Source organism: Gardnerella sp. Marseille-Q9691, from assembly GCF_046507715.1.
GTDB classification, from domain to species: Bacteria; Actinomycetota; Actinomycetes; order Actinomycetales; family Bifidobacteriaceae; genus Bifidobacterium; species Bifidobacterium greenwoodii.
On the sequence record NZ_JBKFXI010000001.1, the window covers coordinates 760,015 to 875,357 of the forward strand.

66 protein-coding genes, 2 tRNA genes and 1 riboswitch (2 of these 69 only partly in view) are annotated in these 115,343 nt (G+C 44.5%); of the genes, 14 read left to right on the forward strand and 54 right to left on the reverse strand.

Annotated elements, in window-relative coordinates; all coding sequences use genetic code 11:
- The 4 genes from ACLD6A_RS03080 to nrdD all read right to left on the reverse strand — a co-directional run.
- Positions 1-910: the beginning of an ABC transporter ATP-binding protein gene (locus ACLD6A_RS03080; protein ID WP_410313555.1), read on the reverse strand. It extends 1,142 nt beyond the left edge of the window; 910 of the gene's 2,052 nt are visible here — the first part of the coding sequence; it begins with the start codon at positions 908-910; its stop codon lies beyond the left edge, outside the window.
- A 2-nt stretch (positions 911-912) separates the two neighbouring features.
- Positions 913-2,787 (reverse strand): ABC transporter ATP-binding protein, encoded by a 1,875-nt coding sequence (locus ACLD6A_RS03085; RefSeq protein ID WP_116794223.1) that lies wholly within the window; start codon positions 2,785-2,787, stop codon positions 913-915.
- Positions 2,788-2,974: 187 nt separating this feature from the next.
- Entirely contained in the window at positions 2,975-3,682 is a 708-nt protein-coding gene (gene nrdG / locus ACLD6A_RS03090) for an anaerobic ribonucleoside-triphosphate reductase activating protein (protein WP_116794224.1), read from the reverse strand.
- A gap of 95 nt (positions 3,683-3,777) precedes the next feature.
- Positions 3,778-6,153: an anaerobic ribonucleoside-triphosphate reductase gene (nrdD, locus tag ACLD6A_RS03095; protein ID WP_410313618.1), complete on the reverse strand. Its 2,376-nt coding sequence runs from the start codon at positions 6,151-6,153 to the stop codon at positions 3,778-3,780.
- A 966-nt stretch (positions 6,154-7,119) separates the two neighbouring features.
- On the opposite strand from nrdD, the gene ACLD6A_RS03100 reads away from it, so the two are divergent.
- Positions 7,120-7,542 carry a DUF3052 domain-containing protein gene (locus ACLD6A_RS03100; protein ID WP_004127651.1) on the forward strand — a complete coding sequence of 141 codons (423 nt, stop codon included), beginning with the start codon at positions 7,120-7,122 and terminating at the stop codon, positions 7,540-7,542.
- A 175-nt stretch (positions 7,543-7,717) separates the two neighbouring features.
- Here ACLD6A_RS03100 and ACLD6A_RS03105 read toward each other — a convergent pair whose 3' ends face one another.
- From ACLD6A_RS03105 to ACLD6A_RS03165, 13 genes are all read right to left on the reverse strand, one after another.
- Positions 7,718-9,439 (reverse strand): DEAD/DEAH box helicase, encoded by a 1,722-nt coding sequence (locus ACLD6A_RS03105; protein WP_410313556.1) that lies wholly within the window; start codon positions 9,437-9,439, stop codon positions 7,718-7,720.
- Between the two features lie 255 nt (positions 9,440-9,694).
- Entirely contained in the window at positions 9,695-15,664 is a 5,970-nt protein-coding gene (locus ACLD6A_RS03110; RefSeq protein ID WP_410313557.1) for a GA module, read from the reverse strand.
- Positions 15,665-16,000: 336 nt separating this feature from the next.
- On the reverse strand, positions 16,001-17,677 hold the full coding sequence (gene ettA / locus ACLD6A_RS03115) for an energy-dependent translational throttle protein EttA (RefSeq protein ID WP_004136787.1): 1,677 nt from the start codon (positions 17,675-17,677) through the stop codon (positions 16,001-16,003).
- A 117-nt stretch (positions 17,678-17,794) separates the two neighbouring features.
- Positions 17,795-18,301 (reverse strand): DUF3180 domain-containing protein, encoded by a 507-nt coding sequence (locus ACLD6A_RS03120; protein WP_004136785.1) that lies wholly within the window; start codon positions 18,299-18,301, stop codon positions 17,795-17,797.
- Positions 18,301-19,626 carry a dihydroneopterin aldolase gene (locus tag ACLD6A_RS03125; protein WP_410313558.1) on the reverse strand — a complete coding sequence of 442 codons (1,326 nt, stop codon included), beginning with the start codon at positions 19,624-19,626 and terminating at the stop codon, positions 18,301-18,303. Before ACLD6A_RS03125 ends, ACLD6A_RS03120 begins: the two co-directional genes overlap by 1 nt.
- A 242-nt stretch (positions 19,627-19,868) precedes the next feature.
- The gene (gene ftsH, locus ACLD6A_RS03130; RefSeq protein ID WP_410313559.1) at positions 19,869-22,010 is read right to left on the reverse strand and encodes an ATP-dependent zinc metalloprotease FtsH; all 2,142 of its coding nucleotides are present in this window, start codon (positions 22,008-22,010) and stop codon (positions 19,869-19,871) included.
- Positions 22,011-22,100: 90 nt separating this feature from the next.
- Positions 22,101-22,655 (reverse strand): hypoxanthine phosphoribosyltransferase, encoded by a 555-nt coding sequence (gene hpt, locus ACLD6A_RS03135; protein ID WP_004136780.1) that lies wholly within the window; start codon positions 22,653-22,655, stop codon positions 22,101-22,103.
- Positions 22,630-23,748, reverse strand: a complete 1,119-nt coding sequence (tilS, locus tag ACLD6A_RS03140; RefSeq protein ID WP_032841672.1) for a tRNA lysidine(34) synthetase TilS — start codon at positions 23,746-23,748, stop codon at positions 22,630-22,632. Before tilS ends, hpt begins: the two co-directional genes overlap by 26 nt.
- Positions 23,749-23,803: 55 nt before the next feature.
- Positions 23,804-25,531: a D-alanyl-D-alanine carboxypeptidase gene (locus tag ACLD6A_RS03145; RefSeq protein ID WP_410313560.1), complete on the reverse strand. Its 1,728-nt coding sequence runs from the start codon at positions 25,529-25,531 to the stop codon at positions 23,804-23,806.
- 74 nt (positions 25,532-25,605) lie between these two features.
- Entirely contained in the window at positions 25,606-27,258 is a 1,653-nt protein-coding gene (locus ACLD6A_RS03150; RefSeq protein ID WP_375169312.1) for a hypothetical protein, read from the reverse strand.
- 20 nt (positions 27,259-27,278) lie between these two features.
- Positions 27,279-28,190 carry an ABC transporter ATP-binding protein gene (locus ACLD6A_RS03155; protein ID WP_375169311.1) on the reverse strand — a complete coding sequence of 304 codons (912 nt, stop codon included), beginning with the start codon at positions 28,188-28,190 and terminating at the stop codon, positions 27,279-27,281.
- 155 nt (positions 28,191-28,345) lie between these two features.
- Positions 28,346-29,572, reverse strand: a complete 1,227-nt coding sequence (locus tag ACLD6A_RS03160; RefSeq protein ID WP_410313561.1) for a glycosyltransferase family 2 protein — start codon at positions 29,570-29,572, stop codon at positions 28,346-28,348.
- Positions 29,569-31,188 (reverse strand): AI-2E family transporter, encoded by a 1,620-nt coding sequence (locus ACLD6A_RS03165; RefSeq protein ID WP_410313562.1) that lies wholly within the window; start codon positions 31,186-31,188, stop codon positions 29,569-29,571. The genes ACLD6A_RS03160 and ACLD6A_RS03165 overlap by 4 nt, the downstream gene beginning before the upstream one ends.
- 174 nt (positions 31,189-31,362) lie before the next feature.
- Between ACLD6A_RS03165 and glnA the strand changes: the two genes are divergently transcribed.
- Positions 31,363-32,799: a type I glutamate--ammonia ligase gene (gene glnA, locus ACLD6A_RS03170; RefSeq protein WP_102694544.1), complete on the forward strand. Its 1,437-nt coding sequence runs from the start codon at positions 31,363-31,365 to the stop codon at positions 32,797-32,799.
- Positions 32,800-33,090: 291 nt separating this feature from the next.
- On the opposite strand, the gene ACLD6A_RS03175 is transcribed toward glnA, so the two are convergent.
- The 13 genes from ACLD6A_RS03175 to ACLD6A_RS03235 form a co-directional block, all read right to left on the reverse strand.
- Entirely contained in the window at positions 33,091-33,732 is a 642-nt protein-coding gene (locus ACLD6A_RS03175; RefSeq protein WP_375169310.1) for an ABC transporter ATP-binding protein, read from the reverse strand.
- Positions 33,733-33,837: 105 nt separating this feature from the next.
- A complete protein-coding gene (locus ACLD6A_RS03180; RefSeq protein ID WP_375169309.1) occupies positions 33,838-35,157 on the reverse strand; it encodes an ABC transporter permease in 1,320 nt (439 codons plus the stop codon).
- A 61-nt stretch (positions 35,158-35,218) separates the two neighbouring features.
- A complete protein-coding gene (locus tag ACLD6A_RS03185) occupies positions 35,219-36,589 on the reverse strand; it encodes an ABC transporter permease (RefSeq protein ID WP_004136761.1) in 1,371 nt (456 codons plus the stop codon).
- 147 nt (positions 36,590-36,736) lie between these two features.
- Complete coding sequence (locus tag ACLD6A_RS03190) at positions 36,737-38,506, reverse strand: hypothetical protein (RefSeq protein ID WP_410313563.1); 1,770 nt, start codon at positions 38,504-38,506, stop codon at positions 36,737-36,739.
- 182 nt (positions 38,507-38,688) lie between these two features.
- Positions 38,689-39,342 carry a peptide deformylase gene (locus tag ACLD6A_RS03195; protein ID WP_004127356.1) on the reverse strand — a complete coding sequence of 218 codons (654 nt, stop codon included), beginning with the start codon at positions 39,340-39,342 and terminating at the stop codon, positions 38,689-38,691.
- 178 nt (positions 39,343-39,520) lie between these two features.
- Positions 39,521-40,933 carry a phosphoglucosamine mutase gene (gene glmM, locus ACLD6A_RS03200; protein WP_308581993.1) on the reverse strand — a complete coding sequence of 471 codons (1,413 nt, stop codon included), beginning with the start codon at positions 40,931-40,933 and terminating at the stop codon, positions 39,521-39,523.
- A gap of 110 nt (positions 40,934-41,043) precedes the next feature.
- Entirely contained in the window at positions 41,044-43,656 is a 2,613-nt protein-coding gene (pepN, locus tag ACLD6A_RS03205) for an aminopeptidase N (RefSeq protein ID WP_375169307.1), read from the reverse strand.
- 102 nt (positions 43,657-43,758) lie between these two features.
- Positions 43,759-45,555: a ribonuclease J gene (locus ACLD6A_RS03210; protein WP_004133687.1), complete on the reverse strand. Its 1,797-nt coding sequence runs from the start codon at positions 45,553-45,555 to the stop codon at positions 43,759-43,761.
- 94 nt (positions 45,556-45,649) lie between these two features.
- On the reverse strand, positions 45,650-47,092 hold the full coding sequence (locus ACLD6A_RS03215; protein WP_410313564.1) for an MFS transporter: 1,443 nt from the start codon (positions 47,090-47,092) through the stop codon (positions 45,650-45,652).
- Between the two features lie 109 nt (positions 47,093-47,201).
- Positions 47,202-47,900, reverse strand: a complete 699-nt coding sequence (locus ACLD6A_RS03220; protein WP_375169305.1) for a GNAT family N-acetyltransferase — start codon at positions 47,898-47,900, stop codon at positions 47,202-47,204.
- 187 nt (positions 47,901-48,087) lie between these two features.
- A complete protein-coding gene (locus ACLD6A_RS03225) occupies positions 48,088-52,374 on the reverse strand; it encodes an ATP-dependent DNA helicase (RefSeq protein ID WP_410313565.1) in 4,287 nt (1,428 codons plus the stop codon).
- On the reverse strand, positions 52,371-57,101 hold the full coding sequence (locus tag ACLD6A_RS03230; protein ID WP_375169303.1) for a PD-(D/E)XK nuclease family protein: 4,731 nt from the start codon (positions 57,099-57,101) through the stop codon (positions 52,371-52,373). Before ACLD6A_RS03230 ends, ACLD6A_RS03225 begins: the two co-directional genes overlap by 4 nt.
- 45 nt (positions 57,102-57,146) lie before the next feature.
- Positions 57,147-57,959 (reverse strand): hypothetical protein, encoded by an 813-nt coding sequence (locus tag ACLD6A_RS03235; protein WP_375169302.1) that lies wholly within the window; start codon positions 57,957-57,959, stop codon positions 57,147-57,149.
- 363 nt (positions 57,960-58,322) lie between these two features.
- Positions 58,323-58,432, forward strand: a riboswitch (TPP riboswitch).
- 112 nt (positions 58,433-58,544) lie between these two features.
- Here ACLD6A_RS03235 and thiM point away from each other — a divergent pair.
- The gene (gene thiM / locus ACLD6A_RS03240; RefSeq protein WP_375169551.1) at positions 58,545-60,011 is read left to right on the forward strand and encodes a hydroxyethylthiazole kinase; all 1,467 of its coding nucleotides are present in this window, start codon (positions 58,545-58,547) and stop codon (positions 60,009-60,011) included.
- A gap of 36 nt (positions 60,012-60,047) precedes the next feature.
- Here the strand turns inward: thiM and ACLD6A_RS03245 are convergent, their stop codons facing one another.
- From ACLD6A_RS03245 to ACLD6A_RS03275, 7 genes are all read right to left on the reverse strand, one after another.
- The gene (locus ACLD6A_RS03245) at positions 60,048-61,412 is read right to left on the reverse strand and encodes a PFL family protein (protein WP_375169301.1); all 1,365 of its coding nucleotides are present in this window, start codon (positions 61,410-61,412) and stop codon (positions 60,048-60,050) included.
- Between the two features lie 60 nt (positions 61,413-61,472).
- Complete coding sequence (locus ACLD6A_RS03250) at positions 61,473-61,799, reverse strand: ACT domain-containing protein (RefSeq protein WP_004136741.1); 327 nt, start codon at positions 61,797-61,799, stop codon at positions 61,473-61,475.
- A gap of 89 nt (positions 61,800-61,888) precedes the next feature.
- Positions 61,889-62,902 carry a ribose-phosphate diphosphokinase gene (locus ACLD6A_RS03255; RefSeq protein WP_004136739.1) on the reverse strand — a complete coding sequence of 338 codons (1,014 nt, stop codon included), beginning with the start codon at positions 62,900-62,902 and terminating at the stop codon, positions 61,889-61,891.
- Between the two features lie 146 nt (positions 62,903-63,048).
- Positions 63,049-64,059: a ribokinase gene (locus tag ACLD6A_RS03260; RefSeq protein WP_410313566.1), complete on the reverse strand. Its 1,011-nt coding sequence runs from the start codon at positions 64,057-64,059 to the stop codon at positions 63,049-63,051.
- A gap of 513 nt (positions 64,060-64,572) precedes the next feature.
- Positions 64,573-65,571, reverse strand: coding sequence for a DMT family transporter (locus ACLD6A_RS03265; RefSeq protein WP_410313567.1), 999 nt, complete (start codon positions 65,569-65,571; stop codon positions 64,573-64,575).
- 152 nt (positions 65,572-65,723) lie between these two features.
- Positions 65,724-65,808, reverse strand: a tRNA-Ser gene (locus ACLD6A_RS03270).
- A 270-nt stretch (positions 65,809-66,078) separates the two neighbouring features.
- The gene (locus tag ACLD6A_RS03275; protein WP_410313568.1) at positions 66,079-67,320 is read right to left on the reverse strand and encodes a UDP-galactopyranose mutase; all 1,242 of its coding nucleotides are present in this window, start codon (positions 67,318-67,320) and stop codon (positions 66,079-66,081) included.
- 89 nt (positions 67,321-67,409) lie between these two features.
- Between ACLD6A_RS03275 and ACLD6A_RS03280 the strand changes: the two genes are divergently transcribed.
- Positions 67,410-69,527 carry a glycosyltransferase gene (locus ACLD6A_RS03280; protein ID WP_410313569.1) on the forward strand — a complete coding sequence of 706 codons (2,118 nt, stop codon included), beginning with the start codon at positions 67,410-67,412 and terminating at the stop codon, positions 69,525-69,527.
- 150 nt (positions 69,528-69,677) lie between these two features.
- Here ACLD6A_RS03280 and ACLD6A_RS03285 read toward each other — a convergent pair whose 3' ends face one another.
- Together ACLD6A_RS03285 and ACLD6A_RS03290 are read right to left on the reverse strand one after the other, a co-directional pair.
- On the reverse strand, positions 69,678-70,964 hold the full coding sequence (locus ACLD6A_RS03285; RefSeq protein ID WP_004133708.1) for an ABC transporter ATP-binding protein: 1,287 nt from the start codon (positions 70,962-70,964) through the stop codon (positions 69,678-69,680).
- A 62-nt stretch (positions 70,965-71,026) separates the two neighbouring features.
- The gene (locus tag ACLD6A_RS03290) at positions 71,027-71,851 is read right to left on the reverse strand and encodes an ABC transporter permease (RefSeq protein ID WP_004133710.1); all 825 of its coding nucleotides are present in this window, start codon (positions 71,849-71,851) and stop codon (positions 71,027-71,029) included.
- A 194-nt stretch (positions 71,852-72,045) separates the two neighbouring features.
- On the opposite strand from ACLD6A_RS03290, the gene ACLD6A_RS03295 reads away from it, so the two are divergent.
- On the forward strand, positions 72,046-74,433 hold the full coding sequence (locus ACLD6A_RS03295) for a glycosyltransferase family 2 protein (RefSeq protein ID WP_410313570.1): 2,388 nt from the start codon (positions 72,046-72,048) through the stop codon (positions 74,431-74,433).
- Positions 74,434-74,458: 25 nt separating this feature from the next.
- Here ACLD6A_RS03295 and ACLD6A_RS03300 read toward each other — a convergent pair whose 3' ends face one another.
- A complete protein-coding gene (locus tag ACLD6A_RS03300; protein WP_410313571.1) occupies positions 74,459-75,592 on the reverse strand; it encodes a phosphorylcholine transferase LicD in 1,134 nt (377 codons plus the stop codon).
- 215 nt (positions 75,593-75,807) lie between these two features.
- On the opposite strand from ACLD6A_RS03300, the gene ACLD6A_RS03305 reads away from it, so the two are divergent.
- Both ACLD6A_RS03305 and ACLD6A_RS03310 read left to right on the forward strand, forming a co-directional pair.
- Entirely contained in the window at positions 75,808-77,598 is a 1,791-nt protein-coding gene (locus ACLD6A_RS03305; RefSeq protein WP_410313572.1) for an NTP transferase domain-containing protein, read from the forward strand.
- Positions 77,599-77,617: 19 nt separating this feature from the next.
- Positions 77,618-78,616, forward strand: coding sequence for an EamA family transporter (locus ACLD6A_RS03310; RefSeq protein ID WP_410313573.1), 999 nt, complete (start codon positions 77,618-77,620; stop codon positions 78,614-78,616).
- Here the strand turns inward: ACLD6A_RS03310 and ACLD6A_RS03315 are convergent.
- Both ACLD6A_RS03315 and ACLD6A_RS03320 read right to left on the reverse strand, forming a co-directional pair.
- Positions 78,551-80,227 (reverse strand): glycosyltransferase family 39 protein, encoded by a 1,677-nt coding sequence (locus ACLD6A_RS03315; protein WP_410313574.1) that lies wholly within the window; start codon positions 80,225-80,227, stop codon positions 78,551-78,553. The genes ACLD6A_RS03310 and ACLD6A_RS03315 overlap by 66 nt on opposite strands.
- A gap of 93 nt (positions 80,228-80,320) precedes the next feature.
- Complete coding sequence (locus tag ACLD6A_RS03320) at positions 80,321-81,301, reverse strand: glycosyltransferase family 2 protein (RefSeq protein WP_410313575.1); 981 nt, start codon at positions 81,299-81,301, stop codon at positions 80,321-80,323.
- A gap of 129 nt (positions 81,302-81,430) precedes the next feature.
- Between ACLD6A_RS03320 and ACLD6A_RS03325 the strand changes: the two genes are divergently transcribed.
- Positions 81,431-83,254 carry a GH25 family lysozyme gene (locus ACLD6A_RS03325; protein WP_375169291.1) on the forward strand — a complete coding sequence of 608 codons (1,824 nt, stop codon included), beginning with the start codon at positions 81,431-81,433 and terminating at the stop codon, positions 83,252-83,254.
- Positions 83,255-83,589: 335 nt separating this feature from the next.
- Here the strand turns inward: ACLD6A_RS03325 and ACLD6A_RS03330 are convergent, their stop codons facing one another.
- Complete coding sequence (locus ACLD6A_RS03330; protein ID WP_410313619.1) at positions 83,590-85,785, reverse strand: hypothetical protein; 2,196 nt, start codon at positions 85,783-85,785, stop codon at positions 83,590-83,592.
- Positions 85,786-85,944: 159 nt separating this feature from the next.
- Positions 85,945-86,018 (reverse strand) — tRNA-Gly (locus ACLD6A_RS03335).
- Positions 86,019-86,162: 144 nt separating this feature from the next.
- Here ACLD6A_RS03335 and ACLD6A_RS03340 point away from each other — a divergent pair.
- Positions 86,163-86,759 (forward strand): 4'-phosphopantetheinyl transferase superfamily protein, encoded by a 597-nt coding sequence (locus ACLD6A_RS03340; RefSeq protein ID WP_410313576.1) that lies wholly within the window; start codon positions 86,163-86,165, stop codon positions 86,757-86,759.
- Positions 86,760-86,935: 176 nt separating this feature from the next.
- Positions 86,936-88,768 carry a PASTA domain-containing protein gene (locus ACLD6A_RS03345; protein ID WP_410313577.1) on the forward strand — a complete coding sequence of 611 codons (1,833 nt, stop codon included), beginning with the start codon at positions 86,936-86,938 and terminating at the stop codon, positions 88,766-88,768.
- Positions 88,769-89,007: 239 nt separating this feature from the next.
- Here ACLD6A_RS03345 and ACLD6A_RS03350 read toward each other — a convergent pair whose 3' ends face one another.
- From ACLD6A_RS03350 to ACLD6A_RS03360, 3 genes are all read right to left on the reverse strand, one after another.
- The gene (locus tag ACLD6A_RS03350) at positions 89,008-98,568 is read right to left on the reverse strand and encodes a fatty acid synthase subunit beta domain-containing protein (RefSeq protein WP_410313578.1); all 9,561 of its coding nucleotides are present in this window, start codon (positions 98,566-98,568) and stop codon (positions 89,008-89,010) included.
- A gap of 97 nt (positions 98,569-98,665) precedes the next feature.
- Positions 98,666-100,312, reverse strand: coding sequence for an acyl-CoA carboxylase subunit beta (locus ACLD6A_RS03355; RefSeq protein ID WP_004133732.1), 1,647 nt, complete (start codon positions 100,310-100,312; stop codon positions 98,666-98,668).
- Positions 100,309-102,237 (reverse strand): biotin carboxylase N-terminal domain-containing protein, encoded by a 1,929-nt coding sequence (locus tag ACLD6A_RS03360; RefSeq protein WP_102694519.1) that lies wholly within the window; start codon positions 102,235-102,237, stop codon positions 100,309-100,311. Before ACLD6A_RS03360 ends, ACLD6A_RS03355 begins: the two co-directional genes overlap by 4 nt.
- Positions 102,238-102,456: 219 nt before the next feature.
- Here ACLD6A_RS03360 and ACLD6A_RS03365 point away from each other — a divergent pair, with 219 nt between their 5' ends.
- Positions 102,457-103,113 carry a biotin transporter BioY gene (locus tag ACLD6A_RS03365; RefSeq protein WP_019261143.1) on the forward strand — a complete coding sequence of 219 codons (657 nt, stop codon included), beginning with the start codon at positions 102,457-102,459 and terminating at the stop codon, positions 103,111-103,113.
- Between the two features lie 277 nt (positions 103,114-103,390).
- Here ACLD6A_RS03365 and ACLD6A_RS03370 read toward each other — a convergent pair whose 3' ends face one another.
- Positions 103,391-104,281, reverse strand: a complete 891-nt coding sequence (locus ACLD6A_RS03370) for a biotin--[acetyl-CoA-carboxylase] ligase (RefSeq protein WP_410313579.1) — start codon at positions 104,279-104,281, stop codon at positions 103,391-103,393.
- 116 nt (positions 104,282-104,397) lie between these two features.
- Here ACLD6A_RS03370 and ACLD6A_RS03375 point away from each other — a divergent pair, with 116 nt between their 5' ends.
- Together ACLD6A_RS03375 and ACLD6A_RS03380 are read left to right on the forward strand one after the other, a co-directional pair.
- Positions 104,398-106,629, forward strand: coding sequence for a DUF6020 family protein (locus ACLD6A_RS03375; protein WP_410313580.1), 2,232 nt, complete (start codon positions 104,398-104,400; stop codon positions 106,627-106,629).
- Positions 106,592-107,923 carry a helix-turn-helix domain-containing protein gene (locus tag ACLD6A_RS03380; RefSeq protein WP_410313581.1) on the forward strand — a complete coding sequence of 444 codons (1,332 nt, stop codon included), beginning with the start codon at positions 106,592-106,594 and terminating at the stop codon, positions 107,921-107,923. Before ACLD6A_RS03375 ends, ACLD6A_RS03380 begins: the two co-directional genes overlap by 38 nt.
- A 403-nt stretch (positions 107,924-108,326) precedes the next feature.
- Here the strand turns inward: ACLD6A_RS03380 and ACLD6A_RS03385 are convergent, their stop codons facing one another.
- From ACLD6A_RS03385 to ACLD6A_RS03395, 3 genes are all read right to left on the reverse strand, one after another.
- On the reverse strand, positions 108,327-109,490 hold the full coding sequence (locus ACLD6A_RS03385; protein WP_410313582.1) for a hypothetical protein: 1,164 nt from the start codon (positions 109,488-109,490) through the stop codon (positions 108,327-108,329).
- Positions 109,491-109,604: 114 nt separating this feature from the next.
- A complete protein-coding gene (locus tag ACLD6A_RS03390; protein WP_410313583.1) occupies positions 109,605-109,898 on the reverse strand; it encodes a hypothetical protein in 294 nt (97 codons plus the stop codon).
- Between the two features lie 178 nt (positions 109,899-110,076).
- On the reverse strand, positions 110,077-110,538 hold the full coding sequence (locus tag ACLD6A_RS03395) for a Panacea domain-containing protein (protein WP_410296571.1): 462 nt from the start codon (positions 110,536-110,538) through the stop codon (positions 110,077-110,079).
- A 46-nt stretch (positions 110,539-110,584) separates the two neighbouring features.
- Between ACLD6A_RS03395 and ACLD6A_RS03400 the strand changes: the two genes are divergently transcribed.
- The gene (locus ACLD6A_RS03400; protein WP_410296572.1) at positions 110,585-111,730 is read left to right on the forward strand and encodes a RelA/SpoT domain-containing protein; all 1,146 of its coding nucleotides are present in this window, start codon (positions 110,585-110,587) and stop codon (positions 111,728-111,730) included.
- 30 nt (positions 111,731-111,760) lie between these two features.
- Here the strand turns inward: ACLD6A_RS03400 and ACLD6A_RS03405 are convergent, their stop codons facing one another.
- The 3 genes from ACLD6A_RS03405 to rplA form a co-directional block, all read right to left on the reverse strand.
- On the reverse strand, positions 111,761-112,267 hold the full coding sequence (locus ACLD6A_RS03405) for a hypothetical protein (RefSeq protein WP_410296573.1): 507 nt from the start codon (positions 112,265-112,267) through the stop codon (positions 111,761-111,763).
- A 1,104-nt stretch (positions 112,268-113,371) separates the two neighbouring features.
- The gene (locus ACLD6A_RS03410; RefSeq protein WP_410313584.1) at positions 113,372-114,088 is read right to left on the reverse strand and encodes a hypothetical protein; all 717 of its coding nucleotides are present in this window, start codon (positions 114,086-114,088) and stop codon (positions 113,372-113,374) included.
- Positions 114,089-114,778: 690 nt separating this feature from the next.
- A protein-coding gene (rplA, locus tag ACLD6A_RS03415; RefSeq protein WP_410313585.1) for a 50S ribosomal protein L1 crosses the window boundary here: on the reverse strand, positions 114,779-115,343 show its 3' portion. Its footprint extends 131 nt past the window's final position; the window shows 565 of its 696 coding nt (coding positions 132-696); its start codon lies off the right edge, out of view; it ends in the stop codon at positions 114,779-114,781.

Genomic DNA, 115,343 nt, shown 5'->3' on the forward strand with positions numbered 1-115,343 from the left:
TAAGAGTACTAGATCCAGATAATCCCAGCGTTGGCAAACCAGCTGAAGCAGCCCACGCACCAAGTAAAGCAATTAATACATAAAGCAAATAGCTTGCATTACTAATAACAGGCATTACGTTATTTGCATAAGAATTCGCACTTGCAGAAATTTTTTGCACTTTTTCTATGCAATTATCTAATTTTTCAATAGAATCTGTCTCATGATTAAAAATTTTAATCACTTTGCTGCCTGTTGCAGATTCTTCAACAAACTCATTTAACTCGCCTAATGCGTTCTGGAATTGTTCAAATAAACTGCCAGATTTCTTTAGCATAAAACGCACTAAATAAAGCAACATTGCAGTAAATATAGCTACAAAAACTGCAACCGGAAGCGATAAGCACATAATAGATATAAACGCTGCCAAAATCGACATTAATGCAGAAAAAGAGTCCGGAAAAGCCCACGAAATTGCCTCACGAAGAACCTCAGTATCGTTTGTGTAACGGCTCATAATATCGCCGTAACCTTGAGAATCTAAGTAACGCAATGAAAGCTTCTGCTGATGCTTAAACATAGAATCTCGCAAATCACGCATAACACTTTCAGATATATTCGCAACAAGCCTGCTCCAAAGCCAAGAACAAAACACACCAACAGCGTAAACACTTGCCATCAGAATAATCATGCGAACAAGAGGCGTCCAATCCTGATTATGCTTACCGACAAGCGGAAGAATATACGAGTCAACAAGAGATTGCAAAAACACTGCACTTACAGCTTGCACGATTGCGCTAACTATTATTGATGCAATAATTACGCAAATTTTAACTCGATACACAAGCACATAAGAGGCAAGTCTGCTAAGAGTTTTCCAACTAATAGCTGAATCATTTTTAGAAGAGTGAGCCGTTTTATTATTAGCCATTGTTATTTAGCTCCTTCTTCTTTAGTTGCGCTAGTTATTCGACTTTTTTCTTGAGAAACCGCCATATTTCTGTAAATTTCACAAGATTTAAATAATTCATCATGCGAACCGTTAGCAACAACACGACCATCTTTAAGAACAACAATAATATCCGCATGTTCGATTGAAGATATGCGCTGAGCAACGATAATTTGCGTAGAATCAGGCATAAACTTTTTCAAGCCATCGCGAATTTTACTATCCGTTTTCATATCAACCGCACTCATCGAGTCGTCGAGGATTAAAATTTTCGGCTTCCTCAAAAGTGCGCGCGCAATGCACAAACGCTGTCGCTGGCCACCGGAAACATTCTTACCACCCTGGTCAATATGCGTATTGTAGCCGTCTGGTAAATCTTTAATAAACTCATCAGCACAAGCAATTTCGCAAGCTTGACGCAAATCATTATCGCTTGCTTCCGCCCTACCCCAGCGAAGATTTTCTGCAATTGTGCCACTAAACAAAATATTTTTTTGTAGAACAACACCAACTTCTTCACGCAAACTAGAAGAATCATAATCGCGAATATCTTTTCCGCCTACAAAAAGAGCGCCAGAAGTTACGTCATAAAGTCTTGCAATTAATTGCACTAAACTCGATTTTCCAGATCCCGTTGCACCAACAATACCAACAGTTGCTCCAGAAGGAATAGATATATTTATATCATGTAAAATTTCCTGTTCTGCTGGAGTGGATTCATCTGTATTATCTGATTGAGGATAGCGTAACGAAACATTTTCAAAACGCACAGAAGCGTCAGAAAGCTTTGTAAGTGGATGCTTGGAAACAACTTCAGTATTTCGAGATTGCAAAACATGTGAAATACGATGCATCGAAGCTCGAGCTGTTAACGACATTACAAAAACTGCAACTAAATTCGCTAAAGCAAACAAAATTTGCAAAGCATACACTACTAATGCAGCAAGATTTCCCGTTGTTAAACCAAAAGCAGGATTATTTCCTGAAGCCACAATTTCGTGCGAAGCCAACCATGCAATAAGCAGCATGCCAGAATAAAAACATAAGTTAAATAAAGGAATACTACAATTTAACACATACTCAGCTTTAATAAAATAATCATAGATTTTATGTGAAATACGCGTAAAACGACTTATTTCATAATCAGAACGCACATAAGACTTTACGACGCGAATATTATGCAAATTCTCACCAACTCTATTATTCATCTCGTCAATCATTCGATAAATTCGAGAAAATGCTGGAGCAACTATACTAGCTCCAACAGCGCCAATTGCACCAATAATAGGCACAAATGAAAGAAAAACCCACGAGATGGCAGGGCTAATTGAAAAAGTAAACCACCAAGCAGTGATGATAATCATAACGCTGCGAATACCAGAGCGAATAATCATTTGGTAAGCAAATTGCACATTTGACACATCGCTAGTCATACGCGTAACAACAGTACCGCTAGAAAACTTATCTAAATCAGAAAAACTTAAACTTTGCAAGCGTGAAAACATGTTGTGGCGCAAATTTTTACCAAAACCAGCACTAGAATGAGCGCAACAAATACCAGAAATAACGCCTGCAATCATTGCGATTGCAGCAAAAATAAGCAATTGCAAACCATAATATTGCACAGATTCTTGAGAACGTGACATAATACCAAAATCAATAAGATTTGACATTACTGTAGGGATCTCAATTTGCATAGCAGCTTCAACGAGAATAGTAACAGCTGTTAAAACGCCAAGAAAACGATACCTTTTTAAAGAACCTAGTATCGTTCGAAGTGCTCGAGGGGCATAATCTTTTTTATGAGAATCTTTTTTTGATTCATCAAACTTACTTGGCTTCTCAGACTTCTCTGCCATTCTTCCCCTACTCTAAATTAAATACTTATTCTTTAATGATATCACTTTTGAATATAAGGCAGGCAGGGGTTAAGTGAACCAAGCAGCAAAAAAAGCCTGGTAAATTCCCCGCGTTTGGAGCGTTCAACACACAACAACACTCCAAACACGAGAAACTTTGCTCACATTTGTGGTTAAATTTAGGGATTTATGAAGCATCGCCTTCGCCTTGCACGCGATCTTTTCCGTAAATCGACGGAATAAAACGCTCCTGATCGTGAAGCTTTTCCCAAATTACAGGAGGATCGTGCGGATTTTCCAAAGATTTCGGCACGTCGATAATACGTTGATTACTAGAGCCGCGGAATTGCAGCAGCGAATCGTGCAAATCTTTAATATAACGTCCGTCAACAAGAATATCAATATATTGCAGAAGCTCAAGCTTATCAGGCGTCTCCCCTGGACGCATAAGCTCTTCCCACGTGTATCCAGTCCAACTCCAAATATCTTTAGTATGACCAAATTCGCTTCTAATACGCTTGCAAAGAGGCAGCAAAATACCAGTATTAAGCAGCGGCTCACCACCCAGCAAAGTCAAACCTTGCACATAAGGCTGCGCCAAATCTTCCATAATTTGATCTTCAAGCTTTTGAGTATAAGGGTGGCCTGCGCGAAAATCCCAAATCGACTCGTTATAGCATTCAACGCAATGGAACGGGCAGCCGGAAACGTAAAGCGAGCAGCGAATACCCTCGCCGTCGGTCATCAAAAAACGCTTGTAATCGGCAACCATGCCCTGACTCATGCGTTCGCTAGACCATTGGCCAGCGCGAGGATTATTAGAAAGAGAGGTTGGAATCCAAGGCCCGCGGTTAACGTCTGCAGGGGAAAAATCGTGCAAACTTATGCGAGCCATGGTTCCAACCTTTAATTTAGACTAGCTTTTACTTTATTTTATGATATTTTATTATATTTTACGCGACTTGATGCGACTTTACGCGACTTTACGCGCTACTTAGTCTCCTCGTACCATTCACGAGATTCGCCATTATCCAGCGTCACGTGACCAGTTTCGCCAGACATGTGCTTTACGCGGTGCGCAATCTCCTCGTGACGACCATGAACCATTGGGCGCTGAACAGGATTGCCCAAGTAGCCGCAAGTACGCTTAGTAACATTGCACTTATCTGGGTCACTATTGCCGCACTCTGGGCAGCGGAAGCCTTCCTTCGTTGGCTCAAAATCGCCCTGGAATCCGCAAACGAAGCAGTGATCAATAGGCGTATTCGTACCCAAGTAGCCAATGCCAATCTTATAAGCGTAATCCCAAACAGCTTCCAAAGCCTTAGGATTTGCTTGCAAGCATGGGAACTCGCAGTAGTTAATAAAGCCGCCGGAAGCAAGATACGGGAAGTCAACCTCGTAGCTAAGCTTCTCCATAGGAGTTGGCTGCAACCAAACCGGATAATGGAAGGAATTAGTGTAGAAGTCGTGATCGGTAACGCCTTCAATGCGGCCGAACTTCTGACGATCCATGCGGTTAAAGCGGTCAGTCAAAGACTCTGCAGGAGTTGAGTAAACGGAATAGTGGTAGCCTTCCGCCTTCGACCACTGCTGGCAAAGCTTATTCATGCGGCGAACCAAAGAAAGCGCAAACTGCTTGCCATCCTCATTCCAGCTGTGATCCTTCATCCAATCCTTGCCGAAGAACACTGCCGTAGTCTCATACAAGCCAATGTAACCAAGCGAAACCGTAGCACGCTCATTACGGAACAGCTGATCAACACTCTCGTTAGCTTCCAAACGACCAAAAGCACCGTAGCGGAACAGAGTTGGAGCGTTCACAGGAGTTGCCTGCTTGCAACGCATAATGCGGAATCGCAAAGCCTGGTGAGCAACTTCCATACGCTCGTCAAAAAGCTTCCAGAAGCGAGTCACATCGCCGTGAGATTCAAGAGCAATACGCGGCATGTTAACCGTTACAACGCCAAGATTCATGCGGCCGTCTTCAACATCCTTACCAGTCTTTGGATCAATCCAGCCCTGAAGGAAGGAGCGGCAACCCATAGGAGCCTTGAAGGAGCCGGTAATCTTAACAATGTTCTCGTAGAACACAACATCTGGATACATGCGCTTAGTAGAGCACTCAAGAGCCAGCTGCTTCAAATCGTAGTTCGGGTCACCTGCGTCGGCGTTTACACCGTGCTTAATAGTAAACACAAGCTTAGGGAAGATAGCAGTATGACGATCCTTGCCGAGGCCGCGAATACGATTCAGCAAAATAGCGCGCTGAATTTCGCGAGCAAACCAAGAAGTACCCAAGCCAAAGCCAACAGTTACGAACGGAGTCTGACCGTTAGAAACGCGGTTGGAATTAATTTGATATTCCATAGTTTGCATAGCGTCGTAAATAGCTTTACGCGTCATAATCTTTGCATAAACTTCGCGAAGCTGATCAAGCTCACTCAATTTCTCATCAAAAGGAGTGTCAGCAGGAAGCGGATCTCTGTCTGAGCAGTGAAGATTCTTAGGCTCCTGAGCCTTCAAACCGTCAATCATATCCTTCGCAACTTCAATCGGCGTAGAATCTGGAATCATAGCGTGGGCCATTGCCAAGTTCTTCTCATAATCGCACTTAGCGTAAGGCTCAAGCATTTCGTCAGCGCGATTAACAGTCTGACCACCGTATTGCGCGCCAGCAATATCCTTAATAATCTGCGTAACCTGAGTTGCAGCAGTGCCAATAGACTTTGGACTATCCATCATTGCGTTACCAAGCGCAAATCCCTTAGCAAGCATATCGCCAAAATCAGGAAGCGAGCAGTTGCTCATGCAAGTAAATGGCGAATAATCAGCGTCGTGGAAGTGAATATCACCCTTCATATGCGCGTTAGAAACCGCGTGAGGAAGCATAGAGAAGGCAGAAGCCTTAGAAACAGCGCCTGCAAGAAGATCACGCTGAGTGGCGTAAACGTTGGAATCCTTATTTGCATTTTCGCGCACAAGCGTTTCGTCACGATTTACAAGGCGATTAACAGCTTCGTTAATATCTGTAGCCTTTGCACGATCAATATCTCGGTTCAAACGGTAGCTCGTGTAGCAGCGCGCAACCTCGTAAAGATGATTTTCAATAAGTCCGTGCTCAACCAAGGTCTGAATATCCTCAATTTTTGCTGGACCATTGTAACGATCTTGAATTTCAGCCTCAATACGATCCGAAATACCGCGAATCATCTGCTCTTCCTGAGGACCGACTTCCTTACCTAAGTCCTTAAAAGCAGCCTTAACAGCCATAATGATATTCATCGAATCGAAATCAACTACGCGACCATCGCGCTTTTCGACCTGCACGCGGGAAACTGGAGCTGCAGCTAAGTCATCATCCATGCTAATTGCTGCGCTCTTGGCGTCAGTTTCTTCCAAAACCTGCATCGGTACAGACCTTTCTCATAACACTGTTCTTCTAACTGTTCTCTCGTTGCGAAAAGCATTATTTTCGCAACGACTTGCTCTACTATAACTCAACTCATGCCCAATATCTAGGGAAAAACGCAAAGATAACAAACTATATATAGTGATTTATTTCACATTCGCGATTTTTGAGGCGTGTCGAGGATGAGGTAGGCTTGATTGCTGGCGTGTTAAGTTTATTTAGTGTTGATTTTTTGTTTTAGACGTTCTTGAGTATCGTCTATGAGTTTTGTAACTGATTTAGTTTTTTGGTTTTGATGAGGCTAGAAAATTTGTGTTTGAGTGCGTCCCTGCTTGACATTGCGCGAGTTTTGGAGGATTTCTCTCCTCGCGATTTTCTTTTCGATATTCTTTAGTATCGTCTATGAGTTTTGTAACTGATTTAGTTTTTTGGTTTTGACGAGGCTGGAAAATTTGTGTTTGCGCAAGCCCCGTCCTTCGTCGCTTTAACTGTTAAAGTATTTTGCTGCGTTCGCCTATCTTTTAACAATGTTGCTTCCTCAGTCCTCTTTTATTGCTGAACACAATTTTTCCAGCCTCTCAACACACTAACCGTAAACACAAAACTCATAGACTCGTTAAGTTTGTTACGAAAGTGCGTGGTTTACTAAGTGCAACTAAATTAGTATAATTAAGCTGCGGGTTGGTGCAGCTAACTACTTTATCGTTTTCTCAGTGCGAAAAATCTCAAATCTCACCACACGAATATTCATACACTAAAGTATCGCAATTAAGCTGTGAGTGGGTGCGTAGGTATGAGTGCCTGGTGTGGTGTGTGCGGCAGCATGAATGCTAGTGTTCTCTAATTAACAAAAATAGGCACAAATATAATACACGCCGTTATGGGCGCGCACTTCGTGACGCTTTGATATATTGAGTCACGTGGAACAGATAGCTTTTCAGCATGCACAGGAATTCGGATTCCAACCAGGAGACATTGTGCAACAATGGCTTTGGGACGACGATGTTGACGAAACAATTTGCGAAAGTATCGAACAGCTTACCGGCGAAGAATTGGTAGACGAAGATTACGATGCTGCTGTTGATGGCGTAATTATTTGGTGGCGTGACGGCGACGATGAAGACGAGCTTGCGGACACCATTATGGATGCCACAAATATGCTTGACGACGACGCTCCTATGTGGGTTCTAACACCTAAGCCTGGTCGCGAAGGTTCCCCAAGTTCTAGCACCGTGCAATCTGCAGCAAAGACGGCAGGAATGAACGCCGCAACGCCTTTAACTGTAAGCGCAGATTGGAACGGAATTCAGTTGCGCGCCTTCGGCAAAGGTCAAAGCAAGTAAGCAAGCAGTAAGCAGTCTACAGTCGGCAAGTAAAGCGACGACAGTTTCTTTACACTCACGTAGGGCAATTGTCGATATTTGGCGAGATTGCGTTATTTTTTATACAAGCACATAAAGTAATTGTCACTTTCATGCTTTTATGAAACATTTGCCGGAAAATTACCGGCAAATGTAGCTACTTCCTCGCCGCCCGTTCTCTTCCTTCACGATTTCCGTGCCCGCGATCTCTTCCTTCACGATTGCCGCGCTCGCCGCGATTGCCACGATCTCGACCTCTTCCACCGTGTCCGCGCCCTCGCCCGCGACCTTTGCGCTTCTGCTGCTCAGGCTCCGGCATGCTCCAGCCTTCCTGAAGCTCAGCCGCATCTCCCACAATCTCATCTAAAACAGGCGATGCAGGATTTACGTCTTCAGCCTTAGCGTTAATTCCGGCTCGACGAAGCATAGTGTGCGCCGCGCGCTTCTGATTAGGCAGCACAAGAGTAACAACATCGCCTTCCTCGCCTGCACGAGCGGTACGGCCCGAACGATGCAAGAACGACTTCGGGTCTTCCGGCGGTTCAGTTTGCACAACCAACGCAACGTCACTAATATCAATGCCTCGCGCCGCAACGTCCGTCGCAACCAGCACACGCACTAAGCCTTCCGAGAATACAGCCAAATGCCTATCTCGCTGATTTTGCGACAAATTACCTTGCAAATCAACCGCAGGAATGCCCTGCTGCACGAACTTTTTCGCCATATTCTTCGCCTGATACTTCGTGCGCGTAAAGAATATGGAACGCTTGCATCCGGAAGCAAGCTTGCGCAAAACCTCGTACTTATCTCCCGAAGACACAGCAAAAATGTGGTGAGTCATAGTGTCAACTTGCGAATCAGCATCGTCAACTGCATGAATTACAGCGTTAGGAAGGAATCGATTTACAAGAGTTGAAACTTGCTTGTCTAGCGTGGCAGAAAACAGCATGCGCTGACCGTTAGGATCCACCTGCTCAAGAAGTCGCGTAACAGCCGGCAAAAAGCCCATATCAGCCATTTCATCAGCCTCGTCAAGCACGCTAACCATCACTTTTTCAAGAGTCAACGCGCCCTGCCGAATCAAATCTTCCAAACGACCCGGGCAAGCGAGCACGATTTGCGCGCCCTTCTTAAGCTGCGATACCTGACGCTGGTATCTAACTCCGCCATACACTGTCACTGTGCGCATGCCGTAAGCCGCTGCAAGAGGAGCGATTACATCGTCAATTTGATGCACAAGTTCGCGCGTTGGCGCCAAAATCATTGCGCGAGGAGCTGGAATATCGCCACTTTCGTTTTTACGACTATTTTTTCCGTGGTTGATTAAATCAACGAAATTTTCTGCCAATCGCGAAACCAACGGAATCGAAAATGCTAAGGTTTTGCCGCTTCCTGTGCGACCGCGGCCTAGAATATTCGCGCCTTGCAAAGAATCCGGAAGCGTGGCCTGCTGGATTGGGAAGGCTGTGGTTTTGCCATCTGCGCGCAAGACTTCTACAAGAGGATCTGGCACGCCAAGCTGCGTAAAAGTTACGTCGTCGCTGTAATTTTCGCGCGATTCGATTGCGGAATCCGGAATAATTACTGAATTTTGAGAAGATTTATTGTTTTTAGCGAAATCTTTTTTATTATTTTCTTTTTTAGTGAAATCTTTCTTAGCGAAACCTTTTTTAGCAAAATCTTTTTTACTATTTTCTTTATTAGCGAAATCCTGCTCAGCCTCGCGAATTGCAGTCTCCTCGTAGCGCAAAGCTTTCTGGCGCGCCTTTTCACGAGCCTTTTCTGCCTTACGATTGCGCTCTCTACGCGCATTAAATTCGTGATGATTATTCTTCGCGCCTCGCTTTTGACGAGACGCAGCATTATGAGTATGCGGCACAATAGCCTTTCGTAAAAAATGTGATTCAAATAAATTTCAAACCGTGAACTAACTGAGCCTAGCACACGCGCCGCACAATCACGGCAAATGTTTCAAAAAAGGGTAAGCAGCAAAAAGCCCCACCGTGAAGAATCACAGGCGGGGCTTTATTTTTACTTATGCGATTAAGTAAGCTTGCTAAACTCACGTCAGCTTACGAAATTCGCGCGATTTTCGTAAGCTTTCTAAAGCTTTGCAGGCTTTACAGCCTCTCGCCTAGTTGTTGCTACGACGAGAAGTACCACGACGCTTCCTCACGAAGAACGCAGCACCAGCAGCAGCAACCGTAGCAAGCAAGCCAATCACAGACACGTTGCTACCAGTTTTACTCAGCTTAGAAACACCACTCTTCAACACCTGAGCACGCACAGAAGCACGAACCTCAGCCGCATGAGCCTTAGCAGATGCCAAAGCCTTACGAGCAGCAGAAAGCTTCTGAGCCGCAGCATCAACCTGAGCCTGAGTTGCATTAGGATCAGCCGCAACCTTCTTAGCCTCAGCCAAAGCAGCATCCAAAGCCGCCTGAGCCTTAGAAACTTGAGCATCAGCCTGCTTCACAGCCGGCGAATTTTCAACCGCAGCGTTCACAGCAGCAGAATTGGCAGCATTAGCATTATTGGCGTTGGAAGCATTACCAGAGTTTGCACCAGCACCAGCGTTTGCGTTACCAGCACCAGCGTTACCGTTGCCAGCATTACCAGGCTGAGAATCAGCTTCAGCACTATCAATCTGAATGTTCAACTCGCCTTTATCCACAGTAGTAGGCGCGTTATCGTTCACACCAAAGCCAGAGCCACCAGGGACTGGGCTTGGAGTTGGAAGCGGGTTCACATCATTATCAACAGAACCATAACCACTCAAAGCTCGAGCCGCAGCACGCAAAGCCTCAAGAGCAGCATTAACATCATCCTGCGTGGCAGACGGGTCAGCATACACTGCGCGAGCCTTAGAAAGCGCCCTATCATACGCGAGCTGCTTATCCGAAGGCGAAACAATGTAAGACATGCGACGGCCAATATTACTATCCAAAGCAATCTCAGCAGCCAAAGCAGTCTTATCAACAGCAGCAGGAGTTGGGGCTGGGGTTGGGGCTGGAGCTACGCCGTTTAGCTCGTTATAAGCCTTCTGCAAAGCCTTCAAAGCCTCATCCAAAGCCTTCTGCTTATTCTCCTTAGAATCCAATGTGATATTACCGTACTGAGGCGCAGCACCGCCAGCGGTAGTAGTAGTCAAATTCTTAATAAGATCCTGAGCATCCTTAAGAGCCTTATCGTACGCCTGCTTCTTATCAGTATCAGCATTGGTGTACTTCACATTGCTCTTAACATCGTTTTCCTTACCAATCTCATCTTGCAACGGCTTGGTGTTAACACCATCCAAAGCAAGGCGAGCCCTAATAAGCTTGTCAAGAGCTTCGTCAATCTTCTTCTGCGCTTCTGCTTCCTTATCAGCAGTAGACACGTCAGCATTCTTGGCATTGTTAAAGGCAGTTTGAGCCTCAGTCAACGCCGTATCAAACGCAGCCTTCTTATCCTGAGAAGCGGTGGTATAAAGCGAATCGCCTGGAGTCTTAGGATCAGAAGTTGTATTTGGCTTCAACTTATTGTCGGAGTCAATCTCATTCTTAAGAGCATCGGTATTAACACCAGCGCCCTTCGCGTTCGTATCAATCGCCTGCATTGCATTAAGAAGATCCTTGTACAGCTCATTAACCTGATCTGCCGTCTTGGCATCGCCAGTTTCCTTAGCAAGCACGGCACCAGCGGCTGTGGAGGCGGTATTAAACGCTTTCTTTTTGTCATCGCCGTCTTGCAGACCCTTATACTTGTCGCCCTTAGCGAAATCATCAGCTGTCTTTTTCAGCTTCTCAAGGCGAGCCATTGCGGTATCGGTTGCAGTAGCATTGGCAAGCGCGTCGTCGATGTCGTCAGAAGTTGTACCGTCATCATTGGTGTGATTACCAGCATCAGTGCCATTGATGATCGCCTTGAAAGCATCCTTTTGAGCCTTGTTTAAATGCTTAAATTCATCAATCTTCTTTAGAGCATCTTCAATCTTCTTGGCTTTCAAATAACGATTAGCGATAGCAGTCGGGTCGCCAGACTTAGTTGCAGCCTTGATGTCCTTAATAGCCTTCTGCTTTTCGGCTTCTGGAAGATCACTTTTGTTGATGCGTTCAATCTGCTTTTTCTTTTCCTCGTCAAGTTGTCCATTTTGTGTTTGACTTGGATCCTTAACATTATTCTTCTGCGCGTTGCTCACTTGAGTGTTGATGTCTTTAAGCGCATCATCAATCTTCACACCATCAAGAGCAGACTTGATTTCGGATGGCTTCTTAGCACCCTTGACTGTTCCTTGAGCTGTGGTGATTGCATTCTTGGCCGCTTCAACCTTATCTTTAACAGCATTCTTCTGCTCTGCAGTCAAGCCATTTTCAGCATCTGTGAGCTTCTGCAAAAGCGCATCAAGCTTGGCATTAGCTGCAGCCTTGGCGTTAGCCTCATTGATTTCGTTCTGGCGCTTGGCTGCGTTAAGAGCCGTGTTGATACTATCAGCTGTAGCATTGTCTGCCTTCAACGCGTTATCCAAAGCAGTGAGAGTTGCATCCTTACCTGACTTTGTGCCGAGTAACTCGTTAAGAGCAGCATCATCGGCATGGTCTGGATCTGTTTTATCAGCATCTCCACCCTTACCGTGATCAAGGAATGGAAGCGCGCCCTTGGTGATGTCATTTTGCAATGCACCCTTGGCATCATTAATAGCCTTGGCCTTCTCGAGAATCTTCTTTACAGCTTCAGGAGTTTTAGCACCTTCTGGATGTGCTTGTGTACTATCACCGTTAAGCTCAGCCTTTAGCTTACTCTTATCTTCCTCAGAGAGGTTAGGCATGTTATTGATGGTATTCTCAGCGTTGGTCTTGTCAGTTTGAAGCTGTTGTTTTTGCTTCTTGTCGCGCTCTTCCTTATCCTTTTTCTTTTTATCGTCATCAGCTTGCTGCTGAGCAGTAGTGCCTTGCTTGTTGTTGTTAATTTGTCGCTGAATAGCAGGATCAGAAGTGTTGTTCTTATTCTTCTTGGCCTGCTCATTGGCGTTATTCAAAGCCGTGTTGACGCCGTTTGCATCATGAGCATCGTCAACTTGCTTCTTGAACTTCTCTTTATCCGCAGGCGTAAGGTTTGGATTGCGCTCAATCGCTTCCTTCGCCTTTTCCTTCATCTTATCCAGCTTGCTCTTCTCGCCTGGCTTTGGAGCAGGCTCTGGCGCGGCTTTCTTCGTGTAAGTAGGCTTAACCGTAAACGTGGTAGTGCCATCGCCGTCAACTACAACGATTCCATCCTTGCTTGCGCTCTTAATCTTGGTGACGCCGTCAGCGCCAACCTCCATGTACACAGTGCCTTGCTTTGGCGTAAGGTTTGTAGGCAAAGCGAAATCAGATGTTGAAGTTACATTCACATCGCTTGCGTTATCGTAATTTGCCTCAAGGAATGCCTTTATTGCAGCTTTGAGGTTATCATTAGTCAGGCTGTCTGGATTATCAACCTCTACAGAAGGCGTATTGAAGACGTGATTTAACTTTTTTGAATCAATAAGCTTTTGTATGATACCACGAAGATTCTTAATTATTGTTTCACGTTGAGAAACATCAGTCTCATTCTCATTTATATTATTGATTTCACCAGGGTACTTAGTTGGATTCTCAATACCAGCCTTCTTGAAGTCTCTGTTCTTCAATCCATCACTAATCTTTTGATTCCACAAAGCCAAAGCCTGCTTCTTCAAATCAGCAATTGTCGTATCTTTTGAAACAGAATTCTTGTCATACAGACTGTCATGATTGATTGAATACTCTTTACCTCTATTGTTCTTAACAACAATATCACCGCTAGCATTTACGCTGATTGTAGTAATTCCAGAGCCATCTTTTGCTGCAGTACCAATACCGCTTGTACCCTGCTTTGGAATCCAATTTCCACCACCTGTGTAGCTATCGGAGTTTCCGTCAACGGTAGCATTACTCCAGTTTGTTTCAATAAATTGCTTAAGCGCACCCTTCTTTTCGGCATCGGTTGGTGTTTCGCCAGCTATTGGATACTTTTTTATAATAAATACGTGTCCAGCGGAATCTGGACCAACTGTAGTAGTTTGCTGATTTGGATGCTGATTTGGCTGTTTTACAAAGAACATGCCCATTGGATAAGTTTTCTTAGATGTGTACCCTTTTACACTAAAAGTAACTTGACCAACACCACTATTATCAACACTATATTCAATAGTTATATCATCTGCATTTATTTTATTTTTAGTCTTAGAGTCCTTAACATAACTCTTCAATTGACTCTTTAATGCGTTAAGTTTATTTGCATTGTTTTGCTGCTGAATCTCGCTCATACTTGTCTTGAAAGGATCAAAACTAACAGGTGTATTCGTAGATTTAGCTTCAACAATGAACTCTTTTTCGGCCTCTTGAGCAGGAGGTTCTTGAGTTTGATTCTTCTTTTCCTTAAGGAACTGCCATGCGTCAATAACTGTTGTAGAGCCATCTTTCCAGGTGATAGTTACGTCGCCAGTCTCAGAAACCGTTACAGGTGCTTGGTTGCTGTTCTTTTCCTTTGACTCATCATAAGGAGTAATGCCCTTGTTGGCATCATCAAAAGCCTTGATAATATTGTTTATTTCGTCTTGCTTAAGCTTCTTAAGGTCATCAACCTCAATGGTGTCCGGCACAACATATGGCGCCCAATCGGCGATAGTTGCTCCCTGATACACGAGTTCAGAGGCAGGAATAGTAGCCTTAGAGCCATCTTTGTAAGTCACAACAAGGTTTTCGCCCTTATCATCAAACTTAATTCCATCGGAATCAGCAAGATGACTGTTAAAATCTGTATTATTTTCGTTAGCTTTCTTGAACGCCTTAAGAACTGCTTCTTTGTCATCTTTTGTCAACGCACTCGGCTTCACCACTGGTATGCGATCAGGCATCTTTGGCTTGTACTTATCGCTATCGGATTCACCTTTTGCAACAAGAATGCTTGCAGGAATCGTGCGAGTCGTCTTGTCCTTAAAGGTAATAGTGGCAGAACCGTTATCATTTATAACAATACCATCTTGATCGTCTTTAATTAATTTATCAAACAGAGTTTGAGCACCAGCTTCACCGCGGTTTGCATCCTCAATAGCCTGCTTAACTTTACCCTTTTCGCCATCGTTAAGCTTCTTAAGATTCTTAACAAGTGTCACAGCAGGATACTTAAGCGTCAAATGATCCGCAATCTTTGGCGTATTGTGCTTTTGACCAGCCGCATAATGCCAGTTACCAGCAAAACGATAAACGCCAGCCACAAAACGAAGCGGATGCTCATCGCGCTTTTCCCACGCATCATCCGTCATTTCGGCGACGTAAGTCATGTCATAATAACGCGTACCTGCAGACTCCCAGTCTACAAAAATGCCTTGCAATCCAGCGGTGTCATTCTTATAAGCGTCCCACTGCTTTTCAGTATTACCGACTTTGTCGTACCCCTTGTTCCCCTTATCATCAAGGCCAAGCAGCTGCTTCCAGCCCTTGCTGGCGAGCACTTTACTATCCTTAAAGTAGAAGTTGGAAATATTATTCCAGTCTTCCGGCTTATTGTAGGTCTTCTGCGAAACCTGGCCGTATCCTTTATTATTTGTAAACTTAAACTGCGAAGAACCAACTGGAGTAAACGGTTGCTTTTCCCCCTCTTTTGTCAGTTTTTCAACGCGCGTATAAGTAATATCCTGAACGTTCTGCAAGCCCTTTGGAACGCCATACCACCACATTGGGCGGAATCGCCAGTCGTCAGCTGTGCCATCTTTTTGGTTGCAATTAGAAAGATAATGAACTCGAACAAACTTGCCAAGCGGGTCCTTACCAGTATCCTTGCCATCCTTGGCATGCTGAAGAGTATCGTAATAATCCACCTCAATGTGGAAACGAGCTTCGCTATAGCTTGCGTCTGTTTTATAACCGTAATAAATGTTGTTTCCAGTGCCGTCTACATAACCGTCAGCGTATGCAGGAGTAGAAACGAATACCCCCCCCCCGAGCACCATAGCACCTGCAAGCATAGCTGCGCACACGCTCTTAGAAATAGGTGCATACTTAGCATTTTGAGCAGACTTTACTAAAGCAGAAAAATTATTTGCTTCATTAATCTTCTTCATTTTTTCTTCACTCCGTTTATTCGACTATCGCTGCTTAATGCGTATTTCGGCAGCAATAGAAAAATTAGCGTTTATAACAATAGTCTTCAACCGCAGCATAAATGCTTTGGCTATAACAGTTATAACATGGTTTATAACTTTTGATATAAGCCAAATGACTTAATACTGCGGTTGAAAATAGTACAGTGTGTATAATACTCAAAATTTTATACATTTCAAGTATTACAATTTTGTGACTTTCGTCACTTTATGCGCAAATCAACAAATCAGCAAATCAACAAATCAGCGCGCAAGCTCGCAAAAGCAAGCAAGCGCGCAAAACTAAACTACCTATAACTAGCGCGTAAGCTTCCTGTGCAAACGATGCGGACGAGCAGCTTCCTCACCCAAGCGCGCAATCTTGTTCTCTTCGTACGCTTGGAAGTTACCTTCGAACCAGTACCATTTTGCAGGATTCTCGTCGTCGCCTTCCCACGCAAGAATATGCGTAGCAACTCGGTCAAGGAACCAGCGATCGTGCGAAACCACAACAGCACAGCCTGGGAACTCAATCAGAGCATTTTCCAAGCTTTCCAAAGTCTCAACGTCCAAATCGTTAGTAGGCTCATCGAGAAGAAGCAAGTTTCCACCCTGCTTAAGAGTTAAAGCCAAGTTCAAACGGTTACGCTCACCGCCGGAAAGCACTCCCGTAAGCTTCTGCTGATCCGAACCCTTAAAACCAAAGCTTGCAACGTACGCGCGCGTAGGAATTTCAACTCCTGCAACCTCAATATAATCAAGGCCTCCCGAAACAGCTTCCCACAAGTTCTTGTTTGGATCCAAGCCAGCGCGATTCTGGTCAACGTAAGAAATCTTCACCGTATCGCCAACAATAAGCTCGCCGCCGGAAAGCGGCTCCAAGCCCACAATCGTCTTAAACAGCGTAGACTTACCAACACCGTTCGGACCAATCACGCCAACAATACCGTTACGCGGTAAGGTAAACGACAAGTCGTCGATTAGTACGCGGTCGCCAAAAGCCTTGTGAATATGCTTCGCTTCCAAAACTTGAGAACCCAAGCGTGGGCCTGCTGGAATCTGAATTTCGGAAAAGTCAAGCTTCTTAGAATTGCGTGCTTCCTGCTCCATTTGATCGTAGCGTTCCAAACGAGCCTTGTTCTTTGCTTGGCGAGCCTTCGGCGAACTACGCACCCAGTCAAGTTCGTTCTTCAAACGCTTAGCAAGCTTGGCATCCTTAGCGCCCTGAATTTCCATACGCTTGGCTTTGGTTTCCAAGTACGTGGAATAGTTGCCCTTGTATGGGTAAAGCTGGCCGCGGTCAACTTCGCAAATCCACTCTGCAACATTGTCCATAAAGTAGCGATCGTGCGTAACAGCAATAACAGCACCCTCGTACTTGTGCAAGAACTGTTCAAGCCACAAAATAGATTCCGCATCCAAATGGTTAGTAGGCTCGTCCAAAAGCAGCAAGTCTGGAGCTTCAAGCAAAAGCTTGCACAATGCCACTCGCCTGCGCTCACCACCAGAGCACACAGAAACAGGAGAATCCGGATCCGGGCATTGCAAAGCATCCATTGCCTGCTCAAGCTGCGAATCCAAATCCCAGCCGTTTGCAGCATCAATTTCAGTCTGCAACTTGCCCATTTCTTCCATTAACGCATCAAAATCAGCGTCTGGATTGGCCATTTCTTCGCCGATTTGGTTAAAGCGCGCTACTTTTTGCGCAATCTCACCAAACGCCATCTTAATATTTTCGCCAACTGTCTTAGTATCGTCCAGCGGCGGCTCCTGCTGCAAAATACCTACCGTATAGCCCGGAGTCAAAGAAGCTTCGCCGTTTGTAACATTTTCCAAGCCGGCCATAATTTTCAGCAGCGTAGACTTACCCATGCCGTTCGGGCCAACAACACCAATTTTTGCGCCCGGAAGGAAGCTTAAAGTAACGTCGTCGAGAATTACGCGATCTCCATAAGACTTACGCGCTTTAATCATCTGATAGATAAATTCAGCCAAAGTAATATACCATCCTTATAAACGTTGAAATTCCAGCGTTTACTGCTTTATGCAAAGCAATAAGTTATTGAGCGAAACTAAACAGCATTACGTAAAACTAAATAGCATCACGTAAAACTAGCATGTTGCCGGAGTGCGGTCAGACTTTTTTGTAGACTCTGCACCATCTTCCGGCGGCAACTGACAAAGAAATTCGCCCAAAATGCCAACAAGCATATCTACAAAGCAAACGAATCCTGCAATAGAACACTCGCGCACAACAACAGAATTATAAAATACCATTTCACTGTGCGGCAAACTCATTAGCAACTGGCCTATATACCAGCCAGCCAAAATAGATCCAGCCATTCCCAATGACTTCGACAACATCAAAGCGGCAACAGCAAACTGCGGGCTTGTATGCTTATTGTTTTTCTTAGCTTTTTCACTAACACTTAAGTGAGTTTGCAAAGCCATAACAAATGTTGCAACACCGGCAACTACCATAATTGATATAACAACCCACGGAGCTCCGGCAAGAGACATAGCACTAGACTCTGTTGACGACACAAGGAATGCGCCTAGTACAAAGCCAAACAGCAGACCTAATACCAGATACCACCAAGGTGTGCGATACGCTTTCATTAATAATCATCCCCTAAAAGCCATTGATCTGAGTATATACCAACAGTTTGAGTATCTAAAGCAAGAGCTAAAGAATACGAAAGCGGGTTGTGATCCAAAGCAGCGTCCGACTCAATTTGCATCCATGGCATAAGTTCAGGTGATTTAGGATCCACTGTTACCATTTGCGCAATTTCTTGCGGCAGCCCTTCCGGATTTATTGATTCAGTTTCCGTAGCAGGTGCTCCGTATGAACGAGAGCCTAGAACGCGAAGAGTTATTTTGTCTTTATCTGAACAAGAAACAATACGAACTAAGCGCAACATTTCATACTCGTCTCTAGTTGAGGAAAGAAGGAAAACGCAGGTGTAGTAGTCAGCATCAAGCGCATTCGCAACATATAATGCAGATATGCCGTCTACGCGAGTTTTTCCATCTTGCTCAAGAAGTGCAACTATTTTCAGCATAGCAGAACGCGTAGCATGATTGGCGACACCCCTCATTGAGATTACCAAAGTTGTGCGCATTTGAAGCGGGTCTACGTCGAAAAATCGGTGTCTTTCTTCGTCCGTAGCCATTTCGTTTCCTGGATTATTTAATTGGTTTTCGCCAAGATTTTCGCCAGTATTGTCACAAGTATTTTCACAAGAGTTGTCAGCGTTTACAGCCTCGCCTTCAGCATTGCAAGACTTATTAGAAGCGTCATCTTCTGCAGAATTATCCATATAATCTTCAGCTGCAGCATTCGCAATATCTATAGCTGCTTGAGCCGCTGCAGCAGCTTCTGCATCTTCAATACGCTTATTTTCTTCTTCGTTCTGTTCTATAAGCGTACGGAAGTAGTCTGCATTCGGACTATCTTCTAAATCATCAATATCAACTTTTCCGCTTCTAACAGCAACATGCGCAATACTTTCGGGAACTGCTCTGTTAGACATGTCGTACTTTCTTTTAGCAACACGATGCACAGTAACAGAAACGTCGTCAACTTCGCTTTGCAAACCGTAGTAGTTGCTGCGAACAGAAGCGCGAACAGTAACATCTGCTTCAACAACCTGCCATGTGCGCATAACAGAATCCGCAACCTTATTAGTCATAAGCTCCAAGGCGATTGACGGATGATCTTCAATTTCATCATCGTGCTCGCACTGCCTTAACGAAAAAGCAAGACGATCTGTCAATTGAGGAATATCAATTGCATGAGTATCGTTACCAGCCAACGCCCTGCTCAAATCAACTTTTAGAACAGCATCAATGCGAATGTTCGTATACAAGCCAATAACAATGTCGTTAACATTAGGCCTCACGCCGTTAAGCCGTATAAGGCTATAACTATTTTCTTCCACTGCTTTTCTCCCCGCCTATACGAGAAAGCGCACAATAGCAATATTTACGCTTGCTGTTGTGCTGCTTTCTCAGTTTTAATATTCGATTTTTACTTTTTGGTTTTACTTTTGATTTGCGCTTTTGTTTTCGAATTTGTTTTCGAATTTGTTTTCGAATTTGTTTTCGAATTTGTTTGCGAATTTGTTTGCGCAAACCAGCGTTTTGTTACATTCTACTAGATGCAAAAAGAAAATACCTAATTTTACTCAGATTTTCCTTCTACATTTCGTCTTAAACTTTCCGGAATTTCCACAGGCGGAATATCTGAATCCGGACGCTGGTCGTTAGAAAGCCAAAGAGTACGCTCCGGAGCCTTGCGAATCTTACTAAAGATTTCCTTAAGCTCCTTCTCGTTAAGCGTTTCTTTTTCAAGAAGCTGACGAACCAGCTCGTCTAAAACGTCGCGATTATTGTTAATAATCTCCCACGCTTCAGTATGAGCAGTTTCAATAAGCTTATGAACTTCCTCATCAATAACTTCAGCCGTGCGGTTCGAGAACTTGCGTGGCTGCAAAGAGTCAAGAGATCCGGAAGCGTCATCGTCCGCGTCCATCCACTTAACTGCTCCAAGCTTTGCAGAGAAACCAAACTCCACAACCATCTTGCGAGCAATAGCCGTAGCTTTTTCAATATCGTTAGAAGCTCCGGTTGTTGGATCGTGGAACACAACTTCCTCAGCCGTACGACCGCCCATAGCGTAAGCCATTTGATCAAGAAGCTCGTTTCGCGACTGGGAATAACGATCCGTAGTTGGCATAACAGCCGTGTAGCCAAGTGCGTGGCCTCGTGGCAAAATAGTCACCTTTGTAACAGGATCCGTATTATGCAAAGCCGCAGCAACCAAAGCGTGACCACCCTCGTGGTAAGCGGTATTACGCAACTCGTCCAAAGCCATGCCCTTAGACTTCCTGCGAGGGCCAGCCTGAACGCGATCAATTGCCTCATCAATAGCGCGATTATCAATGTATTGCGCGCCAGAGCGAGCACAAAGCAAAGCAGCTTCGTTAAGAACGTTAGCCAAATCTGCACCTGTAAAACCAGGAGTGCGCACAGCAACCATATGAAGATCAACGTCTGGAACGAAAGGCTTACCCTTTGCGTGAACCTTCAAAATTGCTTCGCGGCCTTCCAAATCAGGAGCTTCAACAGCAACCTGACGGTCAAAGCGGCCAGGGCGAAGAAGTGCAGAATCGAGCACATCCGGACGGTTAGTTGCGGCAATAATAATCAAATTAGTGTCGTTGTCAAAGCCATCCATTTCCACAAGCAGCTGATTAAGTGTCTGCTCACGCTCATCGTGGCCGCCAGTCATGCCGCTTCCGCGACGACGACCAACAGCATCAATCTCATCAATAAAGATGATTGCAGGAGCATTCTTCTTAGCCTCGTCAAAAAGCTCACGAACACGAGACGCACCCAAGCCTACGAACATTTCCACGAAGTCAGAACCTGCCATTGCGTAGAACGGCACTCCAGCTTCGCCTGCAATAGCGCGCGCAAGCAATGTTTTACCAGTTCCTGGAGGGCCGTAAAGAAGAACGCCTCGAGGAATACGCGCACCCAAAGCCTTGTAGCGCGAAGGATCCTTTAAGAAGTCCTTAATCTCCTCAACCTCTTCAACAGCAGCCTGCTCGCCAGCAACATCTGCAAACTTAGTCTTAGGAGTTTGACCTTCAACAAGCTTTCCGCGGCCGCGACCGCCGCCCATTCCAAGCATTCCGCCGCCGGCACCACCAATGCGACTAAACATGAACCAAATCATGCCAAGGAAGAAAAGAATAGGCACAAGCGAAGTAACAAGATAGGAGAAAATTCCAGAAGATTGCAAGTTTGCAGTCCAACCATTAGACGGCTTAGCTTTTTCAACTTCCTGAATAATCGACTTACCTTGAGCAATAGTGTAGTAGAATTGCACATCCTTGCCGTAATCATGCTTCTGCTTATCTCGCTTATTATACTTACTAAACTTTTTGTCGAGAGTAAGCTTCACAAGCTGCTTGTTATCAATAATTTCGGCATAGTTTGCTTTATGCGAGCGCAATAATTCAATACCGTCTTGGGTATCAATAGTTTGCGAACCTGTTTTTGCAAACATTTGGAACCCGACTACAGCAAGAAGTACTAGCAGAACAATCCACGTCCATGGAGACTGCCAGATTGGGCGACGAGACTTATTGTTGCCATCATTGCCGTCATTGCCGTCATTATTGCCTTTATTGTTGTTACGCTGGCCGTTATTTCGAGAATTCCTAGGATTTAGCGGGGTTAAGAACGGATTATTTCCGTTATTTCCGCGCCCAGGACCACCCATTGGGCCTTGCGGTGTCATAGGAGAAGCGCCCATGTAATAAGGCTCCTTTCAAACTCCCTAATTTCTATAAAAATTCAGGTAAGAATTTTGAATAAAGAATAAAGTAAGCTCTATACACAAAGCTTAATTGCCATAAACAGATGGCTTTAATACTGCAATACTATTGAGATTGCGGTAACGTTCGTCGTAATCCATGCCAAAGCCGACGACGAAAGCATCCGGAATTTCAAATCCCGTGTAGTCGATTTTAACGTCAACTTCGCGGCGAGCTGGTTTGCTTAGCAGCGCAAAAACTTTAACGCTGTTAGCTCCGCGACCCTTCAACTCGTTTACCAACCAATCAAGAGTTCGACCGGAATCAACAATATCTTCAACAATAAGAATATCTTTGCCGCGAACATCCGTACTTAAATCTTCACGAACCTTAATCTGCCCGCTAGTTTGAGTACCACTGCCGTAGCTTGACAAACTCATAAAGTCCATTGGCGCATTAACGCTCAGCTCTTGAGAAAAAACAGCAAGCGTATTAACAGCGCCTTTAAGCACTGCTACGAGCAAAATATTACGATTTTTGTAATCTTCGCTCACTTGCTTTGCAACCTCACGAATACGCTTCATAAGGTCTTCGTGGCTGATTAATTCATAGTCAATGTCATCTCGTATATCTGCAACTTGCATGTTCACTATCTTGGCATAAACGAATGACGATATTACGAGCGTGCCGCAACGCTTCATAATGATTAGGTAACGAAATAGGCTTTTGTCCGTGCCAATTTACACTAAGTTCGTCGATTGCTTTTATGTGACTTGAAGAAAAACGCAGTAAAAGCGCTGTTAAAGCTCTTGCTATAACACGACGGCGAATTGAAGGATGATACTGTGATAATTTTTTTGCATCCAAAACTATTTCTTGAGATTTTTCGTTAGCTTGCAAAATAGTTTCATAAGCTTCGTCGACTTTAGAATTTATGTAGTCAAGATCATCTTGAGCAAAATCGGCGCCTCGGGAAAGTATAGTCACCATATCTGCTTGTAAAAAGCGAGAAATATAAGGCATAAGAGTGTGTCTAATCCTAGAGCGCAAAGGGTAATTTTCGCAAAGTTCAAGATTTTGTGCAGACGTGTCTCCATTAGTAGGATCATCCCACCAAGAAATTCCCAAATCTTCGCAAATTCCAGTAGTTTGATTGCGAGTAAGCTCAATAAGCGGACGCGCAAAACGCACGTTTTGGCGCAAAGTTACAGCTTTCATACCAGCAACTGCTTCTAATCCTGCAGAATCTTTTAATCCAATAAGCACTGTTTCTGCTTGATCGTTAGCAGTGTGAGCTAGTAGAACTACGGCTGCTTTATGAATTTTTGCGACTTCAATAATAGCTTCGTAGCGCGCAAACCTTGCTGCAGATTCTTCACCTTCGCCAGAATCTTTTACTTGAACAGACTTAATAAAAACGTATTTTTCGTTTATTCCAGCCTGAATACAGCGTTTAGCAGCCTCGCCGGCAACTTGTGTTGAATTAGGCTGAATATGGTGGTCAACAATTACTACGCCACAACGAAGCCCTCGAGACGCGCAAACAATAGAACTAAGCGCTGTAAGAGCAAGCGAATCCCTACCTCCGGAGCAAGCAACAAGAACTAAAGGAGCATCGAGTGCAGTCTCATGCGTGCCGTGCTCATTAAAACACGAATCTTGGCTCTGAAGCGAAAGCTTGTCGAAGCAACGATTTATTGCGCCGATTCCTGCGCGCATACAAGACGAGTAAACCATATCGTCTAGTGTAGCGCGATTAGTAGCAGAAAATCACCAAGAAAAATATTAAATATTAGAGGTTTGGAAGCTGAGCCATGAACTTGTTAATCGCAACAAAAGCTCCCCAAAAATCGTAAGGTTGATTTGCAACAACAGCGAAAGTTAAAACGCCACCGCTTTTTCGAGATACGTTTCCAGACATGGAACTTACTTCGCTTAAAGAACCGGTTTTTACGCGCAAAAGTCCTGCAGCGGACTCATCCGCCAAACGCTTTCGAGAAGTGCCAACTAAGCCCGGCAAGGACAATCCTTCAGAAGAAGCAGCTCCCCCAGAATCTGCATTAATATTTAGCACCTGAACTTTTGCCAAAGTTGTAACAAGAACATGAGATTTTGGAGATAATCCCGAACAATCAGACATATTCAATCCGCGCGTGCTGATTTTAAGCTTACGCAAGCCTTCTTCTACCGCTTGAACCGCACCTTTCGGAGAATTGCTTTTATGAGCCGCAATAGCAGTTAAACGGCCAAATTCTTCCGCCAACGTGTTATCTGAAAGTCGAAGCATATAAGACATAACTTCATTAAGAGGCGCTGAAGAAACTTGCGCAAGAAGACGCGAATTTTCGGATATTAGCGGGCGTGTTTCACTTACTTCAATTTCAGGATTTTGAGAATCTTCCGACTTATTTTCATCTTCGGAATTTTTGCTACTATTCGAGGAATTTTCAGTAGAATTTTCCGCTTTTTTATCTGTTTTATCTGAATAATTTCGTACTTCAATTCCTTGCTTAATAAGCAACCTTGCAAAAACTTGACCTACGCTTAAAGCAGGATGAGGATCCGAAAGCGGAAAATCTGTTATTGCATCGGCATCAATACCAAGAATTTGAAGATCACGCTGACGCGCATCGTCAATAGCCATAGACGAAGTTTCGGCATAAAAACGGCGCTCAGTATCCGTTTCGTAAACGAGAGCAGGAGCGCGCTTTGCGCCAAAAAGCGAATCATCAAGCGAAAGAGAAACTTCGTGAATATTATCGAGCTTTAAGGCGGCTGCAGTTCTTTTAGCTAAAGTTGTTAAACCAGCCCTACCGTTTACGTGAGACCAGTCGTTTTCACCAACCCCAAGAAGCATATCACCATTGCCGCGAAGCACAATTTTACGTAAGTTTGAGCCTGACTTTGAGACTGACTTTGAGCCGGAAGATTGCTCAGAATCTTTAGCTGATTTAGGCAGCAAAAATACTTGAGTATCAAGAGTTGAACCCATATCCAAAGTTCTTGAAGCAACGGCTGCAGTTAGGGTTTTAAGAGTTGACGCAGGTTCTCGAGGAGTATTCGCTTCGTGAGAAGCAATCACACTTCCATTAGCATCCATTATTACTACAGAAGTATTATTACTTATTGAAGGATCAGCAATTAAAGCGTCAATAAGCTTCTGAGATTGCTCGCGATTAATAGGCTTTCCGTAAGTTGCACCTTTTGCTAAAGAAGGAACACTAAGCAAAGCGCGCGGAGAAGACACAACAGTTGATTTGTGTTGCAAGCGCAAAGTTAACGGACCTGGCAAAATATCGCATACGTCAAGCGAAACATAAGTAACCATAATCACAAGGCTAAGTATTGCAGACAAACTTGCAATAAGAAAACGCCAACGAGATGGATACCAGCTTCTTAAAACCATAGCAGCGTATTTGCTTGGTTTTTTAGAATCGATTTGTTCTAAAGAATCACTCGATTTTGGTGCACTCGCATTAAGAGTATTTAAGGCATCGTTTGAGCCTTTACTACTTTCCATGCGAGCACACCTTTAAATCGATTGCAAATACCGCGCTTAACTATACATTGCGCTTGCAACAAAGCGTGCGTAAATTACGCAGTAATCGAGGCGAATCTGCGCAAGTTTTCTACAATGCGAATTATGCGCTTATCCATTACTTTGCCACCAAGAATTACGCCAACAACCAGCACAATTGCGCCGTTCACTATGAACATAATGCTTGCAATCCACAAAAGATTCGGGTTAATAGCCAAAAACGCCATAGCTGCAGCAATAGATGGAATCATGCATACTGCAGCAAGAAGCGTAAAACCTATTGGCGCAAAGGATCTAGCGCCTGCAGAACCTTGCGGCCTAGAAAATGGCTTTTCAATTGATGCCACAGGGTACATTGCAATGCACGAAGAAACTGAGCCAATACCTATGGAAGCAAAAGCTACTCCGATTGGTGAAAGAATCTGGAACATAAACGCATTTACACTTTGTTGAATATTTGCTACAAAGAAGAGGAAAACGTAAAATCCTACTCCAAGAAGAACAAAATACACAACACAAATCACGGACCAAACTATTGAATGCGCTAATCGATCGTTCACGCCTTTTACGCCAATAATCGCGTGCATAGTAAAAGCTGTGCCATCGTAAGCAATATTGTTTCCAACAACCATGCCAATCATCAAAGCAGCATACATAAGCCAGCCAGATACGCCTAAACCATCTGCCAAACCCTTAAAGCCTATGGAACCAGTAAGACTTGCAGTTGGAACTATCAGCATAAAAAGAGGCATCAGAAGTAAAAATAGCTGGCGCATATCTCTTCTCATAACGCTAATAATTCGCGCAATAATCGCACCAACTATGTTGTCTGGAACTGCTGCAAATAAGCCAATTCCCTTAGTTTTAACAACTGTTTTTTGTTCACTGCGCAGTAGCTTAGGTTCTAATTTTGCACAAAATACAGAGATTGCAAAGCAAACAGCAATGGTTACAACGCAAATAAGGAAGCGAGTAGCAAGGGCAAGCCAATTTCCATTAATAGCATCGAGCGGCAAAGCCATAGCTGCACTTAATGGCGTAAAAGCAGATACAGAGCACAAACTTGAGCTGATCAAAATTTTATTTGGTGAACTACCATGCCCGTTCACTGATGCAACAAAAATCATGTACGCTATAAAAATAGCAAAGTAAAAAATGTTTCTTGAATGCTTGTTTATTAAAATAGTGTCTAAAAGTTCAATAAGCATTTTGCTTAAAGACACGATTGTTGCAACGTAAAGCGGAGCCGCGATTACGCTTACTAAAACTGGCACAATTCCAAAGCTTCGGTACGCTAAAGACCACAAAACAAGCGCGATTGTGCTGCTTATAGAAAGCGCTCCAAAAAGAGAGCCAAGAAGCATACCAGCTTGCTGCTTTACGTAAGGAATACCGTAAAGCGCAAAACTACGCGACTTTAGTGTTGTGTCACTTCCAAACATAAACAGGTTTATAAAAAGCGTAAAAATTGACACAATAGACGCAACCATTATTGGAAGAGCTTGGAATTCCTGCCAATTTTTAGTATCTGGAAGCATGCCTGGATCAAGATACTTTCCTGCTTCCCAGCCAGCAAAGCCAAGAGCGCATATAAGCGCAAGTCCAAAAACAATTGCTATGCCAAAGCCGATTTTTTGCCAAATCGACTTTCGCATAACAGAAAAAGTAAGCGCCCAGCGAAGGCGAACCATTGTAAAAATCATAGACATGATTACTTACCGCCTTTCGCTCACGCGTTGTAATTACTTGCGATTGGTGTTGCGCTATTGCCGCCGTTAAGCCAGTCAATGCGCGCAGCAGCGTGACGTCCGCCAACAAGCTCCATAAAGCGATCTTCAAGATTCTTGCCTTGAGCCACCTCTTCAAGAGTTCCAGCAGCTGCAACATGACCTTCGTTAATAATTGCCACGTGCGAGCACATTTTTTCGACTAATTCCATAACGTGCGAAGAAATAATCACCGTTCCACCAGTAGAAACATACTCGGCTAGAATATCCTTCAAATTTGCGCTAGAAACAGGGTCCACTGCCTCAAAAGGCTCATCGAGCACAAGCACACGAGGACTGTGAATCATAGCTGTTGCAAGGCAAATCTTCTTAGTCATACCAGTTGAATAGTCAGAAACCATAGTGTTTGCAGCTTCTGTTAAGTCGAAAGCAGAAAGCAAGTCGTTTGCACGCTTTACGGATTCTGCGCGACTCATATCGCGAAGCATGCCAGCGTAAGTTAAAAGCTGAAGGCCAGTAATCGTCTTAAAAATCTCGTCTGCTTGAGGCATTAAACCGATTGCGCGCTTAGCGCTATTTACATCGCTCCAAACATCGTTGCCAAAAATCGAAGCCGAGCCAGCATCTGGCATAAGCAAGCCTGTAAGCATCTTAATCGTAGTGGTTTTGCCGGCACCGTTAGGGCCTACTAATCCGTAGAAGGATCCTGCTGGAATGCTCAACGAAAGATTATCTACAGCAACTTTCTTGCCAAAAGTCTTAACAAATCCGCGAATAGAAACCGCTGGAACTTCTTCACTACTATCACTCGCATCGCTCGAATAAGTGTTTGCGCCAAAAACTGGAATGCTACCAGCAGAAGCACTTTCTGAAGCACTGCCATCAGGATTTGCATAAGGAACAGAATCTACCATAGAAACCTCGCAAGATACAGATAAACGCACGCATTGCGCCACATTAATTGCACAATCGCACGTTTACACCAGGACTTCTATTATCTCACACTCGCAATTTTTGCGCAATCGCGCCACAGCAAGCAAGAAACTCGCGCCACACTAAACACGAGCGCTCAGTGACCGGTGTGCTGAATCGGCTTCCACTCGCTCTTGGAGAAAATAGCTTGGAACGCAATCGGCACGTACGAAAGCATAAAAATCGGGAAGCTAAGAGCGTACGCAAACAGCTCCTTATTCGTGGCCCCAAGCTTATCGTGCTCAACTAAAATCGTAAGAGACACGAACACCATCATTCCAAAAACGCTTGTAACAGTAGTGGTTATGAGGTTTAACGAAGACTCTATTTGACTCGTCCACGTTACGAAGCCGAAGGCAGCAAACACGAATCCCAAAATTAATCGCACAATCGCCAACACCATAAACGGGCAAAGCATAAGAGTAAAGTCAACGGACGAAAAATCGCGTTCTCGAATACCGTGGCGAATAAGAGCTGCTCCATAGTAGCGGAAGACTTGCAAAAAGCCTTTACTCCAGCGAAGGCGCTGTCTCCAACTTTGCCTAAACGACACTGGCTGCTCGTCGTAAAGCACAGCAGAACCGCAGTAGCCAACCTTGTCTCCGTGAAGAATTGAATCCATTGTAAACTCAAGATCTTCGGTAAGAAGATGGAATTTCCATCCGCGATTTCTGTGCATAATTTCACGCGAGAACATGAAGCCGGTGCCGCCTGCGTGACAGCTTGATCCAAAAAGCATGCGCGAATTGTTAGTAAAGCGCGACTCTCGAATAAACCAAAGCGCAGATCCGGAAGAAACCCAATTGTCGGAAAGATTTACGGAATTTCGGTAGCTGGTTAAAATCTGGTAGCCAGAGTGGAATCCCTTGTTCATCTCCTCAAAATAGTGAGGATCTAGCTTATTGTCCGCGTCAAAAACAAAATACGCGTCATAAACCTTATCCGCACCAATTTTCATAATGTGGTCAAGCAAATAGCTGAGAGCAAAACCCTTGCCAATATGCTCCTTATCGAAGCGCTCGATTACATTGCAGCCGGCATCTCGCCCAACTTTAGCGGTTTCGTCTGTGCAATTGTCGGCCACAAGCCAAATATCAATTAGATTATGCGGGTAGGTTTGCGTTTGAATACAGTGAATAAGATTTCCTATTACAGCTTCCTCATTTCGGGCAGAAATAAGAACTGCGTAATGCTTATCCATTGGAGCGTCTGGAAAAACAATAGGCTTAGCAAATAGCGACGCCACAGCGCACACACCCTGGTAAACAACGCTGCTTATGCCGATAATTATTACTAATACGTCAAATATTGATAGAAAAATCATTGCTTCCAACCGCTCCGTGGATTATTTTTTACGTTATTTTTTACGTTTTTAGTATTTTTTTCGCTACTAGCACGCTGCTGACCACTAGCTCGCTGCTGGCTACCAGCTCGTTTCTTGTGATTCACGCGCTTCCTACTATTCAAAGCAACATCTTTATTTACTTGATCTAATATTTCGCGCGAAATCGGCATCGTTTCTAACGCATCAAGCTGATCCGAATCAGAAGAAGTTGCGTTATCGTCATTCGCATCTTCCGAATCAGCAACATACGCTTGCTTGTACCAGTACAAAATATCTTCATTCATAGAAACGCGCGAACTTGTGCCCTTCATAACGCGCTGAACACTATCGCTTACAGGCTTCATGAAGTTGCGTCTAATAGATTCAAAGCACTTTACCATAATCGACTTATGCTCAGGCTTTGGATCGTCCATAAGAGGCGAAGAAACCAAATGATACTGCTTCGTGCAAACCTTAAAAATCGCCTGCAAACTTGCAGTAACCGGCAAAGCCAAGAACGCTCCAAGAGCACCAAAAACAGCGCCCAATATAAGAACAGAAAGAAACGCAACAGCAGGATTCAAATCCATAGTTTTTTCGGAAATCTTAGGAGAAATCACCATATTTTCAATCTGCTGATAAATCGTAATAAAAATTAACGTTGCAAGAGCTGCACCAAAACCTTTAGAACCCCAGGCAAAAAGAATCGGCAAAGCACCACCAAGATAAGTACCAACAGTTGGTACAAATTGCGAAACAATTCCGCAGAACAAAGACAAAGGCAACCAGTAAGGAACGCCCATTATTACGAGGAAAATTGCGGTTCCAGCTGCGTTGATTGCGGCTAAAATAATTCGCGAAAACAGGAAGCTGGAAATCTGCTCCTGCACAACCGACCAAATAAATAGGAATCTGCGCTGAGACTGAGGATTCATCCAGCGGCACATGCTTCTGCGCATTTTAGGGCCGGCTGCAGAAATGTAATAAGTCACCATAAGAATTGTGAGCAAATCAAGCAAGAAGGTAAGCACACCCCAAGTGGTATTCAAAGCTTGACCAGCAAAATCAACAACCCAAGAAGTCTGCACATGCTTCAAAATTTCCATACCAAGCTGCTCAATATTCGGCATTCTAAAACCAGTGGAATGAAGCACAAATCCAGCAAACTGATTGTATAAATCTGGCAAACCCAAAGCCATAGAAACAGCCTGCTGAGCAAACAAATTACCAAACAAGCCCAAAAGTAAGCCAATAATAGCAAGAAGACCTGTTAGCGTAAAACCGGAAGCAACACCACGACGCCAACCATGCCTAACTAATTTGATTACAAGAGGCTCCATTGCGAGCGCTATAAAAATCGAAATAATAACGTCGAAAACAATGAAGGAAATGCTTCCCCATGCAAACCATAAGAAAATAGACACAAAAGCAACAATTGCAACGTAAATAAGCGCGCGGCCAAGCCAGTCCGGCGGACGCCTATCGTCACCTTTTGCAGGGAAAAGCGAAGCTAAATCTAACTTATTCCCGCCATGCTCACTTGGATTATGCATTGCATGCTCACGCGGCGACAGCGACTGCGATTGCGACTGCGATTGCGGCTCTTGATACGTCATACGCACTATTGTACTTGTGCGAACTGATGAACAGTATTTACGGCATGTAACGGCGCGTACATAAAAACAACAGCATGTAACACAAACGTAACGAGATAGTCGAGTCGCTGAAATCCAAAAATAAATCTAAAGTTCTAAACTCGTTAATGAGTTTTAAGAAAGGAATGTGTTTCCATGAACACTTTGCAAACGAAAGAAGATGCCGCAGCCCTTATTGAAAAGGAAGGCATCGAGTATGTTTCTGTGCGATTTACTGATTTGATTGGCGTGCAGCAGCATTTTACCGTTCCAGCCGACGAGTTCTTGCACAGCGCATTTACTGACGGAATGGCTTTTGACGGCTCCTCAATGCAGGGCTTCCAGGCTATTAACGAATCCGATATGAAGCTTATTCCGGATGTTGATACCGCTTATATTGATCCATTCCGCAAGCATAAGACTTTGAACGTTGCTTTTTCGATTGTGGACCCTGTAACAGACGAGCCTTATTCTAGGGATCCTCGTCAGGTTGCTATTAAAGCTGAAGCTTATTTGAAGGCTACCGGAATTGCAGATACCGCAAGCTTTGCACCGGAAGCCGAGTTCTTTATTTTCGACAAGGTTCGTTTTGCAAACGACATGCAGCGTTCCTTCTACGAGGTGGACTCCAACGAAGCTCCTTGGAATTCGGGAATTGATACCGAAGACGATGGCAGCAACAACATTGGTTTTAAGAATCGCGTAAAGCACGGCTACTTCCCTGTTCCTCCTGTTGATCACAACCAAGATTTGCGCGACGACATGGTTTACAATCTTCAAAAGGTTGGTTTGATTCTTGAGCGCTCCCACCACGAAGTTGGCGGTGCAGGTCAGCAGGAAATCAACTACCGTTACAATACGCTTGTTCACGCTGGCGACGATTTGATGAAGTACAAGTATGTGGTTCACGAAACCGCTGCTTTGGCAGGCAAGGCTGCAACCTTTATGCCTAAGCCAATTGCTGGAGACAACGGCACCGGCATGCACTGCCATCAGTCGCTTTGGAAAGACGGCAAGCCATTGTTCTATGCGGAAACTGGTTATGCTCAGCTTTCCGATATTGCGCGCTGGTACATTGGCGGCTTGATTAAGCACGCTTCTTCCGTACTTGCATTTACGAATCCTTCGCTTAACTCTTACCATCGCCTGGTTCCAGGCTACGAAGCTCCAGTCAACTTGGTTTACTCTGCTCGTAACCGTTCTGCAGCTATTCGTATTCCTCTTGCTGGAGATGCTCCTGCTGCTAAGCGCATTGAGTTCCGCGCTCCGGATCCTTCTTGCAACCCATTCTTGGCATTCTCTGCTCAGCTGATGGCAGGCTTGGATGGCATTATGAACCACATTGAGCCTCCTGCCCCTGTTGATAAGGATTTGTACGAGCTTCCTCCAGAAGAGCACGATGGAATTAAGCAAGTTCCTTCTTCGCTTGGTGAGGCTTTGCAGGCTTTGGAAGAAGATCACGACTTCCTTATGCAAGGCGATGTGTTTACTAGCGATTTGATTGATACTTGGCTTGATTTGAAGCATGGCGAAATGGATATGGCTCGCTTGGCTCCAACGCCTTTGGAGTATGAGCTTTACTTCCACATCTGATTTGCAGCTAAGTTAAGATAAGCTAAGCTACTCTAACGAAAAGCCGGCCCTACGATTTCTCGGGGTCGGCTTTTTGGTTATAAAAAGTGTGTAAAGCTAAGCTGGTGAATATTCTGGTATATAAGCCACAGACTCAACACTGTTACTAACTCAGTTAGCTATCTGAGGAAATAACGGTAATCACCCAAACACTGTTAAAAACTCAGTCAAGTATCTGAGAAAGTAACGGTAATCACCCAAACACTGTTAAAAACTCAGCTGCACGAAAGTCGCGCTACGCCGGCTTTGCGCTCAAGCAGATTGTCGCGTCAGCTTCTTATTTTCTAGCACGTATTTCACATCAGCTTCAGACGCAACTTTCGAATCATGAGTAACTACAATCACACATTTGCCATGCTTGATAGCAAGATTCTTTAGTATTGAAATAACTTCTTTAGTCGTGGCAGGGTCAAGACTTCCCGTAGGCTCATCCGCCAAAATTACCGGCGCAGAAGATACCAAAGCTCGCCCAATTGCAACGCGCTGCTGCTGACCGCCGGAAAGTTGCGTAATATTGCGATTTATTTCTTCCTCAGTCAACCCAAGATCTACTAGTACTTGAGCGTCCGCACGCGAATTTACTAATCGCAAATTTTCTAATGGTGTCAAATAGTCAATAAGATTAAAATTTTGAAAAACAAGCGAGATATGCTTTTTGCGATGCTCACAATACCCTGTTTTTGCAATATTTTCACCGTTAAAAAGCACTTCTCCACTATACGGAGTATCTAATCCAGCTAAAAGCGAAAGAATAGTAGACTTTCCAGCTCCAGAAGCTCCCATAATGCTGTACATTTTGCCAGTTTCGAACTCCGCATTAACGTCATTTAGTACAGCAATATTTGCAGGTCCGTAAGTGTACTTCACATTTTTTAATTGCAATAAATCCGACATAATAAGCTCCTTATTCTTACATAATTTAAATATGATTTATACGATTTGTTTCATTTATGCGATTGCGCTTTTAGTAGAAAATTCGCATACGCAACTACATTTCTGCTAACTCATAGCACTTAGTATTTGCCGAGGCTTCTTTATAAACATAGGTATTACAGAAATAATTAACGCCACTATTGAAATAAACAAACCAATAACAAAAGCAGTAAATGTTTGAGTCAATGGCAATACTGGAACACCATCCGCAATAAATGACGAATTTACACTATGCAAAATCGCAGAACCAATAACGCCAGAAAAAGCAGCACCCAAGCCCAGCGAAATAACGAATGACACAATATTGAGTATCACTATTTCAACAAGCAATTGGCTAACTATTACTGCTTTCGACAATCCAATAGACATAAGTACGCCAATCTCGTGCATACGCGCCCTAACCCAAAACACTAATACAAGCCCAAGCACTAAAATTCCAACAAAACTTAGCGCAACAAAAATCATTCGCACAAGTTGTTGCACAGAATTAACTGAAGTTATTACACCAGACAATTGCGAAGCATTCTGCTCTACATCCGCCCACTTGCCGGCAATACTTTTAGCATCGCGTATTGCGCTAGCTAACGAATCAGAACGCTCAACAGCACAGCGCAAAACACTTCGCTTAGCAGAGCCAGCCAAAGACAACGCCGAACTTAAGTCAGTAAATATGCGATTTTCTGAAGTATCCGAAGGAAGAGCTCCCTTAGTTTGTAACTTACCGGCAAAAATGCCAACAACACGAACTTTTACATTAAACCCCTGCTTAAGAGTTATAGTAGAGCCAATCTTAAGATTATTCTTTTTAGCAAAATCGCGATGCACTATTGCACTACCCGCAGAACGATTAGTAATATGCTCACCCTGCACTAAACGGTACAATCCTTCTTGAAAACCCTGAGATAATCGAGAATCTGTTGTGCCAGTAATTCCAGCAGCATGAGCCAAAACATCATCGTCTAGTCTTGGACCTTGCAATGGAAGCACAATTTGCTTTCCAACAGGCGTAGCTAAAACATCGCGCTCTTCCACTACAGTTTTTACGCCCGGAATCGCAGCAAATTTACGAATTTGACTAGAGTCAATTCCTTCATTCGCACCCAAATCTTGCGGAATTGGAGAATTAGACGTAGTAGCAGAATTAGAATTTGCATTACTTTTCTCTGGAAGAGTTTCACCTCGAGTTTTTGCTCGTACAGTAAAACCTAAAGCAATACTGGATTGAAGACGATTTCTAGCATCATCAACAGAAGCACTAATACCAGATTGTGAAACTAGCGCGCTTAAAACAAGAGTCATAATCAGCACAATTATTGCGTTGCGCCGAGGCTTGCGAGATATTGCAAGCCATGCTCTAGAGCATAGAGAAATTACATCAACACTCATAATCACTCCAAATAAACTTTTATAAACTTTGCTAAAACTTGCTAAAAAATACGCAATAGTTTTACTTCTGCAATCCAAGCAGTTCTCGAGGAGATTTGCACATCATTGGCAAATAAGACAGCACTACCGAAACAACAACTACCGCGCATACTATTGCCGAAACTCCAACAAAGCATTGCAAGTCTACTTGCACAATAAGTTTGTCCAAAGTTCTGGTTGCCAACGTTGATTCAAGATTCCCACCAGCTTGACCCATAGTGCTCAAATCATTAGCAGCTGCAGATTTTACGGATCCGAGCGCAGCAGTACCCATCCATGGAGCTATGATTTTTGCAAAAAGGTATCCAACAACTAGCGCAGGTATTGCAATAAGCAAAATCTCAGTAACATACTGACCAGCTATAGACAACTTGCTTTTGCCAATCGCCGTAAATACACCAATCTCACGACGCCGCTCATTCATCCACAACAAAAGCACCAATCCAAGCACAATAATAGCGAAAGATATTACAGCAATCGTCGTAATAGTCATCATTAAATGAACGCCTTTGGCGACTCTCAATAAGCCAGCAACGAACTGATCGTCACGAGTTAGCTGATAATTTTGCAAATCAATAGGCAATTTAGCAGCCTGCGCAATAATATTATCTGCATCCTCACCGCGCTTTACCTTAAAACTTGCATCCTGATATATTTCTTTTCCTGGCTTATATTTATACAATTCGCGCGTAGTCTGCAAATCTGTATATACAGTATTGGCAGTAAGTTCCGCCCTAGTTGCAACTTGACGCTTATTAGCTCCAGAATAAATTCCAACAATACGAGTTTTTACAGTTGCGGTCGATTGGTTAATATTGTCGGCATCGTAAGGGTTAGCGCGAAGCGTAAGAGTATCTCCTACATTCAATCCATTAGCTTTAGCGAGATCTTCATGAATAAGAGATGCATGAATATTACTAGTGATTAAATGCTTACCTTTAGACACAGTTATTGCTTTTGTTTTAAACGCATTAAGAGCATTAGAATTATTAGTGCCCTCAATGTTAACTGCATTTCCAAACTGCTGCTCTCGCTTTTGATCATAATCCTGAACGCCTGGGATTCTTGCAGCTTTAGCATTAACTAAATCCGCTGTTACATTTTGGCGAACTACGTACGAGGAAACTCCCTGCAACTTTGCGATTGCTTGCACATCTTTAGGTTTTACAGTTCCAGCTCCTCTAGGAGTTCCAGGATTTACTTGCGGATTATTTGCAAGTACGAAACTAGATTCCGCTTGAGCTTCAACTTTTTGCCCCTCTTTATTAGCAGCACTCGAAACGGCAGAAATTGCAAATAATAATGTTGAAATAAGAAATAGAATAATGAAAACTATTAATGTTTTTATTCGTTTCCTCAGAATGTAGCGTATTGCACGAGAGATAAACGTCATCGACTACCTTTCCTCATTGAAAAAATAATTGTATATAGTATGAAAACATACAGTATGCCAGTATAACATATGCACACTTATAACTTCTATATGCAAAAAGCCGGCCCTACGATTTTGTGGGGTCGGCTTTTTACTTAAGCTAAAGCGTTAAGACATCATACTTCCTACTATTCCTGCAGTCATTACGTACAAAATAACGAAAATAACAACCACAGTAAATACGAAGATAATCCACATCCATCCGCGGTCCATCTTGCGCGTGTATCTCGAATGGCTTACAAACGAGAACGGCAGCAGAAGCAACAAAATTGAAGCAAAGCTCTGCACAAAAATAGAAGGAACTGCTAATGTAACAACGCTTAGAAGCACTGCGCAAATCTGAATTGCAACTATAGGAATCATCTTGTGTGCAAACTGCATATGCAAAATAGGAATAGGAATTTCGTCTCCAAACATTTTTGCACCCATAATCGCCACAGCGAAAGTTATGTATGTGAAAAGAATTGAGGACACAAGCTGCGCAAAGAAGACGGAAATAGGAGGCATTCCGCTTGAAAAACTTGTTGACTGCGCAAACGAAGTTCCAAAATTGCCACCTGAGTTAATCAAAGAACTTAATGCAGTCACACCATAGTGCGCTGTTAAATAGGACTGAATTCCAGATAACAATGCGCTTACAGCAAAAACACAACCGGCATATACTATAGACACATTGTATTGGCGAGAAGGATTCTTTAAAACATTCATAACCCAAACGAAGAAGTTAATTTCTTGTCCTTGATGCGGCTGATTTGCAGGGAAACCAAATTGGCCCGGCATTGGATGCCCTGGCATAGGTTGTGGCATAGGATGGCCTTGCATAGGCTGGCCAGGCATTGGCTGGCCAGGCGTTGGACGACCCTGCATAGGATTACCTGGGAGTCCTTGCATAGGCTGACCAGGACGGCCCTGCATTGGTTGGCCTGGACGGCCCGGCATAGGATTTGCTTGCATAGGATGGCCTTGCATAGGATGGCCTTGCATAGGATGGCCAGGCATAGGTTGGCCAGGCATTGGACGACCCTGCATAGGGTTACCTGGACGAGCTTGCATTGGCTGACCCGGTCTTCCCATAGGCTGGCCAGGCATCTGGGCTGGTCGGCCCTGCATAGGATTTGCTGGCATAGGATTGCCATGCATAGGATTTTCAGGTGCAGGCTTACCATTCATAGGCTGACCCGGCATAGGCTGATGAATTTGCTGTTCGTTCGTTGGTTTAACATCCGCCTTAGCAGACTCATTTGGCTTAGAAGAATCTTCCGGCTTAGCAGAAACTTCTGGTTTTGCATCTTCAACCGGCTTAGTTTCAACCGGCTTAACCTCCTCAACCGGCTTAGTTTCAACCGGCTTAACCTCCTCAAAAGTCTTAGTTTCTTCAACCGGCTCATCAAGCTTATTTTCCGATTCTGCAACCAAATTTTGCAAGTTAGAAGCAGACTCACTATTAGGTTGATTAAACTTCTGAGCCTGATCAACACTCATTGGATTAGGCTGAGTCGGAGCATGCATCGGACGTTGCACTGGGAACTGCGTAGTATACTGCTCTTGAGCTTGCATAGGAGCATTAATAGGAGCATGAGCTGGCTGCTGCATTGGAGCCTGATTAGGATGCTGATTAGGAGCCTGCATTTGCGCATTCATATTAGCTTGCATCGGCATATTATTTGGCATATTCATAGGTGCGCGCATTCGCTGATTAGTTGGACGCATACCTTGAGGCATCTGTGCACCTTGAGGCATCTGTGCACCTTGTGGCATCTGCATGCCTGCACCTTGCTGAGCTGGAGCACCTTGCGATGCCTCTAATTTATTACCGCATCCTTTGCAGAATTTTGCAGCATCAATATTTTGAGTACCGCATTTATTACATACTTTCACTCTTCAATCCTTCTTTAATAACGTAACAATCACGCGCGCATACCTTAAAAAGTAAAAACGCATACAAATATTCTATTACACTATTGCAATGAACAAACTTAATATCGCAAATAATTTTCTAAAATATAAAAAACGATATTCTAGCTACGACTATTACAAAAGAATAAAAGAATAAAAAATATTCAGATTGCAAAACCGAGCGTGCGAGCGGCAGCTACTGGAACTGCTTCATCTGCCCAATAATCTTCAAGGTTCTCGTCGGTAGAAAGCGAACGCATTTCTGCACGATCAATATAAAGTTCGCCGCGAAGATGATCAGTTTCGTGCTGGAAAATACGCGCAGGCCAACCGTGCAAACGCTCGGAATGTTGTTTGCCGTCCTCATCCTGCCAAGTTGCCTGAACGTCAAGCCAACGCTGACGAACAGCCTGATAGCCGGAAACACTCAAGCAGCCTTCGTAAAAACTGCGAGTTTGAGTACCAATAGGCTCATAATGCGGATTAATAATCGCTCTAAACGGAAGCTCTGCAATGTCTCGAGGATCGTCTTCATCGTCACGAACATGATCTTCAATAACGGCAATCGCAAGACCTAAACCAATCTGCGGAGCAGCCAAACCAACTCCCGGAGCTTCCAACATTGTGCTGTGCATTAATGAAATTAGCTTAGTAAGAGTTGCACGTGTAAGCTGGCCGTCATAAGCAACAGTGCGCTGACGAAGAACTGGCTCACCAGCTTGCACAATCGGCAAAATACCGTCCTCTGTAGCGGAATCAAGCAAGCGCTCAACAGCGCGACTGAGCTTAGTATCGACACTTGCGTGATGCGTAAACATAGGACTCCTTTTCACCGTTTTAAATAACGCGCACAGTAACGCGAAAATCTACAAAATTTACATGCCGCGAGCAGAATTTGAAAGCAGCACTAAAGATATAAGTGTATCAAAATTATTTGCGCACTGCTAGAGCCGAGTGGAATGTGAGCAAATAGCAAACGCAAAAAAATAAGCAAACTTATAACTTCAGATTATCAACCACAACTTGGGCAAGACGAGCACAAACCTCATCTGCCTGAGTCTGAGTTGCAGCCTCGCACATAACGCGCACAAGCGGCTCGGTACCACTAGGACGAAGAAGAACGCGACCTGTATCTCCAAGAAGTTTCGACTCTTTCTCCACCGCCGCAAGAACAGCGGCGTTAGTTTTGGAAGCCATTTTGTCTACATTTGGAACGTTTACAAGAGCCTGCGGAAGCTGCGGGAAGTCTGCAGCCATTTGCGAAAGTTTCTTGCCTGAACGCACAACTTCACGGCACAAAGTCAAAGCAGTAAGAGTACCATCGCCGGTGGTTGCAAATTCGCGATTAATAACGTGACCAGACTGCTCGCCACCGAGTGAATAATCATGCTTAAGCATTTCTTCCAAAACGTAGCGATCGCCGACGTTTGTTTGAACGGTTGCAATACCCATATCTTTAAGAGCAAGCTTTAAGCCGAGATTGCTCATTACTGTTACAACAAGCGTATCGTGATTCAGCTTACCTTCAGCCTGCTTTGCGCGCGCAAGAATGCCCATAATCTGATCACCATTAACCATATTGCCGTTCTCGTCAACAGCTAAGCAACGGTCGGCGTCACCGTCAAACGCAACACCTAAATCAGCCTTAGAAGCTTTAACCATGGCTTGCAACTGCTCGGGATGAGTCGAACCTGCGTGATCGTTAATATTGTATCCGTCAGGAGAAGCGTTAATTACGATTACTTCCGCGCCTGCTCTGCGAAGAGCTTCAGGAGCTACAACGGAAGTAGCGCCATTGGCACAATCTGCCACAACACGCAAACCTGCAAGAGGCTTTGTACGCGTAGTAGAACCATTGCTTAAAGGCGCAACAGCAGAAACCAAGTGATCAATATAAAGGTTTGTTGCGGTAGTAGTATCGTGGCTGACTCGACCAACACCAGCGCCTGTTGGGCGCTCCCAATCTTGACCAAGAACAGCCTCAATCTCATCTTCCTTGCTATCTGGAAGCTTAAAACCTCCGCGCGCAAAGAATTTAATGCCGTTATCTGGCATCGGATTATGCGAGGCGGAAATAACCGCACCCATTTCAACGTTTAGCACGGAAGTTAAGAATGCAACGCCAGGAGTTGGAATAATTCCGGCATCAATAACATCAAAACCGCCAGCGCTCATGCCAGCAGCAAGAGCAGAAGCTAGAAAATCTCCGGAAACGCGCGTATCTCTGCCAATAAGAGCGCGGCGACGAGCGTGAGATGAAGTATCGCTTTCAGTAGCACTAGACGAAACCGGCGCATGCTTATCTCCCAAAACTCGAACTGCAGCGTCACCTAAATCTAACGCAAGTTGCGCTGTTAAATCGCGATTTGCTAATCCACGCACGCCATCCGTACCAAACATCCTTGGCATAATAAAGCCTCTTTCGCAAAAATCACTTCATCCTGCGCGCAAGCAAACAACATTGCATACTAGCGCGTCACACACTGCTTGCAATCTTACTCGTAGCATTACATGACGCGCTAGCGCAAGGAAGCGTTGTAGCGCTGCACTTTAAGCGTGCGGCGAGAAGAATCGAGACCACCGAGCACCATACGTCGCAAAGCCTGATCCGCATCCTTATGCTCCTCAAGCCACTTTTCACCGCGCTCAACCAGTTCCTCAACCGGTGCATACACAGGATACAAGCCCTCAATCAGAGCCTCAGCCATATGGAATGTGCGGTTCTTCCAAATCCACTCAACTTCCGCAAAGTAGCGCTCAACATAAGGCTTAACCAAATCGCCTTTAGCTGTGCTTGCAAATCCAGCAACCACAGCGCCCATTTGCATATTAGTCAAATCGAGATTGCGCAAAGCCTGTTCAAAAGCCCAATCCTTAGCTTCTGCAGTTGAGCGAGCTGCACGAGCCTGATATGCATACTCACGATTCTCAGTCGTGTCTCGCTTTTGAAGTTCAGCGTCAATTCCAGCTTCGTCCAAAGCGTTTACGCCTGCGAGCGCAATAAGAATACTCCAACGCAAGTCGTTGTCGATTTCCAAGCCCTCCAAACTCACGGAACCGTCGAGCAATCCTTTAGCTACGCGCACAAACTCAGCATCTCCAACTTCGCCGTATCCAAGATAAGCCTTGAGCAACTGGAACTGTTCATCCGAGCCTGCGTTAGCCGCTAAAGCCAACTGCCACAATTCGTGAGCAACATGCTTTGCGACTTCTGCTTGACGCTCTGGAACTACGTAGTGGCTTGCAGTTACTTTTACTTGGCCAAGAGCATAGCGGAAAGTAGTTGATTCGCGCTCAGTTGCCAAAGCTTTAAGGCTTAATTCCACAAAGCGTTCTGCTGGGAATTCTGCGTCGCGAGTCATATCCCACAATGCGAGCCAAATAAGCGAGCGAGTCAAAGAATCCTTGAAACGATACAAGTTTTCGGCAGCAAATTCAAGCGACTTTTCGTCGAAACGTAGCTTCGTGTAAGTTAAATCGTCGTCGTTTACAAGAATAAGCGCTGGCATCTTTTCGCCGCGAGCCTCAACAACTTCCGTCACTTCGCCGTCAACGTCAAGTTCGATTCGCTTTGTGCGCTTAATTTCGCCAGTTGCTTCGTCCACATTGTAGAATCCAACAGCCAAACGGTGTGCACGAAGAACAGGATGCTCAGCTGGAGCGCTCTGACACAAACGCAAGGAAGCAATAGTACCGTCAGCTTCTTCGACTTCAGTAGAAATCGTGTTAATTCCAGCCTTTTCAAGCCATTGCGCACTCCAAGACTTAAGATCACGTCCGCTTGTAAGTTCTAACTCGTGCAACAAATCAGCCAAGGTTGCGTTGCTATAAGCGTGCTTGCTCAAGTAGTTGTGAATTCCTTCAAAGAACTTTTCGCGACCAACATACGCCACAAGTTGCTTCAATACGGAAGCGCCCTTTGCGTAGGTGATGCCGTCGAAGTTGACGGAAGTGTCGTTCAAATCGTTGATTGGAGCCACGATTGGGTGAGTTGTTGGAAGCTGATCTTGATTAAGCGCCCAGCTTTTTTCGCCGGAATTGAAAGTGCTCCAAGCGTCGTGCCATTCGGTTGCTTCAGCAGTCGCAAGAGTAGAAGTGAATTCTGCGAAGGATTCGTTAAGCCAAAGATCGTTCCACCACTTCATAGTTACGTAGTCGCCAAACCACATGTGTGCAAGCTCGTGCAAAACGGTTACAACGCGGCGCTCAGCATAAGCGTCCGTAACTTTGGATTCAAACACGTATTGGTCTCGAATAGTAACCATACCAATGTTTTCCATAGCTCCAGCGTTGTATTCTGGCACGTAAATCTGATCGTACTTTGCGTACGGATACGGCACTCCCCAAGTCTTAGCGTAGAAAGCAAAGCCTTTCTTCGTAATATCGAACAAGTAATCAACGTCTTTTGCAAAAGCGTCTTTAAGTGCCTGACGGCAGTACATTGCCATTGGCACTACGCGGCCATCCTCATTGTTGTAAGACGTGTGCCATTCGGCGTAAGGGCCTGCGCAGATAGCAGTTAAGTAGGAGCTCATCTTTGGAGTTGACTCGAATACCCAACGCTTCATGCCTTCTACAGCGCCATTTTCCAAAGTGCCGGCCTCAGTTTTGCGACCTTCCAGCGCGGTTTCGCTAGCTACCGGCATGTTGGAAGTCACAATCCAGCTCTCTGGAGCGTCCACCGTAAAGTCAAAAACAGCCTTTAAATCTGGCTGATCAAACACAGCATAAACGCGGCGAGCATCCGGAACTTCGAACTGAGTATACAAATAAACGTTTCCGTCGGAAGGATCCACGCTTCTGTGCAAACCTTCACCCGTGTTGGAATACTGGCAGTTTGCTACAACTTCTACAGTATTATGCTCAAGCAAATTTGCGAGCGCGATTCTGCTATCTGCAAAAACCTTAGAAACGTCAAGAGCAGTGCCGTTTAACACCACGGATTCTACGCTGTTTGCAATCAAATCGAGGAAGCTTAGATCTCCAGCTTTAGCGTCGAACTCAATCTTCGTGCGCGAAGTAAAATCGCTGCCGCCCTTTCCTAAATCAAGCGCAACATCGTAATGAATTGGCATTTTGATAGCGTCGAAACGCTCTTTAGCTTCTACACGAGTCAGATTTGCTCCTGGCATATATACCTTCCTTATATTTTTCTTATTTTTGATTATATTTACGATTATTTTCAGCTATTTACGAATAATTGCGAATATTTTCTTTATTTTTGATATTTTTGATTATATTTGATTATTTTCTGCAATATCCGCAACTACCGGCACAAGCATTGGCTTCCTGCGCAAAGCGCGAGCAACCCAACTACCCAAAGTGCGTCGCATAATCTGCTGCAACTTATAAGTATCGTGCTCACCGCGCATCATCGCATCCTGCAACTGCTCAACAATCTGGTGACGAACCTTCTCAAAATCAGCCTCGTCTTCAGCAACAGCGTTCAAGAAAATCTTCGGGCCAGAAACCACATTCGCATTGGCGGTATCAACCACAACAAAGCTTGACACAAAGCCTTCTGTGCCCAAAATCCTGCGCTTTTCAAGCTCTTCGTCTGTAAGCTCGCCCACAGAATCGCCATCAACATAAACGTATCCGCAAGGCACAGAACCAACGACTGCAGCGTTTCCGTGGTACAAATCAACCACGTCACCATCTTCTGCCAAAACAACATTCTTTGGATCAACACCAGTTTTTACAGCAATCAATCCGTTTGCAACCAAGTGACGATGCTCGCCGTGAATTGGCATAGCGCACTTTGGTTTCACAATGTTGTACAAGTACAGCAACTCGCCTTCGTTGCAGTGACCAGACACGTGAATTGCAGCGTTATCTTTGTTGATTACGCGAGCACCCAACTGCACAAGCTTGTTAATAACCTTATAAACTTCGTGCTCGTTTCCTGGAATAAGCGAGCTTGCAAGAATAACAGTGTCAAACTCATTAACAGTAATATCTCGGTGATTGCCATCCGCAATACGCCCAAGAGCTGCCATTGGCTCTCCTTGAGAACCGGTGCACATGTAAACAAGCTTGTCGTCTTGAACATCCTTGGCCTGCTTTAAATCCACAACCGTGTTTTCAGGAATATGCAAGTAACCTAAATCCGCAGCAATAGACATATTGCGAACCATCGAACGGCCAACGAACACAACTTTTCTGCCAAACTTGTGAGCTGCGTCAACAACTTGCTGCACGCGATGCACGTGGCTTGAGAAACTAGCAACAATAATCTTGCGCGTAGCTTCAGCAAAAGCGCGATCCAAAGCCGGACCAATCGAAGTTTCAGGCTTCACAAATCCCGGAACTTCAGCGTTTGTGGAATCAGCCATAAGTAAATCTATGCCCTGCTCGCCTAATCGACCAAACTCAACTAAATCAGTAATACGATGGTCAAGAGGAAGCTGATCGAGCTTAATATCGCCAGTATCAATCAAAGTTCCAGCAGGCGTTTTAACACAAACAGCAAGAGCATCCGGAATGGAGTGAGTCACCGTAATAAACTCAAGATTAAACGGACCTACTTTCATCTTATCGCGGCCTTCAACGCGAGTAAGTTTCGGCTCAATATGATGCTCCTGGCACTTTGCTTCAACAAAAGCCAAAGTAAGCTTAGAGCCAATCAGCGGAATATCCGGTCGCATCTTAAGAAGATACGGCACGCCACCAATATGATCTTCGTGACCGTGCGTCAAAACTAAAGCTTCAACCTTATCAAGTCGATCTTGAATATAGTGAAAATCAGGCAAAATCAAATCAACGCCAGGCTGCTCTTCTTCCGGAAACAGCACTCCACAATCAATAAGAAGTATGTGACCGTTGTATTCAATTACGTTCATATTTCGGCCGATTTCACCCAAACCGCCGAGCGGAACGATTCGCATTGAACCTTTGCGATATTTTGGTGGAGCAATAAGCGCTCCTTCACGCTGATCGTTCACTACAGGAGGCAGCGCATTTGCATTGCGACGCGAGGAATTACCCTTTTCTTTGCGGGTTTCTGTATTCTTTTTTAATTCAGTTGTCATATTCATCTCACTACATCTTGCGCTATTGCGCACTTCTTCCTAGTGTACCGTTAGGACTCAACTCAGCTTTTGCTTCTAAACCGACATAAACTACTCACACTTGCGCAGTTTTAGGTCGTTTAAGCACAACCACAATAAACCAACCAAACGCGGCTATAGGAATTGCAACCAGCGTAGACATCCACGGAACCATCATTCCGCCGTGCGAATCCCATGCATCAATTGCAGTACCTGCCGCCATCGAGCCAAGAGATGCTCCTACTGCAGAGGCGGTCGGCAGCCACGAAAGCCCTTCCGTAAGCGATTCTTCAGGTACAGTTGCCTTCACAATAAGATTTCCAGTTGCGAAAATTGGCGATACGCAAAGTCCAGAAAGCACCTCAAAAACGCTCATAAGCATAAGCCTGTCAATATTCAAGCTCATAAGCACATAACCAATAGTCAGCACCGTCAAAAATACAATAAGATGCGACCAGTTAGATCCGCGGAATTTGTGCGATCCGAAAATTATTGCGCCCACAAGAGATCCGCACGCAAAAAGTGCCAACTGCATACCAATAAAATGATCAAGACCTTGCGATTTCATTGCAGCCGTCACAGACACGTCAAACGCGCTAAAGCTCATGTTGAATACAACAAACATGAGCACAAGAGGAATAATTCCACGGTATAAAAGCACGTTTTTACCGCGCTTTTTAGCATGATGATTATGCAATTGTTTAAGACTGAATTTGTCAATAAACTTGCGCTTAGAATTTTGTTTTTGCGATTCTGATTCGGCTGCAGAGATTTCGCTTTCTTTTTGAGATGCAATCATAACGTCTACATCTTCGGCTGCAGCCGTTGGCACTTCCACGATTTTAAGCACTGCAGGCTGAGTATTTTTTAACGAAAAGAACCAGGCTCCACCCAGTCCGCTCGCTAAAACTGGCACAAATAACTGCGAAACTGGGTGCACAGAAGTAGCCAGCCATGCGGCCAAAATAGGGCCTAGAATAAACACAATTTCATCAATTCCAGACTCAAGCGCATACGCAACATTTAATAGAGAATCGTCATCTTCCGCGCGCAAAGTGTAGGCCCAACGCGTACGAACTAACGCTCCAAAAGCAAATTGCGTAACTCCCATCGCAATCGCAAGAACAAAAAGCAGCGCGAGCGGAACTCTAAACAAGGCCGCAAACGCAAACGAAATCATTGCAATAACCTGTGCACTAAGCGCAATAACACCAACTTTTCGCTGACCAAATCTGTCAAAAAGTTTTGCATAAACTGGCGTTACTGCAGCCTGCGCAAGAACGTAGGATGCGGCCATTGCTCCAGCTACAGTCCAATTGTTATACAAATGGTTTAATGCCAAAACAATTCCCAAACCAATCATTGACATTGGTAAGCGCGCAATTGCCCCCGAAATGCAAAACGCTTTAGCGCCGCTCAATGAAAAAAGTCTAGAATATTTAGAAATTATTGAGGATTTCCCCATGTCTTCTTTAGACTTTGCTTCTTCTTTAGACTTTGCTGCCGCTTTAAACGACATAAATTTTATTACTCCTTATTTAATTACCCAACTGTTACTTTTACATTCACAAATAAATTCGCAAATAAACTTAAGAATAAACTTACGAATAAGCTTCTCGAAGTTACGTTTACGCTCTAGTTTGAGATCTAGCGGTCGCCATCTTTGCACGCTTTGAACGAATCATTGGCTCACCAGAGTAAATGTACAAGTCATCTACCAAAGATCTCATATTCTTCGCCTCTAGCATATGATCCTCGCGCTTCCAAGAAGCATCTTTTCTAAGACCGTGATAATCATAAAAACTTACATCACATGCCGAATCTGTGTGCAAATAGTAGCGATTTACGCCGTTATTTCTAAGCAAATGCATTGTATGCTTCCACAATCCTCCGCCAACACCGTGACCGCGAGCATCTGGAGATACAAGGAAAAGCTCCAATTCTGCTTGAGTTAAATTATTAATATGCGATTTGGCTTCAAGTTTTGTTTCCAAAGCGCGCATGCCATGAGCTTCTTCTAAAGCGCGAGCGTAATTTTTGTCTGTCTTCGCTTTCATAAAAGAATCCTGCTCTAAAAGCATTTGACTTACTTCTGGGAACAAAACTGGAGCGTCGAAAACGCGTGCCAAAAGCAGACCCATAAACTTTCCGTCGAGTTGTGCAATAGTACCGTGAGTTGAAGGCTTCAAATAGTGCAATACGCAGCGGCGAGAAAGGCTTAATGAGGCATCTTTCCCAACTTCTTTAGAAATACCCCAGGTACGTTCGTATTCTTTTACGATTGCGTCAATATCGCTAAGTTTTACAGGACGGAACTCTACGTTCATAATTCTGATTCTTCCTTACTTCATACTCAAATCGATGTTGTGCGTATGCCCGCCCACACACACTGCACGAGGAATCTGCACGTTTTCGAAGTGATGCACGATGCGTTTCAATCGCGGCGCAAAATCTGGCACAGCAAACAAAAATTGCAGCAAATAAGTTGCGGCAAAATGATTGCAATAGCAACATTTATGCGTCATCATCATCGAGGGAAATTAACGTGCCAGAGTGTAACTCGGCAAGGATTTCATCTTTTGTTTTTGCTTCGGCATGAATTTCACGTTCACATTCATCCGCTATATTTACATAGTAAAGGGTGGCGTCGATAGCCTCGAGTGGAGCGTTCGTCATAAGCGAAAGAAGAAGACGATACCAGTCGAGCTGACCGAGTTTTAACGCAATATCTTGCGGATCAGTTGGCTTACGACCAGTTTTCCAATCAACTACTGTATACAATTTACTTGAATCTTCCGGGTCTAAACCACCTGCAAATATTGCGTCAATTTTGCCATTAATAATTTGATCACCTAATTCTGGCACGTGCGCAACAATCGGCTGTTCTGCTGCTATAGGTCGACGATAAGCCCATTTTGAAGTAGCTAAACGTTTTTCCCAAATTAATAATTTGTATTCGTCTGATTTTTCGGCTTGCGTAGTTTTTTCGGCTTGCGCAGTTTTTTCGATTTGCGCAAGTTTTTCAGAAATATTTTCAACAACATCATCTTGAGTAGAATTTTTATTCAAGCAACCCGCATTTACAAACTGCTCCGCCCAAGCATGGAATCTCGTACCCAAATCAGATGCAGGAGAAGCAGTCCGCGGAATAGGACGAATAATTGCCATCCACTCACTTCGCAAACGATTAGCTTCTTTCGCTTCGAAAGAGTTGTTATTTTCGTCAGCATTTTGATTAAATACTGCCCTGCGCTGCACAGCCGTAACATTTACATTTTCAACTTTTGAAAGCTGATCCGCCCTCTTTTTAAGCGCAACCGTATTGTGATACCAATCAATTTTCGGCATCAAATCTGCATCCTGCAGCAAAGCTTCTGCCCTAGAAAGTAGCGAATTTTCGTCAAGCTTGTCACTTTCGCAAGACTTGTCAACTTCGCAAGACTTGTCAACTGCACCAATCTCAGCAATTTCAGAATATTCAGCAGACTTATTAAGCGCATCTCGCACATATTCACTCGACGCACTCGGCCAAGCTAATGGCTGCTTGTTGCTTTCGCTAGGAATTTCGCTAGGCTCGCTAAATAATTCAGCAAACTTAGAAGCAGAGTCGCCAGCCGCATAACCAACTTCATCTAAATCAACTTTTACTTCGGAAACAGATCCGCAAGATTCTTGCATTTCTTTAAATACTTCATTCCAAAAAACAGAAGGCTTTTTTGAGCGCGAAGATGAAGTATTGGAAGCAGAACCAGCAGCAGAACCAGCAGCACCAGCAGCGTTTGCTGCACCATCTTCACTACCTTCCCCATTAACATCCGCCGTCATAGCACTAGACTGACTGCACGTAAGCAAAGCCGCAAATTTCGCTCGCGTCAACGCCACATACATAAGATGCCTCTCATCAACGTGCAAAGCTCGTCCACGCTCCTCTACTTGCGAAAGAGGAAGAGTTCCGGTTTTCATTGCAGCATCGTAAATTTGACGCGCTTCTACAGGAATTGCTCCTTCTGGAACATCTTCACGCTCATAGAATTTTTCGGCTAAATCAAGCATTGCTTGCGCGCGAGAACCGTAGATTTCCGCATCGATTTTTTCAACTGTTCCCATATTTTTCAAGGATTCTTGCGGATTCATACTAACACTCAAATCTGCATTGTGAGGAAATCGCGGCAAAATATCCGCATCGACTCTAATTGGCACAGGCACTTTTGATGCGATTTCAAGAGTTGCGTACGCGCTTTCAAAATACACGCCATCCTGCTTGGTTTGCTTTACGCGCAAACCATCTCCCTGACTACTTGGGAAAGCACCTTCGTTAAGCCCCACTATTGCAACAGCAGGCCATTCCAAACCCTTCGACTGGTGAATCGTCATCAAAACCACGTCTGCAGGCTCGTCAACTGAAGCAGGCTGATCGTCAATTTTGTCAATATTTTGAATCCAAGCAATAAATCCGCGCAAAGTAGGCTGCGTAAAATCACTCATTTCTTGCAAATACGCGTCAGCAAGCGAAGAAATTGCGTCAAGCGTGCTGTGCATATCGTTAAGAAGCGTTGAATTACTTGAATTTTCATTCATAAGCGCACGCGAAACAGCCACATCAATATCAATATTTAACGCTTCAACAGCAGTACGAACAACATCATGCAAGCTTCCAGATTGAGCACGCTCCACAGCGTCAAGAACTTTGCCTGCGCGAAGAATTGCTGCATTTGCTTTACTACTCAGCTTATTTTTAAGATGATTAAGCGTGTCTTTCGTAGAATTTTTTGCAAATACAGTAGAATTAAAGGCTTCAAGAAGAACATCCGCAATAAACACTCCACCGTGAACACTATTAGTTTGAGCGCCTTTAGACTGCTGTTCGCGCACAAGCTTCGCCCAAGATGCGCGCGGAGCTTTAGAATCCACTAAACCTGCTTGAGCCAAAGCGTTGAAAACATACTCAACGTTTTCATCGGTTGCAGCATTAGCTAAAGCCTCTAAATCGTCAGTACTGAGCGCAAATCGAGGCGTTGCAAGAAGTCGCATTAGCGCGGAAGTATTCGTGTGATCTGCAACAGCAGAAAGAAGCGCAAGAACGTCTTTTACTTCTGGTTTTTCAAGAAGAGCGCAATAACCAACAGTTAAAGTGCGCAAACCTGCTTTTTGCAAGGCTTCTTCATATATTGCAATATTGGTTTTGCTGCGAAATAGCACAGCAACTCTCGCTTGTAAATCAGAAGAGCGAATATTGTCGTTTTGCGCTAAAGCATTTTGTTTTACATATTTTACGAAGCGCACAACTGCTTCAATTTCTTGATATTGCGTAGGCATATTTAGCACGCTAACGCTGCCTTGCGGAGCATTTTCAAGATATTGAAGATTTTTGACTTCTACTTCCGAAGTCAACGAACTACTTTTGCGAAGAGACGGCACACGCAATGGTTTTGTAATAGCATTTGCCGCCTGCAAAATAAGCTTAGAATTGCGGCGCGTTTGAGTAAGAGAAAACTCGCTTGATTGGTCAATATTAAGCGCTTGCTGAAGTTTTCTAAAAGCACCCGAGCTTGCTCCTCTAAATGAGTAAATTGCTTGGAAAGGATCTCCAACTGCAGCAATATGTGTTTGCTGATTAACGAAAGAATCTCCAACTGAAGTATTCTCGCAACTATCATTACTCTCACTACTCTTACCGATTGCTACGCTTGAGTTATGGAACAGCGTTGCAATCAGCATTGCCTGCGTTGTGGAAGTATCCTGATACTCGTCCAACAAAACTTGACTGTACTGTCTTCGATATTGCGCCGCAATAGACGGAAAATGCGTTACCAAACGGTATGCAGCAATCGTAAAATCGCTAAATTGAGCCATATTTGCGCTACGTTTTGCAGAATCAAAAGATAGAACTAAGTCGAGCAAAGCAGCACGCTTTTTAGCGGCTTCAAATAATTTATTGCAAGAATCATAACACGTATTTTTTAGCGTAATATTTAAGTATTCAGCGTATTCTTTTCCGTAATTTTCGCATTTTTTGAAATATTTTTCGTCTGATTCTGTTTTTGCGCGACGCAATTTAACAGCGCTCGGCTTTTTGGCAACAATCTTAGTAGTTTCAGCTGAACTCAGCGCTTTTTGCAAATGTTCAATCCACGCGTTATTCCAATTTTGAATTTCTAAAACAGCTGAAGAAGTGCTGTCTAAAGACTCACCCCTACTATTTAGACCAATCATCGAGCAGGAAATATCTGCGGCGAGCGCAAGAACGTCATCAACAAGAGCATCAAATTTGTACAATTTCACAATTTCCGGATGCTTATCAACATACTCGTTTACTAGAGGCTTAATTAGTTCGCGCGCGCCAGCATCGCTAAGAGGCTGCGTATTGTGATCAAAACCAACTAGCAAACCATATTGGCGCACAATTGACTGAAAGAATGCGTCATAAGTCATTACTTCTGGCTTCAAAAATGCGTTTGAATATGACGCATTCACGCTGCTTTGTTTACCTACGTTCGCATGTTGACTTACAGCTTGCGCAACTCTTGCCAACAATTCCGACGCAGCTTTATTCGTAAACGTAAGTCCTAAAATGCTTTCTGGAGCAACACCACGGTCAATAAGATCAATAACACGACGTGTCATAGTATAGGTTTTTCCGCTGCCAGCTCCAGCAACAATAATCATATTCTTGTTTGCGGGCGCTGTAATTGCTGCAGACTGTTCTGCACTATCCGTGTTTTTGCGAGGAGATTTTGCGCGAATGGCATCTTCGCGAAAATCTTTTTCGTGCAAAGATTTGTTATTCATTTCATCAATCATGATTGACGCACCTCGTATACGGTATCTATGCGACCTGCGCAAGCTGGGCAGACTTGTTTTGCACGGCAATATTTCAAATGCTGCGAAGTTGGATGCGCAATAATTTGCTTAGATCGAACTGCAGCAGCCGCGTAGAAAACGCGCGAAATCATAGTAAGAGACCATTTTGCAGTTTCACTTAAACACCGGAATGACTGCCAGGCTTGCTCAGTTACACCTTTCGGGCATGTTTTCATAATTTCTTCCAACTGCGGGCAATCCAGCAATCTTGCCATATTTTTGAATCCAGCTCGACTTTCAAGCGGCTTATTGTTCAAAGCGTCAGCAATGCAAAGAGGCGGTTGATACAAGTTTTCTGCAACGCTGTGGTCTTGAGCCGGGTAATCGTTGTCAACTACGTGAAATAGCACACTTCTTGCAATTGTTGGCGCATTAGAGTCGGAAATAAGTGGATTTTCGTCTGCAAAAAGCAAAGCAAGCTGGTAGCAAACTAACTGCAAATCATTAAAAACTCCTGTTGAAGGAGGAACTTTTCCGGTTTTATAGTCAAGTAAGCGAATATTTTCTGAACCGTCCGCATTTTTTCGCTTTTCAAGTCGATCAATTCTGCCGTGAATATGCAATTGCAAATCTTCGCACGCACCATCCGGCCAACCGCCTACCAATGCTCCCATCAACTCGTAACAGTCGCGAACAGAAACGGTTTGCAGATTTGAAGCCTTAAAAGTATTGTTCAGCACGCGCGCAATGTCATCAAAACCAAAATGAGCGCTTGTTGGCATCTCACAGCAGGCTTCTAAAAGACTTCCAATGCTACTGTCTAAAGATTTTTCGCTTGGCGTAAGAGATTCAACAACGCCATCATCTGACTTTTTTGCGTCAAAATTATAAGTTTCCTGACTAAAAGATGTAACGAAATATTGTGCAATCGTATGAAGAGCACGACTTATATTAGATTGCCTAGAAAGCGCAGAATATCGCTCTTTTGCATCTCGAATATCGGCAAGTTCGGGAGCAATACTTTCGTAATACTCTTCCATGCGATTTGCAATTTCGTTTATGCGGCTCACTTGCGCAGAATACTGGGAATACTGGGAATCATCTACAGAAACTTCTTTAGATTCAACTTCCTTAACAGGCGATTCTTCAAGCACAGTGTCCATAAAATCGTAGTGCTTATTTTCACTAGCCCACCTTGCAGTTTCGTGAATTAACGTACCAAAATACGTTGCAGCACTTCCTGGCTGAGGACCTGCAAGTTGACGATTCAGTAATCCACACACCGGGCAAGCCCATAAACTGTCTACAGCAGAAGGAGACAAGCTCACCACAGTGCTGTTAGCTTTAGTAGAAATATTTTCTACAGAAGAATTTTCTACAGAAGAATTTTCTGTAATTTCGCTCATAAAATCCCATTGACTGCAATCAGCGCAATCAACTCCAGAGTCTCGCAATAATCGCAATGCTTTAGCAGCGTCTAAAACTCCGCTATTTTCATTCGCATTATCACAATTATTCTTACTGGCAGCATCTCGCACAAGTTTTGCACGCGCGGCACAAACCAATCCGCGAACATCCATATCTAAGCCTGCGAAAGGAATTTTAAAATCGGTAAAAGGCGTGCGTGAATTTTCGTTATTGTAGTAGCGTTCAGGCAAATAATAGTAAAGAAAATCGCTTGGAACAGCACTATCGCTGTACTGCGCGCTAATATACAAACTTTCAGTAGCACGAGTAATAGATAGCAAAAAGCTACGCTGCTCGCCAGCAAAAACAGAGGATTTATCGTTTGCTGCAAGAAGATTTGCAGATATAAATAGAGGCGATTTAGATAATTTATTAGTAGCATTCGCATTAAACTGCTGACTCATAGCTCGCTGCTTGGAATCCAACATAATACTTGCCAAACTTTCCGCGCCGAACATTGTGCTGCGAGAAGCAAGATTTGGCCACACACGCTGCTGCAAAGTTGGCATCCAAACAAGCGGCCAATGCTTTCCTGCAGCACCTGCAGGAGTTGTAAGCGTTACAGCATCTGGCACAGGAGCGACTCGAGCTAAAGAATCTGCCTCAATTTCCATGCCACGAACCTGCGCTATAAAATCGCTAATATCAGCTGGAAGTGCAGAATTTTCGTCGTCAAAATCTAATGAAACGCTGCTATTTTGCAAATCTGCTTCAAAACCGTAACTTTTCTCATCGCTGTACGAAGAAACGTAGTCAAAAAGACGCATTGCAGCATCTAGGCGATCGTTTGCCCTATAGCCTTCACGATTGTGCTGCAAAGCCGTGCGCTGCCAACGTTCAGCAACATTGCAAACATTCCACGCTTCACCAAGAGCATATTTAGCGTTGCGTAAATCTGGGCGAGAGGCAAATTTCAAAGCCAAAGTTTGCACATTTTTCCAGATTTTTACAAAGGCTGCAACATTAGGATTTCGAGGAGCCATATTTTGCAAAATACTTAGCACTGTTGAATCAGACTGCTGGGAATCAGTATTGCAATGTGCTACATCTGCAAAACAAAGAAGATAGCATGCCTCTAGCGAAAGAGCACTCATATCTTCGTTAATATCGTCATCTAAATTGATAACTAAATTAACATTAGAATCACCATTAGAGCTGTTATTAGAGGCGTTATTCAGATTACTCCTAAATTCATCCCACGAATCCTTAAGCTTTCTTAAAGGAATATTTTGATTGCTAAGCGAATTATTTTCGTCTTTTTGCTCATCTAAAACCGCAGACAGAGAAGCCAAAGATCGCATAAGCGACTCAACATTTTTAAGCTGCGAAGGAGTTTCAAACTCGCAATCACCATAAGAATGATTGTTATAGTCGCGAGTGACATAGTCGCGAGAGCTACGAACTATTGACGCAAGAGGACTTTCCATAATGCACTTAACGCGAGATTGCAGCCAAAATGCTATATTTTTTAAACTTTTGCCGCGCTGAATTTTATACGAAATGCAAGATACAAGATTCCCAGAAATGCAATGTTGAGCAAACTGAGCAAGCTCAATAAGCGCAAACAATCCTTGCACGAACGGCTCGTCCTTTAACGGTCGAGTTACTAGTGAATAACGCACTGGAACACCGTCCGCGCGAAGCTGCTCACCAAAAAGACGAACGGTGGAATTATCGTGCGCAATAAGCGCCATATCGCTCCACTTGCGATGATTTTTTACATGAGCGTGCTTCATTTGCCAAATAACAGAATCTAATTCTTCACGCTGTGAACGATAAAGTGCAGTATTTACTGTTCCATCTTCATCTAACCGTAAATATTTTTGCGCATTTTGAGAATTCTGAAGATTTTGAGGTTGATTTTGAGTATTCTCTTGATTCTGCGCTTGAGGCTGATCTGTAAGCTGATCAGTAAGCTGATTCAACGGCTGCAATGGAAAAGCACCAACAAAAGCCGGCATTTTCCAAGGTCGATTTGGAAGCGCAACCGCAGTACTTAACTGCGAAGTCAAGGAAAGAGAGACGCGAGCAGCAAGCAAATCACGCATTGAAGGCGCTGAAATCTGATTTGAAGAAGAATCGGAAGTTAGCGCGGAAGAAACAGAAGAATCGGAAGAAATCGCATATTCCAGAGTTTGCTCAGCTGCATTAAACACACGCAAAGCAACCGAAATTGCATAATCCGGGTACGCTCCCCTAAATGTTTGAACGGACTCGTCCGGGTTGGCAATCAAAACCAAACGCGTCCCAAGATTCAGCAAAGTTTCCACAAAACTCAAGCCGGCAAGAGTAATATCCTGATAATCGTCAACAACAAGAAGAGCTGGGATTTCTGAAGAATTTACGTTAGACGCTTCACCAAGCAAGCGAGCAGCTTTTGAACCTTCAACCAAAAGCTCAGAAGCATCCAAACGGAACGACCCTTTATAAGTGTCTGCAAGCATTTTGCGATACTCAGATCTAAGCGCAAAAACAAGACGCCACTGCGTGCTGCGACGGTCAGTCAGAAGAGAAGTTGGCAAAATATTTTCAGATTCTGCGGTAGATTTTGCAAAATCAAGAGAATCTAAAACAGACTGTTCGTCGGAAGAATCGTTAATTCCAAGCTCATCCAAACGTGCAAGCATATCTCTGAGCTGATGCATAAATGCGTTGCTAGTTTCAACATTACTATCTTCGTCGTTGCCGGTTTCAACGTTGCTGGTTTCAATGTTTCTGGTTTCAACGTTGCCGCCTGAGTCTTTAGAATTTAGCGAAGAATCAGAATCATTTCCAACGCCAGTTAAAGGCGAAACCCAAAGCGGAGTCCCAAAATAATCCTGAAAAAGCTGGCAAACATCGCAATCACCATTATCTCCCCTAAAAACATGCTCAATATGCTCGCGAACAACTTTGCGAAGAAGAGCATCCTGCTCAGCGCCATTAAGAAGCTTAGGATTAGGCTTATGCTGCAACTTACAATTGGCTGAAATAATACGAAAAGCAAGCGATTCCAACGTTCCAACCGGACGCGACTGCTCACTTACTCCAATAGAACGAATAATAATATTGTCAATGCTTGCAGCCAAATTTCTGTTTTGCACTGCCATTGCTGTTATGCTATGAGGCCAGCGCTGGTATCCCGCAATTGTTGCACGCACAGCAAACTGCGTTTTTCCAGTATTTGGAGCGCCATAAACTAGCAGCGTACTGGTCAAATTCCCAGCACAATTGCGTAACGTGCCATCAAATAGCGCTTGTAATGCAGAATCCTCACACATACGCTCAATTCTACCAATTGGGCAATAGTGGCGCTCAAGTTTTGACTAATTTTGCAAAACAGCTCGAGCGCGCGCATCCTTCAACGCAAGAAATACGCGGCCAACACCAATAAAAATAAGCGTAAACACAACAAGCAAATAAGCAACTCCAACGCCTAAAGTAGTGGCGTTAAAAGTCTGAGGAGCAAAACCAAACCAGCCTGCAGGAGCACCATAATTAAGGAAATTGTAAGGCGCACGCATTGCGTGAACACCCCAACGAACACCCGCAAACTCGCTAAGCATTGCAGCATAAGCAACATAAGCTAAAGGCGGAATAGTAGCAAAATAAATGTGTGCGCTGGTTGAACGGAAGCGATAGTCAAAAAGTATAAAATCTACGATTGCAAGAAGCGGTGCGATTGCGTGAACGCAAAGACTACTACAACCGTTGCTCATATACGCACCAACAAAACCTAGCTTATTCGTAGGAGCTAAGAAGCAAAGATAAAGCGTAAATGTTACTGCAATGGCGATTGTCATCATGAATTTAAAAATGTACCAAGCGTTGGATTTTGAGTCGAACCATGCGAAAGATTCTGCAGAATCTGGCTGCGCAGCTGAATCTACAGAATTGCGAGCGCGCATAAAAGAGGTAGTGTCTAGCACAAGAGAACCAGCCAAAGCTACACAAATCATAAGATTAGAAAGATTTGTAAAGTAAGTAAAAGTCATAAGACCTTGCCACGAAGCTGCCATTCCGTAAACGGACGCGATTATTGCGATTGCTCGAATTGCAGTGCGCGTGGCGTATTCACGCACATCGAGAGGATTGGCAGCAGCTGTGGTTTGTTGCTCTAGAATGGAGTTGTTTGCCATGTTGACTCGCTTTCGTAACGTATGTCGATTAGGTAATTTATAGCCTACTTACTTACCATATTTATGTTTACACTACCGTAAAGCGAAAATCTGTAGAAGAAGTTGCAAAAATACGGCGAGATTTTTGTAGATACGTGCAAAGCGCGCGGCGACGCTCCAAACGCGAGAAAAGTTCCCCACATTTGGAGCAAAACGCCACGCCAAACTCTCCAAACGCGAGAAAAGTTCCCCACATTTGGAGCAAAACGCCAGGCCAAACTCTCCAAACACGCGAAAAGTCGCGCACGTTTGGATCACGAGCTTAGAACCTAGCACGCACGTAACCAGCAAAAGCAAGTAAGTCACGAACAAAAGATATAGTCGAAGGATGGTTCGGAGTGCGCAATCGCCGCAAAATCGCGGGCGGCGCTGAGATTACATCCGTAGGACCTGATCTAGATAGTGCTAGCGAAGGGAAACATTATGACAATAGATAACGCTGCAGAAGCAAACAACAGCTCGCAAAAAACTTACGCATCTACTACTGAGTCAGCTGCAACAGCAACAAAAGTAGACACACTATTTTCCGTGCGTGCGCGACGTCGAATGTTCCTTAACGACGTTCGCCAATGCATCGAACGCGTACGCGCACAGCAGCCTCTTACACACTGCATAACGAACGTAATCGTACAAGACATAACCGCAAACGCACTGCTTGCAGCAGGCGCCTCGCCAATTATGGTCACAGATCCGGAAGAAGCGCACGCACTCGCACAAATTGCCTCCGGCGTGCTAATAAACGTAGGCACGTTCCATCAGCCTGAAACTTCCGAGTACATGCGCGCAGCCGTTGAAGGTTGCGAAAAAGCAGATACCCCATGGGTTCTTGACCCGGTTGGAATTGGCGTGCCGGCACTTGCTCCACGCACTCGCTTTATACACGAAATTATTAAGCACCACCCTACTGTAATTCGCGCAAACGCTTCCGAAATCATGGCTCTTGCCGGCAAAGAAAGCAACGGAAAAGGCGTAGATTCTCACGATAACGTAAACGATGCTCTTCAAGCCGCGCGCGAACTAGCAAAAAAGTATGGATCAGTAGTGGCTATTTCCGGCGAAAAAGATGCGATTTACGGCCACGGATGTTTAGCTCGCGTAACAGGCGGTCACAAAGCTATGACCAAAGTAGTTGGAACCGGTTGCGCTTTGGGCGCGATAGTTGCAGCATACGTTGGTGCAAACCCAGAACGTCCGCTCGCAGCAACTGTTGCAGCGCACGTGCATGCAGCCGCCGCTGGAACTTGGGCAGCTCGCCAAACCACAGCTCCCGGAACTTTCCGAACGCTGTGGATGGACGCGCTTTCAACTCTTAGCGTAAACGACATGTTTAGTTTGACAAATATTGAGTTCACTGTTGAGCCTGTGGATTGGACACTGTATTTGGTAACGGATCCACGCATGGGGAACCGTCCGGAAGAAGAAGTGGCTGTGGAGTCGGTTGAAGGCGGAGTTACGGTTGTGCAATTGCGCGATAAGTATTCCGACGATGATGAGATTTCAGCAAAGGCGAAGAAGTTGCGTCATGCGCTTATTGATTCCGGCCACGGCGACGTGCCTGTGTTCATAGACGATCATGTTGATTGCGCGGCTAAGCTTGGTTTCAACTTGCACGTTGGGCAAAAAGATACTCCGTTTGTTGAGGCGCGAAAGGCGATGCCGGCTGAGTGGATGGTTGGTCTTTCTTGCGCGCGGCCTGATTTGATGGAGAAAGCTTACCTAGAGTGCAAAGAAAACGACGTTCCACTGCCGGATGTGATTGGCATAGGTGCCGCTTTCGAGACGCATACCAAGGCTCACGACGTGCCTCCGCTTGGAGTTGAAGGCGTGAACGAAGTTGCGAAAGTTGCGCACTCTATGGGCGTAAAAACATTGGCAATTGGCGGAATCCATGAGAATACGGTATTCCCTATTCGCGATCTTGAGCTTGACGGAGTTTGCACTGTATCGGCACTTATGTGCGCTGAGGACGCTGGCAAAGTCGCGCGCGAGCTTAAAAGCGTGATTACTAAATAATTACTTAGTGATTACTCAGTGATTACTGAGTAATCACTAATTCTTAAAGCTGTGCACTGGGGCCGGAATACGCCCGCCTCGCGTTACGAAAGCTTCGCAACTGGTCTGATTCACCGGAATAATAGGCGCATATCCCATTAAACCGCCGAAGTTAGCCATCTGCCCAACGCCCTTGCCAATCACAGGAATAATGCGTACTGCAGTAGTTTTCTGATTAATCATTCCGATTGCGGATTCGTCAGCAATCATTCCAGAAATAGTAGCTGCGGACGTTTCTCCCGGAATAGCAATCATGTCAAGACCAACCGAGCACACGCAAGTCATTGCCTCAAGCTTTTCAATCGTCAAACAACCAGACTTTGCTGCAGCAATCATGTTCGCATCTTCAGAAACAGGTATGAACGCTCCGGAAAGACCGCCAACATAGCTGCTGGCCATAATTCCGCCCTTCTTAACCTGATCGTTCAGCATTGCAAGCGCAGCAGTTGTTCCAGGAGCTCCAACCTGATCTAAACCAATCTTTTCAAGCACTTCACCAACTGAATCTCCAACTGCAGGCGTTGGTGCAAGAGACAAATCAATAATTCCAAACGGCACTCCAAGCCTACGAGAAGCCTCTTGTGCAACCAACTGCCCCACTCGCGTAATCTTAAATGCTGTACGCTTAATAGTTTCGCACAGGAAAGCAAAGTCTTTGCCACGAGCCGCGTCAAGCGCGCTCGACACTACACCCGGCCCGGAAACACCAACGTTAATCACAGCATCACCTTCAGTAACACCGTGGAAGCCGCCTGCCATAAACGGATTATCGTCAGGAGCGTTGCAAAAAGCCACAAATTTAACACAGCCGTAAGAATCTTTGCTAGCAGTCGCCTCGGCAATCTTTTTAATCGTGCGACCAAGCAACTCTACGCAATCCATGTCGATTCCAGTGCGAGTTGAGCCAACATTCACAGACGAACACACAATTTCCGTCTCGCTTAAGGCTTGCGGAAGCGACTCAATAAGCATGCGGTCAGCTTCTGTCATTGACTTAGCAGGAAGAGCGGAATATCCGCCGATTAAATCAACTCCAACAGTGTGCGCTGCCCTGTCTAAAGCGTGAGCAATTTGCACAAAATCTTCAGGCTTTTTACAAGACGACGCGCCAACAAGCGAAATCGGAGTCACGGTAATGCGCTTATTTACTATTGGAATGCCGTAATCGTGCGAAATATCGTTGCCAGTTTTGACGAGATCTTTTGCAAGACGCGTGATTTTTTCTTCAACATTGCGGCACACATCTTGCAAATTTTCGCAAGCGCAATCAAGCAAGTTAATTCCCATTGTGATTGTACGAACGTCGAGCTGTTCTTGCTCAATCATCGAATTAGTTTCGCTTACTTCCATCAGGTTGAGCATGGCGTACTTCCTTACATTTACTTAGATTGCTACGATATTGCTACGAGTTTGCTACGAATTTTAGATTCTGTGCATTGCGGTGAAAATATTGCTACGCTGGCAGCGAATACGCACGCCGATTTCGTTACCGAGCGCTTCCAATCCGTCCGCAAACTCACCAAATTCACAGTCCATAGTCGCCACATCAACAATCATCATCATATTGAAGAATCCGTCAACAATAGTTTGAGAAATATTCAAAATATTGACGTTATGATTAGCTGCATGCGAAGTTACTTTTGCAATAATACCAACGGTATCGCAGCCAACAACTGTAATAATCGCCTTAGAAGCGTCGCCTTTAGAAAGCGATTCCTGATTTTGTGCAATTGTAGTATTGGCGACCATATTTGCCTCCTGCTGTATTGCTGTGTGTATTTATTGCTGTGTTAATTTATTACTGTGTTAATTTTGCATTAGCTTTTCACTAATTATTTTTATGCATAAATATTATGCTGCTTCATATCTTCCGGCAGCGCATTTCGAAGCGACACAAGCGATCCGGAACGGAACACAGAACGAATACCAGCAGCAAGAAGAGGAGCAATCGAAAGAACAGTCATATTCTTAAGACGCTTTTCTTCCGGCACAGGAACAGTATCCGTCACAATAATTTCGCGAACACCAGCATCTTTCAAACGCTCAACAGCAGGACCGGAAAGCAAAGCATGAGTTGCAACCAACGTCACAGACTTAGCGCCCGCCTCGCGCAAAGTGCGCACAGCTTCACAAATCGTGCCAGCAGTATCAATCATGTCGTCAACAACAATGCAGTCACGCCCCTGAATATCACCGATAATTCCATGAGCTTCAGCATGATTTGGACGAGTAATATCGCGCGTTTTATGAATAAAAGCAAGAGGCAAATTGCCAAGTTTTGCAGCCCACTGTTCAGAAACTTTAATTCGCCCAGCATCAGGAGAAACAATAGTTGCGTTGTCGAGCTTCATAGAATTACGCACATAATCAATAAGCACAGGCATAGCAGTTAAATGATCAACCGGACCGTCAAAGAAACCCTGCTCCTGAGTTGCATGCATGTCAACCGTCAAAATACGAGTCGCACCGGCAGCACGGAATAAATCAAACATAAGACGCGCTGTAATAGGCTCACGACCCTGATGCTTTTTATCCTGACGCGAATATCCAAAGAACGGCGCAACCACGTTAATACTGCGAGCAGAAGCGCGACGCAAGGAATCAACCATAAGCAGCTGTTCCATAATCCAATTGTTAATAGGATTCGTATGCGCTTGAAGCACAAACACATCCGATCCACGAACTGGCTGAGTAAAACGCACGTACATTTCGCCATTCGCAAAATCGTAGGCAGTAGTCTCAAGCACATCAATACCAAGATATTTTGCAGTTTCCGCAGCAAGTTCCGGATACGCACGACCGGTAACAAGCATCATCTGCTTTTTTGGATTGCCTTCAAGAATTGTTGACATGATTGCCTTCCCGTTTGCAAACTTGCATGTACAGTGACAGAGTCGCTTTTTATTTTAGCAGGTAACGCGCCGGATTAGACACAGCCGGTGATTTACGCATAAATTACGCAAATAATTATTTAATAATTACTTAATAATTACTTAAATTACTTAGCAAAATACGCGCGAATTTCGTCTGCAGTTCCGTAAGAAGCCTGAGCGCCAAAGCGAGTTGCAGCATACGCAGAAACATAGGATGCTAAAGCTGCCGCGTCTGGCAATGACATTGAAGCAGCCAAACCAGCCAAAATTGTACCCATAAACGCATCTCCGCAACCGGTAGTGTCTTGAGCATTAACACGCTGAGCAGCAATACGGCAAACAGGATCTTCCTCAGCATACTGCAAAACAACAGAACCATCGCCACCTAAAGTCACAACAGCCTCATCAAAACCAAAGTTGTGCATAACTTCAGCAGCATGATTCCAATCAAAACCATCCCAATTGCCATCTTCTGGCTCGTCAATCTTAAGCAACTGCGCCATCTCATGCTCATTCACAAGCAAAATGTCAGCAGCATCAATCAAATCCTTCGGCAAAGTGTCAACAAAAGGAGAATTGTTAAGCAAAACTTTTACGCCAGCATCATGCGCAATTTTCGCAGCAGCAGTAACAGTTTCCATCGGGCTTTCCAAGCAAAGGCCAAGCACACGCGCACTAGTCAAAGCACTTTTAACAGACTCAATATACTCAACCGTAACGTGCGCATTAGAGCCAGGCGCGTAAACAATCGTATTTTCGCCGCCCTGAGCATCAACTGTAATAACTGTTGCACCGCTAGGAGTGTTGTCAACGTGCAAAATATGAGTGGTATCGACGCCGGCATTATTCAAAGAATTAAGCAAAAAGTCGGCGTTTTTATCGCTACCAACAGCGCCAAACATGCGAACGTGCGCACCAATTTTTGCAGCCGAAACAGCCTGATTTCCAGACTTTCCTCCAGGAAGAACCTTCAATTCGCCACCGTTTACAGTTTCGCCTGGTTTTGGAAGACGGTCGGCAACAATCGTGTAGTCGGCGTTCATTGAGCCGACCACCGCAATTGCAGACTTGGCGCAATCGGCAGCCTTCACATTTTCTAATACATCCAGCGAGTTTAAAGTATCGTGGTAGCGCATCAAAATTCCTTTCTTTGTTTGATTTTTATTTTACATTTTATGTTTGGCATTGTGCGCGTTTCCTCAATGTGGCGCGAGTTTTGGGGGATTTCTTTCCTCGCAATTTTCTTTACGATATTCCCGAGTATTGTCTATGAGTTTTGGCTGATGTTATTGTTTTTCGGTTTTGACGAGGCTAGAAAATTTGTGTTTGCGTGCGTCCCGTCCTTCGTCGCTTTAACTGTTAAAGCATTCTATTGTGTTCGCCTATCGTTTAACAATGTTGCTTCCTCAGTCCTCTTTTAGCACTGAACACAATTTTTCCAGCCTCTCAACACGCTAACCGTCAACACAAAACTCATAGACTCGTTAAGTTTGTTACGAAAAGTGCGTGGTTTACTAAGTGCAACTAAAGTCACGTAAATTTTGCTGCGGGTGGGTGCGTGGTTGGGAGATTATTCTTGGCGTGACGTGTGCAGTAGCGCGAATGTTTACAGCGAACGACCGGCTACACGTGTTTTATTTATATATAAGTCAGTCAGTACGTTTGCACAGCAGAATCATCATAATGAAAATAAGACCGAAGCCCACAAAATCTGCCCACGAAAAAACAGCGCCTGTAAAAAGCACCGCCGTAATCGCAGCAGTAACCGGCTCGCTCGCACCAAGAAGAGTTCCTCGCACAGAGCCTACGCGCATAATACCTTCAAGAAACAGCCAGTAAGCTCCAAAAGTGCCGGCAACAACCGTAAAAGTAAACAGCAAAAGCGCGCGCCAATCAAGCGGCGGCATAGTTTCCCACGGACGCACAAACGGAAGCATAATCAGCCCCGAAATAATAAAAGTAATGCCGTTTACAGTAAGATTTCCCCATTTTGCAATCAACTTCACCGGCATAATCGCAAGCGCCGCCGTACTTGCAGCATCTGCTAAGCCCCAAAACAAACCCATAATCGGCAAAGATAGCGAAGAAAGATTGCCGCCGGTTGCCATTAAAGCAGTTCCTGCAAAAGCGAGTACAACACCAATTGTTTCTCGGATAGTTGGAACGCGGCGCGTATGCAAACATGCGTAAACCAGCACGAACAGAAGATTAAGGCTCTGAAGCACAGTTGCAGTGCCGGAATTAGTCCAGTCAATTGTGCACAAGTACGAAACTTGCGTAAGAAGCACGCAAACTACGCCTGTAACCGCCATCGAAATCCACGTGCGACCGGATTTAATTGCTCCAGTAAGCTTTTTCGGAGTGCAAGCTGCTGCAGTGATGCTAAACAATATTCCTGCCGCAATTTGGCGAACGCACGCAATTTGCAGCGGAGATACGTGATACGTTGACATAAGGATTTTTGACACTGTTGCGTTTGCGCCCCAAAATGCGCCGCCTAAAAGAGTGAGCAGAATGCCAATAAGTATTGCGTTCGTTGAATGGTTGAATGCAGGATTAGGGCGATCCGGAGTGCTCGCTATTGCTTTTGCAGCGGATTTTGAAGTGTCGAAAGTTTTAGAGCCAGTTTGCAACGTAAGCTTTGACATATCAGATTCACCTCGCATCCCCAAAACAAGCGATTATGCAGCAATTATTGCACGCGCGCTCAACTAATATTGCACGCGCGCAAACGGTGCAAGCAGCATAACTTGGAAAACAAAAAGCTCCCGACGCTAAATCAGCGCCGGAAGCTCAAGCGCGGAGAATACGAGATTCGAACTCGTGAGGCTGTTACACCAACACGCTTTCCAAGCGTGCGCCATAGACCACTAGGCGAATTCTCCAAACTGCTAACTTAGCAATCAAACTGCTTGCTAAGCAAACAACTTAAACAGAATACCACAAATCGCGGATATTGCAAATTAATACGCGCGTTGACACGCCGAAACAGCGGAAACAAACGCCGGAAAATTTCCCGGCAAATGTGGTCAGCTTAGGCCAAAACGACAACAAACGCCAGGAAAAATCTCCGGCAAATGTGGTCAGACGCAGCTAAAACGACAACAAACGCCGGAAAATTACACGGCAAATGTTTGCGGCGGTGAAAGTTGAGATTACTTAAGCAGCGGCGCTACTTGCGTTTCGTAAGCGCGCAAAGCCATGTCGATTACGTTGTGCATGTCGTAATAGCTGTAAGTTCCCAAGCGACCACCGAAAACAGTGTTAGGCTCTGCAGCCGCAAGCTCCGCATAGCGCGCGTACAAGGCTTTGTCTGCCTCAGTATTCACAGGATAGTACGGCTCATCTTCTCGACTAGCAGCTCGAGAATACTCCTGCCAAACCACAGTTTCTCCAGCTTTCACACTCTTTCCAGGCACAAAATCAGCCTCGCCAGCCTCGCCAGCCTCACCGCCAACTTCCTCACGCTCCGGATTAAAGTTCTTAAACTCAATCGCGCGCGTAAACGGCACGTCAGCATCCGAATAGTTCATAACTGGGCAGCCAAAGTGGTCACTCTCCTCGTAACGCACTTCCTTAAAGTCCACAGTCCTCCACTTCAACTCGCCAAGAGCGTAGTCAAAATACCTATCAACCGGACCTGTATAAACTACCGGCACTCCAGCTTCCGCCAGCGCGCGCTTATTAAACGGCTGAGATTCGTCGAAGAAGTCTACACCAAGCGAAACGTGGATTCGAGGATCGTCAATCATACGCTGCATCCAAGCCGTGTAGCCGTCCGTTGGCAAACCTTCCCAAGTGTCTTTAAAGTAGCGATTATTATAGTTAAATCTCACAGGCAAGCGCTTAATAATTCCAGCTGGCAGCTCGGAAGGATCCGTCTGCCACTGCTTTGCCGTGTAGTTTTTAATAAACGCTTCATAAAGCGGACGACCAATTAAGCTAATGCCCTTATCGTTCAAATTTTGCGGATCTTTACCAGCCAACTCCCCCGCTTGGCTTGCAATCAAAGCCTTTGCTTCCTCTGGCGTGTAGTGCGCGTGGAAGAACTGGTTAATCGTACCCAAGTTGATTGGCAGCGGATACACTTCGCCGTCGTGCGTTGCGTACACGCGATGCACGTAGTTAGTAAACGACGTAAAACGGTTCACATAATCCCACACGCGCTTGTTGCTTGTGTGGAAAAGATGCGCTCCGTACTTGTGAATTTCGATTCCTGTGCGCTCGTCAAAATACGAGTAAGCATTTCCACCGATGTGATTTCGAACGTCAATAATTTCAACGCGAGCACCCGTATGCTCCACTGCTTGCTGAGCTACAGTTAAGCCAAACAAGCCCGCTCCAACAACTACTAAATCTGGGTAAGTTGTATTTTGAGAGGTTGCTGCTTGCGTCATATTATTTACCTTTCGTACTTTCAGTTTTTGCGCACAATACACTTTAAGAATAGGCTTAAGCGTATATATACGTATATATAATGTCTAATATGACTAAGGCAACGAGTGCAGAAACTAAAGAAATGCAAGAAATGCAAAATGTTAGCAGCGCAAATAGCAGCAACGAGGGCTGGGAAGTTGTAAATCGCGTTGTTTACCCGGTAAAAGACGCGGAAATTACTATGCCTCTTTACGTAATTCCGTGGCATTGCTCCTACTTGCAGCGCACTGTGCTCGATCCTCGCATGAACACGCGCGCAATCGATATAAATAATCTAAATCTCACTGATTTTAAAAAGCTTCTTGCAGACACTAGCAGTCACCTGCCAAACGTTGAAACTCAAGGCGTTTGCACTGTTCTTTCGCGCAACTCACTTTGCGTTGATGCCGGAAAACACGTGTCTCTTTGCACTTTCTTTAACGCTTTTCCTGCAAGCTATTGGCAGCATTGGACGCGCGTAAAAACTGTTAAATTTACTGCTCTTGTTGAAGGCGAAGGCGAGTTGCAGCTTATGCGCTCGACCGGTCGCGGACTTACGTATCCGGTTCAAAAGTTTGAGTTTGATTCAGCTAAGCAGCAAACGCAAGACAATCATCCAGCGCAATCTGCTCAAATTATTAGCTACGAAATTCCTATGACAGGTCTTGCAGACGGCGGATATTTTTGGTTTGATGCGAAAGCAGGCGATTCTAGCCGCTTTACTGTTAGCAATGCTGAGTGGAGCGTGCCGTGCGCAAATAAAGTGCAATCAGGCAAAAAGCCGCAATCAAATAGCACTTTTTCTATTGCTATTACTACGTTTAATCGCCCTTCATACTGCCACAATCAGCTGAAGGCAATAGCAGAAAACAAAGCACTTCGCTCGCGACTTGACACAATTTATTGCACAGATCAGGGCACGGATTTAGTTAAAAATCAGCCTGGATTTGACGAAACAAGCGAAAATCTTGGCAGTCAGCTTACCTACATTCAGCAGGCTAATTTAGGCGGTTCCGGCGGATTCTCGCGCGGCATGTTTGAAACGCTTAAAGCCGGCAAAAGCAGCTACACTATGCTTCTTGACGACGATGCAATCAGCGAAACCGAGTGCATTCTTCGCGCGCTTCAGTTTGCTGACTACACAATTAAGCCAGCTATTATTGGCGGCGGAATGCTTCACTTGGACAATCGCACGGTGCTTTACACTCAAGGCGAGCGTTTTACACGCAACAATGTGTGGATGAAGCCTTCGCAGAATCTTGATTACAATCATGATTTTGCTGCGATTACTTTGCAGGATTGCCCGGAGCGTCACCAGCGAATTGACACGGATTACAACGGTTGGTGGATGAGTCTTATTCCTACTGCGATTATGAAGGAAATTGGGCTTTCATTGCCTGTGTTTATTAAGTTTGACGACACTGAATATTCGATTAGAGCGCTTGAGCACGGGTATCACACGATTTGCCTGCCGGGAGTGGCGGTTTGGCATCAGGCTTGGCACGATAAAGATCCTTCGCGCACTTGGGAAGAGTACTTCTTCCAGCGCAATCGTTGGATTTGTGGATTGCTTCATTGCACTCAGCCAAGCTTGCGTTTTGCGATTGAAATGCTTAGAAGCGACTTGGCTTCCGGCTTAAAACTTGCGTATTCTGCTATGCAATTGCATCATATGGGATTGCAGGATATTTTGCTAGGTCCTCAATATATTGTTGATTCGATGCCGCAAAAGCTTGGCGAGGTTCGTAAAGCGCGCCAGGCCTTTAGCGATACGCAGCCTGTAAGTGACGAAACGCTTATTAGTGAGGTTTTGCGCGAGCACGTAAGTCCGTTTACTGCGCACGACGCTAAGGCTTTGCGTAAGGCGCAGAAGCGCGCTACGATTAAGGCTTTGTTTGCGCACGAAAAGCATGCGAAGAATCCTCGTCCGGAAGTTGCGATTCCAGCGCAAGACGTTTCTTGGCCTTCGTTTGTTGGCGTGAATACTGCAATTGTTACGGCTCCAGATGGCACTACGCTGAATCTTTTCCAGCGAGATAGCAAGTTATTCCGTAAAATGTTGCGCGCGGACGTATTTTTGGCGTTAAAAATGTTGCGTAAGTGGAAGAAGCTTTCGAGAGAGTATCGCAGCTACGATATGGCGAGCGTTGAAAGTTGGGAGCGAATCTTCCGAGCCGCTAATAAGTAACAGTGACATCGGAAACATTTGCCGGTAATTTTCCGGCAAATGTGGTCAAATGCAGCCAAAACGACCACAAACGCCGGAAAAATACACGGCAAATGTGGTCAAACACAGCCAAAACGACCACAAACGCCGGAAAAATACACGGCAAATGTTTCACGAAACCTGCTTAATCGTCATCGCGCGATCGCTTAGCAAAGCATAGTCGCGATTTCGACTATCTCTAATCACAAACGTACAAGCGTTAGCATCCACTGCCACAGCAAGCAAATCTGTGTAATCATCCTCAGTTGGGCTAGGCGTACGCAAGGAAGTAAAAAGCGTAAATTCGCCATTGTTAAACAAATTTAAGGGCATTTCAAAATTCACTATTTGATGCCCGCGCTTCTGCATTTTCAGCACTTTAGAGCCGGTATCGTAAGTAATTCCGCCGCGACGAATATCGTGCAAAGCAATCGCCAAGTAAAAATCACCCGGCTCATCGTACTGATATTCCACAGCAAAACGGAAAGTATCGCTGCTCTTGTAAATCTTGTCTTCTAAAGCATAGGTTCTAAGCAGCGGGCACTTTGCATTCAAGCCCTGCGCATACTGCCCCTTACCTAGCTTCTCGCCAAGCTTATTCTGCTTTTCGCGCTCTGCCTCAATATTTGCCAAAGTGTACTGATCTGCCACGGACTCAGTGTTTCCAATCGCCGCAACTTCCCCATCGCTAATCATCATTGCGCGCGTGCAATATCGCTTCACAGCATTCATATCGTGCGTAACAAGAATAACGGTTTTAGTTGGATCTTTGCGAATATCTGTAAAGAACGCATCGCACTTGCGCTGGAAAGCTTCGTCGCCAACGGCCAAAACTTCGTCAAGAACTAAAATATCTCCCTGCGCTTTAATTGCCACAGAAAACGCCAAGCGAACTTGCATTCCAGAAGAGTAATTCTTTAATTTTTGATCCATAAAGTCTTCAAGCTCGGCAAATTCCACAATATCGTCGTACATTGCGTCAATTTCTGCGCGAGTAAATCCTAGCAGCGCTCCGTTAAGATACACGTTTTCGCGGCCAGTAAGCTCCGGGTTAAAGCCCACTCCAAGCTCAATAAACGGCACGAGCTTGCCTTTTACTTTTACGCTTCCAGTATTTGGATAGTAGATTTGCGAAATAATTTTTAAGAGGGTTGATTTGCCGCCGCCGTTTCGTCCGACTATGCCAAAGAATTCGCCGCGATGCACGTTAAAGCTTATGTCTTTAAGCACGTTTTGGATTTTGTAGCCTTTAATACCTTTAGTAAGATTTATAAACGCTTGCTTTAAGCCTGTTGCTTGCTCGGTTGGTAGCTTAAAATATTTTCCTACGTGATTGACCGATAAAACAATATCGTCTTCGCGCACAGCATCTTGCGCCGCTTCTTTCGCTTCCGCCGCTTCTTCCTGCAACTTACTCATAAATTCCACTTCCCCATCGTAACTTTCATAAATATCGTAAAATTTTTCGTAAATTTAGCACGCTACATAATTTCTACGAAAGTGCGACTATTTTTTCGGAATATATACACTCCAAGCCACACTATTAGCACGGTAAGCAAAAGCGGCACGCAAGACATCCACGAGAATCCAAATTCACTCCACACAGTTGGCTGCGTTTCTGGAGCCAACATATTGTGTCGCATATCTTGAATACATTGCGCTATAGGATTAAGCAGCTCAAGCTTTGCAAGAACTGCAAAAATACCGCCCTTATTAATCACGTAACTAAGCGGATAAATAATTGGCATTCCGTAAAACAGTAGCTGCTGAGCTACTTCCCAAATATGCAAAATATCGCGGAAGAACACGTACATAGTAGACATTATTAGTGCCATTCCGATTGCAATTGCATAAAGCTGAATCAAACTTATTGGAAGCAGAATAACTCTCCATGTAAAATGCACTCCGCCAATAATCGCAAAAATAAGCACAACTACTAAGTTGATTAAGAAGCTTATTAAAGATCCAACCGTTGCCGAAACCACCACAATGTAGTTTGGAAAATGGATTTTGCGCAGCAAATCGCCGCGATCAACAAGCGAGCGCAATCCAATCGAAGTTGATTCTTGCACAAACTGCCACGCGCTAATTCCCATCAAAAGAACCACAGGGTATGTTGGCGTGCCGTCTGTCATTCGCAAAAACTTGCCAAAAATAAGATACATAACGCAAAACATCATCAACGGCTTCAACGCCGACCACGCCACACCCAAGAAAGAGCCTTGGTAACGCAGCTTAAAATCGGTTTTTACTAAACCGCGAAGCACGATATTTGCATACGCGTACTTTTTACGACAACGAGCCATGAGATTTTTCACGCTCTTAATAATATCAGTTATGTTGTAATTGAATGTTTTAATTGAAATGATACTTTAGCCTAAATGAGCTTATTGCTAAAACGAGCTTATAGTTGAAAATAGGCTTTAGCAATAACAATTGAGCGCTGCATTTGAATACTCTAAATCAACATTCATAAACCACTTATGCTAACATCGTACGTATGCCGAAAGTATCGATTATTGTTCCAATTTATAACGTTGAAGCCTTTTTACCAGAATGTTTAGAGTCTATTCAAAATCAAACTTTTAAAGATTGGGAATGTTTGATGTTTTCGGATGGAAGCAAAGATGGTTCCATCGATATTATGAAGTCTTTTGCAAAAAAAGATAGTCGCTTTGTGGTAATTGAAAAAGAAAACGAGGGCTACGGAGCTACTTGCAATCGCGGTTTGGAACGCGCTAAAGGCGAGTGGATTAGCATTATTGAGCCTGATGATTTTATTGATCCGCATATGTATGAGCGCTTGCTAAGCAATGTTGAGATTGCTGGAAAAAATTCTGGCAAAGTCGGCGAAACTGGCGCAACCCTAGATGTTATCAAAGGCGGATACTGGCTTTTTTACGACGGCAAAGATGGTTATAAGTCGGCTGTAGAAACGCCAAACTTGTGCTATTTCATGCCCGAGCATCGCACTATTTTTAATCTTAGCGAATTTGCTGAGCCTTTCTACCATCATCCTTCTATTTGGTCGGCTATTTACCGCAAAGATTTTCTTAACGGAGATAACCGCAATCACGAAATCATACGTTTTAAGCCAATTCCTGGAGCAGGTTGGACCGATAATCCTTTCTTTGCGCAAACTATGGTTTTAGCAAATAAAATCTGCTGGAATCCTGGAAAGTACTACTATTATCGTCAAACTAATCCGGGCGCATCTAGCTTATTGAAGGATTTCCATCTTCCTTTCGACCGTTTGCGAGATATGCGCGAGTTTCTTAGTAAGCAGAATATTTCTCGCGAAATTTTGCACGCTTTTTATTCTCGCGAATTTGATTACGTAAACTCCTTGATTACAGAGTTTGGTTTTGACGATAAGAATCCGGAAATCCGCAAACTTATTTATGAAGTTTTTAGTTCCATGGATTCAAAAGAAGTTTTCCTTATGGCATCACGCCTTAAGCCAGAATTTATGGATTATTACATGGATTTCCTCGGCTCGTCATACGAAGTTAAGCCACAAAAAGCAGAGGCAAATCCTAAGCTTTCGCTCGTAATATTTACGCATAATGCTCATTCTTGGATTGTTGATTCGCTTAAAGCTTGCAGCTCAATAAGCAGTATTCCTTGCGAATTTATTATTGTTGACTCGCATTCAAACGACAGTACGCTTGCAATTGCCCAAAAGTTTACTAGCAAAGATAAGCGTTTTACAATTCAGTCGCATGAAGATACCGCAAGTATTAAAGATATGCTTTCTAAAGCAATTTCTTACGCTCACGGCACATACACAATGTTTATGCCTTCAAGCTACATAATTAACGAAAAAGTGCTATCTGAAGCGCTAAATCAGGTGCAGTATTATAACGAAATTTGTGCAAAAGATAATGAAAACACGGCTAAAGACGCTAGTAAAACAGCCAGCGTCGACCTCGCTTTCTTCAACAATAAAAGCAAACACAGCGATTATTTGATTGATTGTGCATTAAAAAATAACGCAAAAACTAAAGAATCTAATATTTTGCGTCAGCAGTTTATTATGCCAACGAATTCGGAAGATGCTAATAAAGACGTAAGTTACGGTCTTTATAAAGCTAGCGATATTCCGGAACTTTTGTTAGACAGCTGCTACAGTTATGGCTGGCAAAAAATTTGGCGAACCGACTTTTTGAAAGCTTCTAAAGCTGAAGCTGGAGAACACGACCTGCCTTCAACTTTAATGACTTTTACAACTCGCGCAGCATTAAAAGCACAGAAAATACTGTATTGCGATTTGTCTAAAACTTACGAAGATGCTTATGGAAGATTCAGTGTTGGAGCTGACGAAGGATTCGAAAACCTTCACCACACTAATATTCCAGAAAACTTCTGGCTTTCTATTGAGCATCACGCTATTAAAGATGAATCGCCTCTTGAAGTTGATTCCGTAATCGAAACCGGAGAATGGCTTAAAAGCGAAGGCTTGCTTGATCAATACAATCGCGGATACGTAAATTCGCTTGTGAACAGTTTTGTTCACGACTGCCATACACGAGTAACGTCTGAATCTTTGGCAGATATTGTTCATAATAAGCTTCAAGAAGTGATGCAAATTATGGATTATGATCAAATTTCTAAGAATTTGCCAAGCTACTTCTACGATGAGCTTTCGTATAACGAATTCCAAAAGTTGCAGCTAAATACCGCTTCACGCACTTTGTGGCTTAAAGAGCGCATGCTTAAATTTGAGAGCAAAACTCTAAACTACGAGCAGGAAATTAGCAGTATTCGCACTTCTGCACGCTACGTTATTGGCGAGAAAATCGTAAAAACAGCGAAGAAAATAGCATTCCCGTCTATTATTGCAAAATTGCAGAAAAAGTTCCGTCTTATGAGGCGAAATAGCAAATAATTTACTTACTTACATATGCGAGAGTTTACTTAGTTGCGTAAGGATTTGTTGCTATATCTTCCTCAATCGCATTTATAATGCACTGATTCTCAAGGCAATCGCGACTAACATGCTGGAAGTGCGAGAACATGTCTGCTGGAAGCTGATAAATATTCCCGTAATAACTGTACAGAATTTTTTGCGCATCATTTGGCACGCATACTGAAAAATCTTCAAATTGATCTTGATTTAGCGGGAACATGTTTTTGCAGCTAACCATATATATGGATTCTGCATCAACATTATCAATACCGTAAATAACGCCATAAGTTTCATTAGTTGAAGATTTAGAAATAATATTTTCGTTTTGCGCAATTTCGCGATACTTTGTAAAAATACTTTCGATTTCTCTAGTAAACTTAGCACCATCTTCACGATACCCGCCTTTAAGCCACTCATCATAGAATGGCTGCGAGCGCAAATCATCTTGCAAAGTTTTACGAATCTCAATAAATCTTTGTCTAATCTGCTCATTGTACTCAGGCAAATAATCGTAGAAGAAAATATCTATAAAGCTAGGATTTTCAGGATTTTTGTAGCGCAAACGCAACTGCCTGCAGCATACGTAAGGATCAAAAACAAGAACTGCACGGTAGCGTTTCGACAATTCCTCATCATTTTGAAGAAGATTGAGTAAGGTATCAATATCTTCTCTAATCATTCCAAGATCAACATCATCATCCCACGGAATAAATCCGCGATGACGAACAACACCAAGCAAAGTTCCAAAATCAGCCCAATATTGAAGATTATGTTCGCGCGCAATTTCAGCAAACTCGTTTAAAAGACTAGCGCAACCTCGTTGAATAAGTCGCACGGAACCTGTTGCTTTAGGAAGCGAATAGTAAAAACGCTTACGCGCGTCCAAATCGCTTTCATTGTCACGCCTGTAATTAGACCAACCTAAAAGTGACGAATGCTCACGATTCGTAAGCATATCGACGTGCAGCATACGCTGATTTTCTAGTATATGTACCAGCTGACCGTCGAGAATTTCCTGCATGCGAGTTAAGCGAGTCTGCAAATCGCCAACTTGTGCGCGAAGATCTCTTATTGAACGCTTAGAGGAAGGACAACGGTCAATAAGCCCACGGAATAATCTACGAAATACTGACGCCATAATTCACACCTTTTGTATGTTTCTCCACTTTTACTCTCGATAAGTCATATGGTTACTCATTATATACGCTTTGTTGCTTGCGGGCGACCTATTCTTTACACAGCTGAGTCGTTTTGGTCGGATTTATACTCTCACTGTTCAAAATAAAGATTCAATAGCTATTTTTGAACGCTTGTTATATAATGAACAAAACACCAATCACAAGTGAGATGCGCATGGCTATTAATCACAACGAATTTAGGCTACTTACTGCCCTACTAAATAACACAAACAACTCCCAGCAAATAAGTCAGCGAGATATTGCCACGCGCGCAGGAATTTCGCTCGGAACTGTAAATTCTGCAATCAAAAGCGCAGAAAATAAGCATCTTATTAAAGCGGCAGAAACATTGCAAATTACACCTAAAGGTCTTGCTGAACTTGAGCCGCACAAAGTTAAAAACGCTATTATTATGGCCGCAGGATTTTCGTCAAGATTCTCACCAGTTTCGTACGAAACTCCAAAAGGCTTGCTTACAGTAAAAGGCGAAGTTCTTATTGAGCGCCAAATCAAGCAACTTCACGAAGCTGGGATTAACGATATAACTGTTGTTGTTGGCTACAAACAGGAGCAGTTTTTCTACTTAGAAGACGCTTTTAACGTAAAAATCGTGCCAAATAGCGAATACAACACTCGCAATAATAACAGTTCGCTTATGGCTGTAGCGAACCAGTTATCTAACACTTATATTTGCTCATCAGACAACTATTTTGACGAAAATCCCTTTGAAAAATACGTTTGGAAAGCTTATTATTCCGCACAATTCCAGCAAGGATACACTAAAGAATGGTGCATGACTTGCGGAGCACATAATCGCATTACAAAAGTTACGATTGGCGGAAGTGACGCTTGGTACATGATTGGTCACGCGTATTTCGACACCGAATTTTCTAAGCAATTTGTGCAAATTCTTCGCAAAGAATACGATTTGCCACAAACTGCAGGAAAACTTTGGGAAGATATTTTTATTGAACATATTGACGAGCTAGATATGCAAATGCGCAAATACGATCCGCCAATTATTCACGAATTTGATTCTATTGACGAGTTGCGCGAATTTGATCCGCTTTTCCTAGAAAATATTGATAGCGCAATTTTTGATCATATTACTCAAACGCTTAATTGCAAGAAATCCGATATTTATAACGTGTATCCACTAAAAAATGGTCTTACTAATTTATCTTGCCATTTTTCAGTTGGAAAAAGCGAGTACGTTTATAGACATCCTGGCGTTGGCACAGACGTACTTATTAATAGAAAGGCGGAAGTTGAAGCATTAAATCTTGCTAAGCAGATTGGTTTAGACGGCACTTTTATTGCAGCAGACGAAACTGTTGGCTGGAAGATTTCGCACTTTTTGCCCGATTGCAAAACATCTAATATGCACGATTTGAAAGAGCTTAAAGAGGGATTGGCTTTAGTGCGCTTATTACACGAAAGCAACAGAAAGATGCTTAGAACTTTCGATTTTTACTTAGAATCTCAGCGTTACATAAGCGAATTAAATAATAGAAAAGTTACGATTCCGCAAAAAATTATTGATCTGGGATTGAGCGCAAAAAAGCTTCACGAATTAGTAGTATCTAAAGATTCACAAAACTACTGTCCTTGCCATAACGATGTTTTGGGAGCAAATATTTTAATCGACAAACAAAATCGATACCATCTTATTGATTGGGAATATGCCGGAATGTCTGATTATGCGCAAGATTTTGGCACGTTATGCGTTTCGGACGAATTTAGCGATACTGAAATAAACGAAGCTATGCCTATTTATTTAGCACACACTCCGTCAACTCAAGAAAAGCGCCATTTGCTGGCTTTTGTGGGATTTGCAGGATGGTGTTGGCATTTGTGGTCGCTTGTTAAAGAAGCGGAAGGCGAGAACATAGGAACTTGCATGTATACCTACTACCGGTACGCAAAACGCTATATTAATGAAGCTCTTAAAATGTACGAAAATTAAAACACGAAATTAGGTACTTATGAAATACGCGTTTTTAAGCGGATTCCTTTGGGGAATTGACACTGCCTTACTTGCAGTTTTAACCACATTTCTTAGCTATAACAGCAGCACTAATTCAGTAATCTTCGTTGGTATTCTTGGAGCTCTACTCCACGACGCTGTATGCGCAATTTTTATGTGGATTTACATAAGTACTCGAAAAAAATGGCATAAAACGCTTGAAATACTAAATAAACCACGGATTCTGGCACTTATTATCGTAGGATCTTTACTTGGTGGACCGCTCGGCATGAGCGGATACGTTTTAGCAGCAAGCAATATAGGGGCTGGATACGCTGCTGCAATTTCCGCCTTCTACCCTGCAGTTGGAACCGTACTTTCTGCGCTAATACTTCGCGAACGCTTAAGTGCGGCAAAATATTCAGCTTTTGCGTTAGCTCTTATTGCGGTTTCTGCTTTAGGATACTTTTCTTGCGCTCAAGATGCTCAATCTTACGCAAATTCAAACACAATACTTGGCTTAGCTGGAGCAATTTTAAGCGTAGTTGGTTGGGGAAGCGAAGCAGTTGTGTGCGCTTGGGCTACGCGCCAAAAAAGCATAGACGACGAAATAATACTTCATATTCGCCAAACTACATCCGCATTTGCTTACGTTATTATTGCGATTATTGCGATTGTTTCTAGTATATTTGTCTCTTCTACAGGCACTTCTACAGGCACTTCTGCAGTCACTTCTGCAGGATTAGAATCCTCTATTTCACTAAACGCAAGCTCGCTTCAACCTTTAAAAATCGCAGGAATGGCAATTATTGTTGGACTTCTTGGAGTGGGATCATACCTTTGCTATTACCGCGGTATTGCGAAAGTTGGAGCATCGCGCGCAATGGCTGCAAACGTTACTTACGCAGCCTGGAGCATGATAGTAACAGCAATAATCTCATGCACAATGCCGTCAGTCTTGGCTTGGATTTGCTGCATTACTATTATGTGCAGCACGGTTTTCGTAGCACGTCAGTAACATATCAAAGCCGCGAGCCGCAAACGGAATCATAAGCAAATATGCAGGAAGAATATACTGCGACTGCGCTTCCCAAACAATGTACAAAACTGCCATTCCTAGCACTATAACAAGCGGAGTTAAAAGCGGCGCCAAGTATTCGTAAGAAAATTCGCAAGAAATCTTAGGCAAAGAAGAAGGCGACTTTCTTTTACGCAACAATACGCACAAAAATACTGCCGTAAACGCAACAAGCATAAATTGAAGAGCATCCAAGAAAGTAAAAACAACCATATTTAACTTTCCTGAATAAAGCGAGCGCAAAGCAGGATTCATTTTTCGATCAATTAAAACCTGCCTGTACGGACCGTTCCACTTCCAACTGCTTGCAAGCAAAGATTCGTAGGTTGGCTCAAGCCACTCTCCCGCAAACTTTTTAGTAAAGAAACTAAATAAATCGGAAGGATTATTTGCAAAATGCTTAAGATTATTTTGCAAAAATTCCGTAGATTCCTTCTTTATAGTCTCTTTATTGTAACTAGCAACGTCAAAGCTAGTTGGGTATCCGTTATACCATCCAGGATTATTTGGACCGCCTTTTCTAGCAGGATCCGTTGCCATTGCAAGCCAAACTGTAGAAGGCAAACCATCTTTTGCACTGTGACCAAAAGAATTAGCTGCATCTGCAACAGTAACATTACTTAAAGCAAAGAACGCGATTGCAAGCAGCACACAAACAGCATGCTCCCACTTTTTAGAACGTAAAGCAGACACAATCCACACAACAATCATGCCAAGTAAGCAATAAACCATAGTCGACTTAAGCAATATTGCAAAGAATATGCAAATCAACGATTGCATTGCATCACGCCAACTGCCGCCACGAATATTTTTTGCGTGGAAAATAAGCGCTCCAAACACAAACGGCAAGCAAAGAGTATTGCCGTAAGCAAAAGTCGCGTAAAAAATCATAGGCAAAAATGCTGCGTAAAAAAGCAAAGAAAGAATCGTCACATTTTTATTGCGGAATAATAAATTCACGTAGTACGCAATAAGAACGCCAGTAATAGCAGCACATAGTACATTCAAAACTTCAAACGCCGTGTATGCGTTAGGTCCAAAAACGATTACCAAAAATCGCATAAGAGAAAGAAGCGGGAATTGGAATGGGAAGCGAGTCAAGTAGCCACCCGGGCACACAATCCAAGATAATTCAGAAGTGTCAACTCCACAAACTACAGGAGTTCTATTAGGATCTGCATAATATTGCGCTGCACTAAACAGGTAGACTGGATCCCACTCCGGCCATGCGTGAGTAACATGTACCCAAATCAAACCTGCCACAAAAACATAAGCAAAAACAGCGGCCGCAACGTAGCGTACACGAAGCTTATTAATAAGCTCACGTTTTCGTAAAAGCGCAATAATAAAGAATATTGCTGCACTTATAACAATTACGAATGGAGCTTGGAACCATAAAAATTCAAGAGTGTAGTCGCCTGGTAAAAGATGAGCTGAAATAACTAGATTAAGCAAAGATAATGCGCTGAAAAATACTGCAGCACACCACAGTGCGGCAGCGCTAAAAAAGCGCCCAAGCGTTACGCTTATATGCTGCAAACACTTAACCATACTTTCAAACCCCTTTAAAAGATTACTTTTACAAAGTGCCTTTACAAAGATTATTTATAAAGATCGTATTTACAAAATTATATTTATATTTATTTACAAAGATTGCTCAATATAGTAGCGCGGACGATGCTTTGATTCCAAATAAATCTTGCCAATATAACTTCCAAGAATACCCATGGAAATCATAAGAAATCCGCCAATAAACCATATTGAGCACATAAGCGAAGACCAACCAACAGCAGTGTGATTAGTAAACAGCGACGCAATTACGTAAATAAACATTGCAAAGCCAATAACAATAGAAAGCAATCCCATATACGTAACTAATTTCAGCGGCTTAACAGAAAACGACGTAATTCCCTCTAAAGCAAAGGAAATCATCTTTTTCAAAGGATATTTAGAAACGCCAGCCGTTCTTACTCCACGCTCGTAATAAACTTTTCCGGTTTTAAAACCGAGCATTGGCACAATTCCGCGCAAGAATAAGTTGACTTCGCTGTACTCGGAAAGAGCATCCAACGCAATCGAACTCATTAAACGATAATCTGCATGGTTTGGCACAACTTCTGCACCCATTGAGGCAAAAATCTTATAAAAAGCCAAGGCCGTATTTCGCTTAAACCAAGTGTCTTTTTTGCGCGAAGAGCGAACGCCGTAAACAATTTCGCAACCATCTTGCGTAAACTTTTTAAGCATTTCATCAACAGCGTTTACATCATCTTGCAAATCGGAATCCATAGAAATTGCTGCATCACAACCTTGCTCGCATGCATACATAAGACCCGCATACAGCGCATTTTGATGGCCGCGATTATGCGCAAGCTTTACACCGCCAAAAAGTGAAGGATTTTTGCGATTAAATGAGACGATTAAATTCCAAGTAGAATCTTTTGAACCATCGTCAACAAAAATTACGCGACTGTACGAATGAATAAGTTTCTGATCCATAAGATTAGTCATCTTATTTTGAAGAACCGTCGCCGTTTTAGAAAGACCTTCTTCCTCGTTAAAGCAAGGTACAACAATGTACAAAATTGGCACACTTTCACGCGCGCTGTTTAACGAAGTATTCATAATCTAACAATCTCCAGAAACTGTATTTACAAGTAGACAGTATAGTCTAGTACAAGAATCTAAAGTCACGTAGAGAAATAAAAAACGACATTTCTGTTGATTTTGCGCCAATTTTATGGTGCTGTTGCTATGGTAGTAGCAGATAAACACGTAAAAAACATGTCTGGAGGACTCGTGGGACAGATTATCGTGCGTGTATTAGCTGGATTAGCTTCAATTGCTACCGCATTTACTATGAACGTTGTAGCACCTAAGCAGACCTCATTGCCTACTGGCGCTTTGAAAAATAATGTTGCAAATCCTATAGTGCAACCTCATGCTTCCGGCGTTGTGCGTCAAACATCGCTTTCTGAAAATGAATATGGCGCTCATTGGGAAGATTCCGATGGTTCACCTGCTTTTATTGACGGAAACGGTGATGAATTCGTTAAAAACGCCAAAGGTGTTATTGACGTTTCTGAGCATCAGCATTTAATTGATTGGGATGCTGTAAAAGATTCCGGCATAGACGGCGCGATTATTCGCATTAGCTACGGTTGGGGTAATGGCTACGACAAGCAGGCTTTGCGCAATATTAGCGAGTGCAAGCGTCTTGGTATTCCATTTGGCATTTACATGTATTCTTACGCAGAAAAGCCGGAAGATGGCGCAGCTGAAGGTGCAGATATTGTCAGTCTTTTGAAGGGCGCTGGAGTTGATCCTGAAGATTTGACTTACCCTGTTTACTACGACTTGGAAAGGTGGAGCTGGAGCGGTCATAAACCACCAACATCCCCATACGTTTACCAGGATATTGTTGCTTCATGGTGGAATCAGCTGGTTTCTGCAGGCTACCATAAGCTCGGCGTTTACTCTTATACGAATTATTTGAGAGGACCATTAAATTCTCAGTATATTCACGAGCGCACAAGCTGGGTTGCTAGCTACGGTTCTCGCGTAGGTTTCCCTATTTCTACAGCTTTGCGCGGATGGCAGTATACGTCAAGCGGCAGTGTGAACGGCATTGAGGGTCGCGTTGATTTGAACGCATTTGGAATGGCTGATGGCGGCGAAATCAATGGCGTTTCTGAGTTTGGCAACACGATTACTAATACCAGCGCGAATTCTTCGCAAGATGTTGGAGACGGCTGGAAAGTAAGCAAGAAAGCAAATCGCCGCGATCTTTGGACCAACGGAGATAAAAGCTTTATTCTGCAGTATGAATTGCGCGACTCCTACTACGGTCACGGCGGATACGCTCGTCTTGGCGCTCCTATTGCAGACGAAGAAAACTTGGGCGGCGGCTGGTGGCGTCAACGCTGCAAGAACGGCGACGTTATTACGCAGGGCCGAGATAAGAAGTACGTAATTCAGTACGAATTGCGCGACTCCTACTACAAGCACGGAGGATTCACTCGTCTTGGCGCTCCTATTGCAGACGAAGAAAACTTGGGCGGCGGCTGGTGGCGTCAGCACTGCAAGAATGGCGACGTGTTTACGCAAGGCCGAGATAAGAAGTACGTAATTCAGTACGAATTGCGCGACTCCTACTACAAGCACGGAAGCTATTCGCGACTTGGATCGCCTATTTCCGATGAGGAAAACATGGGCGGCGGCTGGTGGCGTCAGCGCTGCAAGAACGGTGACGTTTGGACGCAAGGTAAAGACACTAAGTACGTGATTCAGTTTGAGTTACGCGACTCTTATAACGGACATCGTGGTGCTGCTTGGCTTGGCGCTCCTGTTGCTGAAGAGGAAAATATGGGCGGCGGCTGGTGGCGTCAACGCTGCAAGAACGGAGACGTTTGGACGCAAGGTAAATATAAGAAGTTTGTTCTTATGTTCAATCTTCGTAAAGATTACTACGCTCGCGGCGATTTCGCTAAAGTTGGTGCTCCTGTTGAAGATGAGCATTACGACGGCAATGGTATTTGGCGTCAGACTTGCCAAAAGGCTATATTGCAAGCTAAGTAATTAAGTTTACTAATCTAATAAAGTGACCGGTGTGCTAAACAGCATGCCGGCCATTTTTATATAGTTTGTTTTGCATTTTGTTTACTGTGGCGCGAGTTTTATTTTCGATATTCTTTAGTATCGTCTATGAGTTTTGTAACTGATTTAGTTTTTTGGTTTTGACGAGGCTAGAAAATTTGTGTTTGCGCTTATAGCGCTCGTACACTTTGCGTGTACTCGCTGCTGAGCTTGCGTTGAAAGCACACTGTGCTTTCAACTTGAGCAAGCTCACGCTCCGAGTTGCCTTCGCGCGCTACGCTTTAAGCGCTCCGGCAGGTCGTCGCGCAATACTAAAATCAGCGCCCAATCGTAAATAAATCACTCCACTTAAGGAATAAATCAGGGTTTACGTTTTGTATATCAGCAGACGGCTCAGTATGATTACTGAATACTAATAAACCAACTATTACAATAGTTGCCGCTGCACAAAGCACAGCTGGAATATACAAATGCAAAGACGATTGCTCAGCAATTGCGCAATCTTCTTCACAAGTAACATCAAGATCTTTGCTATAAGGCTTAACTCTGTGAAGCATACTCATTATTGCAATCAAAATAAATATAATAATCGAATCGCAATAGTAACGGTACAAATTGCCGCCTAAACAGTAGTTAAGATACAGCAGCAAGAAGGATGCTACTAATCCAACAACTGTCATAATATACTCAATTTTTTGCATAAACTTACGTCTTAACGTGAACAGCCACCAGAAAAGCGGAATCATCATAAGACCGAAAATCATATGCGTGTAGAAAGAATTACCGTAGCCTTGATTATTTGCCCAAGGTATAGAAATATATGGGAAATTCTCCGAAATATTAAAAGGTTTTAAGAAATAATTAAGGAAAATATCGCGAATTTTAGTAGGATCAAAAGATTTGCTATTAAACCGCAAATCAAAATTCGTAAGTTGCTCTTCATTTCCAAAATTAAAGAAAGACTTAAAACGCAAGTAATTATAAGTTAATATTCCAGCTACGCCTACAATCGCAGGAACAAGGAAGCTTGAAGCTGCAGCAACGCGATTTAAAATACTTCGCTTTGCATCAAATAGTATCGCAATAAACAACGGCGCTATAAAAGCAACAACCGGAATACACGCGTTTGGCCTAGATCCGCATTGTAAAGCAAGACTTATGCCAGCGAGCGCAAAAAGCGCGTACCCCGCGCGCGAATGAGTTGTGTAAAGTCGCACAGCTTTAAGAGAAGCGTATACGAATAAGATTCCAAACAGTATTGCACTAAGAAGCGGCATATAGTAAAGGGATGCTGAAGATTGCAAGTAGAAGATTAAGCATCCGAATGGGAAAGCTGCTGCAGCAAGCAAAAACAGGCAGTAATTGGCGCGTATTGCAAAGAATTCAACAACTTCTCTAAGAAGCGCGAACATAGACGGAATAATCGCAACCGCAAATACTGTAACAACTAATATTGCTGAAGGAACTGCGTGCGGGAAGAGCAGATTAAAAGGCAAGTAAGTGAGCAGGAACGGCACTATGCCAAAGTAGCAGTAGTAGTGATTATTGTGGAGCACAACATCCCAAGGTATGGATGCTCCTTTAGAGCCCAAGTCCATGCGCTCGCCCCAGCTAAACGGGTTTGCGGATTCTACTAATTCTTTAGGCGGCTGCTGCAACAAAGCTAAAGAGTTTGATTTCCAAGCTTTAAGCTGTTCGGTGTACGGATTTCCATTGACGCGATCGTATAAATCGGAAGGGAATGGCACGCGAATTCCGTGACCGCGGTACACAATAAAGCACAAATAAAGCGAGAATCCCATAAGAATTGCGCATACTGCCCAGAAAACTATATTTTGCGTAAGATTGTGTCGGTCGTAATTAAGCAAGTACCACTTTTTCTTATATACCAAGAACATAAGCGAGCTTACAACGAAAAGTATTGCCCACATTCCAAAGTTTACGCGCAGCGCAAAAGGCGGATTTACTGTTACAGCTTTGAGCGTAAAAGGAGCTCCGGTTTGATTAAAATGAAGCTTAGCTTTGTACGCAGTTCCGTGACTTTCAAAACGAAGAACTCTAGTATTGTGCTTTCCGGTAGACATTTGGAAAGAATCCGCTAAAGTGTAGGCGTTTGGCGCAATGCCAAAGTCTTCAATTTCCAACGTGCCGGTGACGAAAGTTGAAGGCTTTTCTTGCTGCAACTCGATTTTTAGCGCTTTAGTATTTTCGTTAATTCCGCTTAATATTACGTCTGCTCCCGAATTTGGGATAGAAATGGAATTGCCGATAATTTGCGCTTGTTCTCTGTTATTTTTTTCACCGGTTTGCTCGTTGTAACTGCTGGAATCCGGTATGATTGCTTTGCTTAAGACAAGAGGTTTTTGCGCGTAATTACGTGAGTTGTACGCAAGATACAGGTTGCTGAAGAATGCGATTGCAATAAGACCAGTTATTACAAATATTGTTACGAAAGGTAATATTTTTCGTATTGTGTTATCTTTTTCTAAAAATTTTTCTAAAAATTTTTGCAATTCCGTATTCCTAATCAACTATAAATTCTTTATGCCCTTTGATATGCAAGTATATTGCAAACTCATGATGGATGAAGGGAAATATTAGAAACGCAATAAAAGATACAGAACAAAACACTATATAGGAAAAGATATAGAGCAAAAACGAATTTCAAAAAGTGGAGCGGACGACGGGAATCGAACCCGCGTAATCAGTTTGGAAGACTGAGACTCTACCATTGAGCTACGTCCGCAAAATAGCAACTTGTTTAAGTATACAGAAGCTTACGACATAGAGCAAGTTTGCATTCGCGCGGCGATATGATTAAGTAAAAAGGGATACGTATCCAGAAAAGGGTATGTATCAGTTTGTGAGCGCAGATTAGTAAGGAGAGCGCATGATTGCAGGATTAGGTCACGATGTGGTGAATGTTGCGCAATTTGCTGAGCAGATGCGCGAAAGCAATGGTTGGCGCGCGCTGTTTTCTGTGCGCGAACTTCGGCAGTGCAGTTTGCGTTCCGATACGAAGCACGACGACGAAGCTTTGCATATTGCGGCGCGCTGGGCTGGAAAGGAAGCCGTTATTAAAGCGTGGTGCGAGGCGTTAATGAACTGCAATACCGGCTACCCTACCGAATACCCCTATACTCTCGATAACATGCCATGGGCTGGCATTGAGATTCTTGACGATTCGCATGGCTGCCCACGCGTGGAACTTGCGCAAGAAGTGCAGAATAAGCTTTACGAATCAGTTTACGAATCAGTTTCGCAAAAACTTTCTCCAGAACTTTCTACAGAACTTTCGGATTCGACTAATCTTACGAATCTTATAAAAACGTCGAAGATCACGGAAGAGCCGCAGCTTACGAATCTTCCAAATTCACATAGAGATATTCGTAACACAATTCGTTGGCATATCTCGCTAACTCATGACGGATCAGTGCAGAACAATACAGCAGTCGCCTCCGCTGTTGCCATACTAGAAATCCTGTAGGCACAAATGCCGAGGAAATAACACGGCAAATGTGGTCAAAAACAGCCAGAGCGAAAACAAACGCCGGGAATATTCATGTCGTTTGTTGTCGCATTAAAAAATCACGCAAGTAGTTGTAGTATAGAAAGCAAATTTCTCTGTAAATGAGATTGCTGCGCATATGAGAGAAGGTTGCGATGTTTTGCATAAATTGCGGAAATAAGATTGACGCTGACGATAAGTTCTGCAATTTTTGTGGAGCACCTGTTGAAAATGTAGAGCAGGAGCAGCAACATCAAGCAAACCAGCAACTCCAATATAACCAGCAGCAACCGCAAACACAGCAACCACAAACACAACCTCAACCACAACCACAACCGCAAGTCCAGCCAACTCAACCAACTCAACCAACTCAATCGAAACAACCAAGCCCAAATAAAGCGAATCTTCTTAACAATCGCAAACGTCTTGCAATTATGATTACTAGCATCGTGCTAACCATAGTGCTTGCGATTACTGGAACAGTTTGGTATTTCACAAGAAATACTCATGTAGCTTTTACAGCCTTTAACTCAAAATCGGAAGTAATCCCTAAAGCAAAAGCTGGAGACGATACGGATGGAGTCGTAAAGTCCTTGGAAAATAAGGGTTTCCGCACGAAAGTTATAGACGAATTTGGCGGCGAAAAGAAGGGCAACTTCCTTCGATACGAAAACGTTAAGCCGGGTTCTAAAGTGTCAACTAAAACAGTTGTGAAAATTCTAAGATCTAAAGGCCCGGGCGTTCCTGCGAAAGGCGTTGTTGGCGCAAGTTTAGACAATGCCAAAAAAATCGTGAAGTCAATGGGCGTTCCAGTAAAACTTCACCACGTTCCTTCTACCGATGCTGCAGACGGTAAGATTGTTGCGTCTAATCCAATGCCTGGAAACGCTGTTGGCAAAGACGGCGTAATAAATATTGCCGTTGGTGAAAAGTGCGATGGCGTTCCGGTTGACGTGTTTGGCTTAGATAAAGACAAAGCCAAAGACATGTTGTCTTCTAAGCCTTTCGCCGTAGATCTTCGACCGAAGTTTTCTTCTGCAAAGTATTTTGGCAAAATCGTTGGCGCCTACCCAGCTTTGGGCACTAAAGGCAGTCCTAAAGCCGTAACGCTTTACTATGGTGTTGACGCATCCAAAACAAAAGATATGGTGACTGAGCCGATGACTTTCGGAGACGAAACGGCTTATCTTGTAACTCGAGCAGGCTCTTTTGTTGGCAAGTGGTGCACGAAGAGTGGCGATTGCATCAATCTTATTCCGCGTCTTTTTAAGGATGAGAAAAAGTGGGAAAGAGACGAAAAAAGTATTGAGGAACTTATACCGGCAGATATTGCAGATAAAAACGGCAGAATACCTGATAAAGATAGCGCAGGTTATTTAAATGATAAGGGTGGTCTTTATTTGAGTTCATTAGGTCAAGATCCTACGGATTACGCTGTATTTGATAAGAATCTTCCAAATAGTTCAATGATGAGAAATCATCTTATTTCTGGTGATACTGGTGCTGTTGAACTGTATGCTGGAGGTTTTATTGCGCAATGCGGCAATCACGATGCTCCTATTTATGGCGGTGGATTTACATGTCTGAATGGAAAATACGTCCAATTTCCAGATAACGATCCAGAAGAATATGAAAGAATTCATGACGATCCAGGCTACGGCATTGGTTACTACTACACAATGCAGGATTTTATGGTTGTTGTGCCTGTTGGTGCGAAGTTCGATAAGCTTGTAAATAGCGGATATTTCGCTGGAAAAGTTGAGAATAAGCCGGATTTAACGCGACCATTTATTTTGCGCAGAAATCCTAAGCTATACAAAGAAACGCGCAAGAATTTGCCACCTGGCGGAGGTGATTGGGTTAATCCTTTTGTGCCTACGGAGCATAGTCGCGCGGTTCCGTTTGCGCCTGCCCCGGATGATTCGAACGCGTACTATCTTGTGGAAGAACCTTTCGACTGGTCTTCGATTCCTGGCGAATCACTGTAAAACGCGCTAAATACGTAGCGCGACGACCTGCCTGAGCGTAATCCGCGCGAGCGCCAACTGCACAAGTGTCCGAAAATAAGCAGAATGAGACCCTAACGCAGCACATCAACTGCACGAGTGTCCGAAAATAAGCAGAATGAGACCCTAACGCAGCGCGACGACTGCACGAGTGTCCCAAAACAACAAACGCCGGAGAAAATTCCCCGGCGTTTGCAGTCAAAACCAGCTAAACCAGCAGCTCAGCAGTAGTAGCCGTCGGCGTTAAGGCGAGCTTCAGGATTAAGCAGCATCGCCTTTTCTGCCTCGTGACCGTCGTAGCGAGTGCCGTCCGGAAGGCGCGTGCCATCCTTAAGCAAGTGGCGATTTTCCACTGGCTCAAACAGCGGCGCGTGGCCCATCATGCCTTCCTCAAGCCTTCTCTGACCGGCCGCCAAGCGCGCATTCGCACGCTTGCGCCACTCCTCCAGCGCCTCAGTGCCATCGGCAGCAGCCACAGCAGCTTCGAAAGCACCAGGGTGAACCAATGCTACGAATCCGCTCACGTGGCCGAAGCCGAGCGAAGTTGCGAGCGCTGCCTTAACTGTTCCTGCACCAACGCGCATCGGCTCACGCAACCAAACCATGTGGTCGTCGCGCGCCAACTTAGGATCCACGCAATCAAGCGACGCATTTGCCGGAATTACGCCAGTTCTAAACAGCTGCGTCAAACCGTTGATTTGGAAGATGCACGCACCGCCCTTTGCGTGTCCAGTTAGCGTCTTTTGGCTGATTACGAACAGTGGATTGCCGTCCGTGCGTCCGATTGCGTGCGCAAGAGTATTGTGCAGCTCGGATTCGTTCGGATCGTTGGCATTCGTAGAAGTATCGTGCTTAGAAACCACAGCAATATCGTCCGGAGTAACGCCAAGCGCCGCCAAATCGCGCACGAGCTTAGACTTAGCTCCACCCATGCCTGCAGCCAAAGCACCCAAGCCCGGAGCAGGAATAGAAGTGTGAATGCCGTCAGCGTAGGAGTGGATGAAACCAACCACACCAGCAACAGGCAAGCCAAGCTTCAAAGCAATATCGCCGCGCGTAACCAAAATCGTACCGCCGCCTTGAGCCTCAAGGAAGCCGCCGCGTCTGCGATCGTTCGCACGCGAGAAGAATCGTGGGCTTATGCCCTTCGCATACATTTCTTCGCTATTTGCAGTTGCGTTCATATTGCCGAAGCCGACCACAGATTCCACGCCAATATCATCGATTGCGCCGGTTACTACGAAGTCAGCTTTGCCGAGAGCAATCTTATCGACGCCTTCTTCGAGCGAAACCGCTGCAGTTGCGCAAGCCGACACCGGCTGAACCATGTTTCCGTAGCCGCCGATGTAAGTTTGCATTACGTGCGCTGCCACAACGTTTGGAAGCGCTTCTTGCAGCACGTCGGTAGGAATTTCGTGGTTCAGGAAGCGATCCAAGTACAGTTTTCGCATTGAGCTCATGCCACCGAAACCGGTACCTTGCGTTGAGGCAACAAGCGAAGGATGCACGGCTTGCAAAATTTCCGAAGGCGTGAAACCGGCGGAAATGTAAGCGTCCACGGTTGTGACGATATTCCACAACGCAATCGTGTCAACGCTTCCAACCATCGAAGCTGGAATACCCCACTTGAGCGGGTCAAAGCCCTTAGGGAATTGTCCGCCGACGGTTCTGGTCATCGCAGCCCTGCGCGGCACGCGAATCATAGAACCTGCCTTGCGCGTAACTGTCCATTCGCCAGATTCTGCATCGCGAGCAATTGCAGTGTGTGCTTCGTCGAGCGCCACGTATTCGCGAGCAATCGTTTCTGTTGGTACGCTGAAGCTTACGTCGTGGTCGAGGAAGATTTCCGCTTCTTCTTCGTTCGCGCCTTCCTTGTAGTCGCCGCCCATGCCGGTTTCGAATGGTCGAATTCCGGAGCGCGCAACTACTTCGTCAGCATACTTTTCTGCAATGTCTTCTTCTGGAACAAGCGTGCCGTCAGCATCGTACCAGCCCGGCTTTGGCGAGTCTTGCCAAGTGAGCAAGCCCATATTCCAAGCCAATTCCAGTACTGCTCCTGCAGAAAGTTTTACGGAACCGTCTTCCTTAATTCCAAGCTCTGCTTCGAAACGAGTACGTCCAGAACCCCATGGTCCAAGCTCACCGACGGATACGATTACGATTTCGTCTTCTGGACGAGCTGTTACGTTCTTCCAATCAGACAAGTTGACTCGCGGCTGAGTTGGCACGTAAGGAGTTGGGAGCGCTTTGTTGGTTGATTTAGCAGAAGATTCGGCAGATTCGTCCGCAGCTTCCGCCGCATTTTCAACAGCTTCTTCCGCAGCTTCAGCACGCTTTTGATCTTCCAACGCTTCTGCACGAAGCACGTTCAAATCAAGAGGCTCCTTGCCTAATCCGCCCGTAAAATCTACGTCCAAAGGCGCAATTGCAGCCTGTTCGCGCGCCTCGCGAGTGCACAAATCAAGCAAACGATCTGCCATTTCTTGCGTAGAATAGGTAGTTAATCCGTGACGCTCAACTACAGCAACCAACGGATCATTTCCGCCCATTAAGCCGGTTCCGCGCACCCAACCGATCTTTGGATGAGCGAAAGTCACGCGATCTGACCACACGCTTTCTGCATGCGCACGGTTCACAATCGCGTCGAAAGCACTCTTGACTTCGCCGTAAGCGCCGTCGCCGCCAAACATGCCGCGGTTTGGAGAGCCAGGTAACACAACGTGCATACGATGTTGCACATCCGTATCTGCTCCAATCTGCGCAAATCCAGCAATTGCGCGCTCCACACCCCAAAGCATTAAGCGAGATTGCGATTCAAACAACGAACCGGAATCAGCCAAAGTGCCGTGAACTGGAGGCGCTGCGAACGGGAAGAACATGCTCGGCTCGTAAGCAGGCTTCAAAATTGTGGTAGTTGCGCCGCTTACTTTCTTCGAAACCGTGCCAACCCACTTTACAAGCGCATCAACATCGCGGTAGCTAGACAAGTTTGCTGGAACAAGCCACAACTTTGCGCCCATCGAAGCATTTTCGCGATACGCTTTCTTTGCCCAAGACTTAACGCTCGGCTTGAAGCTGTGCGAAGTTGCAATAACAGTGGCACCGCCCTTAAGCAAGCCTGTTACTACACGAGCAGCGATTGAGTTTGGTGCAACTCCAGTAACAACCGCAACTTCTCCTGCAAAACGAGTTGCTTGAGCAGTATCAGCGTTGCTTTGCGCAAGTTTAGTGCGAGAATCGCGAGCAATACCGCTAAATATTGTTGCAAGATTGTTGAGTTCGCGCGATTTTGCGAGACCAGCGAACCATTCAGCTTCCGAAGCTACAGCTTCCCCTGCACCGAGGAAACTACCAAAATCATTTAAGATTTCGGAAACTTCAGTTACCTGAATATCAACATTCTTTACAGCATGCTCGTAGTACAAGCGCGCAACATCTTCGCGAGCCGAAGCCCAGCGGTCGTCGAAAAGAATCGCCTTTCGCTCATCGAATCGAGGCTCCACCTGCTTTGGCCAATCAGCACCTAATTCTGCTTCAACAGCAGCAACAACAGCCGCGTTTTCGTCAGCTTCACTTTCTGCTTGAGGCGCTTCAATTCCAAGCTTTGAAAGCACAAACTTAGCTGTTGCAGCAAGCACGCCATCAGCGCCAACAACTTGCTGAGCGAAAGCGTCAAGAGCTGCAGAATCAACAACAGCACCGCCTGCACCACCAGCAGCACCAGGCTGAGAAACGCTAACGCCGTGAGCTTGTGCAACTTGTTGAATTGCTGCGTCGATTAAAGCGTCGGCTGCAGCAGTATTCTTTGCAGGATCCGTAGAAAGTTGCGCAAGATTTTCACCGCGCACGCTAGCACCTTCACGCGTTTGCAAAACCAAAGCTGCAAGCACGTGCGCACGCCAGCCTTCGCCAAGCTGCCAGACTTCCGAAATACGCTTGTCGATTTGAGCTGGCTTCACGCCTGCAGCGCCGAAAAGCGCACGCAAACGTTCGCGCACAATGTCGGAAAGTACGGCACCAAAAGCCTTGTAGCGCGGAGCAACCGAGTCTACAAGCTTTCGCAATGCGCTCATTGGAGCCTCTGCAGCACCGTCCACGCTTGCCACGCCAAGCTCGGAACTAATATCCATAAGAAGCTGGTTTCTGCGGGAAGATACGCCGTTTGTAAGCGTATCAGTTGTATCAGTGTCGCCGATTTGGTCAAGACGGATTTTTGCACTATACGCAATAAGCATTGAGATTGCGTCGGATGCTTTGAATGGCAAGTCTGCTACAGGTCCGCTTGCTGCTGCAGGAGCTGCAGGAGCAGAAGCCGCAGGAGCAGGAGCAGAAGGTGCAGAAGTTGCAGCGGAAGTTGCAGCAGGTGCAGCTTCAGTCGCGCTATCCTCCTCATCAAACACTTCCGGCACAAGCGAATCCGTGTCCGTCATATAAACGCGACCTTCATCTCGGCCAACGTTATAAACAGTTACCTTTTCGCCACTAAATTCCGGCAAAGCAAGAGTTTTAGCACCAAGATTTGCCAAAGTTGGCGCGTTTCCTAAACCAACTTCCACGTACTCTTCAACGCCAAGACCGCCGCGAGCGCGATCGGCAAACATAAGAGCCTGCGTTTCAATCCAGCGAACTGGAGATGCGAACTGCCACGAAAGCAGCTCCGTAAGAAGCAATCTACCAAGCTTCTGCTCATCAGCAGCGTAAGACTTCCAGGTTGCTTCGTCTTCCAAAGCTGCTTCAATACGCTCGGATGGCACAACATCCAAAATCTTTTGCGCAAACTCGCGCGTAAGCTCAAACGGGCATGCCACGAGGTTTGGAATATAGCGATCCACAAGCACAGAGTAGTCAATATACTTTGGCAGAAGCGAATCGAGCTTATCGCGAAACTCCGGCACACCCTTTCGAAGAATGCGAGAATGGAACGGCACGTCAATTCCAGGCACTAGCATGAACGGCGGCTTTCCACCGTATTCTTTCGCACGCTTAGAAGCGTCTGCTTGCAAAGCCTTCAAGCCCTTAATCGTTCCAGCAATTGCGTACTGCTGGCCGGCCAAATTGTAATTTACAATCTGCAAGAATTCGCCGGTAGCTTTGGAAATTCCTTCAACGTAAGCGTTTACGCCTTCGTCGCCAACTCCGAACTGGTTTGGTCGAAGCGCGCCCATGCGGTAGTTCGAGCGGCCTTTCTCGTCGCGCTCAATCAAATGATGCATAGTAGACCCGCGGTGGAACACCAATTCAAGCACAGTTTCGAGAGGAATAATCTGCGCGAAGGAGCTTAAAGCGTTGTATTCTCCAAGCGAGTGTCCGGCAAAGTAAGCTGGCCAAATATCGCATCCGGATTCACGCAAACGCGCGGTTTGTGCAAACGCTACTGTTGCGAGCGCAACTTGCGTAAATTGCGTCAAATTCAGCAGTCCTTCAGGGTGACGATATGTTACTCCGTGAGCTGTAAGTTCCTTCGGATTATCGCGCACGACTGCGAGGATTGAGAATCCAAGCTTTTCGCGAGTAAGCTTATCTGCCCTTTCCCAAGTATCGCGCACTGCAGGCGACTTTGCGCGCTCATCCAGCGACATTCCTTGCTTTTGTATACCCTGACCTGGGTATACAAATGCTGCGCGTGGAGCGCGAGTAAGTGCGCTTGCTTTAGACACGATTTGCCCGTCAACTCGGCACGTAACTTCCAAAGCGAGTCCGCCGCGGCGAACTTTACCAACGCGCTCAACTGTGATTTCTACTTCGTCGTCCAGCTGAACCATGCCGTACATGTTGTAAGACCAGCCGATTAGCTCGTAGCGAGCGCCCTTTTCGTCCAAAGCTTGAGCCACGTGCTGAGCGGTGGCAGACAGCCACATTCCGTGCACGAGTGGTGCGGAAAGCCCGGAAATTGCGGCACCTCGCTTAGAAGTGTGAATTGGGTTGAAATCTCCAGAAGTGCGCGCGAAAGCGGTCATATCGTGAGGCGCGCGAACTACTACTCTGCGCAAAGCTCTGCGAGGAGTGTCTTCAATTTCGTAGCCATGCAAGCCTTCTGCGTCGCCATATTCAGCAGCAGGCTCCGGAAGAGAGTTGCTAAAGCTGCGGCCACGAATAGCAAAACGCTCAGTTTCGTGCGCAAGTCGAGTTCCGTCAGCAGCAGTGTGCACAACGTGAATTGTTACAACGCGTCCGGAAGCAGACTCTGCGTAAGGTTCTGCCCAGCCTAGCAAATTAATTCGCTTATCAACATACTTGCGGAAATCTTCAGCATCAACATCAAGCTCAACTAAGTGATCCAAGTGAACCGCATTAAGCAAGCCTTCAATAATCGGGTAGCCATCAACCATCACAGAGCCTAAAGCCGAGTAAATTGTTGGCCAAGCAGGACCGACTAACGCGTCTGGCACAATGCGAGAAGCGAGAAGTCCGTCTGGCAATCGGCCGGCAGTAGCAGACTCGTGATCAATTCCAAGATTGCGAGAGAAAGTATAAGAAGAGTGAACCAAGCCGAATGGGAAATCTCTATACCCTTCTTCCAGCAAATCTTCCGGCAATTTCGCCAAACTGCCATCTTCTTTTACTGTTTCAACCTTTGGCATTGCGTCAAGCACATCGCCTGTAATCGCAGTATTTCCAATACCAGCGGTTGCTGCAAGCATTTCGTACACGTGCTTTGGAAGACGCTCGCGGTCAACTACCGGAATACTTCCAGCTTTACTTGCGTCAACTGTAAGCGGAATTACAATATCTCGAACTGCATGCTTGCGTTTTGCTGAATTTGCAGCGTTTTTAGCAGCATTTTTAGCAGCATTCTGTGCTTCCTGATTTTCTTGATTATCCCAGAAAGTATCTAACTTAATATCTAAATCGAGAGAAATTACGTCGTTATTTGTAGAAGTTACAGTAATTACGTAATTTTCGTCACCCATAGCGCTTGCATAAGCCGGATTTGCAGTTACGTGACCAACCCAAGAAATATTCGGGCATGCGCGCACGTAAGCTTCCACGTTTGCAGCTGCTGCAATTTGGCTGAATGCAGACTGATTTGCATTATTTTTCGCGCTATTATCCGCACTTCCAACACTTCCAGCAATTTCCGCGCTTTCCGCACGATTTAGCATAGCCTTCTCAAAGCGACCAAGAATATCCGCAATAGGCTCATCCATAGTCGTAATTCCAGCCACGGAAATAGGCCCTGGAATTACGCGCACAGCGTCAGCCGAGTATCTAGAATCTTCCGACTGCCAAAGCTGATCTTGACCCCACCAGCGAAGCAAATCGTTGTCAATAACTGGCACGAAAGGCATTGGCTTCGGGTATTCGCGCACCAAAGTTGGGAACCATGCGGCATCCATTGGCACAACGTTCATCTCTAGAGCTTGAGGCAACGCTTGCAAAAGTGCGTCTAAAGCAGCTTGCGGCTTTTCGCTAACTTGCGCACGAGTTGGTAAAATCGACGTAAATTCGCCGGAATCTTGGCTCACTAATCGCGCTTCAATTCGCTGCAATAAGTGAAGATAACGATCTGCGTAAGTAGGATCCACCCACGGGTATGCCAAATCGAGGAAACGCTGCGCAAATTGAGCGTAAGTCATGCTTTCAACGTCACCAAAATACGGTTTTGCAGTAGAGTTAAGCGCTTCTATTACTTCGTCGCGTCGAGTTTCAAGCTCTTCAGGATGCTTCATCATATGAACGAGCAACCTACCGCAGCGAGCAGAAGCGTTTTCTAACTCGTAAATATCTGCGTGCAAATGGCTTAAACCACTCGTCACACCGCCAATCACTTTGCCAGAAGGAACCCAACGCTCACCCATTGGTGCGAACGGATCCTCATCAAAACCTTCAATGCTAGAAGCTTTTGGCATCACAATACCCGGAGTTTCAACGAGCATACGCTTTACTTCAGGGCTTGTGTGCGCCTCTTTTGCTGTCATTGCAGCTGTACCAATCATCACAGCATCAACAGGCATATTTGGCAAACCGTATTCATTGGCCCACTCGCCAGAAATGTAGTCTGCAGCACGCTCAGGAGTGCCAATACCACCGCCTGCAACAAGCACCAAATTTTCGCATTCGCGCACTTGTGCGTAAGTTGTCATAAGCAAATCGTCAAGAGATTCCCACGAATGGTGACCACCTGCAGCACCGCCTTCAACCTGCACAATAATCGTGGCTGGAGCAACAGCTTTAGCAATTCGCACAACTTGACGAATTTGGTCAACTGTTCCAGGCTTAAACGTTACGTAAGGGAATCCGTCTTTTTGCAAAGACGCTACTAATTCCTTAGCTTCGTCAAGTTCTGGAATGCCAGCAGAAATAACTACACCGTCAATTGGAGCACCAGACTGCCTCTTTTTTGCTACGATTCGTTTCGAACCAAACTGCAAATTCCACAAGTAGCGATCCATAAACATGGCGTTAAATTCAACAGTTGCGCCTTCACGAAGCTGATTTTCAAGCGACTTCATATGGCGATCGAAAACTTCCGCAGTTACCTGACCGCCACCAGCAAGCTCAGCCCAATAGCCTGCATTTGCTGCAGCCGCAACGATTTCCGGCTCTACTGTTGTTGGAGTCATACCAGCAAGAAGCACAGGAGCTTTGCCGGTAAGCTTGCTAAATTTAGTAAGAACTTTGCGTCCGGAAGGAGTGTTTATTACTCGAGGCGCAAAATCAGCCCAGCAGCCGGTGCGTTGCAGCTCAGAATCCGAGTCTGCAGTTGAAAGCTCGGCACGAGAACGCATTGTAGCAGCTTCCACAACTCCAGCGCCCGTACCTTGCACAAGCACTCCCGTAAGCTTTCCAAGCACTTCGCTAGGGCCCATATCTAAAATCCAAAGCGAACGCGCATCGTTCTGCTCCAAAACTTCGCCAATTTGCGCAGCCCAATCAACAGGAGTTACAAGCACAGCATCAGCCAATTCGCGCGCAACTGTAGTGTTCAAACCGGCCTCACTAGCCCACTCTACTACCTGCTCAACAGCGGATTGAAGCATTGGCGAATGGAATGGCACAGTAACATCCAAATATTCGGCAACCGGCGCAAATACAGCTCCGCCGCGAACTTTCATTTCGCGCAACTTTTTCGAACGCTTTGTTTCTTTTTGCGCTTCGTTTGCAACAGCTTCCATATCTTCCGGATAGCCTGCAATAACCACGTGATTGTAAGCATTTTTAACAGCAATTGAGATTTCTCCTCGCGTGCGCTCTGCGCGGGAAATCAACGCTTCTGCCTGCTTTTTGGTAACTCCTTTAAGCGAGAGCATTGGAGTGCGCTCGCCGTCTCCAGTAATTTCAAGCATACGAGATTCGCGATCCCCGGCTGCTCCAATTAAGTATGCGATTGCAAGAAGTTCTTCGATTTGAGCGCGAGCCTTCTGCCAAGATTTTGCTTTCAGTCGCGCTTTTACAATTTCTGCTGCGATTACGCCTTGAGAATGACCCAAAACTGCGCACGGCTTGTTTACTTCAAAGTTGTATCCAAGATTTGTTAAGTCGCGCACAGCACCCAGTTGCGCTAAGCTAATTCCCGGCACGCTAAGAATCGCGTTTGCAGCGTTAATATGCTTATTTTCAAGCGCGTCGAAAACATTTATGTCTCCGCCGGCGTTTGCTAAAAGTTCAGCGTAAATTGGTGCGAGCAAAGCTTTTGCGCCAGCCTCATACTCGTGAAGCTCGGCATTTAGCTCCTCGTCTTTGCCGAGTTCTTTAAGAGAATCAACCCAAGGAGTTGATTGGCCCGCAAAAGTTAAAGCATGTGGATTATTAGCGAGTTGGTCGAAAAAGTAGGTGTTCATAATATTTCCTTCTCGTCGATTTGAATAAGTTTTATAAATTTTTATAAGTTTTATAAGTTTTGCGATTTCTGTAATTTATGCAGATTTCTTTAGATTTCTACATTGGCTGATTTCCGTGATGCTTTCCAGTTCTGGAAACCCGCTTTTTACTTCGCAAAAGCTTCAGCGAGCCGGCAATCATATCGCGAGTCTGCTCCGGATCGATCATTGCATCAATCTGACCAGTTTCCAGCGAAAGATTTGCGTTCACAGTAGTCGCTTCGTATTCGTCAACCAGCTGCTTTCTAAGAGCCGCAACATCCTGCCCGCGCTCCTTCGCTTTTTGCAAATCCTTGCGGTGAATAATATTCACAGCACCTTGCGCACCCAAAACTGCAATCTGGCTTGTTGGCCACGCGTAATTCACGTCCGCACCCATCGACTTCGAGCCCATAACAATGTAAGCTCCACCGAAAGCCTTGCGCAAAATCACCGTAACCAGCGGCACTTGAGCGTTCGCATAAGCGTAAATCACCTTTGCGCCTCGGCGAATAATTCCGGCATGCTCCTGATCCGAACCAGGCTTGTAGCCAGGGGTGTCAACCAAAGTCACAACCGGCAAATTAAACGCATCGCACAATCGCACAAATCGCGCAACTTTTTCGGAAGAATTTACGTCCAAAATACCAGCGTTCACCTTCGGCTGATTTGCCACAATTCCAACCGGATGCCCCTCAATGCAAGCAAAACCAACCACTGCAGAAGCAGCGTACAATTCTTGCACTTGCACAAACTCGCCGTAGTCAACAATTCGGCGAATCACGTCGAGCACATCATAAGGCTGACGGTCGTTATCTGGCACAATACTTGCCAACTCTCGCGCAGTTTCGCGGTCCGCGCGCGTTGCAGCATAAGCAAAAGTTGGAGGATCAACCTCGCAGCTAGATGGCAAATAGGCCAAAACTGTGCGCGCGTAGTCAATTGCGTCCGCTTCATCTTCACCCAAATAGTGAGCAACACCGGAAGTTGCGTTATGCACAAGGCCGCCGCCCAAATCGTCCATACTAATAGCCTCGCCGGTTGCAGCTTTAACAACATCCGGGCCAGTTACGAACATGTTTGAGTGCTCGCGAGTCATAATAATCAAATCCGTCAACGCAGGGCAATACACAGCACCGCCAGCGCAAGGTCCAAGAATAATGGAGATTTGCGGAATTAAGCCGCTCGCTTCGCAAGTTTTTTTGAAGATGCGACCGTATTGCATAAGCGCGCTAACGCCTTCCTGAATGCGAGCGCCACCGGAATCAATTACGGCAACAACTGGCACGCGAAGTTCAACAGCCATGTCTAAAAGATGGCAGATTTTCTCGCCTTCCGCTTTGCCTAAAGTTCCGCCGCGAACAGAAAAGTCTTGTGCATAAACGGCAACTTTTCTGCCATAAACTTCGCCAAAACCGGTGATTACAGCGCATCCGGCAACGTCGTTATTTATGTCACCGCCGTTAAAGCGGCCGATTTCCACGAAGGAGCCTGTGTCAAAAAGCAGGTCAAGACGCTCGCGAGCAGTGCTTTTACCTTTTGCGTGCTGACGCTCTAAAGCTTTTTGTTCTGCGTCACGCGCAAGTTGTGCTGCGTGCTGAACAGCAGCCTTGCCGCGACGAGGCTGCAAGTTTGCTGCGTCAGAATTATTCACACTTTTCTCCGAAATTTCAGAAGTTTCAGCAGTTTTATAAGTTTCAGACTTTTCTTTTGCTAAAGTGCTCATTTCTGCTCTCCTTCCGGCTTTTCAGCGCTTTTTTCGGAAGATTTTTCTGAGGATTTTTCGGAAGATTTATCTGCGCTCTTATCCGCGCTTTTATCTCCAGCAAGATTAATCGTCACAAGCTTTGCGCCAGATTCAACGCCATCTCCAGGCCCAACAAAAATTCCAGTAACAGTGCCTGCAGCCGGCGCGTAAACGTAATTTTCCATCTTCATAGACTCAAGCACCACAAGCAAATCACCCTTGGCAACCTGCTGGCCTTCAGCCACATTCACGCGCGTAATAACAGCTTGCATAGGGGCTGCAATTACGCCTGGAATCTGCTTTTGTTCTTCAGATTTGTGAGTGCTACCGCGCAAAGAACGTCCGCGCAAAGGCTGTGAAGCCCTAGAAACGCTACGAACTCTAGCCGAACCGGTCAAATTATCAACAATATCTTGCGGAATTGTAAGCTTTACGCGCTTATTATCAACCTCAATAATGAAGGATTCCATTGCAGGCTGCTTATTTTCGGATTCATCCGCAGACTTTCCAGAAACAAGCGAAGCCGGCTGACCACCCAAGGAAGCTGCAGGAACGCGGTTCAAATATTTGCGTTCCATCCACTTAGTAGACACGTCAAAACTGTGATTTTCCGCAGTAAACTCAGGGTCGTTAAAAATCTGCTCAAAAAGTTTCGCAGGAGTTGGCACGCCCTCAATACAAAGTTCCTTCAAAGCGCGACGCACGCGAGCAACAGCAGTTTCGCGACTTTGCGCAGTAATAATAAGCTTGCCCATCATGGAATCGAATTTTGGAGAAATATTGTCTCCAACTTCAACACCAAAATCGACTCGAATACCAGGGCCGGAAGGCCATTTAATCTTCGTCAAAGTGCCAGAGCTTGGAGTCAAATTCGTAGCAGGATCTTCCGAAGTAATGCGAAGCTCGAAGCTGTGTCCGCGAGGCTCTGGATCTTTAGTCAACTCGCCGCCGTCAGCAATATTGAGCTGCTCGCGCACCAAATCAAGCCCGCTAACTTCCTCACTAACCGTGTGCTCAACTTGCAATCGCGGATTAACTTCCAAGAAGTAGACTTTATGCTGAGAAGTCACCATATATTCGCACGTGCCAAGACCAACGTAGTCAACAGCTTCAAATAGGTTACGAGAATATCGGTAAAGCTGATCTTTTTCATCGTCAGTCAAGAACGGTGCCGGAGCTTCCTCAACCAGCTTTTGGTTTCGGCGCTGCACCGAGCAATCGCGCGTGGAATATACGGTGAAATTTCCGTGAGCGTCACGGCCGCACTGCGTTTCAACGTGGCGAGCTTTGTCAATAAAACGCTCAATAAAATATTCGTCTAAGTCGCCGCCCTGCAAAGCGTCGTGATTCATGTAAAAGCCGCGCAACTCGTCGTCGTTACGAACGACTGTAATGCCGCGTCCGCCGCCGCCATCCGTGCGCTTCATCATCACCGGATAGCCGTGAGTTTGTGCAAAAGTTAAAAGTTCTCGAATATCTTTTACAGGCTCCGAAATGCCTGGAACTGGCGGCACTTTCGCGCGAACTGCCACGCGGCGAGCCGTGATCTTATCTCCCAAATCAATAAGCGCTTCCGGGCGCGGACCAATCCAAATAACCCCAGCATCGTTGACTTTCTTAGCAAAAGACGCAACTTCCGAAAGGAAACCATAGCCAGGGTGCACAGCATCCGTGCCGCTTCTTTTAATAATGTCAAGAATTGCATCTTCGTTTAAATAAGTGTCGCGATACGTGTCTCCGGAAAGTGCGTACGCTTCGTCTGCCATTTCTACAAACTGCGCGTTTCGATCAGTCGGCGCATAAATTGCAACGGTAGAAATGCCCATTTCGTGAGCCGTGCGAATAACTCGCAAGGCGATTTCACCGCGGTTTGCGATGAGAATTTTTTTGATATTCGTAACCATACGTTACAAGATATTAGAAAAGTTGCGTTTGCGTATGAGCCGACATACACAAAAGCTAGAGCAAAATTTTGTACACTTCTCCAATGCACATGATTTTTGTGGCACGTATTGTGATTAGCGAAACGGAAAACAGCCGGCAAAGACTTAAGTCTTGAGTAGCGAATTACTTAAGTTGCAAACTACTCAAAGCATGCCGGCAATAACCAAAAGAAGGTTTTCATGACTAACATGAATCAAAATAATGCAGCAACAACTGCAACCGCAGCATCTAATGCAACCGTTAGTAAAGTAAAGGCAGCCGCAACTTGGCTTGCTAAGCCGGTTCTTCTAACCGCGCTTTTGGCACTTTCTACTATGGCAGGCGCAATTTATTTGCCTATTACTCCTGTGCCGATTACGTTGCAGACTCTTGTTTTGTGCATTATTGGTTTGACTTTGAGCTGGCGCAAGGGCGTTGCTTCCGTTGTAATGTATTTAGCTTTGGGCGCTGCAGGTTTGCCTGTGTTCGCTGGATTTAAGGGCGGCTGGGCCGTATTCGTAGGTCCTACTGCTGGCTTCCTCGTTGGCTTTATTTTTGGCGTGGCTGCAACTGCCGCTTTGAAGCGCGTATTCGACGTTGCTCTTGACGCAATGATGCCAGAACGCTCATTTAAGAAGACTTTCGCACGCTTCTGCACCTACTCAGTTGCTTCCATAATCGGCACGATTGTGATTTACGCATTCGGCATTTTTGGTCAGAGCTTACTTACCGGCATGCCGCTTTCTACTGCTGCAGCAACCTTAATTATCTTCATGATTGGCGATTTGATTAAGGCTTTTGTTGCGAGCGCGGCTTGCTCCGGCTTGTACAACGCACTTAACAAAAAGCGCGCGTAACGAATAAACGTAACGCTCCAAATGCGAGATAGTCGTCTCGCGTTTGGAGCGTTTAACTCACCACAACGCTCCAAACGTGGGGAATCTATCTCATGTTTGGAGCGTTTACTGTTGCGTAGCACTCCAAACGTGCGCAACTTGTCTCGCGTTTGGAGCGTTCGTGGCCGCAAAACCCTCCAAATGCGGGGAATTTATCTCGCGTTTGGAGGCTTTGGTCTGGCGTATCGCTCCAAACGTGGGGAATCCATCTCGCGTTTGGAGCGTTTTTTACTTAAACTCACTCTTCGTGCGCAACGGCCTGCACATCGCCGCTTTTTACCACAATCTCCTCGCCGGAATCTTTGCGAATCGTAAGAGACGCATCCTCCCCAATTCTCACAGCCGTTCCAGTCACCAAGCTTCCATCAACCGGATGCACGTTCACTTTGCGACCAAGCGTCCAGCACACATCGCTTAGCTCCTTAAGTAAACCGGCGCAATTACTTGGATAATCACGAATAAAATCGCATAATCTCACTCGCAATCCAGTAACGATTTTTGCAGCAATCGCATCGCGCAATTCCGTAGCTTCCGGCAGCCCAGTCATGTGCATTTGCAGCGAAGTTGCCATCTTAATCGGCAATACTTCTTGCGGCACGTGCAAATTCAATCCGATTCCAAAAACTACTCCAACAACATCATCCTTGCTTGGATCAGCCACAATTTCTGTTAAAATTCCGCCCTCTTTGCAGTCGTGCAAAAATACGTCGTTTGGCCATTTAAGTTTAAGCGCACATGCATCCGCATGAATCGGTGAACTCTTATATTCTCGGAACGTTTCCAGCAGAGCATCTCGCGCCGAAAGCCCTGCAATTATTGGCAACCAGCCGTTTCTACTTTCGTCCATAACTATAGTTTTTGGCAGCAAAGTTACGAAAGATACCAAAAAACTTTCCCCAGGCCTACTCACCCACGCGCGTCCAAGCCTGCCGCGACCAGCTGTTTGCTCGTCTGCAACAATCGCAAATATTGTTGGTTTTCCGTCATCTCGCGAAATTATTTCGCTTTTTTGTATGATTTCGCGCGCAATATTTTGCGTAGAATCCGTAATTGCGAAATATTTTACTAAATCTGCTACATTTGACGTGCGCGGCATCAATGCCACACTTTGCGAAGAAAAAGTAGTCATAGGTATAATTTACATCAGATTATATGCTTATGCTTTGGTGCGTCGGAATGTACAGACAAGCCAGATTTAATAAGCATATGTGCAGTTTTATTAAATTTTTTAAGCAGGTGTTGATTATGAATAGCGCACGTAGCACACGTAGCACAAATGACGCACGTAGCACGCGTAGCGAATCCTGCGAATCTGCCGAAACGGAAACAAACGCCGTAAAATTACACGGAAAATGTTTCCGCATAGCATGCGCTGCACTTTCCACCATACTTTGCTTTATTCTTGCACTTTGCACAAGCCTCGGCCCAATCTTTCGTAACCAAGATATTAAGGTTCATTTAGGCTCTATTACTGATTTTTCTTGGATCAATGCGCTGATTTTTATTGCCGCGTTCGCAATATACGCGATTATTTTGTGGACGATTGTTTATTACGGCAAGCATGCGGCTTTTCCTAAGCAATACAGCCGTTTTGGGGCATGGATTAAGTCGATTTTTAGAAAAAAGCACAAGAATAACGCAGAGAAAACAAACAAGAAAACTGTCGAAAAAACAGACGAAAAAACCGACGAAACCAAAAGCGAAAACACAGCCAATCGCAAAATCAAAAAGCACCGCGCATCCGCAATCTGCCGCCTAATTCGCAACATTTCTAAGCGTTTTTATAACGCAGCGCTCTGGTTTATTAAGCATTCCACACGAAACCGCCGCAATCTTTTCCTCACTTTCTTCCTAGGCTGGCTTTGGGCTCCGGTCACTTTGCTTGCAGCGTACGGCGCCGACATCTGCTCGCAAATTCGCGAGTACAGTTGGGCTTGGAATCAGGTTACCGGCTTAAATCAGCCCTATATTGGCTTCTTTAGCTTCGTTCCAATGGACATTTACCCCACAGCTCACTACCTTTGGCCTTCGAAGCCAACGTATTTAACCGATCAGCACAACATTGTGCTAACCGTTATTTACGGTGCTACAACCGCAGTTTCACGATATTTTACCGATTCTAACGATGCCGGAATTATACTTTTAGCTTTTATACAGTTTGTATTTGCAGCTTGGTGCGTTGCAGCGAGCGCGAATCGCTTCTTAAATAGACCTTGGCTAAAAATTGCGCAAGCACAACAAGCGCAACAATCACAACAATCCACACAATCGCAGCAAACCCAGCAAACCCCAACGTTCGCAAGATTTGCCGTCTTACTAATGTTCTTGCTAAGCCCGCTTGTTGTGTGCTCCACAATTGCGCTCACAAAATCGCCACTTTTTGCCTTCGCATTCCTGTGGTGGTTCGGCATAAATTATGAACTCAGCAGCATATATTCAAACACAAGCAACGCATACTCAACCTCCAGCAAAACTACACAAAACTACACAAAACCCAATTGGCACACCGTTTTAGAGCTTCTTATTTCTGTATGCGTTATGCTTATTGCCGCAAAATATGCATGGTATATTCTACTTATACAATGCGTGCTTCTGCTTATATTCATGCACAAACGCTGGCGTCTGTGGATCTGCACTATTTTACTTCCAACGATTATTATTCACGGCGCTCTGCTACTTCTTATTTCCAGTGGCGCAATTATTAATGGCGATCCTATTGAAAGCCGCGGCGTGCAATTGCAACAAATCGCGCGCATTGCGAAACTAGACCCACACAGCATTCCAAAAAGCGCAAAACGTATTATTGCACCTATTTTTAACCTCGATCAGACCGCCGAAGCATACAAGCCTTACGATGCCGACCCTGTGAAATCTTCCGGATTGCAGTCAAAGAAGGTAAGTTACCGTTGGCGCTACGTTAGTCGCGAAAATATTAGCAAATTAAATACTGCATGGTGGCAAATGGTAACGCATAGTCCGCTTGTGGCAACGGATGCTTTTCTTGCGAAATCTTACGGCTATTTCGATATTTTTGACCGCCCATACGTTGGTCCAGAATACTATATTGACACGGATAATATTCGCAATTCCGATTGGATTCGCTACTGGAATCCTCAGTTCCGCACAGACTTTGCAGATTCCATAAGCACTTGGAGCGATATTCCAGTTATCGGCTGGCCTATTCACGGAAATACTTTTGTTATTGCAACGCTGCTGATTGGGGTTGCGGAAATTATTCTTCGCCGCTGGCGCACGGTTTTGTGGCATATGCCTTTGGCTTTGCTTATTGGAGTAATGATTTTGGCACCTGCGAATAATTTTGAGCGTCACATGCTGCCTATTGCTTTTGCTTTCTGCTTTGTTGCTCTTACTTTTTGGAGAGATACTTCTACTCGCACGCGCTATAATGGTAAAGAATGTTTAGAGTTAAAGGCACAAGATGGACGAGAAGCATACACAGCAGTTTGCGCAAAATAGCAGCGAGCGCGCTTCACTCGTACCTTCTGAAGATCTTGATTTTCTCTCGCTTCTAGCCAGCGTGCAATCTTACGAAACTAATCAACCTAAAACTAACCAGCCTGAAACAAATCAGCCTGAAACCAATAAGTCTGAAACCAATCAGACTGCAACCAATCAGACTGAAAATGCTATTGCAGAAACCAAATCTAATGAAGAAAAGCATCGTCACCATTTGTGGCATAGGCTTTCTGCAAATCAGAACAAAGATAATAAAAGCAAAGACGCTAAAGTCAAAGATACTCAATCTTCCGCAAACTCCGCCCCGCATTTTACTCCCCTACCTAGCGCTCCTAAATCCACCGACTTTGGCATTTTTGACACTCGCGACGGCCAAATTTTCGACTCAGCTATGCGCCTTCGTCTGCACACTTTAATTGCAACTTGCTTAATGAACGGCATTTGCGATTCTAGAATTAACGCTTTTATGCATTTACTTCAGTGGCCCGACTTTCCAAAAATAGTTATTATTGCCGGAACTTTTGGCAAAGAAATCACTCCGGACGACGGCCCAAATCGAAAACCAGCTCCCGTAGCTCCTGCCGACAACACAGATGCCTTACGTCGCAATATTTGGCCGCAACTCGGCAGCTGCAACGCATACGACGCTATTGTTGAGCGCGTGCAAAGTAGCGCATTGCAACGCATTTCTAAAGCCTGGCAAGCAACTAAGTCTTTTGCTAAAACTACTAATAATTCCGCTGCTTTAAACACTAATAATTCCGCTACTTTTGCAACACCTTCGCATATTATTCTGCTTGCTGTGCGCGAAGAGCCTAGCGAACAAGCTTTAGAGAAGATTTGCAGCGTGTTTGCTCCTTCTAAAAAGCCTATTTGCGTAAGTAGTTTAGTTGAAGGAGTTAGTGAGATTTCTTCCGAACTTACCGCAACTCTTGCGTCGATTGCTGTTGCGCCGGCGATTAAACATTTGCCACAGGTTATTCATACTGATGACGTGCTTCCAGAACGCGCGCTTATTGGCGATTCTACTGCTTTTAATACTTTGTATAACAAGGTGTATCAAAGTTTGGCGCCATACAGTAGTGATGATCCAACTCTTGAAACGATTGATATGTTCTTGCGTTTTGGCGGCGCTCTTGATCAGACTGCGCACGAGCTGAATGTGCATCCAAATACTGTGAGATATCGTTTGCGTAAGGTTGCGCAAACTACAGGTTGGGATGCAACTGATCCGCGCGCAGCTTACGTTCTGCAAACGGCAATAACAATTGGTCGCATTCGCGATTCGCACTAAACGATGCGCGCGCAAATAAAAGCGCGCGGAAACAAAGTCACGCGAAAATAAAGCATGTAAAAAAAAATAAAGTCGCGCGGAAACAAAGCATAAAGAAAAGGCTTGGAGATAGCACCCCTACAGTGCCAAGCCCAAGCCCTTTAAAAAACCGGATCGTTTTCCCTAATAAACAGAACCGGCCTACACTCAACAGTTACGCTGACGAACCGCACATAATCACACTGTAAAGAAAGAGATTTGGCAAAACAGTAGAATTATGCAAAAGCCCGAAAGCAAACCCGCCGCAAAAGTACAAAGCACTTGCAGCACGTTGAGTGAAAGATTTAACAAGTGAGCGCACCATACTCACATACAGTGCGCTCACAAATCATTAAACAATCAACACACTTAATGTGCTAACAGCTTAGTGACGGATCTTGCGAAGAGCAACACCCATGCCAGCAAGCACGGAAGCAGCAACAGCAGCCAAAGCTACAACAGCACCGGTCTTAGCCAATGGAGCAGCCTTCTTAGCATCAGCCTTCTTGTCAGCCTTCTTGTCGGCCTTAGCACCCTTGAGAGCCTTCAAGACATCCTTGGCGCCAGTATCGCAGCTCAAATCGCGAGCGTGATCATTAGCGGAATCCAAGATAGCTTCAGCGCGAGTGCGGTTGTGATGAGCAACCTCAAGCAAGCCCTTAGCCTGAGCAATCTTACCCTTGATTACCTTAGCTGCATCCCAATCCTCAGCAGCCTTAGCATCCTTGTAATCCTCGTTAAGCTCTGCAAGGATATCCTTCACAGCAGCCTCAACGTGGCCGTAGTGCTTTACAGCCTTCTGGAGCTGACGACGAAGCTTACCCAAGTAAGCGCAGTTGTCGCCACCGAAGTTCTTAATGATGTTAGCCCAACCGGACTGCTTCAAACCGAACTCGAGCTTGTCGAGAAGAGCATCGTAAGCAGCAACGTTGGTGATACCCTTCTTGATAAGTTCAGCAGTCAAACCCTTGTAGTTGGTGTAAAGAGTGCTGGTACCAAGTGGGGAAACCATGGTAGCGCCAGATGGTTCATCGCCACCATTCAAAAGATTAATAAGATCAATCTTCTTATCATTCTTTGGAGTGGTTGGGGTGGTTGGGGTGGTTGGAGTGGTGCTAGATGGCTTACCAGCATTAATCACATCATTATCAGAATCAACCTTATTCTGAGCATTAGTGACATCGTTCTGAGCCTTAGTGACAGCTTCTTTCTTAGCCTTGGTTGCAGCCTGAGCCTGCTCGTAAGCAGTCTTAGCATCAGCCTTCTTAGCTTCCTCGGCGTTATCAAGAGCAACCTTCTTAGCCTGCTCATCAGCCTCAGCAGTCTTCAATTCCTTCTGAGCCTTCTCAAGAGCCTTCTTAGCATCATCGAGAGCCTTCTGATCCTTCTCGAGAGCCTTCTTAGCAGCCTCAACCTTAGCAGCATTAACATCTTGCACAAGAAGAGGGCTGAAATCAGGATCAGCAGCCATTGCTGGAGCAGCAAAAGCCAAGCCGGAAACGAGGGTGGCGCCAGCAGCGAGTGCGGCGATAGCCTTCTTATTCAACATAATATTTTCCTTTCTTCTTCTCCTTCGTGCTAGGTACACGAAGAAAAATTTGCTATGCAGCTCCAAGCGGAGCTACACACGCCTGTCAAACTAGGACTGACCGGCGCTTGCTATTTAACATACCCCCCCCCCGTTCGCAAAAGTCAAGAGCAAAAACAAGCGTCCAACAAAGAAAATATCATCAAAATTACAAAAATATTCCAGTAAAAGCGCGTAAAACCATAAAAAATACGCTAAACAACACTGTTTAATCGTAAAAAATACTATTTCACGATTTTCAAAGATTTTTCTCAGAAAACTCTCAGGAAACTCGCCGCCGCTCCCCCGCGCCGCCCGCAAAGCCTTGAAAAACCGCCACTTTCCCCGCGACACGCCGTGCGCTACACGCGGAGACCCGCCTTCACTCACGACCAAAACTACTCAAGCCTGCGCTGTTTAGGTCGGAATCTTCCGCAAAAGCGACCTAAACTACTCACAGCTGAGCAGTTTAGGTTGCTTAGATACAGCATAAGTAGAAGCGTGTTACATATAGAAAATGCAGCACTTACTACACAGCTCTTACTGCACATCTCCTACTGCACAGCGCTTACCGCAAAAAATTATGAGTTGAATAGTAGTCTTTCAAAGAATCTTTAGTAATTTTTTGAACGCATATTGCCGAACCATTAGCACCATCATAAGCATTCTTCCATGGATCTTCATTATGCGTCATAGCGCTCAAATCACTACCAGAATATCCAGCAAACTTTTCGCATACCTTTTCCACAAGAATCTTTTGGTCATCCGTTAAAGAATTATCCTGAAGTTTCTCAGTATTTGGAAGTACAAGCTCACCTTTACGAATCAAAAACTTACCACGATGCAATGCGAATAATTCTGGGCAAACAGGACCATTCCTCCATGCCTGAAAATCCTCGTTAAATAACGGACATCCTTTAATCGCCAAAGAATACGCTTGCGAATAGTAAGCTAGCTTCTGCAGCTTCATAGTGGTAATAGTTCCAGTAATATCAAGGATGTACGATGCCACATTAAAGATTGTTGTCATACGCACCTCCCTTTTATAAAACATACAAGTTATATATTATATTCGTATGACGATAATTAGCCGAAAGCAAGCTAATGCAGCTGGCGAAATACTTAAGGAATTGAGAGATCAGCAAAACTCAGAAGAGTATGGCAAACAGATATCCATCCTCAACGCATGGCGCCATCAGCATGAAGAACCAGCACAAATCTTTTTCAAAAAACTTGTTGGAATCATAAATAAGTATCCAGACGCAATGGCTACGTATCGTCTTAAACGCAAAGAATCAATACTTAAAAAGTTATACCGCAGCAATGGAAATTTTGAGCTTGGTGCAATAGATGACATTGCAGGGTGTAGGGCGATTGTAAATTCTGTGAGTGAAGTTTACGAAGTTTATGATGAAATTCTTAATCTTAAAGAAGCTGGGGAAATTGATATTAAAGCAACAAAAGATTATATAAAACATCCAGAAGAATCCGGATACAGGTCACTGCACGTAATTGTAAAACAAACATTAAACCAAGAAAAAATAGATAGACAATATAGGATTGAACTACAAATACGAACCAAGCTTCAACACTATTGGTCAACAGCAGTAGAAGCTATGAGTGAAATAGACAACGTAGAATACAAAGATCCTACTTTAACGAGTAAAGTCAATACTCGAATACACTCTTGCCTACAATTCTTCCAAGCAATCTCTCAATTATTTGCTTACAACGAAAGTAACGATGACACTTGCAGTGAGTCTAAGAAAAAACTCGCAAATTCAGTGCGAACAAACAATGATTTTAAAGAAATTATTGAAGATCTTAAAGCCGCGCGCAACAGCGTAACTATTAATATGCAAAAAAATAGTACACAAGGCGGCGAAGGGCTTTACCTACTGGAGTTATCGCGAGAAACGCAAGAATTAACCATACATTCATACACTATGGATTGTGTAGAAAAAGCTATAACGAATTATAACAGCAAAGAAAATAGCATCATAAACGGTGAAGATAACAAAATTCAGCATGCAGAAATCGACAACAGTAGCGTAAATAAAAACTTAACAGTTAATAAGTCAGGTGCTCAAACATCAGATATAACTGACTTTAACAGCGTACTTATTTATGCACAAAACGAAGAACAGCTAAACGATACTTACCCTAATTACTTATATAACATAGAAAAATTCATTGAAAAAGTAGAAGAACTTATTAATTAATCAATGAATGAATGAAAATTGGGATAATAATCATGAATTCTTATTCACCTGTGTGTTATCTTCGCAGTCAAATATATTCTTTATGCATGATGAGATGGCATTCTGCTTACTTTGAAAAAGATTACATACAATAATGAAAATAACAGATAAAATAATAAACCTGTAAAATCCTAACCACATATGTTCTGTAATAATTTCATTATTTAACGATTTCGTACCACCACTAGCACTAACGCAATCATAAATCCAATTTAATAATTCTGATAAATACTCAGAAAGTTTCAGAGATAAATATAACATTGCTTCAAAAACTACTACTATAATATTAATAACAATTAATTTATATTTATTACTATCTGAATCTTCTATTTTTATATCAAATCTCCCTTTACATAGAATCTGTAAATTTTCCAATTTAAGCAAAAATATAATGCATGCTGTTATTAAAGTAACTACAGGCCAATTAGACTCATTTATAAATCCCAAAAGTGTAATAAATATTGATAGGCCAAAAATCAATGATTTTTGCTTTTCCAAAAAAATTCTAACGCTTCTATATATTAAAAGACATAATGGTATAAACCATAGAATGAACATTGCTAGCGATTTATAACATTCTGGCAAACCCTTAGTTGTATCATAATAAATATATGCAGAAATACAAAAATATAGATAAACCTGGATAGAAGGTATTAAAAATAGAATTTTATTGTTCTTAAATTTTAAATAAATAAGAAACAATAAAAGTAATATTAAGTACACTACACAAATATTAATAATAGAATATGTTTGCTTTGAGTCTTGAATATTATCACTAAAAACTGCAGCTATTGTAATACACAGTAAAAACGCAAATAATATAATTAAAAGCGCGCGTGCCACTAATGTGCAATTCCTAAGACTGTTAAAAAAGGAATATAATTTATCTTTTAAATTAAGCATTTCAAACTCGCTTTTAGCAACTACAATATCTGCGTACTACAATGACAACACGATTAACTTTGTCATAATTGATTATATCTATTAATGGAAACTTTGTTATTAATTCTCACAAATTGTATATCTTCTATTTCAAAATAATATTTAACCTTTTTCTTCATTTGATCTATAAGACACGAAATTTTTTCTTTATCAATCGACTCCGACTTGTAGTCCAGCAAATATTAACGCACCCCCTGCAAAAATACCACTAACCAATTCAGGAGTAATCAAAAAAATCGGGCGAAGCATAAATGCATCGCCCGCAAAACTTTCGTTTTCAAATCGTATCTAACAGATTACTATGCTTACTGTACATTCTGTACAATCTCTTTACGCATAAAAAGAAAGGGCTGGAGTCTGATGCCCCTAGTAGCACCAAACCCAAGCCCTTTAACAAAACCGACTCGTTTCCCTAACAAACAAGCCAGCCAAACACTCAACAGTCACGCCCTCGAAAACCAGCGCACAACACTACCGTGAAGAAAGAGATTTGGCAAAACAGTAGAATCATGCAAAAGCCCGAAAGCAAACCCGCTGCAAGAACATAAAGCACTTGCAGCACGTTGAGTGAAAGATTTAACAAGTGAGCGCACCATACTCACATACAGTGCGCTCACAAACAAATCATTAAACAATCAACACACTTAATGTGCTAACAGCTTAGTGACGGATCTTGCGAAGAGCAGCACCCATGCCAGCAAGCACGGAAGCAGCAACAGCAGCCAAAGCTACAGCAGCACCGGTCTTAGCCAATGGAGCAGAAGCGCACTTCTTAGCTTCAGCCTTAGCCGGAGCCTTAGCTGGAGCCTTATCGCCATCGATTGGACGATGAGACTTCATTACGGTGCGGTTCTTGGAATCGCGTGGGCCGTAAACATCCTCAGTAGAAAGGCTTGGGAGACGGTTGTTAACGAAGTTCTCCTTCTCCTTCTCCATCTCAGCAACGCACTTAGCCTTATCTGCAATAAGAGCATCAGCAGTGCCGCATGCGTAAATCTTTTCAATCTTCTTGTTGTACAAGCGAACAAGCTCATTGTTCTTAGCTTCTACAGCAGAAGCATGCTTGGAATACTCAGGATTGTAACCCTCGTTGTAAACTGGGTTCTCGTATGCTGGATAATCTGTAGCCTTAATACCCTTTTCATCGAACTTGGAAGCTTCACCAAAACGCATGTCGCTAGCCTTCTTAGGAACGGCTGGAGAATCAGTCTGAGTAGTATCACCGAGCTGTTCAGTAGTGCCATGCTTAGTAACGTCACCATTAGTACCGCTACCATAGCCAGAAAAACCTGCAGCGAAAGCTGGAGCAGCAAAAGCCAAGCCAGAAACGAGGGTGGCGCCAGCAGCGAGTGCGGCGATAGCCTTCTTATTCAACATAATATTTTCCTTTCTTCTTCTCCACCACGCTTAAAACGCAGTGAAAAACATAAACCCACAAAATCAATCTCTTGTGGATAACTTTCAGATAGAGTATCTAGCTGAAAGCTGTTATTAACATACCCCCCCCCCGTTCGAAAAAGTCAAGAGCAAAAATAAGCGTCCAACACAGAAAATATCAACAAAATTACAAAAATATTCCAGTAAAAGCTCGTAAAACCGTAAAAAATACACTAAACAACGCTGTTTAATCGTAAAAAATACTATTTCACGATTTTCAAAGATTTTTCTCAGAAAACTCTCAGGAAACTCGCGGCTGCTCCCCTGCGCCGCCCGCAAAGCCTTGAAAAACCGCCACTTTCCCCGCGACACGCCGTACGCCCCGCGCGCGCCGCACGCCCATCGTACTCCCCAAGCGCCGCGAACCACATCGTCACCTATTCGTTACTAATGCAGTCTTCGCACTGCGCCAGTAACGATAAATCGCAATTATTCGTTACTAACGCAGTCTGCGTACTGCACTATCAACACTAAATCGCAATTATTCGTTACTAACGCAGAAACGCAGCGACGCAAGTAACAAAAAACGCTGAAAACGTAAATCAAAAAGAGCACATTTTCAGCGTTTAAGCCTTAGCGCTTAATTATATTGTGCGCAAAATTACGCAGGCAATAACTTAAGCAATAAAATCAGGCAGCGATGCTTGCAATATCCACTGGAACACCAGGAGCCATTGTGGAAGTCACAGTTACCTTAGTAATGTAACGACCCTTAATGGTTGTTGGCTTCAAACGGCGGATTTCGTCTGCAACAGCCTTGAAGTTCTCTTCAAGAGCCTTGGCATCGAAGGAAAGCTTGCCGAAGAGGAAGGACAGGTTGCCCTGGCGATCCACGCGGAACTCAATCTTGCCGCCCTTAATGTCTGCAACAGCCTTGGCAACATCCATCGTCACGGTGCCAGTCTTTGGGTTTGGCATCAAGCTACGAGGACCGAGAACACGACCCAAGCGGCCAACCTTACCCATCATGTCTGGGGTTGCAACAACGGCATCGAAGTCAAGGAAGCCACCGGCAACCTTTTCAATGAGCTCGTCATCACCAACGATGTCGGCGCCAGCTTCCTGAGCCTCAGTAGCCTTTGGACCGCGAGCGAACACCAAAACCTTAGCGGTTTTACCGGTGCCGTTTGGCAAGTTCACAACGCCACGAACCAACTGATCAGCCTTACGTGGATCCACATTAAGGCGCATAACA

Bases quoted from the DNA above. Each gene is read 5' to 3' on its own strand.
- nrdG (WP_116794224.1), bottom strand. From the start codon at position 3,682: ATGGCTCGCATAAGTTTGCACGATTTTTCCCCTGCAGACGTTAACCGC.
- ACLD6A_RS03195 (WP_004127356.1), bottom strand. From the start codon at position 39,342: ATGTTTACGCATCACGCAAGTGTCGATACTAAGCTCAGTCGCGCTGTT.
- ACLD6A_RS03325 (WP_375169291.1), top strand. From the start codon at position 81,431: ATGGTAGTAGCAGATAAACACGTAAAAAACATGTCTGGAGGACTCGTG.
- ACLD6A_RS03305 (WP_410313572.1), top strand. From the start codon at position 75,808: ATGGCTATTAATCACAACGAATTTAGGCTACTTACTGCCCTACTAAAT.
- ACLD6A_RS03385 (WP_410313582.1), bottom strand. From the start codon at position 109,490: ATGTTGAATAAGAAGGCTATCGCCGCACTCGCTGCTGGCGCCACCCTC.
- glnA (WP_102694544.1), top strand. From the start codon at position 31,363: ATGAACACTTTGCAAACGAAAGAAGATGCCGCAGCCCTTATTGAAAAG.
- ACLD6A_RS03165 (WP_410313562.1), bottom strand. From the start codon at position 31,188: ATGACGTATCAAGAGCCGCAATCGCAGTCGCAATCGCAGTCGCTGTCG.
- ftsH (WP_410313559.1), bottom strand. From the start codon at position 22,010: ATGGGCGCTTCTCCTATGACACCGCAAGGCCCAATGGGTGGTCCTGGG.
- ACLD6A_RS03370 (WP_410313579.1), bottom strand. From the start codon at position 104,281: ATGACTACTTTTTCTTCGCAAAGTGTGGCATTGATGCCGCGCACGTCA.
- ACLD6A_RS03180 (WP_375169309.1), bottom strand. From the start codon at position 35,157: ATGAGTGTTGATGTAATTTCTCTATGCTCTAGAGCATGGCTTGCAATA.
- ACLD6A_RS03410 (WP_410313584.1), bottom strand. From the start codon at position 114,088: ATGTTGAATAAGAAGGCTATCGCCGCACTCGCTGCTGGCGCCACCCTC.
- ACLD6A_RS03155 (WP_375169311.1), bottom strand. From the start codon at position 28,190: ATGGTAGATTCTGTTCCTTATGCAAATCCTGATGGCAGTGCTTCAGAA.
- ACLD6A_RS03215 (WP_410313564.1), bottom strand. From the start codon at position 47,092: ATGTCGTTTAAAGCGGCAGCAAAGTCTAAAGAAGAAGCAAAGTCTAAA.
- hpt (WP_004136780.1), bottom strand. From the start codon at position 22,655: ATGCAAGTTGCAGATATACGAGATGACATTGACTATGAATTAATCAGC.
- ACLD6A_RS03355 (WP_004133732.1), bottom strand. From the start codon at position 100,312: ATGAGCACTTTAGCAAAAGAAAAGTCTGAAACTTATAAAACTGCTGAA.
- ACLD6A_RS03345 (WP_410313577.1), top strand. From the start codon at position 86,936: ATGTTTTGCATAAATTGCGGAAATAAGATTGACGCTGACGATAAGTTC.
- ACLD6A_RS03120 (WP_004136785.1), bottom strand. From the start codon at position 18,301: ATGAAAGCGTATCGCACACCTTGGTGGTATCTGGTATTAGGTCTGCTG.
- thiM (WP_375169551.1), top strand. From the start codon at position 58,545: ATGTTCCTTAACGACGTTCGCCAATGCATCGAACGCGTACGCGCACAG.
- ACLD6A_RS03375 (WP_410313580.1), top strand. From the start codon at position 104,398: ATGAATAGCGCACGTAGCACACGTAGCACAAATGACGCACGTAGCACG.
- ACLD6A_RS03380 (WP_410313581.1), top strand. From the start codon at position 106,592: ATGGACGAGAAGCATACACAGCAGTTTGCGCAAAATAGCAGCGAGCGC.
- ACLD6A_RS03275 (WP_410313568.1), bottom strand. From the start codon at position 67,320: ATGACGCAAGCAGCAACCTCTCAAAATACAACTTACCCAGATTTAGTA.
- ACLD6A_RS03085 (WP_116794223.1), bottom strand. From the start codon at position 2,787: ATGGCAGAGAAGTCTGAGAAGCCAAGTAAGTTTGATGAATCAAAAAAA.
- ACLD6A_RS03175 (WP_375169310.1), bottom strand. From the start codon at position 33,732: ATGTCGGATTTATTGCAATTAAAAAATGTGAAGTACACTTACGGACCT.
- ACLD6A_RS03285 (WP_004133708.1), bottom strand. From the start codon at position 70,964: ATGAGTAAGTTGCAGGAAGAAGCGGCGGAAGCGAAAGAAGCGGCGCAA.
- ACLD6A_RS03250 (WP_004136741.1), bottom strand. From the start codon at position 61,799: ATGGTCGCCAATACTACAATTGCACAAAATCAGGAATCGCTTTCTAAA.
- ACLD6A_RS03160 (WP_410313561.1), bottom strand. From the start codon at position 29,572: ATGATTTTTCTATCAATATTTGACGTATTAGTAATAATTATCGGCATA.
- ACLD6A_RS03220 (WP_375169305.1), bottom strand. From the start codon at position 47,900: ATGAACGTAGAGTTCCGTCCTGTAAAACTTAGCGATATTGACGCAATC.
- ACLD6A_RS03255 (WP_004136739.1), bottom strand. From the start codon at position 62,902: ATGTCAACAATTCTTGAAGGCAATCCAAAAAAGCAGATGATGCTTGTT.
- ACLD6A_RS03150 (WP_375169312.1), bottom strand. From the start codon at position 27,258: ATGTCTATGATTTTTACAATGGTTCGCCTTCGCTGGGCGCTTACTTTT.
- ACLD6A_RS03280 (WP_410313569.1), top strand. From the start codon at position 67,410: ATGACTAAGGCAACGAGTGCAGAAACTAAAGAAATGCAAGAAATGCAA.
- pepN (WP_375169307.1), bottom strand. From the start codon at position 43,656: ATGCCAGGAGCAAATCTGACTCGTGTAGAAGCTAAAGAGCGTTTCGAC.
- nrdD (WP_410313618.1), bottom strand. From the start codon at position 6,153: ATGGATGATGACTTAGCTGCAGCTCCAGTTTCCCGCGTGCAGGTCGAA.
- ACLD6A_RS03295 (WP_410313570.1), top strand. From the start codon at position 72,046: ATGCCGAAAGTATCGATTATTGTTCCAATTTATAACGTTGAAGCCTTT.
- ACLD6A_RS03225 (WP_410313565.1), bottom strand. From the start codon at position 52,374: ATGATTGATGAAATGAATAACAAATCTTTGCACGAAAAAGATTTTCGC.
- ACLD6A_RS03145 (WP_410313560.1), bottom strand. From the start codon at position 25,531: ATGGAAAGTAGTAAAGGCTCAAACGATGCCTTAAATACTCTTAATGCG.
- glmM (WP_308581993.1), bottom strand. From the start codon at position 40,933: ATGCCAAGGATGTTTGGTACGGATGGCGTGCGTGGATTAGCAAATCGC.
- ACLD6A_RS03300 (WP_410313571.1), bottom strand. From the start codon at position 75,592: ATGGCGTCAGTATTTCGTAGATTATTCCGTGGGCTTATTGACCGTTGT.
- ACLD6A_RS03230 (WP_375169303.1), bottom strand. From the start codon at position 57,101: ATGTGTGAGGATTCTGCATTACAAGCGCTATTTGATGGCACGTTACGC.
- ACLD6A_RS03350 (WP_410313578.1), bottom strand. From the start codon at position 98,568: ATGAACACCTACTTTTTCGACCAACTCGCTAATAATCCACATGCTTTA.
- tilS (WP_032841672.1), bottom strand. From the start codon at position 23,748: ATGGTTTACTCGTCTTGTATGCGCGCAGGAATCGGCGCAATAAATCGT.
- ACLD6A_RS03260 (WP_410313566.1), bottom strand. From the start codon at position 64,059: ATGCGCTACCACGATACTTTAAACTCGCTGGATGTATTAGAAAATGTG.
- ACLD6A_RS03210 (WP_004133687.1), bottom strand. From the start codon at position 45,555: ATGACAACTGAATTAAAAAAGAATACAGAAACCCGCAAAGAAAAGGGT.
- ACLD6A_RS03245 (WP_375169301.1), bottom strand. From the start codon at position 61,412: ATGCTCAACCTGATGGAAGTAAGCGAAACTAATTCGATGATTGAGCAA.
- ACLD6A_RS03315 (WP_410313574.1), bottom strand. From the start codon at position 80,227: ATGGTTAAGTGTTTGCAGCATATAAGCGTAACGCTTGGGCGCTTTTTT.
- ACLD6A_RS03360 (WP_102694519.1), bottom strand. From the start codon at position 102,237: ATGGTTACGAATATCAAAAAAATTCTCATCGCAAACCGCGGTGAAATC.
- ACLD6A_RS03290 (WP_004133710.1), bottom strand. From the start codon at position 71,851: ATGGCTCGTTGTCGTAAAAAGTACGCGTATGCAAATATCGTGCTTCGC.
- ACLD6A_RS03395 (WP_410296571.1), bottom strand. From the start codon at position 110,538: ATGACAACAATCTTTAATGTGGCATCGTACATCCTTGATATTACTGGA.
- ACLD6A_RS03110 (WP_410313557.1), bottom strand. From the start codon at position 15,664: ATGAAGAAGATTAATGAAGCAAATAATTTTTCTGCTTTAGTAAAGTCT.
- ACLD6A_RS03365 (WP_019261143.1), top strand. From the start codon at position 102,457: ATGACTAACATGAATCAAAATAATGCAGCAACAACTGCAACCGCAGCA.
- ACLD6A_RS03185 (WP_004136761.1), bottom strand. From the start codon at position 36,589: ATGACGTTTATCTCTCGTGCAATACGCTACATTCTGAGGAAACGAATA.
- ACLD6A_RS03310 (WP_410313573.1), top strand. From the start codon at position 77,618: ATGAAATACGCGTTTTTAAGCGGATTCCTTTGGGGAATTGACACTGCC.
- ACLD6A_RS03340 (WP_410313576.1), top strand. From the start codon at position 86,163: ATGATTGCAGGATTAGGTCACGATGTGGTGAATGTTGCGCAATTTGCT.
- ACLD6A_RS03400 (WP_410296572.1), top strand. From the start codon at position 110,585: ATGACGATAATTAGCCGAAAGCAAGCTAATGCAGCTGGCGAAATACTT.
- ACLD6A_RS03320 (WP_410313575.1), bottom strand. From the start codon at position 81,301: ATGAATACTTCGTTAAACAGCGCGCGTGAAAGTGTGCCAATTTTGTAC.
- ACLD6A_RS03235 (WP_375169302.1), bottom strand. From the start codon at position 57,959: ATGGCAAACAACTCCATTCTAGAGCAACAAACCACAGCTGCTGCCAAT.
- ACLD6A_RS03265 (WP_410313567.1), bottom strand. From the start codon at position 65,571: ATGTCAAAGCTTACGTTGCAAACTGGCTCTAAAACTTTCGACACTTCA.